Here is a 96644-nt window from a genome sequence, read left to right on the forward strand (position 1 = left end):
ATGACCCACATCAACGTATTTGCCGCTCACAAAGCCAAGTCAGGCTATCTTTGGGCTTAGAAAGTTTTAAAGTCCCATTAATGAACAATTAAATTCAAGTTTCTTCGCTGAGGAAGGACATAAATTTAACACAAGTTCGGGATTTCAAAATGGTGAAGAAGAAGGTGGTTTCAGTTTAGGGGGAGGTCTTGGAGCTGGTGGGTTAACAGTAGGAGCATTGTTAGCATTTACTGGAATTGGTCTTGTTCCACTACTATTAGCTGGAGGAGCTGCTGCTGCAATTGGGTCATTTATCTTTGGCGGTCCAAGTGAAGAGGAGCTTCATTATAAAGCCAAACAGCAGGTTTACGATTTAGGATTTAAGAAGTTTAATGAATCAGCAGAGGAAATATTCAATAAAATTGAAGAAAACATTGCCTCAGTTTTTTATAATAGAGTTGAGCAGGCAGAGCAAGTAATTGAGCAGCTAATTTCAAGTCATGAAAATATTTTAGAGCAACAAAATAAAGTACACAAGGAAACACTGGAACAACGCGAAGCTGAAAAAGCATTTATCTCTCAACAACGTAGAAAACTTGAGCAGCTACAGAATGAGATTGATGCTATTCTAAGTCAATGTGTTGGGTAGAAATGCCTCATTCTATCCTAAATGCGATCGCGTGCTTATTAAAAGTAAGAATGCGATCGCTCTTATTTACTATCCTTTTCTTCTATCTGTTTTTGTAAAAGCTCCTCTAACAAAATATTTCCCTTCCCGCGACGGTAAACATTGATTGGGTTATTTCGATTTTCTGCCTCAACTTGGGCAATTAGCTCGTCAAGTAACATAATTTGAGCGTCAAACATTAAGCAGATTTCACGCATCCTAGCAGCTCTTTGCTTGACTTTTTCCAGATCGGGAAACTTTAATGACTGATTCATGTTAAAGTCCTCTAAGTAAAAATTCGCCGTAAATTGAGCGTAAAACCTGGCAATACATCCTCGCCAGACAAAGTAAAAGGATTTTGTAAAGTTTCTACTTGTTGCCCTTGACGATATATTTCTACTTGACGATCTTGAGGATTAATCAGCCAACCCAAACGCGCTCCATTATCCATATATTCTCGCATCTTGGCTTGTAGTTGTTCAAGGCGATCGGTAGGAGAACGCAACTCTACTACAAAATCTGGACACAGGGGTACATAACCGTCCTGTTGCTGTTGAGTTAAAGCATCCCAGCGTTCTCGCTGTACCCAACTTGCATCGGGTGAGCGTTTAGCGCCATTAGGTAAAATAAACAGAGTTGAAGAATCAAATCCTTCACCTTTATCTAAGTTCTCTTCCACCCAATTGCCAAATTGCCTAGATAGACTTAAATTTTTCTTTCCTGATGTTCCTCCAGTAGGTGGCACTATAACTAAATCTCCTGCTGCTGTTTGTTCAAAATTCCACTCTGGGTTAGCTCGAACGACTTGCTCGAATTCGGCATCATCAAGCTTCAATGCACGTACAGTTAGGCTACCGTTCATTTTTCAATCTCCATTCGCGAGATAATAAGAGAAATAACTGTAGTTATATTTATCTTAAGCATGAACCAGACTGCCCTAAACTTAGTTGCTATTTCCATCTTCGCGATGACGCTTTCAACACTGCTAAGTCCTTTGTTGCATTTTTCACCAGTGATTCCAGCGCTTGCTACATTCAGCGTTTTGGCAGTTGCAACATTAGATAGCTTCAGTTTTCAAGGCAAAGGTGGTAATTTAGTTTTAGACTGGCTGGCGAGTTTTTCACCCCAACACCGCGATCGCATTGTTCGCCACGAAGCGGGACATTTTTTGGTAGCGCATTTATTAAATATCCCGATTACTGGTTATACTCTCAGCGCGTGGGAGGCTTTGAAGCAGAAACAACCAGGTTTAGGTGGTGTCAGTTTTGAAGATCGAGAGTTAGCAGCGCAGTTAGATCGGGGTATGCTGACAGCTCAGATGCTAGACCGTTATTGTACCGTTTGGATGGCAGGTCTAGCCGCAGAAGATTTAGTTTACAGTAACACCGAAGGGGGAGCAGACGATCGCCAGAAGTTAGGAATGGTTTTGACTCCTTTAGGATATACGGCTAATGCTGTAGAGCAAAAGCAACGCTGGGCGGTTTTACAAGCACGGACTTTATTGCAGACAAATTGGTCGGCTTATGAAGCTTTGGTTGGTATGATGCAGCAACGGGCTGGGGTTGATGAGTGTTGTCGGGCGATTGAGGAGAATAGCGGAATTCGGAATTCGGAATTCGGAATTCGGAATTAACTCAATACCCTTGAATCTCTCCAAGAACCACAGTGTTGTAAAAATCGGGCGGGAATGTCAGGGCGCGTACCAAAATGGAGGTGGATGTAAGAGGCGTGTAGGTTGGGGAGTCGCCAGCCTTCGGGAGTTGGGGAAGTGCTGAATCCTTGGGTTTGAAATAGGGGTTGGATTGGTAATTCTGAAGCAGAACGATGAAATTCATGTCCCCAGACTGTATCGTTTGTTTGTAACAAGGGACTATCTTGAAGCGCAACGCAGTGGCGATATCCTAGAGTAAGGCGAGAACTCATTGTAGTAGCGGTGGGAATAGCGCCTACCATTGTCCAAGAATTACCATCAAAATCAATAATTTTATCGCATAAATACATTAATCCCCCACACTCAGCATATGTAGGCATTCCTGTCAATATAGTTGTTTTTACTGAAGCAATCGCTCCTCTATTTGCTGCTAATTCTTGGGCGAAAACTTCAGGAAATCCACCACCAAAATACATCCCACAAACATCTTTTGGTAATTCAGGATCGGTTAAGGGACTCCAAAATACAAGTTCTGCCCCTAATTGTTGCAATAAATCCAAATTGTCTTGGTAATAGAAATTAAAAGCGCGATCGCGCGCAATGGCAAGTCGAATTCGGAATTCGGAATTCGGAATTCGGAATTGGTGATTTGGTAATTGGTAATTGCGAATTGGTAGTTGGTAAAATCCTTCTTCCTTGTCCCCCTTGTCCCCCTTGTCCCCCTTGTCCCCCTTGTCCCCCTTGTCCCCCTTGTCCCTCTTGTCCCCCTTGTCTCCCTTGTCCCCCCTGCTCCCTACTCCCTGCTCCCTGCTCCCTTGTATCAAAGGCATTAATTTGTCCCAATCAAAACAGGTTTGGGCTAAGGTTGCTAATTGCTCGATAACGAAATCTAGTTGGGGAAGTTCAGCGGTGGGGACTAGACCGAGATGGCGATCGGGAATAGTAATATTATCGTGGCGGCGTAAAACACCGAGAATTGGTAAGTCTAGAGGTACAAGGGCATCTTGTAATAATTGTAAGTGGCGATCGCTTCCAACTCGATTCAGTACGAATCCGACTATTTTTACATGGGGATCGAAGGAACGATAACCGTGGGCGATCGCCGCAACCGAACCAGACAGGCGACTGCAATCTATAACCAGTACTACAGGTAGATTGAGTATTCGGGCGATGTGAGCGGTACTGGCAAAATTAATTGGTAGTTGGTAGTTGGTAGTTGGTAGTTGGTAATTTTGACTTTTGACTTTTAACTTTTGACTTTTGATATTACCAATTCCATCAAACAGTCCCATCACTCCCTCTACTAGTGCATACTCAGACTGTTGGGTATGATGGATAAAACATTGCTGGACGTAAGTTTCGGAAGTCAGTACGGGGTCTAGGTTGCGGCAGGAAGATCCGGTGACGTACTGGTGAAACATCGGGTCGATATAATCTGGTCCTACCTTAAAAGACTGGACGGATAATTTTTGCCACCGACATAAAAAAGATAGTAGGGCAAGCGTCACGGTTGTTTTGCCTACCCCACTGCGTTCTCCAGCAATAATTAAAGACATAACTTAGTAGTTGGTAATTGGTAATTGGTAGTTGGTAATTGAACTTTCAAAAGCATTCATTTTGACTTTTGTACGGGCGGGTGCGCGCAAATAGGTTGACAACCTTAAGTGAAAATTTTTGGTCAAAACCCGCCCCTACGTCTTCTCATTACCCATTACCCATTACCCATTACCCATTACCCATTACCCATTCTCAACATCTGTACTGTCACTGCCAGACTTTCTTCAAATAGTACGTCTCGTCCCCAGCGTTGTAGTTGCTGCGAGAGCAACTCTTCAGCACTTTGATCGGCAAGGGATGTCACTTGGTTGACGATTCCAGCTTGAGCGCCGCCGTGTGCCTCCATCCGCATACAGCCAGAGGTTTCGGAACACAAAACGGTAGAACAGTTGGCAGCTGGATTCGTAGAGGTTAAGCGTAAAGCAATCAAATCTCCAGCTACGTCACCGTCGCTAGCAGTTGGAACGCCAGCAATTTCTGCTTCGACTTCGCGATCGCCTTCTGCCATGAAGTAAAAGCGTTTAATGTCGTAGTCTCCCGTTTCTGTAGTCACTTTAGTCGGTCGCCAGTTCAATCGACTTGCCAACCAGCCTAAAAACATCAAGGCTTGGGCAGAATTGCCTTTTTCATAGTCTATAGTGACGCGATCGACTTCCCCTAATGCAGCGCGGCGCTGGGGTGGATCGAAAGCTTCTGCCGTCAACTCTTGCCAAGCAGCTAGCCGACTCCAGTTGACATCGAAAATTGTCATGCCTGCATCGATCAATTCTTGCAGCCGGATGAGATTGGTTTCAACTTGTGTAAAACTGTTGGAGTCGAAGATGACAGAGTTGCAAGAGGCTACCAAACGCTTGAAGATCGGGTGATCGGGTTCTGGAGTAGCTTTCCACCAGAGAAACTTCGGCAAGCCACCAATTAATAAATCTGGAACCATGCCTACCACTCTTTCGAGGGCTTCAACCGTTCCCGTCAGGGTGATGTATTCGCAACAGATCAAAGTTGTAGCGGACTGCTTTTGGATCGGGCAGTATGCCGAAACTTGTGCCTTTACGCCCTCGTCTTCTCCGGTGACTGGACATAAAGCAATAATTCGGCAAGGATTGCGGCTGGCGATCGCATCAGCAACAGCGGGACTGCGGGTATCCATTGCGTAAGCTGTCGTTGCTGCGCTGCTATCTACTACACCACGGCGTTTGCTTTGTTCTTCTCTAAGTTTTATGAGTAACTCTGGGCTAGATTTCCCCGTTTTTTCTAGTCCAAATACTTTTTGGGCTTCGCGAATTGCGGAGGCGGTGCGTGGTCCTGGGATGCCGTCGATTGGACCGCTGTAATATCCCAAAGCTGCCAGCAATTGTTGAGTTTCTTCTGGTTCGTAAACGATCAAAGTAAAGGTTTTGGCGCGAGTGGCGGCGGGCAGTCCCCCATCCTCACCAGCCACGCCATAACTTTGCCAAATCTGATTGAGTTCGGCTTCAATCTCGCTAACTGAGATATCCTTGGGAGCCTGAAGTGAGAAAATTGGAGCAGATTGAGTCACCATAGGACAGGATGAAAGATGAAGGATGAAGGATGAAACTAGCTATTAGCAATAGAGCGATCGCCACCTTTACCATCATTCCCGTAAATTGGTATTTGTAACAGATAGCCTGTATACAGATTGAGTGCCGATCGGTTCATTGCTACTTACAACCTACGCCAGCGACGACCATCTCGATCGATCAGTAATTCCGCCTCGGTTGGTTCCCATGTCCCTGCTTCGTATTGCGGAATTGTCGCGGGATCGGTGGGCGAATCCCAAACTGAGAGGGCTGGAGTCACTAATTGCCATGCAGCTTCTACTTCGTCGGCTCTAGTGAATAGCGTTTGGTCGCCCATCATGCAATCGAGTAAGAGGCGATCGTATGCGTCGGAAGTTGCTTGTAAGCCAAAGGAACCATAGGTAAAGTCCATATCTACAGAACGAGTTCGTAAAGTTCCCCCTGGCATTTTTACTTCAAAACGCAACGAGATTCCCTCGTTTGGTTGAATTCGCAGCGCCAAGATATTAGCGTTCATCTGCTGTGCTGCCGACTGAAATAACAAATTCGGCACTTCGCGGAAATGAATTGAAATCTCCGAGACTTTTTTGGGCAAGCGCTTACCCGTCCGCAGATAAAAAGGCACTCCCTTCCAACGCCAGTTGTCGATCAAAAACTTCATGGCAACAAACGTAGGAGTTGTAGACTGGGGATTCACCCCTGGTTCTTCTCGATAACCAGGGACGCGCTTGCCTTTCATCCACCCCGCACTATATTGTCCTCGTACTGCCGCACGTTCCAAATTCTGAATATCTGCTAGGCGAGTCGCTTGAATCGCCTTCATTTTCTCCGTACGGATTGAATCGGCATCTAGGGAATTAGGTGCTTCCATTGCTGTGAAGGCAAACAGTTGCATCAAGTGGTTTTGCAACATATCCCGCAATGCTCCAGAGCTTTCATAATATCCCGCTCTGTCTTCTACCCCGACTGTCTCGGCAACTGTAATTTGGACGTGATCGACAAACTGACGGTTCCACAATGGTTCAAAGATGGCATTCCCAAAGCGAAATACCAGCAAATTTTGGACTGTTTCTTTGCCCAAATAGTGGTCGATCCGGTAGACTTGTTCTTCTTTACAAACTTGCTGCACGACGCGGTTGAGCGATCGCGCCGTTCCCAAATCCCGACCGAAAGGCTTTTCAATCATCAAACGGGTTTTGAGCGGATCTTTGAGCATTTCTGCTTTGCCCAACTGCTGGATGGCTTCTGCAAAAAATTTGGGCGATACGGATAAGTAAAATACGCGGTTGCCTCTGGTTCCCCGCTTTTCATCTAACTCTGCCAAAAAGTTTTTTAGCTTTTGATAGCTTTCGGGATTGTCAATATCTCCGGGGCAATAAAATATACCCTGAGAAAACTCTTGCCATAGGTCTTCCGAACCAATACCGTCAGAAAACTGCTCGATCCCCTCCCGCATTTGTTCGCGGAAGTAATCGTGACTCCATTCTCTGCGTGCTACGCCTACAATTGTAAATTCGGGTGGTAGGCGGCGTTCCCGTCTGAGTTTGTAGAGTGCTGGAACGAGTTTGCGCTGAGTCAGATCTCCCGACGCACCAAAAATGACTAAGATTTGCGGTTCGGGAACTCTCTGTTGTTGCAGCCCCACTCGTAAGGGATTTTCTAGCAACGTGACCATATGAGGGTTAAGGGGTAAGGGGTAAGGGGAAGAAGAGAGCTGAGGAAGTTGAGGAAGCTGAGGGAGCGTCGAAAGAATTTAATTATGAATTGCGAATTCAATTGACTCCCTATCTCCTCGCTCCTCGCTCCTCCTATACAGGTGACAGCTTAGCAACCTTCTCTTCCAAAGACTGCATCAGCGATTCAAAGGGTTTAATGAATTTGTCGATCCCTTCCACGAGTAATTCGTCCATCACTTGGTCGATATCGATCGCCACATCTGGATCTTTTAAGTTTTCAATTAACTTGTATGCTTCCTCGACATTTGACTCGACGCGATTTGCTACGTCGCAGTGGTCGGCACACGCATCAATCGTATTGGGTGGTAATGTATTGACTGTTTCAGGACCGATCAATTCGTCAACGTACATGACATCGCTGTAGTTAGGGTCTTTGGTACTGGTGCTAGCCCACAGCAATCTCTGAACGTTTGCGCCTTTGGCTGCTAATGCTTGCCAGCGATCGCTTTGAATAATTTTCTTGTATTCTTGATAAGCAATCTTAGCGTTGGCGATCGCGACTTTCCCTTTCACGGCTCTTAATTTTGCTTCTTTCTCAATCCGGTCTACGCCTGCTTTGAGGGCATCATCAATTTTCCCGTCAATATTAGAATCGATCCGCGACAGGAAGAAGCTAGCCACAGAAGAAATCTTACTAATATCCTTTCCTTCTGCCGCGCGTTTTTCTAAACCGCGAATATATGCCCAGGCTGTTTCGATGTAACTTTGAACTGAGAACAACAGCGTTACGTTGACATTAATCCCCTCAGAAATGACCTGTTCTACCGCTGGTAAACCTGCATCAGTCCCAGGAATCTTAATCATTACGTTATCCCGCCCGATCTCTTGATAGTAACGACGGGCTTCATTAATTGTCGCCTGGGTATCGTGGGCGATCGTGGGAGGAACTTCAATGCTGACATATCCATCTAGTCCGCCGGAAGCGTCATATACAGGACGCAAGATATCGCAAGCATCGCGGATATCTTTAAAGACTAGGGATTCATAAATTTTGTAAGTTGGCAATCCCGCCCGAATCCCTGCTTCGATGTCAGCATCGTAGATCGCATTACCCGCGATCGCTTTTTCAAAAATCGCTGGGTTAGAGGTGATCCCGCAAATACCTTGATTCTCAACTAAATTCTTCAGCTCTCCAGACTGAACTAAGTCACGGGTCAAATTATCCATCCAAATGCTTTGACCGTATTCTTTGATCTCTAGTAAATGATTTGTTGCCATAATATTTGTATTTCTCAACTCTTCATTGGTTTGCTAGATGGGGAGCGAGGAGCGAGGAGCGAGAGATAAGAGAGCGGGTGATGGGTGGCTGGAATGTCTCCTTGTCTCCCTTGTCTTCCTTGTCCTTTCCCTAACCCCTAGCCCCTAACTCCTCATCCCTCTCATTGTGGTATGCGTGCCTGCGCCCGAATATTCTTTTCCTCTTGGGCTTGGGCGTGTCGCTGAATAAAGGACTCAACTAATGCCACGTCATCTTTACTACCAATAATCAACGGAGTGCGTTGATGCAGTTTTTCTGGCACGACATCCATGATGTCTTGGGTTCCCGTAATTGCTCTGCCTCCTGCTTGCTCGACCAAAAATGCTAAGGGAGCAGATTCATACAGTAGGCGAATTTTACCTTCTGGTTTTTTCACCGTGCCAGGGTAAAGGAACACGCCACCTTGCACTAAAATCCGATGAATGTCACCTACCATAGCTCCACTGTAGCGTGCGGTATAGCCTTCTGTGCGGTGGACGTAACGAATGTATTCTCGGATCGATTCGTCCCATTGCCAGAAGTTGCCTTCGTTGACGCTGTAGACCGAACCGTGTTGCGGCAGTTGAATATTTTCTTCTGAAAGTATGAATTCTCCGAGGCTGGGATCGAGGGTAAAAGAATGTACGCCCTTGCCGATGGAATACACCAAGATGGTGCTAGGACCGTAGAGGATATATCCTGCCGCAATTTGTTTGCTTCCCAATTGCAGTAAGTCTTTTGCCTCTCCATCTAGATCGTTGCCTTCCTGCTGTCGGATGGCGAAGATCGATCCCAGACTCATATTAATATCTGTATTGGATGAACCATCGATTGGGTCGTAAAGCAAGGTATAACGACCAATCGGACAGTTTTCAGGAATGTAATATGGCTTTTCCATTTCTTCGGAAGCCAAGCGACAGACTAAACCACTCTGCTTGAAAACCGAGATAAAGACATCGTTGGCGTAGACATCCAACTTTTTGACTGATTCCCCCTGTACGTTCACGTCTCCGGTAAATCCCAGTACGCCTTCCATCAATCCCGCACGACTGAGGTGACGCGAGATTAACTTGCCAGCGAGGGCAATGCGACTCATTAAGGCGCTTAGATCTTGGGCATCAGCAGAAAAACTTTGCAACTGTTGTAGGACGTGTCGAGACAGTGTTGTACAATCCCGACCGAGTGCAGATTCGTAATCTATTGAGTGTTGGACAGCTTCAGCCATAACGATCGCTCTCTCTGTAGATGAGGGCATGTTGCAAGATTTACCAATAAGGCAGCACCCTGCACTACTATCTTAGGAACTGAATCTAATAGTGGAATCTGACTTTAGATAAACTATAGAAATCACTGCACCTTGCCATGCGCGATCGCCACAATCGTGTTGCTGAGCGATTACGAAATACTGCGATCGCAGCTCGATCTTCAGAGTCTTATTTTCAAACAATGCCGTCAAGCCATCAGTCTAGTTCTTGCCAAGAGCGATTGACAACATGCGTTGAACTGATGACAAGAATTAGATCGAGCCAATTGCGATCGACAAAGCACCGACCAGCAATTATCAGTGTCAGACACTTAACTGGTCAGTGAAAGGGTTGACCCAAATTCAGATTTAAACTATTAATCTTGTTCCGAGTAGTTTCCTACAGAGCGGGGTGATTGTCACTACTCCTGACCAAATCTTGCCCTCACTCCGGCTCCGTTACGCCGATATCCACCGCCGCCACCGCCATTTTCTTCGCGGGGTTTAGCTTTATTGACTCGCAGCTGTCTTCCCATCCATTCTGCACCATCTAATTCAGCAATCGCTGATTCTTCTTGGGCATCCTCGTCCATGTCAACGAAAGCAAATCCGCGCATTCTGCCAGTTTCCCGATCCATCGGTAGGACAATGCGCTTGATCGCGCCATACTCTGCGAATACAGTTCTCAGGTCTTCTTCCGTAGCGCGGTAAGAAAGGTTTCCAACGTAGATAGTCATAATCGGTCGCGTAAGTCTGAACAGAGAGTCAAGTTCAGTCGGGAAATCGAACCTAAAAATTTGCAGTTTCGGCAAACACCAGATTTCAAATTTATCAGTAATCTAGCTTTCAAGATAGACAACCCCAGTCGGTAGCAGCTTCTCAAATTTAACCAGTTACAGGACTGAACTCACACTTACGCATATCATATCGTATGGTTTGTTTATCAAAGGTCTTCTGTATTACAAATACTGCCTAAAAAATTTCTGATAGTTATCATTTAATCTGTTAACTGTTAACAGTTAACAATCACCACTAGACCTCCTGCATGAATCAAAAAATCATGGATGTCATTCTGTTGGCGAAGCCTTCCCGAAGGGTACGCAACGCAGTGTAGTGAAGAATCTCCCAGATGTTTCGCTTCGCGTGTGGATGACAATTCAAGTATTCACGCAGGAGGTCTACTGTAGAGACGCGAAAGATCGCGCCTCTACGTAACTCTCTACCTCTAGTCGATAGAAATGCTTTGGGGACCGCTAGTTTTGCCGTTGCGATCGCCAGATGTGGAAGAATTGTAGCTGGAAGAATCAGACTGGCGATCGAGCCAACTTTTGACTGGATCGTCAGCTAGGCTGAGGCGCAGTACCCCAGAGACAAATCCTCCTAAAAAAGAAACTGGGTGCTGTACCAATTCCTTAAAAATAGGTGCTAGTTCGTCTACAAACATATTTGAATTTCCTCTATGCGTGGCTGCATCTGTACTGTTTGAAATTCTAGCTCTTTATAGAATTGGGAGTCGGGGAGAAGAGAGCTGAGAGAGCTGAGGGAGAGTCGTGGAGTTGGGGGAGAAAGAAAATTCAAAATTCAAAATTTTCCTACACCCCACACTCTACACCCTTTCTTCACTGTCAACTGTCTTCACGTAGCTTGCTTCTCTGCAGGAGTAGTGTAGCGCAGCGTTTACCGTTAACCATCAACTACCAACTACCAATTACCAATCCCTACTTACCTTCTACTTGAGGAAAGAGGCATTTATCTGAATCGCACCCTGCTGGACCTGCTTCATCTAACTCTTGAGCATCATAGCGGCTGAGGGCAGTATAAAAATCATGCACTTGCCGTCGGGAATGCACTTGTTGCATTAATTCTTCGTACTTAGCCTTGGTTATCGGTTCAAATGGCAAGCGGGGAAAAGTTTGTAAGTCGTCAAATCTAGCTAGTAAGGCAGCACTAATATAGCCTTCATCGTTTTGAATGGCTTCATAAATCCGCGTCCCTAATGCTTCTACCTCGTTTTCTCGTAACTCAATTGTTGCGGACGTATTATGAGTGACATAGTATTTCTGCACTTGCATGTAGAAATCCATCTGGGCTGGAGCGCTAAATTTGCTAATTTCAATTTCATCAGCACCAGGTAAATCTGCCCAAGGCACGGCGACAGGAATTTCTACCAACCACTCCATACAACGAGGATCGAAGGGATCGTTCAACAAATTGCCATTTTCGTCTTTGTCCGATTGGGAAGGAATGACAGCATAACCATAATCAATGCAAGCTAGTGCCACTGGATCGTTTTTGCGGAAGGTAATCCGACGAATAAAACGTTGGGCTTTAGGGGGATGCCAGCCAGGAGACGCGCCAGTCAGTAAAGATTTAGTCCCGCTAGGTTGGACTGTGGTACAACGATTAGGGCGTTTAATGTGATGGCGATCGCAATACTCCCATACAACGCGAAACACGATATCGCGCCAACGGCTGAGATACTCCCGTTCTTTGGTTCTAAAATACTCACCTAAATTCTCAATTCCGAATTCTGCCGGTCTTCCTTGTTCCCACCACCGCAACCAATCTACGCCAAAAGCGCGGACGAAGAAATCGAATAGTCCCGTGAAAGAAACACCCACAATTGGGTCTAATTCCCGACTGAATTGATAGCGGGGTTCGAGAAATTTGTGGTTCAACAAAGAAGCGACAGATAAGGCTCCTGCGGTAAAAGCTTCTTCTTGTTCTTTGTCATTTTTGGGTTCGATTTGATTTAAATGAACTTCCGATAAGTTGCAGTGGAAATCAGCACCGTGGATCTCGCCGCATGGATTCAAACCATATCTTGAAAGCCTATGTTCTAGTTCTGAAGCTATTATTTCAGGATGGCGATCGCGCAACCAATTTTGAGCTTGTTCTTTTGAGTTTGTGTATGTTTTGATAAATTCTTGTTTTAGCTCTTGGCTAGTCAAAATATCTGCATTACTACGGGCGATCGCTTCTGGCGCATATTGAATCGCTCCTTCACCAGAATAATATTGACTACGAACGGCGTTAATACATTCTTCTAAAGTTGGTTTTTGATGAAATACGCGGGTATGATTTGCCATTCTCAACGCATCGCGTTCGGGATCGATCCGCCAATTACCATTTTCATCTTGTTGCCAAAGGTTATTTTTAGCATTAGCAAATAATTCATCATTGCTAGTACCTTGGCGCATCCCTGCACTATTGTGAGTTAGGTAGCCATCACAATAAAAACAGTGAGCTTCTTCTACTTCGATATCGTAGGTTTGCACGCAGTTGTAGCTTCCCAAAGCATTTACTGTAACTGGAATATCGAGACAAATATCTGATTCAGCAACGTAGCGTTCGTAATTAGCATCCACATCGCGAGAACCTTGAAATCCCATGCCTCGCATCTCACTATAGCTATATACCTCACGCATTAGCGAACCAGGTATAGTAAATCCATACATCTTCAGTCCTTGGCGTAATTCACCTTTGACTGAATGCAGTGCAATTAAGGCATTATATTGATTTTTTAAAGCAGGTATTGTGACATTGTATTTTACTTGCCAATTTTCTATTTGCGGACGAGTTAGCTTTACTCTTCCAGCAATTCCCAAACTGGAAAGAACAGCAGCTACTTGTCTAGCAAATGAGCGATAAACTGTTGTCACTAAATGAGGTGGTCTATTATTAATTGCACCATCACTGTCCATTAAACCTGCTAGATAAGCAGCTCTGATGTCAACCGAACCTTGCAAAATAAAATCAGGAATTTCTATCGCTTTATTCGGTTGTTTGATGTATTTATGGAAATATTCAGCTAAGCGAATAGAAGTGACACGCGATCGCAGTGTATTTTCATTTGAGAGCAGTACATGCGTTACCTTGAGTCCAAATAAAGCTAGAGCGCGATCGATCTTATCGTGAATTTTGGCAGCGAGTTTTTCATCTAAGCTGCTACAAGCCCAAGAAATTGCTCCATAAGGTTTTCCATGCTTATTTCTACCTAAACTAACATATCCATCACCATGAGTCAGACCAATTAGCCATGCCACGTCAGGAGTTAGTTCGGGGATACTAATTGGGCTAGCATTTCTACTTTGAATCGGTCGTTTTGTAGTAAAATCTCGTGGCAATTGAGTCACAGTACCAGGAAGAACCTGAGCATTGTGCATGAGGCGATCGCCTTCTACTAAATCTCCAATTCGCTGCCAATTAATCTTACCTTTAGCATCAGCTAAAACGGCAATACGATGATTTAAAGTAGCGCGGGGAAAAGTACCATTTGTCTCAATTTCGTAGACTTCTTGAACGCCTTGGTCAAATTTATCAATCACATGTCGAAAACCAAGTGGAGTTTGTACCAAATCTCCAATTTGGATATCTCGAATTGGTATAAGTCCTTTTGATGTATGTACTAAAGCATCTTCAGGTAAACAGCGGCGAACATTGCCTGCGACAACTACAACAGCAGCTTCATCTATTAATAAACAACACTCAACTGAATTCAGTTTTCTGCCTACAGCTTTATTTAAAATTGCCGCACAGCGTTGATACAATTCTGGCAATTTAATCGGGTTAGCAACGCCGCCAAAGCCTTTTAAAATTTCCCCTGCGGGACGGATGTTACTTAAATTGACGCTAACATGTACGATACCCGAAAAGGCATCGTTAGTTGATAGTTCTAACAAAGTTTGATAGGACTTAACCCAACCTCGACGGCTATCACCCACAAGAATATTGACGATATTCCCTTCGATTTGTACTTCTGTCTCTTCTCTCCGTTCTGAAGCGGGATTTGTGCCAATTTCTCCTTCTACAGTGACGTGGAGGCGGTTGCGAATTACAGGCAATTGGTTAATGTACTGGGGTTCGAGGATTGCACCCGTACCGCAGCCCATCATTGCTAAGTCCATCATCAAGCCAAAAGCCCGCCAGTCTACCACGTTGGTAGAAGTACAGTTATAAGCGCCAGAAAAGTTTTCTGGGCGAGAAATCCATTCCGTACCTCCTACCCACAGCCAGCGTCCGCTTGGGAGAGATTTCATCTCCTTTTGCATTTTTTCGAGAATAGCGGCTTCTGCTGGGGTGAGTTTACCCAATTCCACTAGCCCGCGCAGGGTGCGATCGCATACTTGTTCCCAAGTCTCGCGCCCACCTCCTATCCGCCGACTATACGTTCTGAAGAAGACTGGATTTGCAGCTGGGGCAGTTTCGGGAAACTGGGTGGTTTGGGTTAAGCGCTGTAGCTCTCGCACCATAGTAGAGTCGTGATAAAAAAAGGTTTTGCTGAAGAAAAAGCCCTGGATGTTCAAGGCAATAGATTAAGACTATACGCGATTTACATATAGTGGTAAAGATTGAAAAATTACTCAATCTGCGCTAGCTCTAGGGCAAGAATAAGAAAAGTTAAGTTTTTACATGCACGGGTACTAACCCAAAGGCAATGAACCGCGCTAGCAAGTCACGTAGAATAGACAGCCGTAACAAACTTGGCACTTGGAACTTTTGCCCTGGATTGAGGGCTTTAGCAAGAATTTGCTTTTGGATTAAAGACTGAAACACTTGGATACATCGCGTGGGTAACTCACGACGACGCTGAACTTTGGCTAAGTCCTGTAGCTGCAATCTACCAGTTCTTAGTGGTTCGCTCAGCAGGTTTGCCGCGACTACGGCATCTTGAATCGCATAGTTGATCCCTACTCCACCAACGGGTGACATGACATGAGCAGCGTCACCAATTAATAGTAAGCCAGAACTATACCATTGCGGTAGGCGGTTCGACTCAACCGAGAGAAATGCTACTTGCGACCACTCTTTGAGTAATTCCACGCGATCGCTAAATTCCGGCACTACCTCAACAATAGACTTTCTCAACGCCTCCAATCCCGCCGCCCGCAAATCTTGGTAGCCACCTTTAGGAATGACATAGGCAATCTGCCAGGAATCATCGCGATCGATCGTTACTAAAATATGACCGCTACCGATACGACCATTCAACCCTTCTGGTTCATCCGGTCGGCGCGGAAGACGAAACCACAGCACGTCCATAGGTGGCGAGGTCTCAATTGGCTGAAATCCAGCTAGTTGACGTAGGCGGGAATGACGACCATCTGCACCAACTGTAAGCTGCGCCCTGACTTCATGCCAACCGCCATGTCCGCGATAGCGCACGCCTCGGACTCCTCCATCTGCCACAATTAATTCTTGTACGTTTGCGCCCAATACGAGTTGAAAGTTGGGATACTGTTTTGCCTCCTCGGTGATAAATTCCAAAAATTTTACTTGGGGCATCACCGTGATGTATTGATAGCGTGTTTTCAAGTGACTGAAATCAGCTATTGGGAAAGTTTTCCCATCTGTGCGAATACTCAGCTGGCGTAGTTTGGTGTGGCGCAGCTCAAGCAAGCGATCTGCTAAGCCTAATTCTGCCAAGATCTCCATCACAGACGGGTGAATGGTATCACCCCGAAAGTCGCGATCGAAATCTTTGTGTGCTTCCAGCAGCATCACAGGTATACCTTGACGTGTCAACAGCAGCGCCAATACTGCTCCTGCCGGACCACTGCCCACAATACAGCAGGTTGTCGTTTGTCGGTCTAAAATGTCATGCTGCGGGGATACAGCATCAGTTGGCGATGTGGGAGTTATATCGTTCGTCATCTCAAAAACTCCTTAAAATTTTCAAAATCATTGGACTTATTTTTGATTGATTGGTTAATCAAAAAGACCCGAAAAAATGTCCTAAAGCTGAATTGCGTGAATTATTCCTACCCCGTATCCCTACTCATCTATGGGAACAACTAATGTCCCTTGTAAGAAAACTTTGACCGCAGTTTCTACCATCACTTCTGCACTAAGCTGCTGTGCGTCGGGTTGCATGAAGACCTCCCGCATTAGTAAATATGCCACAAAAGAACCAGCGAAACAGCGTGCTGCTGCGTTTGGATTCATCGGTTTGAGTACGCCAGCAGCCATCTGTTGTTCTAAATAACCAGACAAGAAAGCCACCGAACGACTAGGACCAATTCGATTTACTATTTCTGCAACGTGCGGCTGCCGAATTGCTTCTCCCATGATGAGTTTGAATAGAGCCAGCGATGTAGGATTTTCAGCCATTCTGAGAAAAGCATGACCGAACAGAGTTAACACATCCTCTATTGGTTTGGTCATTAACTCATCGCTATGGCTCAGTAGTTGCAGTAAAGGTAAGCGTTGTTCGATAACTTGCTCAAACAGATCGCTTTTATCCTTGAAATAGTGATAAATCAACCCAGGGGAACCAATACCGGATGCAGCAGCAATATCTTTATTAGTTGCTTTCTCAAAGCCTTTGCTAGCAAAAACTTGTAAAGCACCATCAATAATTTGCTGTCGCTTATCCTCAAAATCGCGATCGTCGCGTGGGGGCATTGTTCCGTCCTAAGTAAGTCAAAAGTTAAAAGTCAAAAGTCAAAATATTGAAACTCTATTTTCAAAATAGCATTGATTGACTAATCAATCAAAAAATTGACATGATTTTACAAAAAAAGTATAAATTCATACAAATAATCGTGGTTTTGAGTCAGTGCGATCGCGGCAGGTAATATATGGTACTTGTAGGCGATCGCTCTTGCTTGCAGTTACTAAGTATCTACCTTTAGTCTTTTTCCTCAATTTTCAGTAAAGAATTACGATGTTAAAAATTATGCCAAATAGACAAAGAGATTGGTCGAGCTATAAGGCAGTTAGAACGATGCCAATATTTTGCCTAGTTTTTTTAGGATCGTGTAGCGATCGCAAACCTGATGTATCGATCTCTAGCCAGTCTTCCCAGCAACAGACATCTACTTCATTGCTAAAAACTACCTATCCTAAATCGTATCCACTGAAACTACAAACAATAGGTGAATTTCATGGAAATGAAGTTCAAGCAAAATCGGGAGAACAATGGCTGGGACTGTTTGCTACACCAAAAGGTTTTGAGTTATTACCAACAAAGATTATGGTGAATACCGTTCGCGATTACGTTATCGACTTAGATGAAACGAAAAAAACTGGAAAAAAAGTTATCACCAACCAAAAAAGTCAACCTATTTTTTTAGTTAAAGGTACAGCTTATCTCAAGCCAGGGATAGTTAAAACTGTGTTTTCAGAGCAGCAGTATTTGACTCCTAACAAAGTTCTCAATCTGAGTTTGAATAGCGCAATAGATAGTGACTATCAGATAGCAATTGAAGATAAACAAAATCTCGAAAATAAAGAATTTTCATTTGAACGTCAGAGTAACACTAAAACTAAGAAATATATTTTTTCGGTTTCTGATAATTCTTCTATTAATCAAAATTTACAAGAATTTAAACATCATTATAGTAATAACGAACTACCCAGCGATCGCAAACCTCCCTCAGTTTTTTGGGCAGGCGATTTAGATAGGGATGGAAAACTCGACTTACTTATCGAGTCGGCAAGTCATGCTAATGTCTCCAGTCTCACATTATTTTTATCTTCACCTGCAAAAGAGAATAAATTATTAGAACCAGTAGCTCAATTCGTGACTCAAGGATGTTAGAGATCGATAGCAATAGATAATTAGAGCGATCGTTCTCCTCGCAGACATTAAAATTTAGAAAGGCTAAGAATCAGCTGTATTCACCAAAGACGAATGACGAATGACGAATCACAGTACTTGTTCTACCTCCACCTTGCGCTATGGCAAAATATTAAATAATTCACTGCATTCCGTCTTCCCGACATGACAGCAACCATTCCTAACCTGCCTAGCCTCTACGACCCCTTCACCACTGAAGCCAAGTGGCAAAAGTTTTGGGAAGACAACCAAGTGTATAAAGCAGACCCCCAGCGCGGCGGGGAACCCTACTGCATCGTCATTCCTCCTCCAAACGTGACTGGTAGCCTCCACATGGGTCACGCCTTCGATAACACGCTGATAGATTCCCTGATCCGCTACCATCGCATGAAGGGATACAATGCCCTATATCTCCCTGGAACCGACCACGCCAGTATTGCAGTTCACACAATTTTGGAAAAGCAACTGCAAGCAGAAGGCAAAACCCGCTACGAACTCGGACGGGAGAAATTTCTCGAACGCGCTTGGCAGTGGAAAGACTCATCTAAGGGTACAATTGTCGGTCAACTGCGCCGCTTGGGAGTTTCCGTAGATTGGTCGCGGGAACGCTTCACGATGGATGAAGGCTTAAACAAAGCAGTTATAGAAGAGTTTGTCCGATTTCACGAAGAAGGACTAATTTATCGCAGCAAATATTTAGTAAACTGGTGTCCCGCCACTCAGTCAGCAGTATCCGATTTAGAAGTAGAAAATAAAGAAGTCAACGGGCATTTATGGCACTTACGCTATCCATTAACTGATGGATCTGGATCTGTAGAAGTAGCAACAACGCGACCGGAGACAATGTTAGGCGATACGGCTGTCGCGGTAAATCCAAATGACGATCGCTACAAACATTTAATTGGTAAAACCCTAACTTTACCAATTATGCAGCGAGAAATTCCGGTAATTGGCGATGAATTTGTCGATCCTGAATTTGGAACGGGTTGCGTTAAAGTGACTCCCGCCCACGACCCGAACGATTTTGAGATGGGTCAGCGTCACGATCTGCCGTTTATTAATATTATGAATAAAGACGGTACGCTGAATGAAAATGCGGGAGATTTTCAAGGACAAGATCGATTTGTTGCCCGTAAAAATGTCGTCAAACGGTTAGAAGCCGATGGATTTCTCGTCAAAGTAGAAGAATACAAACATGCCGTACCGTATAGCGATCGCGGTAAGGTTCCGATTGAACCCCTACTTTCAACTCAGTGGTTTGTCAAAATTCGTCCTTTAGCCGATCGCACTCTATCATTTCTAGACGAGCAAAATTCGCCTCAGTTCGTTCCCCAACGTTGGACGAAGGTTTATCGCGACTGGCTAGTTAAATTAAGAGATTGGTGTATTTCGCGTCAACTGTGGTGGGGACATCAAATTCCCGCCTGGTATGCTGTCAGCGAGACAGGTGGAGAAATTACTGACAATACGCCGTTCGTTGTCGCACGAAGCGAAGCAGAAGCACGGGAAAAAGCTAGTGCACAGTTTGGTGCGGATGTCAAGTTGGAGCAAGACCCAGACGTATTAGATACGTGGTTTTCTTCTGGATTATGGCCCTTTTCTACTTTAGGCTGGCCCGATCGCACTGAGGACTTAGAATTTTACTATCCTACCGCTACCCTAGTCACGGGATTTGACATTATCTTCTTTTGGGTGGCAAGAATGACCATGCTAGGGGGGCATTTTACCGGACAGATGCCGTTCAAGGATGTTTACATCCACGGGTTGGTATTGGATGAAAATGGTAAGAAAATGTCCAAGTCAGCGGGAAATGGGATCGATCCGCTGTTACTAATGGATAAATATGGGACAGATGCCTTACGCTACACCTTGGTGAAAGAAGTTGTCGGCGCGGGACAAGATATTCGGTTGGATTACAATCGTCAAAAAGATGAATCGGCTTCTGTGGAAGCTTCCCGCAACTTTGCCAATAAATTGTGGAACGCCGCCCGATTTGTAATGATGAATTTGGATGGCAAAACCCCGCAACAATTAGGTGTAGAGGCGTTGCACGCAACGTCTCTACAATTGTCCGATCGCTGGATTCTCTCTCGCTACCACCAGGTGGTCAAACAATCTACAGATTACATTGATAATTACGGATTGGGAGAAGCGGCAAAAGGTTTATATGAATTCATCTGGGGCGATTTCTGCGACTGGTATATCGAATTAGTCAAATCGCGGCTATTTCAGAAAGATGCCGAGGGCGCAGCGTCGCGGCTGGTAGCACAACAAACTCTTGCCTACGTTTTAGAAGGTATACTCAAACTCCTGCATCCCTTTATGCCTCATATTACTGAGGAAATTTGGCACACGCTGACGCAATCAGAAGAGGGGCAGAGTATATCCGTACAACCATATCCAGAATCAGATGCGACTCTAATTGACTCAGAATTAGAGCAGCAATTTGAATTGTTAATTGAGGCAATTCGTACCCTGCGCAACCTACGGGCGGAAGCAGGAATTAAGCCAGGGGTAAAGGTAAAAGCGGTAATGCAAAGTGAAAGCGATCGCGAACGCCAAATTTTGACAAGTAGTGAATTGTATATTCAAGACCTTGCCAAAGTCGAGTCACTGACGATAACTTCAGCTTTAGAGACAGCATTAGAACCTGCGATCGCCGATGTTGTCGGTACAGTACAAGTCCTAATTCCTTTGGCGGGAGTTGTTGATGTTGTCGTACTCAAAGCTAAGCTAGAAAAAAGCCTTAGTAAAGCCCAAGCTGAAGCCAAATCTCTCTCGGCGCGACTATCTAACCCTACCTTTGTTGATAAAGCCCCTGCTGATGTCGTCCAAGGCGCTAAGGATGCTTTAGCCGAAGCAGAAAAACAGATTGAAATTCTCCAAGCCCGATTGCGTTTGTTGAAATAGAGACAAGGGGACAAGGGGGACAAGGGGGACAAGGGGCTTCAGGTGCAACTACCAATTACCAACTACCAACCACCGACATCCCACACCCCATACCCCACACCCTTTCTTCACTCACCACTCACCACTCACAATGTTCTACCTCGCTCAAATTATCAAGTACGGAATCTCCGGTAAGTTAGGCTTAAAACTACTTGCCAGTCAGGAAGCAGAACATACTTGGGTATTGGTAAGCGATCGCAGCGCTATTCTCGATGTGGAAACTACGATTGGCGATCGCTGTCCTTTTACCCTGGCTGAGGGTTTGTTGGTATTAGCAGAACTCTCGCCTGATTGCTGCCAAGTTTACAGCCTTCACAATGCTACGGATTGGGTGATGGAATTAGTCCAAACCTATCTCACTAGTGGCATTACTCCATTATTTTTGCAACAAGAAATGGAACGGGCAGAAAAATGGCGACAAACCCTAACTTTACAGACGCAAGAGTTATCTCGACGGGCGTTAGAAGTGGAAGCTAGACGAGAACAAATTCAGGCTTTGGAAACGAATGTGAGGCGAGAACAAGAGGAAGATGAACCTGGGTAAGTCGTAAGTCGTAAGTCATAAGGTGGGCAATGCCCACCTTGTTTTTAAACCTTTGCGGGTGGTAACACTAGCCGATCGCGCGCATCTGGTTTATAACCGTTGCTGTAATTATCTTCTGGTGTAATTAATAATTCCCGCAACAAACGGGCGATCGCCTTTTGCGTTAACTGGCTGGCGAGTTGCTGCCCAATCTTTTGAGTCTCTGGTTTTGTCAACACCTGTGTTAATTGCGGAATTAATTGTGCCGGGTCGAAACCACGAGTTTCTTGTAAAATTCCCCAAATACGCTTAATATGCTCCAAAGTTTGCTGTTGCTCGGAAGAAGCACCTGGAGTTTCATGAATTGCCATTGCCAAACGATTTCCCAAGGGAACGCGATCGAATGTATCTCGCAGCCTGGATGTGACGGCGTGTAAGGTATTTCGACTCACAGCATCTACACTCTTAACGATCTCATCTACCAGGCGATCGCGAATAAAAGCCCCGCGTTCGGATGAGAGAAAATCAATCATTTGATTCAAGACAATATTAAAGTCATAGTCCTGATTGCCACGGGCATTGCGTAACAAGTTTTCTAAGCGATTCCAGCGGAACGTCCCTTCTTTAAACAGCAAATCTTTTAATGATGCGCGCAACTCTGGCGCGGGATCGATCAACAAACGCTTTGCAACGTAAGGATAAGCGGCACTGAGAACTTTAAAATCAGGTTCGATCCGAATGGCAATTCCTTCTAACGTCACCAGAGAGCGAATGATCAAAGCGTAATATGCTGGGACGCGGAAAGGATATTCATACATTAAATTCGACAGTTCGTCAGTAATACTTTTAATATTTAATTCCGATACGCTAGCACCCAAGGCGGCGTTAAATACCTTAGCAAAAGCAGGGACGATGGGTGTTAAATCTGTATCTGGAGTCAAAAACTCCAGTTTCACATAGTCCTGTGCTAAAGAGTCAAAATCACGATTTACCAAGTGGACGATCGCTTCAATCAATCCGTACCTTTGGGCTGGCTTGATCTCGCTCATCATGCCAAAGTCTAAATATGCCAACTTCCCATCGGGCGTAGCAAGTAAATTCCCTGGGTGAGGATCGGCGTGGAAAAATCCGTTTTCCAATAGCTGACGCAGCGAACACTGCACCCCAACTTCAATGATGTGTTGGGCATCTATTCCTTGGGCGCGAATCGCTTCTACCTGCGTCAGCTTCGTTCCGGTAATCCACTCCATCGTCAAGACTCGGCGCTGAGTGTATTCCCAGTAAATTTTAGGAATATAAATATCTGGTAAATACCCGTAGTATTCGGTAAAACGTTCGGCGTTTTCGCCCTCCTGAACGTAGTCCATTTCTTCAAAAATGCGATATCCAAACTCGTCGAGAATATCGACTAAGTTACTGCGGATGCGCTTAAAAGTTTTGTTTGCCCAAGCTGCCAGACGACGAATGATATATAAGTCAATAGTAATGCGATCGCGTAAGTCTGGGCGCTGTACCTTCACCGCCACATCTTCCCCAGTCTTTAGCTTACCCTTATACACTTGCCCTAAAGAAGCAGCAGCAATCGGATTGGCAGACAGTTCGGCATAAATTTCTTCGGGAGTTTGCCCCAATTCCTCTTGAATGAAACGGTAGGCGATCGCATTATCAAAAGGTGGTAGCTGATCTTGCAGTTGTGTTAGTTCCTCTAAATATCCAGGTGGAACTAAATCGGGGCGAGTAGAAAGAGCTTGACCGATTTTGATATAAGCTGGACCAAGTTGCGTCAACAATTCTCTTAACTGAACTGCCCTACGCTGCTGCATTTTTAAGCTGCGTCCCCATTGCTTATCCCACCACAAACCAAAAGCAAAGGAAAAACAGGGCAGCAGAACCGCAAAAATTCTCCCAATAACCTGAAAAGGACGACGACTGTAATATGCAGCGATCGCTTCCGGTTCGTATCTTAATGCAAATTCCGGCTCGATCGAGCTGTGTCCAATTTCTGTAGCGTGTCTTGGCACAACATCTGTGCTAGTCACGGGGCTATCTGTCGTTACTTCTACGTAACTGTTCCCTGTTTGGCTGTCCAACTGCTGAGGATTTGGGGAAACCTGCTTCACATTCATGAATTTGGTGACGCTTGGGCGTGAGTTTGCTAACTATTGTAACAATTTGTTACCTAAAAAGTTGTCGCAATACCCGAAGGCTACCGGACTTAAGATAGAAATTTGCTATCACTCCGATAGCGATCGCACTGCACCAACGTCATCATTATCGCTTTTTAGTTCAGTAAAGTAATCCTACTGATGACGGGCAAGTTTTGGAGATTCTATCGGTGGTTGGCTGTTGAGGATACCCGTTCTTACCCATCTTTATTTTTGATCGCGCAAAGACGCAAAGACGCAAAAGTACTCTTAGCGCCTTAGCGTTTTTGCGTGACATTTGCTCTGACAATCAAAAATAACGAATGACTAATGGCATACAACATTTCTGCTAGCCTGTAAATTGAAGTATATAGCTTGATATAGCAATGTATATACTTATTGGCGGCGCGGGCTTAGTTGGGCTAAATTTGGCACAAAAGCTTGTAGAGTTAGGGCATACGGTTGCAATTATTGATTGCGATCCTAATGCCTGTCGTTATGCCCGCGAACAAGTGGGGGTGATGGCTTTTGAAGGGAGTGCAGTCAATACAGAAGTGTTGTTAGAAGCAGGGATTCGCAAAGCTGACTCTGTGGCTGCTGTCCTCCGTCAGGATGCTTTAAATTTAGCAATGGTCACTCTTGCCAAGCACTACGGAGTCTCTCATATTTTGGCGCGGATGCGTCACCGCGATTTTGCCGAACCGCTACGTCTTGCTGGAGCTAATCATATTATTAGTACTGTAGAGCTGGCAGTCTCTACAATGGTAAATGCGATCGAGTATCCCCAAGTGGAATCGATGATGCATTTCGAGCAGGGACAAATTGAAGTATTGAAACTCGCGCTTCCTAATAATTGCTACGTTGTCGGTCGTAGCGTTGCCGAAATTGCTCAGGATCGAAGATTTCCTACAGGCTCTTTAATTATTGGTTATCAAGCCCACCCTCATGAAGATTTAGTCATACCTAATGGTAGTACAATACTAGAACCGGATTCAACTGTATTAATCGTGACGAAACCAGGTTCGCTACATCAAGTCATCGATTTTATCGAAGGTTGTCGGTAACTAATTTTCATGAGAATATATCCATTATTTTGCTTACTTGTATCTGTTTTTTTTCTGTATTCCTGTACGTCACCAAGTCCGTCGCAACAAGCTAATTCTCCACAGAAAACTTCATCTCAACAAGTAGTAAATGTAGATGAAAACTTTAAAAGAGTAGCAGGTAAAACTGTCTACGTTCCTGTCTACTCTCATATCTATCACGATGATGGGAAAAAGACTTTTAATTTAGCAGCTACCCTTAGTATTCGTAATACCGATTTGGCAAATCCTATTGTCATTACCTTTGTTCGCTACTACGATACAAATGGAAAGTTAGTCAGGCAATATTTAGAGCAACCAATTCAAATTGATGCTCTAGCTTCTACAGATTTTGTCATTGATACAACCGATACGAGTGGAGGATCGGGAGCTAAATTTCTTGTGGAATGGATAGCTCAAACAGAAATTTCTGAACCTATTATTGAAGCAGTTATGATTGGTAGCGGCTACCATCAAGGCATTTCTTTTATTAGTCCAGGTAAAGTCATAAAATCAGATAACAATAAATAGCGAAATACAATCAGCTAACAAAATTAGAAGTAAAGTCTTACTGCTCCCTGATAACTGTCAATCGTCTTCTAGGCTTAGTAGTTGTTCGTCAAGCTTTTGCAAGCGCGATCGCGCAATTTCTTCTGAAAGAATTTGCTTGCGGATTGCATCGTTCAGCGCTCCTTTTTCTGCTAATAATAAGCGACGACGAATAGCATCGAATTTAGTGAGATTACCTACAGTAGCGTCTAACTCATTTGGGCGGCGATTGTAGATTTCTCGCAAGGCTTTTTCTGCCCCTGCTACTCTTACCTGATAAGCCGATCGCATCTCTTCATAAACAGCTTTTGGTAATACTCCTGACCTCAACAAATTATCTAATTCATCTTGTGCTGCTTTAGCCGTCATCAACTGTGCTTGTAATTGTTCAGTCTGTTGACGAGAAGTGGATAAAGGGGACAAATGTAAACGTTTGACTAACCAAGGTAAACTCAAACCTTGCCCAATTAGAGACAGCAAAACCGTACCAAATACCAAAGTAATCAACTGCGATCTCTCTGCCAATGCACTTGGTAAACTGAGGGCAAGCGCCATTGACAGCGATCCTTTGATGTTACCGAAAAATAAAACGTGCTGCCAGTGCCACGGAACCGGACGGTCGAACCAACGCACTAAAGCTAACAGTCCATAAACAGAGATAATACGTGCCACTTGGCAAGCAAAAACTGCTAGCAGTACGGCAGGTAGGGTTTGCCAGAGAGTTATCAAGTCAATTTCTATGCCGATAAGCAGAAAAATGAAGCTGTTAACAGCAAAACTAGCGCATTCCCAAAAACTTAACAAAGTTAATTTATTAGAAGCCGATACATGACTAGCAAGCCCAATCGTGCCGAAAATTAATCCTGCAACAACTACAGCTACTCCACCAGAAACTCCCAAAACCTGACCGATTTGAAAGGTTCCTAGTGCTACTGCTACTGTTAGTAAGATGCTACTGAGTGGATCGTCTAATCGAGCTAGCAAACCCGTGCTACCTGTACTTAAATAGCCCAATCCTAACCCTACTAAAATACTGCCGGCGATCGCCACAAAAAGTTGTTGCAATCCACCCAAAACTGAGAATGAGCCAGTAGTATTGACATTCAAAACTAAGTTAAATAAAACCAGCGTGAGGATATCATTAAATAAAGTTTCCCCCTCAACAATTGTGGATAGTCGAGAGGGTACTGGCACTTCTTTGAAGACGGCAATCACAGAAACAGTATCCGTGTTTGCCAAAATCACTCCAACTAGTAACGCTGGTATCCAAGTCAATCCCAGTCCGAATTTCAGCACTAGTGCTATAATTCCAGCAGCGATAACGACTCCCGGTCCTGCTAGGAGAGCAATCGGTTTAACAGTGCTACGCAGACGGCTAATATCAGTATTGATAGCTGCCTCAAACAGGAGAATTGGCAAAAACAAATTCAAAACTAGAGAGGCATCTAAACCAATACGTTGAGGTAAAAGTTGGGTAATAGCTAAACCAGCTAATACTAAACCTGCAACGTAAGGCATTCGCAACCAACGAGATAGTAAAGCCACGCCAGTCGCAACCAGTAACAGGATAATTAAGACAGTAACTAACTGAGCGACTTCCATTTAAATTAAAGTCAAAAGTTAAAAGTGAGAAGTCAAAAGAGCAAACGTGCAATATTGACTTGTGCCAGATGAGATTTGTCAAAGGTCGTCCAACACTCCTCGACTCGTATTGTAATTTGCAACTTATCGTAACAGAAGTTAGCAGCCCACCTTTAACCACCAACTACCAATTACCACTCGATCTATTAATCCCCTGCCAATCTTGGCTAAAATTCATGAGGTGGCAAGTATGCGATCGCCCTCACGATATAGCACTTCATGTTAATCTCCCTCCAGATTGAAAACTTTGCTTTAATTGACCAGCTGGAGTTGGAATTCGGCACTGGTCTGAATGTCCTCACAGGCGAAACTGGTGCTGGTAAATCGATTATTTTGGATGCGATCGATGCAGCTTTGGGTGGAAAAGTCAATAGTCGCGCTATCCGCACGGGAACCAATCGCGCCTTGATTGAAGCGACATTTCGATTGGATAAAGATTTGGCTGACTGGCTAATTACAGAAGAAATCGAACTACTTGACGATAATTCCTTAATATGCAGTCGCGAGTTAACCGTAGCTCAAAATAGCCTCCGCAGCCGATCGCGAGTCAATGGGGTACTCGTCAACCGCCAGCAAATGGCACAACTACGCGATCGCTTGGTAGAAATTACTGCCCAAGGGCAAGCCGTACAAGTAGGACAAGCAGCCCAAGTACGAGAATGGCTAGATTTATATGGTGGTACAAGTCACTTTCAACAACGGGAAGTTGTCGCAACTGCCTATACCGCATACCAAGAAGTTAAAACTAATTTAGAAAAACGGCGACAGTCCGATCGCCAGCGGTTGCAACAAATTGACTTACTAACTTATCAAGTCAAAGAATTAGAAACAGCTAGTTTGGGCGAACCAGACGAACTAGAACAACTGGAACAGGAACGCCAACGCCTCAGCCATGTTGTAGAACTACAACAGTCGAGTTACAAAGTCTATCAAGTCCTCTATCAAAATGAGAATGACGGACAAGCCAGCGCCGACTTGCTAGCAGACGCGGAAGCTACGCTGACAGATATGGTGCAATATGACATCCAGCTACAACCAATCCTCGATTTAGTGGGCGAAGCACTAGCAGCAGTCACGGAAGCAGGACGGCAGATCGGTGCTTATGGAGAAAGTTTAGAATCCGATCCGCAGCGGCTAGAAATCGTTGAATCCCGCATTCGCGAATTGAAACTGGTGTGCCGCAAATACGGTACTCTCCCAGAAGCGATCGCCTACTACCAAAAAATTCAAACAGAACTCGCCGAACTTAACGATAGCGAACAATCGATTGAAGCCTTGGAACAACAGGAACGAAAATATCTGGATCGACTGTTGCAGGAATGCGATCGACTCACCCAACTGCGCCAGCAAGCCGCCGCCAAACTCGAAGCACAGATTCTTGCAGAACTCAAACCCTTGGCGATGGAAAAAGTTCAATTTCAGGTAGAAATAGCCTCTACAGTCCCTACAGCCACCGGAAACAACCAAATTTCTTTTCTGTTTAGCCCCAATCCTGGCGAACCATTACAACCCTTAATTGCGATCGCCTCTGGGGGTGAAATGAGTCGATTTTTACTCGCCCTGAAAGCCTGTTTTTCCCAAGCCGAAGCATCGGGAACGCTGATATTTGATGAAATTGATGTTGGCGTATCGGGAAGAGTCGCTCAAGCGATCGCCGATAAACTCCACCACCTCAGCCAACGTCACCAAGTGTTGTGCGTCACTCACCAACCCCTAGTTGCAGCAATGGCAGATCGACATTTTCGGGTAGATAAGCAAGTTATTGTAGGGGCGGGTTTATCAGACACGCCTGGGGACAAACAAACAATCCCGGCAAACCCGCCCGTACCGGAGTCGGGAGTCGTAGGGGCGGGTTTATCAGACACCCCTGGGGACAAACAAACAATTCAGACAAACCCGCCCGTACCGGGATCGGGAGAAATTAGGACGGTTGTGAGAGTTGCAGCTCTGGATAATTTTGATACGCGGCGGGAGGAATTAGCAAATCTCGCTGGTGGTAAATCTGCCCAAGATGCGATCGCCTTTGCTGAATCTCTGCTTACTCAAGCCGCAAATCAACGCCAAACACCACAAAATGGTGCAGCCACAAAATCGCGATCGGCTAAATCGACCAAGAAACGATAATTGGTTATAGCGGTTTTCGATTGGGTAAAACACACGATCGATCTGTAGGGGCGCTTTCTCTGTGCGCCCCTAGAAATGTCACGCACGCAATCGAGAATTGCTATATCCGTTAACAGTTATCGGTGACTAATCGACTAATAGAGAGGAAATTATCATTGAGGTTTACCACAGTTTTGCAAGTAGTTATCAAAGCGATTTTCTACTGTTTTGAGCAAACCATTTTCATCTAAATAACGTACTTGAAAATTAATCACTACAACATCGCCCGAATCATATCCAAAAATGCGATCGAGAAAATTTACAGGAGGAACTTCATAACCGCCGCCAGGATTAACGGAACAGCATTCTGGATACAATGCTATATGCTCATCGAAGCTTTTATACTTGATGTGAGCGAGATTATATCCATCAAAGCTTTTATCCTTGACGTGCTTGGGATCTGGGGCATTGTCCAGAGGTAATGTATCTCGGCTATTTTGGAGATCGAATACTGCTCTAATTTTTTCTTCGTTACTTAGGTAGCGCATTTCTGCGAAACAAAAGCCAGAATAGTTTAAACCAAAATAACTAAAAAGAATTAGCAGCACGCCACCGACAAAGAAAAAACTTTTCAAGATATGACTTTCACTATTTTTTGCCAACGATGTCAAAGACTCGTATTTAATACCTGTATATAGTAATTCCAATTCTAATGCATTACATTTGTAGGGGCGCACAGAGAAAGCGCCCCCTACAGATCTGTGTACCTCATGTGACTGAAAACTGCTATAAATCTATTTGAAAATATCACGTCGGTGGATTTTATAACTTGCCCCATACAATTCATTTAAAAAATGTAATATAGTTTATAACTTTTATAATATCTTGCTGGGTTCTCGTTTACAATTATTTAAGTCCGTTCATCGACCAATGATAAAAGAAATTGAAGTCACCCGTACCTATTTAAAAATGACAGCGGCAGACGAATTAAAACCTGCCAAAATAGAAAGCGATCGCCTGCAAATTCATCAGGTCGTTGAATGTCCGGCTTCCTTTTATCGCTATCTTTACACGGAAGTTGGACGTAAATACCATTGGTGCGATCGCCTCAACTGGACAGATATTCAAATTAAAAATCATCTCAAACAACCCAACATTTCTATTTGGGTTCTGTATTCTATGAGTGCGCCAGCCGGATTTTTTGAATTAAAACAACACGAAGATAAATCGGTAGAAATTGCTTATTTTGGTACTCTCGACGAATTTTTAGGGCGGGGATTGGGCAAACACCTACTCACTGTAGCGATCGAACGAGCTTGGGATTTGACCGAAAATTATATATGGCTGCATACCTGCACTTTAGATCACCCAGCCGCCATGCCCAACTACCTCAATCGCGGCTTCAGACCTTTTAAACAAGAAACTTATTACATATAGAGACATGACGTGTAGAGACGTTACATGTAACGTCTCTACACGTCATAACATTTCTGGATAAATTATGCTACCAACCCAGCTCTGAGGGCGCGTACAGCCGCCTGCGTCCGGTCGTTGACGCATAACTTATTGAGAATATTACGGACGTGAGTTTTGACAGTGCCAACTGTAATGTAGAGTTTATCGGCAATGTCATAATTACTATGCCCCGCCACAATCAGCGCTAACACGTCGAGTTCGCGATCGGTGAGGGGAGTCGCTGCCAGCATTTGAGTGTATTCTGGCTCTATGGCATCGATCGCCACCGTTGGCTTAGCACCAACCGGACGGACTTCTTTCAACACGATCCGGGCAATTGACGAATCAATCCAGTTTTCACCGCCGTAGGTCGCTTCTATCGCTTCGACCAATTGATCTATACTGGTATCTTTCATACAGTAAGAGTCTGCTCCAGCCGTAAAAGCAGCTAAAACAGTATCTTCGCGATCGTTTAAAGTCAGGATCAAAACTCTAGTCTTGCAGTCTGGCGTTTGACTTTGAAACTCGCGGAATTTACGAGTTAATTCAATTCCATCCATATCTGGCAAGCCTACATCAACGATCGCCACGTCTGGCTTAGTCGTTTGCAGCAATTGTAACCCATCATGGGCATTAGCAGCATCGCCAACCACTTTTACTTTCTGAGTCTGTTCTAGAGCAGTCCGCATTCCTAAGCGGGTAAGAGTGTGGTCTTCAACCAAGGCGACTTGAATTAGACTCATATTTAACCTCAACCAGTTCGATCTCAACAGTTTAAAAAATTACCTGAAAAAACAGTTTTTGTCGCAGTCAATTCAATATAAATTACAAAGTCCACCGAACATTTACTGAAATCGGGTGAGAGATAATCAGTCAATTACCCGTCCTTCGGTAGATACACTGATATTCGCATCAGTCATAGAATTCTTATATCCCTCTAAGGGATGAAGTTGTCCCTAAAAGGGAGCAATTCAGTGACCAGTGACCAGTGGCTAGCCATTGAAACGGTTTCTGGGCAACAAAAGCATTGCTGCTTGTAGATGGTCTAGTTGTAAATACTCACTGATAACTAATAACTGATAACTGATAACTGATAACCAGAGCAAGTGAATCAAAAAAGTGTAGAAAAAATTCAAACAGCAACAAAATTTATTCTTTGGTTTCGTCACTGTTTACCGCAACCATTTCAACAGGTTGTGCGACCATATTTAGCTCAACCTTATCAATTAGCTTTAGAAATACTTGACTGTTGTAGCGGTGAAGAACCGATGACGGTAGAAACTATTGCTCAAAAAGTTGCCATTAACAAAAATACAGCGCGGCAAGTACTCAGTGCTTTGAGAGAGGGAGGTTTAATTTTTACTATCACTGCAAATAGAGGATGGAAGTGTTTGCAGGTCAATCAGCAATCTTTACAGGCGATCGAGCAAACTTTGGAACGAGAATTAATTTCATAGTGACAAATTCAGAAGTCGATTTATATCTTGCACAAATCGACTTTTTTCAAAGTTTTATTCTACGGTAACGGACTTAGCCAAATTACGGGGTTGATCCACGTCCAAGCCACGCCTTGCAGCAATGTGATAGGCAAGTAGCTGTAATGGAATTACAGAGAGAATGGGAGAAAGGATTTCATCCACAACTGGGACGGGGAGTGTATCGTCAAATATTTCCTTGGCGTGTTCGTCGTGCATGGGAGCAACGCCAATTAAGCGCGAGTCGCGGGCTTTAGCTTCCTGTACGTTAGAAAGAACTTTTTCATAGACGCTACCAGGCATAGCGATCGCCACGACAGGGACTTTGGCATCCAACAAAGCGATCGGTCCGTGTTTCATCTCTCCCGCTGGATAGCCTTCCGCGTGAATGTAACTAATTTCCTTCAATTTCAGCGCCCCTTCCAGCGCGATCGGATAATTAATTCCCCGTCCGATGAAAATAAAATCTTGCGTCTCGGTAAACTCATGGGCGAGTTCTTCAATTTGTCGCTCTTGCTGTTCCAAAATTGACTCGATCTGGGCTGGGAGTTGCCACAGTTGCCCGATGATTTGCTCTAGTTGAGTCGCTGATAGAGTTTGGCGGCGATACGCCAGATCGAGGGCGAGGCAATAAAAAGCAACCAACTGGGCAATAAAAGTTTTTGTCGCGGCTACGCCAATTTCAATTCCAGCCTGAATGTCAATCGTGTAGTCTACTAGTCGAGCTAGCGAACTTTGCATTCGGTTGGTAATTCCCAACAGACGAGGACGAAATTGTGGCGTTTTTTCGGCACGGCGTTGCTTATCCATAGCGATCGCCGACAGCGTATCAGCCGTTTCACCAGATTGCGTCACGCCCACAATCAACGTATTCGGCATCAGAGGCGGCGGCGCGTAACGGAACTCTGAAGCATAGTGTACCTGTGTGGGAATTTGTGCTAACTGCTCCAGTAAATACTTACCCACCAAGCTAGCGTGCCAACTCGTACCGCACGCCACAATTTGAACTTGTTCCAAGTCGGTGTAGAACTCTGCTGGTAAGCTCAAATTAATCGGACTGGTGGTAGATGCAGCAGTCCAATCGTTGCTAATGTAAGTTTCTAAAACCATCCGCACGACACTCGATTGCTCGTAAATTTCTTTGAGCATGAAGTGACGGAAGCCTTGTTTCTCCATTGTGACAGCAGTACCGCTGAGCAAATGGGGATGTTTTTTAAGGCGATCGCCCGCAAAGTTGTAAATTTCAATTCCCAAAGGCGTAAGAGTCGCCATTTCTCCGTTTTCCAACGGTACGATCGCGTGAGTATAGGGTAAAATCGCCGGGATATCTGAAGCACAGAAAAACTCCCCTTGCCCGAAACCAAGCACCAAGGGCGCTTGTTGTCGCGCCACTACAATTTCATCGGGATAATCGGCACACAAAAGCACGATCGCGAATGCTCCCTCCAACCGATTCACGACTCGCCGCACTGCTTCCGTCAAAGGAGAGTAGAATTTTTCAGTTTCGCCACTCTGCCGCATTTGGTTCAGACATTCCGCTACCAAATTGGGAATAACTTCAGTATCAGTCTCAGTTACAAACTCATAGTTCAGCTGTTTTAATTCTTCTCGTAGCTCTCGATAATTTTCGATAATACCGTTTTGCACTACAGCTACCCGTTTTGAAGTATCTAAATGTGGGTGAGCGTTGTGTTCCTCCGGTTTTCCGTGGGTTGCCCAGCGTGTATGTCCGATTCCGACTAAACCAGGAATTTCTTGTCCGTTAAGTTTTGATTGGAGGTTGCGTAACTTACCCTTAGCACGGACGCGGTGAATCTCGCCTTCCCACACCGTAGCAATTCCGGCAGAATCGTAGCCCCGATACTCTAGCTTTTCTAAACCCGCCAGTAAAATTCCGGTTGCTGCTTGAGTACCGATATAGCCTACAATTCCGCACATGTTTCACTCCTTCTATTCTTTGGATTTTATAAGTTAATCTATCGGGGTTAGTTTGAATCGACAAATAATTTCTCTATTCTATAATTGATGACTTATGTCATACAGGTGTTGCTCCTGCAAGAATTAAGCAGTATTACTTAGTTGATAGTTATCAGTTATTAGTGGTAATTGGTAGTTGGTAGTTTTTTCTCCCTTGTCTCCCCCCTCTCCCTTGTCTTCCTTGTCTCCCCCCTCTCCCTTGTCTTCCTTGTCTCCCCCCTCTCCCTTGTCTTCCTTGTCTCCCCCCTCCCCCTTGTCTTCCTCAGCTCCCTCAGCCTCCTCAGCCTCCTCAGCTCTCTTTTCCCTGCTCCCTAATCAAAAAAAGAGGGTGGCTTGTGTTCTCCCCCCTCCCGAAAGCAGCTGGATTGTTACACGCAGCTAAAAAAGGCAATCGTCTAATGGTACTAGCTATCAAAATGTTGTTTTTTTATTTCTAGCTTCTAGAGAATTTAACTCAAACTCTAGTAAGCTAGACCCATGCTGCGAGTGGTTTCCGCACCGAGATATACGCGAATGCTTAAAAAGTCGGTGGGACAAGCTGTTTCACAGCGCTTGCAGCCTACACAGTCTTCCGTGCGGGGAGAGGAAGCGATTTGAGCGGCTTTGCAGCCATCCCAAGGAACCATCTCTAGCACGTCTGTCGGGCAAGCCCGCACGCACTGAGTGCAGCCGATACAGGTATCGTAGATTTTAACGGTATGAGACATGGAAATTAAGACTCCAACGAGCGTTTTATGTTGGCATAGACTCATAATCAAGGCTTAGTTTACCGTAGAGTCCGAATCCACTTCAGTAAAAGGCTACATAACTTTAAATTCTGTAATAGTAGGGAGCAGGGAGTAGGGACAAGGGGACAAGGGGACAAGGGGGACAAGGGAGACAAGGGGGACAAGGGGGACAAGGGGGACAACTACCAACTACCAACTACCAACTACCCATCACCACTGAATAACTGATAACTGATAACTGACTACATCTATCTATAGTTATAAAAGTAATAAATTGTGTGCTGAAATTAGTCAATAAAATATAGAGAAAATATTTGGCGATCGCCTCTCAATTTCATGTAAACTATTGTAAATAATTGCTGAGTTTGATAGAATACGCAGGTAGTGTTGTATGAACGATCGTGGCGATCGCCGTCAATTTTTTGACAGTAAATACAACTCCTACTTTGGACTGAGGACAGAAATTTCGGCTTCAGTTTACTTTTGTGATGTAACGTAAATAGACTCAAGCACGCGAGTGCCTTGGCATAGCTGCGATCGCCTTAAGTGTGGCAAAGTCCATAAGGGAGCAAAACTTGCAATACAAGCCCAATGTTGAACTGAATCGATCTCCTCTAAATCCAGAGCAGAAAGTTAATTACGGTTGCAATCTCAAATGGAAACCTGGAGATGAAAGAGGTAGTTTGATAGCCATAGCCGCTATTCTCATTAGTAAAAATACTTCAAAACCAAGCATTTAGGCTTGTCAAAGGTCGGAGATTTCAGTGTTTTGTGTAGATTGTCAACCGCGATCGCAGATTCGGCAAAATATAAGGTAATAGCAGTAAGATAAGCGATTCCGAGTGACAGTTTAAGCAATGTTTAATTGCGACAAATTTTTGTCTCCTATAAAGGTTTGTTTTTGTCAAGGATTGCAAATAATATTTACTTGCTGCTAATGTATTGTAAGAGGCATTTGGCTCTCAAAGCGCAATAGAAATCTGCCGATGTTAGTTTTTTCCTCCTTTTCTGCCCTCTGGATTCAGAGCGGGGAACACACTAGGAGATAACTAATTTGGCTTTTAGTAATGTATTTTTTGACCTAATAAGAGCAGTGCCAGCTATGAATGTGTAGCTGAGAGTAAAGGGCGTGCAGAAATTGCGTTAGCGTTCACGTAGCTTGCTTCTCCGAAGGAGTAGTGTAGCGTTTAGCGCAAACTTTGCGATCGCCACCCTAATTAACGCGAACTTATTAGGCTTTCTGTCATCGCATCTCCAAACACGGTGGCGAGTCGTTAGAGGCAATAGAAACAAGTGAAGTCAAAAATTGGGTAAGTATTTACTACTATATCCAATGTGCTTTCGCAGATCTTCTTTTGCATCTACTTGGTCTTGCGGCGCTACATGCAAGTCGCTAATTTTTGTTGGACTAATTCACACAGGTAAAATTCATGAGCGAAGTACAAGCAAAGTTCACGGCGACTGAAACAGCTTTTCACGTTGAAGGCTACGAAAAGATTGAATTCAGCCTCCTCTGCATTAATGGTGCTTTTGACATTAGCAACCGTGAAATTGCCGACCAATATCAAAAATACGGACGCTGTTTAACCGTCATCGATGCCACTGTTTATCGATTGTATGGCGAACAAATTGAAGCTTACTTTCAGCATTACAACATCGATCTGACCGTATTCCCCATCACCATCACCGAACCGAATAAGACGATCGCGACCTTCGAGACAATTATCGATGCATTTGCCGAGTTCGGCTTAGTCCGCAAAGAACCAGTTTTGGTTGTTGGTGGTGGATTAGTCACAGATGTAGCTGGTTTTGCCTGTGCTGCTTATCGTCGTAACTCTAACTTCATCCGTGTTCCGACAACCTTAATCGGTCTGATCGATGCTGGGGTAGCAATTAAAGTTGCAGTCAACCATAAGAAACTGAAAAACCGCTTGGGTGCTTACCACGCACCTAAACAGGTCATCCTTGACTTTTCTTTCTTGCGCACCCTACCTACAGCCCAAGTGCGTAACGGTATGGCAGAACTGGTAAAAATTGCCGTAGTTGCTAACGCTGAAGTCTTCAATTTACTAGAGAAGTACGGCGAACAACTGCTGCAAACTCACTTCGGTTATGTGGATGCAACACCAGAACTTCAGGAAATTGCCTACAAAGTCAATTACGAATCGATCAAAACGATGATCGAGTTGGAAACTCCGAACCTGCACGAAATCGACCTCGATCGCGTCATTGCCTACGGTCATACCTGGAGTCCGACTTTAGAACTCGCCCCTAACGTACCAATTTTCCACGGTCATGCTGTGAATATTGACATGGCATTCTCCGCCACTCTTGCAGCAAAACGCGGCTATATTTCCACCCAAGATCGCGATCGCATCCTTGGTTTAATGAGTCGGATCGGCTTAGCCCTCGACCATCCCCTACTAGAAGGCGATCTTCTCTGGCAGGCAACTGAGTCAATTATGCAAACCAGAGACGGCAAACTACGCGCCGCAATGCCCAAGCCTATTGGTACTTGCTTCTTCGTCAACGACCTGACGCGGGAAGAATTGAATGCTGCTTTAGCCGAACACAAGCAACTATGCGCGACATATCCTCGCGGTGGCGACGGTGTTGATGCTTACATGGTACAAGAACCCGAACTCGTAGGGAGCGTATAGACCATGACGATCGCACCTCAGAAAGAAAATACGGCAAGACCAGTTACGCCCTTGGGGATTCTAGTGCAGCAGTTGCAACAAATCCTAGAGTTAGTAGCAAAAGAACAAAACATTTCTTTAGAGGTAGCTGCCAAAATTCAGCAGGTGTGGCAACTCGCCGCAGGCATCGATCCATATATCGAAGCCGTTTCTACCGAAGAATCTGCTGCCCTCGCCGCACTAGCAAAAAAAACCTGTGCTGAACCTTGGGAAAAACGATTTTCTGACCAGGAAACAGTCCGCCAGTTAGAACAGGAAATGCTGTCTGGACATCTGGAAGGACAAACATTAAAAATGTTCGTTCACATGACCAAAGCCAAAAGTATTTTGGAAGTTGGAATGTTCACGGGTTACTCTGCATTAGCGATGGCAGAGGCTTTACCAGAAGACGGACGCTTGGTAGCTTGTGAAGTGGATCGATACGTGGCAGACTTTGCGATCGACTGCTTTCAAGCATCTCCCCACGGACGCAAAATTTCTGTGGAAGTAGCCCCAGCTATGGAAACATTGCAAAAACTGGCAGCCGCGAAAGAGTCGTTTGACTTGGTATTTATCGATGCCGATAAGAAGGAGTACGTAGATTATTTCCACCTCTTGCTAGATGCAGATTTAGTACCCTCTGGAGGATTTATCTGCGTCGATAACACCTTGTTGCAAGGGCAACCATACCTGCCACCCGACCAGCGCACCCCGAACGGAGAAGCGATCGCCCAATTTAACCGCATCGTAGCTGCTGACCCCCGCGTGGAACAGGTTTTGCTACCGCTACGCGATGGTTTGACGATTATTCGGCGCATATAAATCGGTAAAAGCATGGCACTGCCATGCTTTTACCACAATCTATTACCCCTACCATGCAGATATTTGCAGTATTCCAAAATCTGGGAACGCTACTTCTACTCGCGATCGCCTTTCCTTTCAACTGTATCGTTGTTTTGACAGCGTTATTGTGGAATCTCGTCAGCAAGCCGTTTCGTGACCGGGGCATCTTACCTGTATCTCACCCCAAAAACATCATGCTGACGGGGGGGAAGATGACCAAAGCCCTGCAACTTGCCCGTTCGTTTCATATGGTCGGACATCGGGTGGTGTTGGTAGAAACTCATAAATATTGGTTGACCGGACATCGATTTTCTAACGCCGTCGATCGCTTTTATACCGTTCCCGCGCCGGAAAAAGACCCGGAAGCCTATTCACAAGCATTGCTGGCGATCGCCAAACAAGAAAATATCGATGTCTACGTTCCCGTCTGTAGTCCCGTCGCCAGCTACTATGACTCTGTGGCTAAATCAGTTTTATCTGGCTGCTGCGAGGTGTTTCACTTCGATGCAGAGGTAACGCAGATGTTAGACGATAAGTATGAGTTTGCCGAGAAAGCGCGATCGCTCGGTTTATCTGTCCCCAAATCTTTCAAAATTACCAATCCAGAACAAGTCATTAACTTTGACTTTTCCGATGCGGAACGTCCATATATCCTCAAAAGCATTCCCTACGACTCGGTACGTCGCTTAAACTTAACTAAGCTACCATGTGCTACTCCAGCAGAAACAGCAGCTTTTGTCAATAGTCTGCCAATTAGTCCTGAAAAACCCTGGATTATGCAAGAATTTATCCCAGGACAGGAATACTGCACCCACAGTACCGTCCGCAATGGGGAATTAAGAATGCACTGCTGTTGCGAGTCTTCGGCTTTTCAAGTCAATTATGAAAACGTTGACAAGCCAGAAATACTTGCATGGGTGCGTCATTTTGTCAAAGAATTAGGAATTACCGGACAAGCTTCTTTTGACTTTATTCAAGCTGAGGATGGAAACGTTTACGCGATCGAGTGCAACCCCCGCACCCACTCAGCAATTACAATGTTTTATAATCATCCAGGGGTAGCCGATGCATTTTGTAGAGACGTTACATGTAATACCTCTACGTCGAGGGCGGGTTTATTGAATTCTTCGTTCATCAACAATATTTCGGGTGAACCCGCCCCTACAATATATCCGTTGCAACCCTTATCGACCAGCAAGCCTACTTATTGGACTTATCACGAACTCTGGCGGCTCACTGGAATTCGCTCTTTTCCACAATTGCAGACCTGGTGCAAAAACATCTTGCGTGGGAAGGATGCAATTTTCGCGATCGACGATCCGTTGCCGTTTTTGATGGTACACCATTGGCAAATTCCCCTCTTGCTGTTAGACAATCTCCGCAGGCTTAAAGGCTGGATCAGGATAGATTTTAATATTGGCAAGATTGTCGAATTAGGTGGGGATTAAACCAGCGAACAGTGACTAGTGACCAGTAACCAAATGGTGTAACTCTTAGATGTTTATCCACCATTCACTTTTTACTCTCTGCCTTGAGGGAAATTAAATACAGCTCAATGAAACTGATAACTGATATATGATTGCTAATCAAACTGAAACAGGTTGGGAAGTTATTTATCATCGCGCTCATGCGCTACTTGCAGCACAAATTGCCGGACATTGGCGACGTAAGGATTTCCCACCTCGGATTTACGAAACTATAGCTGCAATTTCCCACCACGACGATTTAGAAAAAGAATGGGAAGAAAACAATCTCACCCCAGCTGGCGCGCCGTTAGACTTTACTCTCGATACTAGTACTCATCTACCCAAGCTGAAACAGCACATTTCCAACGCACGCTATCGGGGACGGTGGGTGACAATGCTAACTTCTATGCATACTAGTTTTTTGAATGAAGGAAAACGGGGAGAGTCATCGGAACTCGATGAGTTTCTTGACGAACAGTTAGAGCTACAAAAACAATATAGAAAAGAACTTAAAATTAGTCAGAAAGATGCTGAAGAAGCTTATGCCTTTTTTCAGTGGTGCGATCGCCTTTCATTAATTCTCTGTAATCGTCAATTACCAGTAGACGAACGCGCATTAGAAATTGGGAAAGGACCAGATGGCGATCGCTACGATATTATTCAGTTGCAGGATGGCAAAGTTACCGTTACTCCTTGGTGCTTTGAAGATAAGGAGTTTACTGTCAACGTAGAAGCCTCATACCTTTCCCAACTACAATTTGGTAGTAATGCCGAACTGACAGAGCAATTACAAACCGCACCGATGAAAAGTTTGGAGTGGACATTTGTTAAAGTATGATGGCAGATGGTAGTTGGTAATTGGTAGTTGGTAGTTGATAGTTGGTAGTTAGTTGCTATCAACTATCAACCATTAACCATTAACTATCCCTGTTACCCATTACCTATGACCTATTACCGATGAAGTATAAGTGAGTCAAGCACCAGAACAGTCCCCAACCAACCTACCTAATGTAGCCTTTACCGATTGGTTTGAATATCCAGTCCGAGCGCAGCCACATCACACAGATTATGGTGGTAACGCTTGGCATGGTTCGTACATAGCCTGGATGGAAGAAGCGCGGGTAGAATGCTTGCGATCGATTGGGATTAATTTTGCTGACTTAGTCGCTTTGGGTTGCGACTTACCCGTAGTAGAAATTGCAGTACGCTACCACCGTCCGATCAAAATGGGGATGGATGCTGTAGTTAGAACTCGCATGGCGGATATGGAAGGCGTGCGGATCAATTGGGATTATCAAATTCAATCTCCCGACAGTCAAGAATTGTATGTAACGGCAAGAGTCATATTAGTAGCAGTCGATCGCGAAAAGGGTAAAATTATGCGTCAATTACCCCCAGATGTCGAGAGTGCTTTTGCTCGGCTAGCTGGTACGCCAAATCGCTAAGCTCAATGTTCCCACGCCGTCATTTTCTCAGAAGCGCGATCGCTATTGCTGGTATTGGTGCTATGTCTACACCCGTACTTGGACAAGGGAGACAAGGAAGACAAGGGAGACAAGGAAGCAAAATTACTTACGACTCCCGACTTCCGACTCCCGACTCCCGCATCATCAAACCTGCAAGACTAAAACCCGGCTCCGTTGTCGGAATTATTAGCCCTGCTGGGGCGACATTTGTGCGAGAAAATTTAGATATTGTCCGCGATGCTGTGAGAGGATTGGGGTTAGAACCGAAACTTGCACCTCATGTCTTGGATCGCTATGGTTATCTTGCTGGACAAGACCGCGATCGCGCTGCTGATGTAAATCAGTTTTTTGCCGACCCTAAAGTTGCTGCACTTTTGCCTATTACAGGTGGCTGGGGTTCTAGCAGAATTTTACCATATTTAGATTACGAATTAATTTGGAAAAATCCCAAAATTATTATTGGGTTTAGCGATATTACTGCTCTAATTTTAGGGATTACAGCTCGAACTAATCTAGTCACTTTTCATGGACCAAATGGCTTTTCTTCTTGGAATGCAGAGCAAACAGATTATTTTCGACGCATATTATTTGCAGGTGAATCTTTAGAGTTTAAAAACTTCAAAGATGGCAGCGATACAGATCGTTTAATGCAAGTCAAATATCGAATACAAACGATTAATTCTGGTCGTGCTAAAGGTAGGTTATTGGGAGGAAATCTATCTGTACTATCGGCAATTGTCGGTTCGCCCTACTTGCCGAATCTAAACGGAGCGATTTTATTTTTAGAAGATATTGGCGAAAATATTTATCGACTCGATCGCATGATGACACAGTTAAAATTAGCTGGAATCTTCGATAAACTAGCAGGTTTTATATTTGGGCAATGTCCTAACTGTACTCCAGATGCCGATTATGGTTCTCTAACTCTAGAGGAAGTTGTTTGGAACCACATTCAACCATTAAAAATTCCCGCTTGGTATGGTGCGGCGATCGGTCACATTGACACTATATTGACACTACCAATGGGTTTAGAAGTTGAAATCAATGCTGCAAAAGGAACAATTCAAATGTTAGAGTCTGCGGTAGTTTAGTGAGGTATTAGTGGTGCATGGTGCGTGAATTTTGAACTTTAAATTTTAAATTGCTCCCTTCAGCTCTCTTCCCCGACTCCCACTCTCCGACTCCCGACTCCCGACTTACCCAACAGTTTCCATAATTGCGAGTCCTTAAAGTCAGGAATGGCAAGCATAACACCCAGATCGTACAGTTCGCTTGGTGTCTGAGAGGAGGCGATTCCTACTGTAGATATTCCCGCACCCACAGCGGAACGAATGCCAGAAGGGGAGTCTTCAAATACAAGTGCTTGTTGAGCATTTAAGCCAAAGTAAGCCAGTGCGTAGAGATAGGGTCCAGGATCGGGTTTTGCCATGCCGATTTCTTGCGAGACAAACACCCGCTCGAATCTGTGTTCTAAGTTCAAAACGCTCAACATGTGCTTAGCGTTTTCTGGAGGAGCATTTGTGACTACGGCTTGTTTGATTCCTCTTTCATCAGCCCAAGCAATCACTTCTAACAGTCCCGGTATTGGTGTCAATTCTGCTGCTAGTTCGCGAAACTCTGCTTCTTTGCGATCGCTAAATTTTATCACCTCTTCAGAAGAGAATTCTGGAAATAAATCTCGCACGATAAATGGATTCAGCCTGCCACTCATGCGATTTTTATAGAACTCTTCATCAATCTCTATACCATGCTCTTTCAAGAGTGCTTGCCATATGCGAAAGTGCAGTGGATCGGTATTGACAATCGTACCGTCGAGATCGTAGAGAATCGCTGCTAGCATGGTCATCGTCCGGGAAGGCTGAGGGTTCGAGCCAAGCTTAACATATCTTAATTGGAATGAGTGTGTGTTCCCTTACCGAGAGAGTCGGAACGCTTTTCATCCCAGTCTCTTTAGAGACTGGGATGAAAAGCGATGGATGGTTTTAACCATCCGTCTGCCTTGAGCATATCTTAATATTTAAAGCTCTCACTTTGTTGTATATTAATTAACTAGGAGATGATGCGTTTGTACGGATACCAACAGATTTTATTGCACCCAGAAAATGAACTAGAAGCGATTCTTGAGTTCGTCTGCAAAACCGCTAACTCTTTGATTAATTGTGGCATATATTATGCCCGTCAAATCTACTTTAAAACTAAAAAGTTCCTTGGTAAGTATGATTTAGAAGCAGAATATAAGACCAACAAACATTTCAAGGCACTGCACTCGCAAGCAGCCCAACAAGTGTTAAGGTCTGTATCTGAATCATTCGAATCATTCAAAAAGTTAAAACAAGCTTTCAATCGAGGGAAAATAGTAGACAAGCCCAAACCGCCTAAATATCGTAAGTCGGGAGGTTTTGCGCTCGTCTCTTATCCCAAGCAAGCACTCAAGTTGGTAGACAACCAAATCAGAATCCCGTTGGGAAAGCAAGTTAAGTGCTGGTTTGGGCTGGATTGTTTCTTCGTGCCGATGCCGTCAAACCTGAACTTTGCCGATATCAAAGAACTGCGAATACTGCCAAGAAACCGCTGTTTTTATGTTGAGTTTATCTACAAAACTAATATTATTGAGGTGGATGTAGACTCAAATAACGTGCTAGGTATTGACCCTGGCTTAAGCAATTGGTTGACTTGTGTTTCTAACGTTGGTACTAGTTTTATTGTTGATGGTAGGCACGTTAAATCGCTGAATCGTTGGTACAACAAACAAGTTTCTACACTTAAAGAAAACAAATCTCAAGGCTTTTGGTCTAATCGTCTTGCCGCAATAACTGAAAAACGCAATCGACAAATGAGGGACGCGATAAATAAGGCAGCTAGGTTAGTTATTAATCACTGTATTGAAAATCGCATCGGCACAGTAGTATTTGGCTGGAATCAGGGACAAAGACAAGAAGTTAAACTAGGCAAATCGACTCAATCTTTTGTGCAAATTCCGACCGCAAAACTCAAAAAAAGGGTTAGTCAGTTATGTCAACAATACGGAATTAAATTTGTAGAGACTGAGGAGGCCAATACTTCCGCCGCTTCGTTTTTGGATAATGACACTCTCCCCAAACGTGGTGAAAAACCCACAAACTGGAGAGCGTCAGGAAAGCGAGTTAAGCGCGGATTGTACCGAACGGCTAATAATTGGTATGTCAATTGTGATGCTCAAGCGGCAGCAAATATTATTCGCAAAGTAGCGGTAACACTTGGGTTAGACCTAAGTGGAATCGGTAGGGGGTCTTTGACTGCCCCCCAGAGAATACGTCTCTGGTCAGTTAAACAGAAGCGAAGTGGTGTGGTTTCAACCCACCACGTAGCATCAGTTTAGAATCCCTGTGTCTTCAGACCAGGGAGAAGTCAAATCGTTAATTCTTGCAGACGATTGAGAACGGCGATCGCGTGACCTTTGGCTTTGACTTTTGCCCAAGTATGAGCGATAGTTCCATCAGGTGCGATCGCAAAAGTAGAACGTTCGACACCCATATACTCTTTCCCCATAAACTTTTTCAATCGCCACGCCCCATAAGCATCAGCAACCTGATGTTCGGGGTCGCTCAGAAGTATAATTGACAAATTATGTTTGGCAATAAACTTGCAGTGAGACTGTTGAGAATCAACACTCACGCCGACAACCTTCGCTCCCAGGTTGCTAAACTCCTGCGTATACTCGCTAAAATCCTTTGCTTCCGTCGTACACCCAGGCGTATCATCTTTAGGGTAAAAGTAAAGTACCAGCCATTGTCCGGCAAAATCGGCTAAACTAACTAAATTACTCATCCTGGTTGATAGCAGTAAAATTTGGTGATATTTGCCCTGGCTGAGGGATATCGGTCATAAATTGGATAAATGCGATCGCCGTCCTACATCTTCTAGTAGTTCTACACGAAAAGCAAGTCTTTTAATTAATCTCACGTAAAGGCGCAAAGCAATCTTGGTGACTTTGCGCGACATAATCTCTTAAGCTCCCATCCCAGAATACTGCTTTAACCCCCGTCGCCACAACCAACGATTTAAGCCGAAAAATAGCGCGCACCAACCTACTGTAATTAAAAAACCCCGCCCTACATTTTCTGGTAAACCCACGATTAAGGAAGTAGGAAAATGAATCAGATAGGGAAAAGGAGTCCATAGAACAATATTGCGCACAATTGGCGGAAACGTCTCTAAAGGTGCAATTAGACCCGAGAAAAACAGATAAAATAGAAACCAGAAATTTTCAATTGCATTTGCTCTTTCCGTCCAAAAAGCAAACAAAGCAAAAGTATATTGGATTAGAAACCGCAGAGTAAAAGCCAGCAGAACGGCAATTATAAATAAGATCGAACTACCTAAACTTGGTATCCAAAACGCTTGGGGATATAGGAAGAAAAACAAACCGACCAGGGCGATCGCAAATGGTAAGCGAGCAAATCTTTCAGAGATATGAGAAAATACATGATGCCATACCGGATCTAAAGGTTGAAGCAAGCGGGGAGATAGCCGTCCCTCGACGACTTCTTTCTCAAATTCCCAAATGACCCACACCACAGTAAACTGTCGGATCAGAAATACTGTGAGGAAGTAACGGGCAAAGTCTATAGGCGATAAGCCGAATTGTCCGCTTTGGGCTGCTTGCGTCCATACCCCCATTAAGATCAGCGGTAGGCTACCAGACAAAGCCCATAAAAATAGCTCTGCCCGATATTCCAACATATAAGCGTAATATGAGGTGAGTAAGGTAGCGCTAATCCGCAAGACGCGCGTTAATTTTTTGCCAATCGCCTGAAAATGATTAATTTTAGAGTTTGATTGCCGCAAATTTGTCATTTTGAGTTTTAATTGAGTGCGATCGCGTTCTCTCTCGATCTTATCTGTAACAACTGCGATCGGAGCTATGGCGATCGAAACACTCGACTAGGAATCGATTATAAAATATCTCTTATTTTTTTTCTTCTGCAAGGACAAGTATCTGATGATAGATCTATGAAGATGCGATCGAAATAGCAAATTTTTCCGCCATACAAATCATACAATTCAATTAACCATCTATGCGTTTTCAACTGGGACGAACGATTTTTAAAATCATTGTTTTGTCATGTTTAGCATCTGTAACGACTCAATGTGCAGATCGAGCAACGTCAGTACAGAAGCAATTTCCCGGAGTGTGTGCAAAAGATCTTGGCGTGGGCAATAATAGCTCTGTTTGGATGGTAAGTTGCGCTAAAGCAAACGAATCGGGGGATTTTTACTTATTTACCTGGAACGGTTCTAAGTGGGATATGATTCCAGGTTTTGGTAGCGACATAGCAGTCGCACCAAATGGTATTCCTTGGATAACTAACTCAGGCGGACAAATCTACAAAGGCAACGGTAACAATGGATGGGAACAAGTTGCAGGTTGTGCGAGAGATATTGCAGTAGGAAATGACTCTGTTTGGGTATTAGGTTGCAAGCAATCTGGAGCTAAGGATTTTGAAATTCTTTCATGGCAAGGTTCCCAATGGAATCGAGTTGAAGGCGCTGCTGCACGCATAGCAGTCGAACCGAATGGTACTCCTTGGATTGTCAATTCCAGCGGGCAGATTTACAAACGTAGTGGCGACAGTTGGCAACAAGTTTCCGGTTGTGCAAAGGAGATTGGAGTAGGAGAAAATGGCTCAGCTTGGATACTAGGTTGCAAGTCAGCTGGTGCTGGTGGTTTTGAAATACTTTCACGCCAAGGTTCTAAGTGGACGACACTCCCTGGTGCTGCTACTGGCATAGCAGTCGAACCGAATGGTACTCCTTGGGTAATCAGCATTGAGGGAAAAGTTTTTCGTTTATAATCCCTCACTCTTTACCCGTACTTGTATTTGCACCACCTAGTTAAAACAATCAAAAATTTATCCAGCACTCAAGTATTCCGTGAATACGATGGCACTAACTTTCAGCCATTTCAACATAAATGTACTCCGAGCTATGGCTTTACGGGCGATCGCATGAATAAGTTGAGAATTTTATTGTTTGCCACTGGTATTCTTATCAGCTTCAGTATATCTGCCTCGGATCGCTCTGATAATCCGCATGGATATTTACTCAGTAGTTCGCCACTTGATGCTGCGAATGTTGCTCGCGAGTATTTCGTCGCCTCAAAAGGCTCAGATAATAATCCCGGTACGTTGGAGCGCCCATTTCAAACAGTGCAAAAGTGTGCTAATGTCGCTCAGCCTGGTGACTCCTGCTTATTAAGAGCTGGAATTTATCGCGAAACAATTCGCCCCGCAAATTCAGGGACATCATCGACTACACCGATAACATTTGCAGCGTACAACAAAGAGGACGTAACGATCTCCGGTGCGAATCCGGTTGAGGGATGGCAGGTGTTTCGCGGTTCTATTTTCCGTGCGAATGCGTCTTTACCCACAAATAGATATAACGATACGGGCTTTTTTGCCAATCAAGTGTTTGTCAATGGCGAGATGATGCCAGAAGCGCGGTGGCCCAACACGGGAAGAGATCCGTTGCGTCCGAAACTGGCGGGTGGTGGTGTCAGAAGCCAGGGTGGTAATGCGGCGATCGTAGAAAACGCTGAAATTCCCAATTTAGCAGAGGGTTGGGCTGGTGCTACAGTATGGACGAATGATTGGTATGTCACTCGCACCGGGACGATAACGGGTGGTACGGCGGGAAAGCTGACAGCACAAATGACTGCCCCTTGGGATCGAGGTGGATATTGGTTCTATCTAGTTGGCAAGTTGGGGTTGCTCGATAGTGAAGGCGAATGGTTTTATGATGGTAGCGATCGCGCCCTCTATCTTTGGACTCTTGGTGGTACGAGTCCTAACTCAGTAGAGGTAAAGCAGCGTAACTTTGCTTTCGATCTGGGCGATCGCTCTTATATCGTACTACGTAATTTGAAGCTTTTTGCCAGTACAGTGACCACCAGCAATGCGAGTCAAGGTGTCGTGATTGATGGCATCCGTGCTAAGTACGTATCGCACCACATGACCCTACCACCATTGCCGAAGTCCGAGCAAGCACCTAATTCTGATGATGGTTTAATCGTTGCATCTCACGCACACGACACTGGTATACAGTTACGGGGTAGCAAGCATACGCTGAAAAACTCAGTTGTAGAATGGAGTTCTGGCAATGGCGTATTGTTAGAAGGTACTGGACATAGAGTGACAAATAATATTATTGCTAACAGCAATTATATGGCATCTTACGCCGCCCCAGTCCGCATCAACGGTACTGGTCACCGGATTACTTACAATACAATCGAAGCAGCTGGACGCGATGCCATCAGTTTTGATTGGCATACCGCAGGTTTCGATGGTAACAAAATCGATATTGCTTACAACGATATTTCTCGCTTTGGCATGTTGAGTACCGACTTAGGGGCAATCTATATCTGTTGCTATGTCAATCTTGCAGGCGGAGCTATTCACCACAATTGGATTCGAGATACTCAAGCATTCAGTCCGTTTTGGGGCACGCGAGGCATCTATTTAGATATTGAAAGCTACAACAGTACGATTCATCACAATGTTGTATGGAATATTACAGGGGGCAAAGATAGCTTTTATCTAGTCGCAGGTAGTCCACGCGGATACAATCGGATTTTTAACAATACGTTTCTCGGTTCAATATATACAGATAAAACTGTTGAAGCGCGCAACAATATTTTGCGGAGTTCGACGAGTATAACTGCCAGCCAGCAGTCTCACAATTTATTTCAGTCAACCGATCCAAAGTTCACCAAAGCTACTACAACAGATTCAAAATCTATCCCAGATTTTACCTTACAATCTGGTTCGCCCGCGATCGATGCAGGCATGACAATTACTGGGGTGACAGATGGGTTTGTGGGTAGCGCCCCCGATATCGGGGCATACGAACGGGGCGCTAAAATTTGGAAAGCTGGCTCTAGACTGAAACGGTGATGTCAGAAACTTTAGCGAATTGAGTTGATTTTAATACGAACGTGTAGTAACCGTTGCTGTAACCAGGATTTTCGCTAAATGAGACGATTTCAAAACCCGAGTTTTGCATAAATCGTTCAATTTTTTCCAAAGGTCGATTGACTACGCGAAGAGTATACTTATCTAGTACTCTTTGAAAGAGAGATTTTTTCTTTCCGCTCCCTTCGATCGCTAAGTTCTTATTTTCTGGCGATTCTAAACGAAATTCGCAAATGACTCTTCCTTGAGGTTTTAGAACTCTAAAAAACTCTTTTAAGAGTTGTTCGCATACGTCATCGGTAACGTGTAGCATGACAGCAAAAGAGTAGATAAAGTCTATACTAGAGTCACCAACTTGAGATAAGCGATCGCTCTTATTTTCAGTCAAATATGTAATGTTCGGTTGAGAGTTAATTTCTTTGGCACAAGCGATAACGCCTGCGGAAATATCTACGGCTATAACTCTACGGCAATATTGTGCAGCTGCTTGAGCCAGGTATCCAGGTCCACAGCCATGATCTAGTACGGTCATTTCCTGGTTTATGTATGGTTTCACAGCCCTTTCAACCATAGACTGTCTATCGTTAACCATCCTTTTGTGTTCGGTTTCTAAAAAATTTTGACGAGATATGTTTTGAATGCTTTTTCTATGCTGTCCAAAATAATGAGGACTAATCGCAATTAAATTTAAAGCTAGATTTCTCCGGTATTTTTGTGGAACTAATTGAAATAGTAGGGGTATGTAAAAAGCTCCTAAGTATTTTTGATCTGGGAAACCCATTGTCAAAAAAATTGCCAACTTTCTCATCCAGCTTGTATGGCGATATTTTCTAGTTTGTGAATTGTGGGCTTTGACTCGATCCATAAGATTCGATTTCTGAGAATTATTTTTTGTCACGATCTTTAAACCTTGTAAATTTGTTTGATGTATGTTGTTTGTAAGACCTTGGACAAGCTTTAACGTTAGTAGAAATAAGCGAGTATTAGCGTCAAAACTTTGATAAAATAGTTGTTTTTTTATTCAATTTTTAACGCTATTTTTCTGTTTTCATGCCATCGTAGACCGATTAAAAGAGCAATAGTGAGCATAAAACCTGGTTCCTCCATTTGAGTCAGAAAAAAACCGTAAACTACTACAGTAAGTACGAGAAACCTACTGAAATCATCTAAGCAAAGATTGCGCCATACAATGAAGCCAAGATACAAATAAGTTCCTAGCCCAAACCAACCTAAATCTCCCCAAATTCCTGCCCAACTGAATAAAGGAACATACAAGGTTGTTGTCAAAGCAATCCAATTCCCATTGATAAACTTCCAGATGTCGTCATATAGAGGAGGATTGGAAGCTCCTAGCGGGCTTAATAAGTGCCAATATTCTCGAATTGACCATCCTCCTAATCTGCCAAGCGTATGCCCTGGTCCAAGCCCAAATAACCAATTTAAGGGCGATCGCCAGTGGGCAAGTACCATATGAATTCCTTGCATTTTAACGGCAAGTCCGCCAGTCTCAGAATTCTCATATATATCGGATCTAGAAAACCAATATTTGTAAACCTCAAAAGCTTCTAGATTATATGCAGCCCAGATAAAAGCGGCGATCGCGAGAACGATACAGGTTGCATACATTAAAAACTTTTTAATATTTCGAGTTTGGCTTAAACCTAACAACATCCAAGCTAATGCTGAAGTTAAAATTACCTGTTTTGTATCTGCAATCAATATCTGATGAACTGCACCAATTAAGCTAAGTATTCGTAGCCAGAGGGGAGCTGTTTTAAAAAAAAGCAAGAAATATAAAGCAGCACTTACGGAAACGGCAGTGGAGACATAACCGCCTGCTCCTGTTGCAAAGAAAACTCCTTGAACGCCATCCGTTTCATCCATTCCATTTGCTGCAAATAGTAAGCCAGCACTTAATAAAGGTTTCTGAATTTCAGCTAACAAAAAGTTAATCAAAGCTGAAATTAACGTCCAATTTCTAATTTTTTTAATGCTGGCAGATGATAGGGGAATACAAACTATTGCTAGTAGGAATAGATATGGCTCAGCCAGAATTAAAAAGTTAAAAACTACATTGATAAAACCTGCGTTGTTGACAAGCGCGCTGACAAGCATAGCTCCCAGCAGAACCAGAATAGCAGATGAAAGCAAACTGGCGATCGCAATTTGTTTACGATCTTTACTGCGGTTAGTGACTAGCACCACTGCAAGCGCAAACCCAACTGTCAAAAAATGAAAAAAATTGAGAAATGAAGGAGCGCGAGTTATCGTACAAAAAATTCGAGAATAAAAAGCAGTAGCAAAGGCAAAAAATATCAGAGTTGAACTCTTAATAATATACTTCTTTTTTGCTATAGTTCTAGTGCCGATCGCTAAATCCATTTTTTGAGGTAAGGGTTGCATCTATTCAGTTCCCTCCGCTAAATGTTAGGAGTTAAGTATTCGGACATAATTAAAGAGCAAATTTATTTTGTTTCTACCTTCTGCCTTTTTTTACGATAAATATCTACGTTCACCTATCTTATTGGTTAAACTTTTTAACTTTCGATGTAGATTGATTTTGGTTATCGGTACTGATTTTATCAAAACTAGTTTGCACTCGTTGCAAAATACCAACACGTAATGGACTCTTTCTAGCGATCGCAGCATAAAATTTCAGATAACGAGCGGCTACATCTGATTTAGAAAAACGCAAATCTTTTGCAGTTTGACTGAGAGGTTTTTCTAAAGCATTAATCATTGCTTGAGAAAGATTTTTTACTGGATCTCCTTGCAAGTCAAAGTAAGTACAGTTAAAGGAACCAATCTCTCTAAATATTGGAATGTCAGAGCAAACTATTTTACAAGAAAAATGCATAGCTTCTGCTAGAGGCAAACAAAAACCTTCTTGCGACGAAGGGGCAATAAACATTTCACAATTTTGATACAGCCAACATAATTCATTATCTTCGATAGAATCAAGCAGTAATACCAGTTCTTGAAGGGAGAGTCGATTAATTAACTGCTGAATTTTTTCAGTTTCAGGTCCATTGTTGCCCACAATGACTAGTTTAGTCGTATTTTTTAAATACTTGTTTTTAATTAACAACCAAAAAGCTTGAATTGCTAGGTTGATATTTTTATTGCTTCGATGTTGCGCAATACTCAATAGAAAAGAATCGCGATCGCTAATTGGTAAGTGAATTGACGAATTAGATTTTAAGCCTTCCAAACTCACGTAGTTATAAATAACAGTTACTAGTTTGCGTAGATGAAGATTTGGAAAATATAATTTCAGGCTGTTTGCAGTAGATTTAGATACGCAAACTAGACCGTCGCTATTTGTTATACATTGCTTCAGAAATAAACGGTTAAAAATTGCATTTGGATATCCAAAAACTTCAGGTTTTTCATAGGGATATAGATCGTGAATCGTAGAAATCACAGGAGATGAGAACAGCGTTCTTACAAAGGGGAAAGGAAATGACATATAAACTAAGTCAGGCAAGAGACGGTTAGCCAATTTTGGCAAACCAAATAAAAACCACATATTTCTTGCCAACGCACTATTCTCAATATCTATTTCGATCAAATTAATTTTTTTGGAGTTAAAAAAAGTTTTAAAATAATGCTTTTGCCATGCTCCTACTATCAAAGTTACTTTAGTGACCTCTTTTGTATCAGCTAAGCATTGAGCTAAATTTGCGGCGTGTCTGCAAACACCAGTTGGTTTGGAAGGTCTGTGTAAAGCAGCAATGAGAATATGCATATCGAGATGCTCCCTTAAATATGTATTGCCATGTATCAGACGTGACTCTAAGAGACATAGGATTTTAGGAGCTATTTAGTCATTCTGGCTCCTGGCTTCTGACGCTTGACTTCTGCATAAAGCTTGTTCAAATCTTCGCCGACAGCGTTCCAGCTATAGTTTTGACTGACTCGGTTCCGTGCAGCAAGACCCATACTAATTCTCAGTTCTGGATCTTTAACTAAGTGAATCATACTTGCTGCGAGGTCGCGTACAGCTTGATATGGTTCGAGAGCTGGAACCTTAAAACCAGTTTCATTTGTAACTTGAATTGCTGGACCTCCTAAATCCAAACAGAGAACGGGACGACCTGCTGCCATTGCTTCCATACATACCCATCCTCCAGAATCATGCAAACTGGGATGAACTAATACGTGGCAATCTCTTAAGAGGTCTAAAGCTTTTTCACGCGGTAATTTACCCCAGAATTTTACTTTGCGATCGATACCCAAATCTCGTGCTAGAATTTGCAGGCGATCGCATTCCGGTCCTTCTCCAACAATCCAGTACTCTGTATTGGGTAAATTTGCTTGAGCAAAGGCACGCAGTCCCAGATGAAAGCCTTTCCAGTGTAAAAGCCTACCGATACTGATAAACCTTACTGGTGTCTCGTCAGGTATTTCATATTGAGTCAGAAGCGCCATATCTTCTTCAGGTAATCCGAACCCTGGCAAGATTTGTACCTGCTTTGCGCCTATTTTATACAGCCGCTCGGCTGTATCTTTAGTTGTTGCTCTAACTACAGTACTCTTTTTGGTAGTCAGATGTACGAAGGGATCTATCTCTCCCAACTTGCGAATTAAGCTGCGGGTAATTTCGTAAATTTTGGCTTTCCAACTAAAATCTTCCCAGAAGGTATTTGGCGCAGACTCTCCACCTCCTACTGGTCCCCAGATGAAGGGGGATGGTAGCAAAGATAGAAAGCAAGGATTGCAATACTTCATAAAAGTCACATGGTGCGTCAGGTCAAAGCCAATTTTCTGATGTAGGCGACGAGCCACAAAATATGCTTGAATTTGCCATAAGTAATAATGCAATTGCATTCCGCCAGAGTGTCCCCATCGACGGCTATCGTACCAAAAGGGAAGAGTGAAATAAATAAAGTGAAGATTGGGGATGGGGTTGCGTGCTAGTTCTGCCTCAATCTCATTCTGGCTTTCATCAGGTCGAGTGAGTACCCAAACTTCGTGATATTTGGCAGCCTCGCGAACGATATTCCAACCGATACCAGGCTCTGAACCCATACCTGGTTCGCAGGAGTATGCAGATATTAATATTTTCATGGTCGGGTGCGGGAGTAAGGTTATAAAATTTTTCGTTAACTAACTTTGGGAAGGCTGGAAAATAAAGTTGCAGATATAGGTTTTTCCTAGTGAGGATAACCCGGCATAATTTTCGATGTTTTGGTGTTTTTTGAGAGAAAAGTTATCTAAACTCTTAAGCTCTCCATCTAGCAAGAAGAAACCTTTGTAACCTAAAGCTAGAATTTTCGCAAATATCTCAGAAATATCGCGATCTGGATGATGTTTTTGTTCGATTTCAACTAGAAGATTTGGGCGTTGAGTTATCAATAAATTTTTGGCTCCATCAATTGTAGCTGCTTCATGCCCTTCTACGTCAATTTTGATAAAACCGACGTTTGGATGACCTTGCTCGTCAAGTGTTTTTAATGGAACTTGATATGTTTTACTACCTTGAGGAACAGCTTTTTCTTCTAAGCTTCCAAGTTGGTCGTATAAAAAGTTATCGACAAGTGGGATTGATAGATTTGCTTGTCCCGACCGATTGGAAAGAGCGATCGCGTAGACGCTCACATTGGAACGACCCGATTTATGAATAAATTCTGCTAGTTCTGGATTGGGTTCGTAAGCAAAGACATGGCGCGAAAGCCGAGCTAGAAAATAAGTATAAATTCCTTTGTTTGCCCCAATGTCAATACTATTTTTCTGGCGATCGACAAGCGATTTAAGTATTTTTAACTCAGGCTCACCCTTACGGTAGTGCATCGCAGCCATTAAGTGAATAACAGCCGAAGGGGGTAATGTTCTTCTAACTAAATCTTTTGTAGACATTGCAATCATTTTACTACTTCCTCCCCGTTGTAATTTTTAAGTAATTACTAGAAACAATCCGATTACTGGACGACCTGCTACTTAGTAATTCTTCATAAACCTTAGCTACTTGCTCTGCTGTTTTCTCCCAAGTAAATGACTTAACTCTATGCAAACTTTTGTTTACAAGGTCTTGGTAGTACGTTGGATCTTTTTGCAAACAAATTACTGCGTCTGCAATTTCCATCGGATTGTTTGGGTTAACTAAAATCCCAGCATCACCAACAACTTCAGGCATAGCAGAGACATTAGAAGTAATGACAGGAGTACCGCAAGCCATTGCTTCTAAAATAGTGATCCCAAACCCTTCGTGTAATGAAGGAGCAATTAGAACATTAGCAGCATTATATAACTGTATTAAGGTCGATTTATCCGGTTTTCCAAAATATTTAATCCATTTAGTTAAGTTATGACTTTGGATAAACTCTTTTTGCTCGGTGTTAAAATCCGACCCTACTTTCCAAAATTGTATTGGCAATCCTTTTTCAACTAAAAACGCTACTGCTTGTAAAATCTTAGAAATATTTTTACGAGGATGATTTACACCAACATTTAAAAGACAAAATGTTTCCTTGCCAATTCCCTGTCGAGCGCGAAATGACTCAACTTCTACTTTAGGCAGAGGTCTAAATATGGCTTCAACAGCGTTAGGAATGACACTAATACGCGCTGGCTCAATATTTAATATTTGAGTTGTATCTTTAGCGGTTGCACTAGAAACAGCAATGATGCGATCGGCATATTTCATGCCTTTAACTGCATAGATCCAAGCATTTCTACTAACTAGCGGTAATTGTACCGAACCTTTAAGATTATCGCGGTAGAAAAAGTTAATCAGGTCGTGACAAGTAACGATCGCAGGTTGACCAGTCTGCTTTAACCAATAGACGAGATGAGCATCACAAGGTTCGATAATATGAAAAATATCGGCTGTTTGCTGTTTAACTCTACGAGGATAGCGCCAGAAACGTTCGTAATATTTCTGCACTCTCAGCAACCAGGAAGAATTATTGCGATCGAAAGAACGCGGTGCTAATTCAATAATTTCCCAATCGGGACGGACAGCTTTGAGTCCTGAAATTAAACCGTTGGTATGGACATCAATGCTAAATTCAGCCATTGTTCGTGCGATCGCAACGCGCATTTTTAAACCCCTTATCAGTTATCAGTTATCAGTTATCGACGATCTCTCCCCACTCCCTATTCCTTACTCCCCATTCCCTCAATGTTTGCCATAGTTGAAGCGATCGCGCTGCAATTCGTTCGTGCGAGTAGTGCTGTTGCACTCTGTTCAAACAGTAATTTTTTACTTCTTGTCGCCAATTTGGGTCGCAAATTAGCCGCTCTAAAATTGCTGCTAATCGATCTGCGTCTTCTTCTGGAAATACTAAGTCAGATCGTCCGATCGCGTGAGGAATCTCGCCACTGGTAGAGCCGATAACAGGTACACCCATTGCCATTGCTTCAATTAATACATGACCGAACTGTTCTTTCCAGGTGGGAGTCGTGCGTGAGGGAAGTACGAGTACGTCAAATTGTGCAATTGCGATCGGTGCTGCTTCGTGTCGTACTGCTTTTTCCCAAATTACCAAGTCAGCAATCTGCTGTTTTTCTGCTTCCTGACGCAAATCTGCTTCACTCGTACCAGAACCGCAGAGGATGACGCGACAATTGAAACCCCGTTGTCGCAGTTGACTAACAGCAGTAAATAAGATGTCTATTCCTTTTCCCGCAACAAATCGTCCTAAAAAACCGATATGAAACTCTTGGCGATCGCCTTGGGATAATCGCGGCGCGAATAAATTCGTGTCTACTCCCATCTGAGGTATGATTGCGATCTTTCTTGTATATCCCCAATGACGCAATAAATCGGCTCCTTCATGATTCCCTGCAATAATGGCGCTGGCTGAATTCAGTACAAATTGACGCACCCAACGGCGAAATCTGGGTAGGTTGCGATCCATATTTTCCCACCCAAATACAACTAATTGCTTGCCTGTTATTCGCGTCCAAATTGCTAGCTCAAACGCACACATTGAGAAAACTTCTTCTTCGACTTGTACTATGTCGGGTTGAAAATCGTTCAGCACTTGCCAAACTCGCCAAGGTGCGTAAATATGAGCGCCGCCACGACCAGCAAACAACACGGGTGCGCTGTAAACTTGAATTTTTGAGTACGGTTTTTCTAGTTCAAGTCGGCGATTCCATTCCAATGCCTTCCAGTTATTAGGAGCCAATAAACCGACTTCAATTCCATCAATTTCTGCGATCGCCTGAAGTTTTCCCTGATTTACACCTACTACATAAGCGTGGCTGACAAAAAGAACTCGCAGACAAGAGTTAGTTTTAAATTTTGTTTTTTTGCTATGAATAGAATCTACTGTTTTCATAATATTTATTATGTATAAATAGTTATGCTTTACTACTAAATAACTTCGACCGATTTGCCTGCGCCTGAATTTTTGTAATTATCCAAGCGATCGCTTTGGGGCGAAAATGCGGCGCGTATAACCAAGTAATCGCTGGTTTTGCTAAAGCTAAAGGCATAAATCCCACCCAAATAAACCAGAGACTGTAGATCGATCGTTTTTGCCAATTAAAGTGCGAGTATTTCCAAAGCGAACGAATTCCCTGATAGACGAGTGAGAGAGGTCGATCTAAGGGAATCGGATGATTTTGAGGATCTAACCGTAAGGAAATAATCCGCGACCATAACCGTCCGATGGCTCGTTGTTCTAAATCTTTTGGTAATTTATATCCTAATTCGTTTGCTTTTTGTAATAGCAGGGAATAGTTTTGTAAGTCGTGTCGGACAAATCTATGAAAGCGATCGCCTGTTACTGTAGCTAAAGCCCACTGATTGCTATTATGAATTCGGTACACACCTAAAGGTTCTTCAATCGCTGCTACTTCTCCATAAAAAGGAATTGAAATTGATAAGTAATCATCAGCAGTTAGCTTATATTCATCGGGAATCGGGAAGACTTGTTCTAGTGCTTTGCGACTGAGTGCGTTGCCACTAGTAGGCGTGCTATCATAACCACCAACTTCTAGTAATCTGCGCCATACCTCGCCAGTCGATAATAATGCGCCTTGCGGACAGGAGTATCCTAAAAATTGACTAAAGGTATCAACTACATTTAAGCGGTAATGTACTTTAGCTAAATGTGGTTTCCAAATAGAAACTATGCGTTCGACAGTATAAGGCAAAAGATAATCGTCAGAGTCTAAGAAGATAATAATTTCGCCTTGACTCATAGCAAATCCACTATTAAAAGCGGCTGCTTGTTTGCCATTTTCTTGCAGAATAGGAATGATACGCTCGCCGTAACTAGCAATAATATTGCGAGAATTATCTATAGATCCGTCATCGACAACAATGACTTCAGTATGAGGATAAGTTTGGCTTAAGGCACTATCAATTGCTTCTGCTAAGAAGCGATCGTAGTTATAGTTATTGATGATGATGCTAACTGATGGTTTATTTTTCATAAAAATAACTCTTAAAAGTAAACATATTAGCCCCTGAAATCTCCAGTTCTAATTTAGGTTGTCCACCAGTAATTTTTTCACGGTTCGCCCAGCCACCTTCCAGTTAAGTCGCGTCTGATATTCATTAAAAGCAGAAAGTGCCAAATCTTTGTATTCGTTATAGTTAGTAAATAGATGAATTACATATTTACAGTACTCCGAAATATCGGCTTCTTTGTCAAACGTTGCACCATTTAAACCTGTTCTAATAATTGTCGGAATTCCACCAACTTTAGTGGACAGACAAGGTACGCCTAGTGAATTCGCTTCGCATAAAACAATGGGCGAACAATCTGCCAGTGAGGGCAAAATTAGAAAGTGAGATTCGCCAATAAGTTGATGGATTTTCTCTTGACCTTCGCGACTAGATTTACTAATAAACCCCAAAGATTTAACAAAACTAGGTAGAGAACCTTCTACAATAGGTTGAGAGCCAATAACTGTTAGCTCTGTACTCAAACCTAAGTTATTTAACTCCTGAGCAACCTTAAGGGCAATATCTCCCCCCTTACGGAACCAATCAACTCCAATAAATAGCAATTTACATGGATTTAAGGGTCTGAGTTCAATTAAATCTTTAACTTCGTAAAGAGTTTTACTACTTTCAATATTTGCTCCAAAAGGCACAACTTGTACTTTTGCTGGATCGGCTTGATAATATTCAATAGCGGTTTGAGCTGCCCATTCAGATGAATAAATTGCTAGTTTAGATTTCTGGAGAGCAGTTTTTTCCATTAAATGTCCGTTGCTAATTGACTCTTGACATAGATTGCTATATTGGGGATAAAAATCTATTAAGTTAGCAAAAGTTGCATCTGCCCAGAAAATAATTGGCTGTTGGCATTCAAGATATGCGATCGGATCTACCGTGGCACTAAATATAATATTTGCATCACTTTGAGCTAGTTTTTTAGCAACCTGATTGGCGTAATTCTTAAGAAGTATTGGTTCCGTAGTTTTGATATAAGTTTTGTGAAAAAGCTCGTGATAGTGCCGCTTCAATTTTAGCCTAGCTTTCAACGTCAATTGATTTTTTAGAGAACCAATATACTCTATGTCGCTGGCGACCTGGTGCTTGAGTGACTGAGCTATGTAATAACCTGTTCCCGACCATTCATTACAGCCTTGCGTACCTAAAGAGCGAGCATTATAAGTGGTTGTGTATGCTATCTTCATGTTTTGTATAATCTTTAGACTTTAAAAAGTAATATTTTTGTATTTTTGTTATTTTACAAATACAAAACTCAAGTAAAAATTACTGTCTGCGACCTGAGATCGTTAAGCTACTTTTCCCGCGAACAGTTTTTTCTACAAAGTTGAATACCTGTGACTTTAGAAAGTAGTAACTCGGACGGAATGAAAGGAAAGAACGACGTGTATTAAAAAAGACTTGCTGTTGCCAAGGCGACATCGAACACCAATTTTTATAGGCTGGAATTGCACTATCGATCAAAAAAGTTTGCCATTTTGCCACCATTTGCTCCGATTGTGTTTCTTTAGCCCGTATCCACCCGTTTTCAACCATAGCGCGACGCATTTCCTTGTTATCTCGAAGGCGCTTGAGCGATGAAATCACCTCTGTTAAAGAAGTTGCTTCTAGATAATCGAGATCGCTTTTGCGCTCAGCTCGAAAGGCAGATTCATATCCTAAGATTGCTGGCACGCCAGCGTGCCATGCATTATATAATTTTGATGCAGGCTTGCCTCTAAAATAATTTTTACGACCAAATTCTCTGACAGCCAAGACGACATCAATATCGCTGTAGTCATGCCAGGAATCGTGAAGGAGTTTCTTCTGAAACCGCAAGCCTAAAGCGTCTAGTTGCTCGTGCCAAAACTGACCGCGAAATTCAGAAACTAAATTTGTTTCATTTCCAATAAACGCAACATTTTCAAAAGTATCCCCACGCTGAGGATCGCGAGGAATCAGAGAAGATTGCGTCCAGTGAGGAATAAAGTAACTTTCCCAAAGTGTCAAAAATCTTCTGGGTATTGCTTGGTACGGATTTTGTACGACATGCAGTTGTGCGTAAGGATGTCGATCCACATCTGCTCTTAAGCAAACAATCAGTAATTTTGGACTTGGCTGTAGAGAATCATCCAAAAAATCACGATGAGATAAAACAATTCCTTCATCAGGCATTGTTTGTACTAATTGGCAAGGAAATCCACGATCGTTGAGATAAAGATAGGTTTGCAGCGTCCAAATGCAACCGCCACCTGCCATCGGAGATATCGAACGGTGAAAAGATAGCCACTGCCAGAAAGACTGAGCGTTTTGTGGTAAGTTGCCAGCAGGTAATTTGCTGGGAGGAATATAAAAATAAATTGGTGGTAAGTTTTTAAGCATATAATTTGTAAAGATAAAAATTTGATTAACGTCTTCGTAAAAAATGCCAGTGCGAGTAGTTTCGACGCAACAAGTAATAGCGCGATCGCAATTTTTCTGGGAGTAAAAAATTCAGATGATTATTACGAAAACCGTATTTTTTGACCAAGTTGAGCCACAACTGTAGCCGTTGTTTGAATGGCATTAGCGGCATATGCCAATGCATAACTGTTTTTATATCGGTTTGATTGACGCTTGGTAAGAAGATATCTGGCTCACCTAAAGACATCTCATCCACTAAATCTAAGGTCGCAGTTTTTTTAGGTAGAGCTACAACATAAGAATAAAGCTCGTTTAAAGCATTCTGCCAATGACTACCCCAATGAGTTGCGGCTATTTTATTTCTGGTGGCTTCCCCAAGCGATAGACGAAACTCTTCATCTTCAACTAAGCGGGACAAAACTGCTGTATACTCTTCTAGATCCCGCACTCGAATCAAATTACCAGTCAAACCAGGCATATCAGAGCCAAGAACGCCGCATAGATCGGAAGAGTATGGGTAGCGACTCACCGAGGGTACGCCGTAGCTGCCAGCTTCTAGTATGGATGTAATGGAAACGAAAGGAAATGAGTCAACATAGATGTCGGCAGCTTGATAAAATACAGCGGTATCTTTAGTTTCTCCCAAGACTTGAATTCTTCCCTGGGTTTGCTGGATCGCTGCCGACCAATCTTCGTCGCTATGACCTGGACCGATCGCAACCAAGATCGCTCGATCGTATCGCTTTAGTAATTCAACGTGAGCATCAGCAAAACTAACGCCATCAACCGTTTTATATTTAACTGCTCTGGCAATGGAGAGCAGCATGATACTGTTTTCGTCAATTCCAAGTTGTTGCTTGGCTTGCGATCGCGACAGTTTTCTACAAGCTGGTTCTAAAATCGTCGCAAGCAGCAGGTTACGCTTTGCCTCAATCCCTCGGCGCTGTTGAGATAAATGCATTCCCGACTCGCGGAGATTCGCGATCGCGTCACTGACAGCAGCTCCTACCCAAAACCAATGGTCGCCGTGATTTGTATAGACAATTGCGGGAGATTGTGCTTTATTAGCAAATGCAATTGTTGGTACAACATCGTACTCCCAGGTATGTAGCACGACGATATCTGCTGTTGCGGCACATTCGCGTAGCCTCTTGGCACGCGAGATAATTCCGCCATTACGGTCGTTTAATACGTAAATCCTGCCCTGGCTATTGGCTACAGCATCTTTCAGGGTTTGAGGAATTTCGTTCAGTGCTTGCCTTGTTAAAGCAACTGAGTGCGATCGCTCGGTATCCTGTTGAATCCAGCGCCGCAAGAGTCTAGGTATACCGCCGATATCAGAAAGATGGGTAGATACGTGAAGTACGTGCTTCACCGTTTTGGGCAATGCAGTCTCCTTTTGAGGAGCGAAAGCGATTGGGATTGCCTTGCGTCCAATGGTAAGAAGGAGCTGCTCTAGTTCGGAGCTGACGAAAAAACCACAATGGTTCAACTGAGCGTAGTTAGCTGCAATCTGCCCGTACACCGCTGCTGCTTCGTAGTTGCCTTGCTGCGCTAAGTCTTTTGCTTGCGAGATCAGGCTGCGAAATGTCGCAAAGTTTTGTGGGATGAGCTGGCGACCTTCTGCTTGCCAAAGGCTGAGTGTTTTGTTAGCTAGTGTTTCCATATACTTTCTCTCGATCTGCTCCTGCTAGATTGCACTCAGCACAACACTTAAAGACAAACAGTTTTCAAAACCGCGATCGCCCGCTCTTGTTCCGACTCCGTCATTTGGTGGAAAAGTGGTAATATGATGGCGCGATCGGTAGCTTCTTCGCTTTCGATGAGGCGATCGCTTCCACAAGACCAAGCCTCAATTTGATATGCCGCTTCGCGGTGAGCGCACATAATCCCCCGTCGCGTGGAAATTCCCGCATCCAACATCGCTTGCATGACTTGCACCTGGTCGCACTGCTGGGGTAAGCGGACGCAATAGCTCTGCCAGTTACTTTTTGCCCAATTTGGCTCGGTGGGTAATTTTAATCCAGGCACGTCTGAGAGCTGTTCGTGGTATCGCTGTGCTAGGTAGCGGCGACGTGCGACAATCTCCGGCAAGCGTTTGAGCTGTTCCCGTCCTACTGCCGCTTGAATGTCGGTCATCCGGTAGTTGTAGCCCAACATCGGGTAAGTCTCGAAAATCACTTGTTTCGCGCCGTGGCGGACAGTATCGGGGACGCTCATGCCGTGTTGTCGCCACAGACGAAACTGTTTGTCCCATTCAGGATTGCTGGTGGTTAGCATTCCACCATCACCAGTCGTAATTACCTTGCGGGGATGGAAGGAAAAACAGGCAATATCGCCGTGGGGTTTGCCGATTTTTTCCCACTGTCCTTCCCAGAGAATTTCACTACCAATGGCGCAGGCTGCATCTTCAATAACTGGCAAATTGTAGCGCCGCGCAACCTCCACAATCGCTTTGAGGTCGCAAGGCATTCCCATTTGGTGGACGACCAGAATCGCGCGGGTGCGATCGCTCACGACTGCTTCGATTAAAGTGGGATTAATGTTGTAAGTGTGCGGCTCGATATCGACAAATACGGGGATCGCGCCGCAATAGCGAATGCTATTCGCAGTGGCAATATAAGAATGACTGACGGTAATTACCTCATCCCCAGGCTGCACGCCTACGGCTAACAGAGCTAGATGCAATGCCGTGGTGCAATTAGAAACCGCACAAGCAGACTTTGCCCCTACATAAGTTGCAAATTCCTGCTCGAAAGCGGCGACTTCGGGTCCTTGCGTTACCCAACCGGACATAATCGCTTGCTTAGCGGCATCTGCCTCGGCTTCACCCATCCAAGGTTTGGCAATTGGAATATTCTGCATCTGCTCAGACATTGCTTGTTTCCTTTGCCAGCTTTTGTTCGCGCCACCATTTGACAAGCTGACATAACCCCTCTTCTAGAGAGACTTGCGCCTCAAAACCCAATAAATCTCTAGCTTTGCTGACATCTGCTAGTCGGCGCTGTACGGGGTTGACTTTGCGTTCTGCACCATACTCTGGCTGTAAATCTGACCCCATCACTCTAGCCAAACTGTAGGCAAGATCGTTCAAACTGCTTTCTACACCGCTAGCAATGTTAAAGACTTCGTCCGTCACATCGGCTTTAGCAGCTAAAATATTTGCCCTGGCGATATCTTCGATGTAGACAAAATCCATTGTCTGCTTGCCATCACCAAAAATCAGTGGCGGTTGACCTGCGCTAATGCGTTCCATCCAGCGGATCAGCACTTCGGTGTAAACGCCATAAATATCCATCCGGGGACCATAGACGTTGAAGTAACGCAAGGCTACGTAATCCAATCCGTACATGTCATGGAAGCTACGTAACAGCCCTTCGTTAAATGTCTTGGCTGCACCGTAAATCGTGCGGTTGTTGTAGGGATGGTGCGCTTCTGTGGTGGGGAACTCCTCTGCCATGCCGTAGATTGAAGCTGAGGAGGCGGCGACTACTTTTTTGACTCCAGCATTCACCGCAGCTTCCAAGACGTTGAAAGTCCCATTTGCTAGGACTTCCATCGCCAAGCGCGGTTCTTGGGCGCATTGAGTAATGCGAATCGCTGCCTGGTGGAAGACGATATCCACACCTTGCATCAGATCGGCAAGCAGTTGGCGATCGCGGATGTCACCTTCGACAATGACTAAATGTCCGCGTTCTTGCGCTTGAGCTAAGTTTTGGCGCTGTCCGCGAGTAAAATCATCCAAAACTATAATTTCAGCAACTTCTTCTTTAACTAATAAATCGGCAATATGGGAACCAACTAAACCCGCGCCGCCTGTAATTAATACACGTTTATTTTGCATATGCTTTAATTGCTTTGTAATGGTTCATATCCTTCTCGCCAGCGTAAAAACCGAGCAGGAACGCCAGCAACGACGGCAAATGGTGGTACATCTTTGGTGACAACGGCTCCAGCACCAACAATACTACCTTTACCAATCGTTACCCCAGGAAGAATGACGGCATTCATCCCTATATCAGCTCCTGTTTCTACTTTTACCGATTTAATTTCCAGGTCGGTTTGAATAATCGGAACATCAATGGGGAATGCGGTATGAGTTGAACCAAGCACTTTTGCTCCTGGTCCCCATCCCACATAATCTTCAATTATCAAGTCACGCGCATCAAAGTAACTCTGCGGACCGATCCAAACGTAGTTACCGATCGCGCACTTGCCATCGAAGCGTCCTTGAATGTAACTTTGCGAACCAATGAAAACGCGATCGCCAATCTCAAATGTTTCTAAATGTTTGAAGCCAACACCGCTACCAATCCGAATGCCATGACCGAATTGACGTGCCATTGTACGCCAAATAATTCGTCGCATTAACAAGTCAAAATCACCCTCGCCAATCGTGAAGCGATTGTACAATTCGAGTAATTGGTCATTACTGTGCTGATGGCGCAAATGTTTTGCCATCCCCACTTCAAACTCTGGGTCTGGTTTCAGCTCTTGGGAGCCGTGTGTAGCTGCAACTACCCTACTTTTTGCCAATTCATACATGGAAGATTCTCGCGTACTACAGCACTTACAACTTCTAATTGGTTGAGAGCAAGTTCGGCATACATGGGTAAAGAAAGAACTTCCCTCGCTGCTCGTTCGGCGTGGGGAAAATCCCCAGGTTGATACCCTAATTCGGCGTAAGCTGGTTGTAGGTGTACCGGAATCGGATAGTGAATGCCTGTTTGAATCCCCTGCTTGTGTAGTATCTGTTGCAACCAATCTCGTTGGGGCGATCGCACGGCGTAGACGTGGTAAACGTGATAACTGTATGGCATGACAGCAGGAGTAGACACCTCCGAACTTGCCAGTAACTTATCATACTGAGCGGCGTGTGTTCTTCTTGCCTCTGTCCATTTGTCTAAATGACGTAACTTCACCCGCAAGATCGCTCCCTGGATGCCATCCATGCGGTAGTTATAGCCTTTGAGCAGGTGATGGTATTTCTGTTCTTGTCCCCAATCGCGCAGCATCCGCATTTTGCGCTCGTATTCGGGATTGCTGGTGACGACCATACCACCTTCACCACACGCCCCTAAGTTCTTTCCAGGATAGAAACTGAAACAACCGATGTCGCCAAGACTACCAACTCGCTGCCCTTTGTACTCGGCTCTGTGTGCCTGTGCTGCATCTTCAATCACAACGAGACCGTGACGGCGAGCGATGTCGAGAATCGGTTCCATGTCGGCTGGTTGACCGTACAGATGCACTGGTAGGATCGCTTTGGTGCGCTCGGTGATTGCTGCTTCAATCTGGGTTACGTCCATCGTGTATGACACGGGATCGATATCGACGAAGACAGGTTTAGCACCGGTGTAACAAATGGCGGCTGTGGTAGCAACGAAAGTAAAAGGCACGGTAATTACTTCGTCACCCGCACCAATTCCAGCGGCTAATAATGCTAGGTGGAGAGCGCTAGTGCCTGTATTGACAGCAATACCAGAATCGGCATTACAGTAATGAGCGAATTCTTCTTCGAGAGCAACAACCTCGCTACCTAGCACAAATTGCGTGCTTTCTAAAGCTTTAAAAACAGCAGCATCAATTTCGTCTTTAATGCTCAAATACTGCGCTTTTAAGTCTACGAATGGGATCATACTGCTACCTCCACTCCGCTTAGTTCAACTAATTGACCTTGCTGCTTGATGGACTGGGTAGCAGCCTCTAGAATTCTGACGACCCGCAGTCCTGCTTCCCCATCGGTAATTGGACGTTTGCCTTGCTGGATGCAATCAACAAAGTGTAATGCCTCGGTTTGCAACGCTTCAGTCATATCTAACTTTGGCGACCACATATCTCCGGTGCGATAGCCCACTAACATTTGGTAAACGTTCTCAGGACTGCCATTGACTGTAATTCCTTTGTCGTATACCTTAATCTTTTCACTTGGTTCCAAGTCGTCATAGCAGATCATTTTTTGACTGCCCCCAAGCAGGGTACGACGAACTTTAACTGGCGCTAGCCAATTTACGTGAATGTGGGCGATCGCGCTGTTGTCGAAAAATAATGTTAGGTAGGCAATGTTTTCTGGTTCGCCTGGAATGTGACTCATCCCTGTCGCCGAGACAGCGGTTGGCTTAGCTTGTAACACGTAGTCCATAATCGAGAGGTCGTGGACTGCCAAATCCCAAATCACATTCACATCGTGCTGGAACAGCCCCAAGTTGACCCGGACAGAATCGTAGTAATAAACGTCGCCTATTGCTTTGCTGGCAACGAGTTCTTGCATCTTACGGACTGCGCCCGTGTAAACAAAGGTGTGGTCTACCATCAATACCAAATTCCGCCGTTGAGCCTCCTCAATCAGTCTGATGGCTTGTTGGGAACTGACAGTCATTGGTTTTTCGACGAGTACGTGTTTGCCAGCCTGCAAAGCTGCTAAGGCTAAGTCGTAATGAGTCGAAACTGGGGTCGCGATCGCGATCGCATCGATATTTGGATCTGCAAATAAGTCTTGGCTATCTGTCGTTACTTTCACGGCTGGGTAACGCGATTGCACTTTAGCTAGCCTTTCTATTTTAAAATCGCTCACAGCTACGACCTTTGCTCCTGGGAGATCGGCAAAGGTACGGACTAAATTGGGACCCCAATAGCCATAGCCTATGACACCAATATTAATTGTATGAATTGCCGAATTTTGCTTGCCTGTACAAATATTTCCCTGCTCGGGAGAAGTACTTGAATCGAGATTTTGTGTTAAGCGATCGCGAGTATTTGTCATAGGAGTAGATCGGTAGAAGTAAGGTTACAAAACTTCAATTACTAAAAAAAACGATAGCGATCGATCGGTTAGCTAATAGTTTTTAGACTTTGCTAAAAGCAATCTTATCAACGGCAAATTTTCTAAGAAATTGCATCTGTCCGGTTTGCAGATCGACAGAAAATAAAGAATTACTGCCTTCTAGATTGGGATCGGCAAGTGCAAATAGTTGATTGGAGGGAGAAAAGGCGAGACATGCCAAGTCATTTGATAAAGGACGACCGTTAAACCTCAGTTCCACTAAATTGATAACTCTTCCTCTACCAGTGATCGGAGACTTATTTGTTAGATCGAACTGCACCAGAATTGGGTTGCCACCAGGATCGATACTAGTACCGTAAATGTTGCCATCCGAGGATTGGGCGAGATTGCTGTACCGATTAAATGGAGGTAAATTTGGTAGATCGGAGCGAGAATCGACTTGACCTGATTTTGAGTCAATTAATCCTAGCTCGAAAGGCGGTTGACCTTGGGTAAGGCTAACAATACCTAGAAGTTGGTCTTGTTGAATGGCGAGTAGGCTCTCAATTGTATTGTTCTTTTTGATTTTTTTGGCTTTCAAGCCTTTTGTGGCGGACTTCTTACTATCTGGACTGAAAACGATGAAGCGATTTAGATCGCCCTTGCGAGTCGATGCTAGAGCCGCAACCACAAATGTCCCATCTGATAAGGCAGTAAAACCAGTGATTCGTTCGCTCTGCTTTTTGATGATGAAAGCTTTACTTGCAGTTTCAGTTGCGTCCTGTTGATTTTGAACGGCTTGTTCGGCAATTTCAATAGATAACGATTCTTGACCTGTGGTAAGGTCTAAGGATTGCAAAATCATTCCAGGAGTTTTGTTTGCTGCTTTCTCATCAACTAAGTCTTCTGTGATGCTGCTGCTGGCAGGGGTTAGGCGCACGCCGTAAATGACGAGTTGTGTTTGGGCAACTGTTTTTTTGGCTGCTAAATTGGAGAGTACGGTTGTAGCGGCACTAGCGATCGCTAGCTGACCGAATCGGCGGCGTTTTAATCTCAAGTTCATACGAAGTTATTCTTAAGGCACAATTATGTTGACATCTGGAGACTGAGGCTTAGCCCCCAAGTCTGCTAGTACGTTGACAGCAATTTGCTTAGCGCGTATATCTTCGCGGTTGACCCGAGCGCCATCAGTATCCAACCCAAACATCCAATGAACCGATCCAGTCGCAAATACCTTAGCGCCACTGGCAGCAGTGTAACGGGCTGCGTTGGAAAGATTGATATTAGTTCCAGGTGGGAGATCGGAATCAAAGGAACCGTTGGGGTTAACTGCTGATTCGCTCAAAACGACAAGATTGCTGGGGGCAGCACCATTATTAATCGCTGCATCCCATTCATAACCCACTAACCCACTTAGCGTGTCTCCATTGTTCAAGTTGGTGTTGGCGTAGTAAGGATCGCTACTATTGGTGACAACAAAATCATACCCGCCGTAGTAAGGGTTATTGTAATCGTAAGTCCAATACAACCCCCCATTATCGCCTGTATACATGACACCGATCAAAGCGTTTTCAGGTCGATTGTTTTGTTGGCTGCGGAACTTGTTCGTAGGTGCGACGGGATCTGTCACATCCTTATAGCACGCCATGATGCGGTTGTTTCCGCCAGTGGGGCTATTTTCAAACCGAACTCGCCAATAGCAAGTGTTGGCTGAGAAGAAAGCTAAATTAACTCCTGCGTCCCTGGCTTGTTCGACAGCATTTCTCGCTTCTAGCGACCAATATTCGTCATGACCGACGGATAAAAATATTTTGTGCTGTCGCAATAGCTGTGGGTTTTCATGAACGTCCATGTTCGTGACGTAAGAGACGTTATAGCCCTGAGACTCTAACCATCGCACCATATGACGCTCCCAGCGTAATATCGAGTGCATTTCTTCGGGACGGATACTAGCGGCTGAAAACGGGCGATCGTAAGAAACCTTCAGTGCTTTTTGACCGCCAATACTGTTATATGTGTATAAACTGTAACCGCCAAAAGTGCTATAAGCTAAATATGTGGTAAAGCTACTCTGGAATAAGATGTCAGAAGTACTGCTGTCATCGCGGACAACGAACCATATCTGTGACTGTTTACCAGTTGCTAAGATGGTCAGCTTCGCAAAATACAAACCGCTCGTCCAATCATTACCTATTGCCAGCGTATAGGAAGTTGCCCAGTTACACTCGATCAGGCGGGTCGTACTGTCGAAGGTACAAGCAGGCTGCGTAGTTCCATTCAGCGCACCACTGCTAGCGACTAATCGCGCTCCCGCACCTTCGTAGTAACCTAAGCGATACACGTCAATAGTGAATTGCGCACTGTATCCTAGAGAAACTTTAATTGGCAGCGATCCGCCCTTATTGACGCTGGTTGCACCAGCATAGCCACAGATCTCACCATTTGTATCGTAGTTAGAGTTGGGGATTCTCCAGTCGGGATTACCTGGTTTTTGGTTTTCTAGGTAGATGGGGTTGGGGTTGGTGGGATTGGCTCTGGTGGTAAAAGCAGTAAAAGTCACGCTGCCTATATTATCGGCTGTTGCAATAACTGTATTTGCTGCGCCACCCGTCGTTCCTAAAGTCAATGTTGTACTTGCTTGTCCGTTGGCATTGGTGACGGCGCTGGTAGGTGAAACGGAACCACCCCCACCACTTACGGCAAAATTGACAGTCACCCCTGATTGAGGGCTGCCAGCAGGGTTTCTCACTTGAACGACTAATGGGTTAGCTAGGGTTGTCCCTACTCCGCCACTCTGATTATCACCGCTGACTTTAGAAATCGTGGAAACAGGGGTAGCGGAGAAGACTACATCGCGGTAATAGTTGGTGTTGCGATAAGAACTGCTGGGAAAAGCGCCTGGACTTACGTTGTAAACTCCGTTGCTGCCGTCAGCGACTGAGCTAAGGTCGCCGTTGACAATTGAGCTTGCCAATTCATCGTTATAAGCAGCATAGAAGCTGTTGATGTTGACAGAAACCACATAAGTTGTATTGGCTTGAATGTTCAGCGGTGTGCTGAGAGCTTGCTGCTGCCATCCTGATGCTGTCTCATTTGAGAAGCTCACAGTTGCCAATGGAGTGCCACCACCTGCTGCCCAGATTTTGCCAGTATGATTACCAGTCTCGCTTGCAGCTTTCCAAAATCGAATTGCAGTTATCTGACCAACGCTTGTACTGCGGAATTTCATCCCCAGTTCGTAAGGAACTCCGTCGCTAAGATTTTGAATATTAGGTGTTTGTGTGGTAAATAATGTCTGCTCAGTCTGAGCTTGAGCTATAAGAAATTCATCTAGATTGAATTGTTCGGTCATTTCAAACACTCGCTTTTGAGCCGTTATTCATTAATTCGCCTCCATCGGCAATATTGCCGACTACCCGCGCGGGGACTCCCACTACAGTTGCGCGATCGGGAACATCGCGAGTCACAACTGCTCCAGCGCCAACTATGGCATTTTCTCCAATTGTGACTCCTGGCAGGATAGTGGCATTGCTGCCAATAGAAGCACGACGCTTTACTCTGGTTTCAATGACAGACCAGTCAGCTTCGGTTTGCAGGCTGCTATCTTCGTTGGTGGCACGAGGGTAAAGGTCGTTGGTGAACATAACTCCATGACCGATAAATACTTCGTCTTCTATAACCACACCCTCGCAGATAAAAGTATGCGATGATACTTTACACCTAGCACCAACGACCGCATTTTTTTGAATTTCTACAAAAGTACCAATTTTGGTTTCAGCACCAATTTTGCAACCATAAAGATTGACTAATTGTGGATGAAAAATACTCACGCGATCGCCTAGTTCTACATCATGATTTATTGCCATCTTTTTTTAGTCTTAACTATAATTAAACCTGAAAACTGCCATTCGATTAATTAAATTTTTCTGTCAAAACTTTTTCTGATGGAACTGCGTGCCAAATCGCATCTTCCAAGTAAACACACTCATCCGATTGCCACGGGTACTCTTCCCGCTCGATCCCGTGCATCGTGACTTCAAACGGACAAATATTTCTCACATTTTCTAGTAAATTACTACCTCGTCGCTCTGAAAACCATGTTGTTAGAGTATACAAGCCCATATAGAGTCTAAATTTGGGGATCTCACATCGGAGAATAAACAATCCTGCTTCTCGACGAAAGGGAAGTTGCCGATCGAAATTCCAAAAAATACACACTGGTTGTTGAAACTCATTCATTATCTGGAAGGAAAAGCACAGACTTTCATGCGGTTGAGTAACTTGTAAGGCAAACTCAAAAGAAATTGCTTCTCCCCAGCAGTGAACTCCTTGTTCCTCAGAAGTATGTACTTTCACCCAAGCTAGATAGTTGCCAGTCTTATCTAAAGGAGCTTGGTAATAAGCTGGTTGCTCGTCAGCCATTTTTTGTCCGGCAATATATAACCGTACAGCCGTGTCAGTAGCACCATCAAATTGAACGTTCCCTTTTGAAAGTAAGATGCATCGCTTAGTTAATTGCGCGATCGCCTGCATACTGTGGCTGACAAACAAAACTGTTCGTCCTTCTTTGGTAGCCACGTCGTTCATTTTTCCCAAACACTTCTTTTGAAAGGCTGAGTCACCTACTGCTAAAACTTCATCTACAATCAAAACATCTGGTTCTAAGTAAGCTGCTACTGCAAAGGCAAGACGCACGTACATGCCAGAAGAGTAGCGCTTGACTGGGGTATCTAAAAACTTCTCGACTTCAGCGAAATCAACAATTTCATCGAACTTCTTTTTAATTTCAGCTCGACTCATGCCAAGAATGGAGCCGTTCAGATAGATATTTTCTCTTCCAGTGAGTTCTGGATGAAAGCCAGTACCGACTTCTAATAAACTAGCGACTCGTCCGGCGATCTCTATGCTGCCAGTGGTAGGTTCGGTAATGCGGCTCAAAAGTTTTAAGAGTGTCGATTTACCTGCGCCATTGCGTCCAATAATTCCAACTGCTTCGCCTTGCTTAATCTCAAAGGAAACATCCTTGAGCGCCCAAAATTCTTCAAGATTAGATTGAAAGTTTTGTTTACCATTCTGTTGCAAAAATGTTTTAGAAAACCTTTGAATCTTATTCCCGATGACATCTCTTAAAGTCTTATAGCGATAGAAACCAGCGGGTTTTTCTCTTTGGTGACTGATGATGTATTTCTTTCCCAGTTGCTCAATGCGAATAAGCGGCTCGGACACGCACTCAACTCCTGATAATACAATTCCTAATAATACAACCTATATTGGCTTGGCGATCGCCAAATTCAAATTGCAAATTCCAATTTAAATAATGTCAGCGAAAGTTCGTTCCATTTTACGGAAATACCAAACTCCGCTCGCGACCAGCAAAATAACAATTCCCACTGACAAAATGAATCCTGGGAGATAAATGTTTGATTCACCGCCTAAAATTGCCCAGCGGAAACCATCAATCACTCCTACCATAGGGTTCAAAGAGTAGAGTAAACGCCATTGTTCCGGGACGATCTTGCTACTAAAACCTACAGGTGAGATATACAGACCAAACTGAACGATAAATGGCACGACATAGCGAAAATCCCGATATTCTACGTTCAGCGCCGCTAACCAAAGCCCTCCTCCTACAGCAGCAGCAAAGGCAATTAAAATAAATAAGGGTAATGTCAAGATGCGCCAATCGGGAATAAAATTGTACCAAGCCATCAAAGCTAGTAGAATCATGCCTGAAATCATAAAATCTACAAAGCTGACAATCACTGCACTGGCGGGTACAATTAAGCGAGGAAAGTAAACTTTAGAAATTAAATTGGTATTGACGATTAAACTATTACTGGACTCAGATAAGGAATTAGCAAAAAACTGCCAAGGTAACATGGCTGCAAATACCAAAATTGGGTATGGTGCGCCTTCTGAAGGTAGCTTTGCCAAGTTGCCAAACACGACTGTAAATACAACCATTGTGAGAAATGGTCGAATTAAAGCCCAAGCAATGCCTATAGCTGTTTGCTTGTAACGCACGAGAATGTCTCGCCAAGCCAAGAAGTAGAATAGCTCTCGGTAACGCCACAGATCCAGCCAATACTGGCTCTCAGTACGACCAGCTTGTATAGTTAGTTTTCTCGTCTGCATATGCTTACAGCTACCAGCCTACCTAATAGTTTCATTTGACTCTATATGCATGAACTTGCATTCAACGAATGACTATCCGCCATCTGCGGTCGATCCCAGCTCAAACCTTATGCAGATATCGGCAAGTTGCCATGCCAATCTCCTCACCTTGAGTCAGATGGTTGCAGACTTGCGCTATGTCATTTGCACGTTTGCCACCCTTACAGACTGGTTAACCTTACGGCACTGATGTAGCTAATGCGACAATGGCAGTACGGTTTGATTCTGCAAACGAGGCAATCGAGCTGTGATGGAAATTGCTTGAGAAACTAGCAATACCTGGCTCAGTGCAAAAAAAAACGGAGGCTAACTTGCTTACCAAATTCAGGTAAGGTCGTGTAGAGACGGTTTACGATCGCCAAGCAAGTGACACAAAGCGCCAAAACGGTTCGCGATCGCCAAGCGGCTATTCTAAATTTAAATGCTGTTTCTATAATCTAACCAGTAAAATTGAACCCCCCGAGCATTTGCTTGTACGTGCTGGTAATGCAAGCAAAGATTGCAGCTGCCATCTAAGGGATGTCCGGCTCCGGTAGCGCCGTGAGTGCTTCCAGGACTGGCTGATAGGATGACCAAATTGTATAAATAAATTTCGAGTTGTTACGTACATGTTTCTTAAGTAGCTCTCTCACCCACGATTTTCAACGAACTGCAAGAGCCTTGTCTGACTGGATCGCAAAGAATCGGTCGGCTCAGATCCCCTTACCTAGTTTGGTATCGCATCGATTTAGATTTGATACCAGCAGAAGCTACCGCTACCTCAGCAGATAACAGTTTCCTCCAACTAGATATTGTAATAGCTAAAAAAACTAATCAAATAGAGTAGACGTTTTGGTAGGTTGCATCAAAATCCCGTAGCAAGGATTGCAGAGATTTGTGTATAAGTTCATTCAATCACTGTAGTGATAGATATACAATAAAGAAAAAATAAAGATAATGTAAACTTTCTGTGAAGTACTTTACAGGAGATCCAGAAACCGAAATTTTGTTTAAAACGGATTGATAATCTTATAGACTAGGTGGTAGATTTATACATGCCCTCCCAATCGAGAGTAGCAAGGACTTGTTTTTAGTCGTATACGCACTCAACTCCCTAAAGAGGGAGACAAGTGGCGAGTAGACTGTGTATTCAGTTGAGTATCAGGCTGACTTCAGACTTGAGTAAGTTTCTAAGACCCGTTATTAAAAAATAAACAGAGTCTACATATGAGAAATGTTAGCTCCTCTCAACAGTTGCCTCCTCAGACCTACAGCCAGCAACTTCAGCCTCAACCTCAGCTCTACACGACTCAACCTGACGACGCTAATGAAGGTGGATTGAATGTCAGTTGGTTGCTAGGAGCGATTCGGCGCAGAATACTAACAATTCTGATCGGCACAACCGCAGTTGCCGGTGTATCTGTATTACTAGCTGCGACTGGTACTCCAACCTATGTCGCTAAGTTCGAGCTGTTAACCGAACCCGTGACTGCTGAAGATAAAGTTGTATCCTCTAAAGAGGAAGAGAAAGAAGAAAAGGATTCTCCGGGGTTAGATGAGACAACTTTGAAGGTTTTACAAAGTCCGAAGTTGATGTCCCCCATTACCCAAAAACTACAATTATATTACCCTGGTAGCAGCACGCCTCAATTGAACATTAAGCTGTTGCCCAACACAAATATTTTAGAAGTTAGCTATAAAGATCCTAATTTTGAAAAAGTTCAATTTGTCTTGGACACGGTAGCTGAGGCTTACTTAAAATACAGCCTAGAAGAACGTCAGACAGATGTTAATTTAGGAATTCAGTTTGTCGAATCTCAGCTACCACAATTGCAGCGGCAAGTTGAATTCTTGCAACAGCGCCTTCAAGGTTTTCGGCAACGACATGGTATTGTTAATTCCGATACTCAAGGTCAACATCTCTCTTATCAGCTCGATCGAATTGAACAGAAGCGACTGGAGATCCAGACTCAGTTATCTAGTAGCACAGCTTTTTACAATAATCTGTACGAAAAACTGCGATTGCAACCGGATACAGCGGCAGCAATTACCGAACTGAGCGAATCGTCTCACTATCTGAAGCTGTTCAATTTACTTCAAGATGTAGAAACTAAAATTGCGGCGAAATCGTCTCGTTACAAAGAAGATAGTCCTGAATTTCAATCTCTATTAGCTCAACAACAGCAGTTGTTGCAAGCTGTCAGAAAAGAGGAACGGCGAATCTTGGGAGATCGATTGTCAAATGGAACGACAGACTTGATAGACACAGCCTCTCCCGGTTCGGCTCGTTTAAGAGAAATTCAAAAATTGACTAATGCTGCTAAGCAAATTCAGTCCTTAAAAGCGCAAGACTACACCCTAAATAAGTCCGAGAACTTGTTAAGACAACAAGCTAAACAATTTCCGATAATTATTCGTCAGAAAGATGACTTAGAACGGCAGTTAAGAATTGCTTCCGATAACTTAAACCACTTTTTAACCAAGCGCGAAGCACTACGAATCGATGCTGCGCAAAAGCAAGTACCTTGGCAAATACTCACGCCTCCTAGCGAACCTCAAAATACCGCACCTACCGTTCAGCGTAATTTAGTTCTAGGCACAGCTTTAGGTTTATTAGTCAGTTTTGGAGTTGCTCTGCTTGTAGATAAACTTAACAACGTCTTTTATAACTCTGAAGAAATTAAAGATAAGACTAAATTGCTAATTTTAGGTGAAATTCCTAGCGTCAAATTCGATCGCAATAGTAGACTGGCGCAAAAAACTGAAGTTTCTGATTTCTGGGAGTCTTTCCGCTCTCTTTACACAAACGTTTCTTTTCTCGATTTTAATGGGACTGTTCGTTCTCTAGCGATCGTCTCAGCTGCTCCCGAAGATGGTAAATCAACAGTTGCATTGTACTTAGCTCAGACAGCAGCAGCAATGGGTAAAAGAGTTTTATTGGTTGATGCAAATTTGCGGACTCCCACCATTCATAAAATGTTAAATTTATCCAACGCGCAAGGACTGAGCAATGCGATCGCCGAAGGTTTAAACTTTCAGTATGCGATCCAACAAGTGCGTAATAGCTCTGAGGAAGCTGAGGATAATGGAGCTTTTCACGAGGCTACAGCGCACAGTAGAGAAATATCCAAGGATAACTTGTTTATCTTAACTGCTGGTTCAATTCCCCCGAATCCATCGATCCTGCTTTCATCACCGCAAATGCAAAGCTTGGCAGAGCAACTGCAACAAACTTTCGATTTAGTGATATACGATACATCTCACTTGATTGGTTTTGCTGATGCAAATCTTTTAGCTAGGCATGTGGATGCTAGCATTTTGACTGTAAGTATGGGTAAAACAAACTGTTCCGCTTTAGTCAAGGCATTAGAGCAGTTAAATTTCTCTGCCACACCAGTTTTAGGTGCAGTTGCTAGCGGTATTCAAAGACAGCCTAATAAACTCAGCTTTCTATCAAAGCGTAAATATGGCGCTCGCTTGTTCGCGCTCGATCGCGCCTGAAACTTAAATTATTGTATTTAGATTGGACTCGCCAATCTTTTCTTCGGAAGCACCATACATTACGCTTGTAAAATAATCAGAATAAATGGCAGGCTTGCATCTAATTTGATTTTCTTAAGATACAGTTAAATTAAGCTATGAAAGAGTAAAAATAGAGAGCTTTAGTGATACTTTAATAAGTATAAGTTGTAAAAGACTTTGATTATTTAAAATAAAGCAATTCTGCTAAAGTTTTGGTTGAGTGATAGATCGAACAAATTTTAAATGAATCGGTAAGATACTATCAGTTTGCGAGAGGCATTTAACCTGATTCTGCAAACTATGTCAGAGATTAACAGCCGATTTCGACTATTTTTTGTGCGTGCGGAGATGGCTTTATACATTACGCACAGCCAGGATTGTTAGCTGAGGTTCCACATTGCTGGCAACAGAGAAATAATGAAAAATACACGACAATCCACGCTAAATGATCGAGAATTATTTAGCGAACAACATCAAATTCAAAATCAATCCTTTGAGACTCTAGATTTAGAATTTAGAGTATTAAAAGTTTATAAAAAACTTGACGTGATCGATTCACCTGTTAGTGCTTTACCGTTTGAATCTCAAATTAACTTAATCTTAGAGTGGGCAACGAGTAAAGTTAGTAAATTTGTTTGTGTGGCTAACACTCATATGCTAGTAGAAGCTTACTGGCATCCAGAGTTTGCCAAAGTTTTGAAGAATGCAGACCTTGTGACTCCTGATGGAATGCCTTTAGTCTGGATGTTGAAGTTGTTGGGAGCGCGTACCCAAAATCGTGTTGCGGGAATAGATATTCTTTTATCTTTATGTAAACTCGCTCCTTTGAAGAACGTGAGCATATTTTTCTTAGGTTCTGAAACACCAGTTTTAGAGAAAATGAGAGAGCGCTTGGCGCGGGATTTCCCTAACTTGAAAATTGCTGGTATGGAGCCTTTGCCGTTTCATCCACTGACGCGCGCAGAAGATGAAGCTTTGGTTGAAAAAATTCATCACAGTGGTGCTGGGATTGTTTTGGTCGCTTTAGGTTGCCCGAAACAGGAATATTGGATGCAGCAACATCAAGGTAAAATCCGAGCAGTAACGATCGGATTGGGGGGAGCATTTCCTGTTTATGCAGGAGATCGAAAAAGAGCGCCCCATTGGTTGCGTTTTGGTGGTGGCGAGTGGTTGTATCGGTGGCTGCAAGAACCACTGAGACTATCGAGTCGATATGGTCAAACTATCCCAGTATTTACTTTGCTAGCTTTCAAGCAAATACTATTGTGTTACTTAGTAAAATCTCAAGGTTCATGAAATTTGATGATGTAGCGATCGCTAGTCACTGGCAATTTGCCAATAACTAACGACAGCTAACTAAACGACAATCATAATTCTCCTGCGAGAGCGGGAATACATCGTTCGCACAAGAGCGGATGTGCTTGAGATGCGCCGACGTGTATAGAATAATTCCAACAGCGATCGCATTTTTTCCCGTCAGCCTTAGCGACCCCAATTCCCAAAGCTTCAGATTGGAAATTATATTTCAATTCTGTTAGGGTTGCGGGAGTATCGAGCAATTCTACCCCAGAAGTGATGAATAAATAGCGTAACTCATCAACACCGTTGGAATGAGTAGATGGCTGTGCGTCCGTACTGGGGTTTAAAAATTGCAGGCGTTGTCGCAAATTAGCATCGGCGACATATAATAGTACCTTTGCTTCGAGAGAAGAACCGATCGCCTTTTCAGTACGTGCTTGTTCTAATACCTTATTCACTTCCGTGCGGAGTTGGCGCAACTGAACCCAAGATTCTGCCAGCTCTGAATTTTGCCATTTGTCCTCTAACTTCACCCAGCCGGATTCAAATACAGATTCATGCGACTTGGGGTAGGGGAGATATTGCCAGATATCCTCTGCCATGTGACACAATACAGGGGCGATCGCTTTGGCTAAGTTTTCTAGGGCAATCTGCAAAACTGTTTGACAACTGCGACGGCGAAACGAATTAGCGGCACTGATATACAGCCGATCCTTGGCAATATCTAAATAGAAACTCGATAAATCTACGACACAGAAATTCTGCACGGTTTGGAAAAAACGGAAGAATTGGTATTTATCAAAAGCTTGTGTTACCTCAGTAAATACTTCCGTCATCCGGTGCAGCATATAACGATCCAATTCTGGTAACTGCTCGTATGGTACTGCATCCTGGCTGGGATCGAAATCGTGCAGATTTCCTAGTAAGAAACGAGCCGTGTTGCGAATTTTATTTCTCGCATCCGCTAGCTGCTTCAAGATATTTTTACTGATCGGCACGTCAGCGGAATAATCTACCGAAGACACCCACAACCGCAATACATCTGCACCGTAGGGCGGTTCTTCTTTTTGATTTTTACCACCGTCAATAACTACCGTGGGATCGACTCCATTTCCTAAAGACTTGCTCATCTTACGTCCCTGCTCGTCCACGGTATACCCGTGAGTCAAAACAGTTTTGTAAGGTGCGTGACCGTTGGTCGCAACGCTCGTGAGCAAACTAGACTGGAACCAACCGCGATGCTGATCCGATCCTTCCAGATACAGATCGGCTGGATAGGATAATTCCGGTCGCTGTTGAAGGACAGCCGCCCAAGAGGAACCAGAATCAAACCAAACATCCATCGTATCAATACCTTTACGGTATTTTCGCCCGTTATCGCGATACTTTTCTGGGAGCAACTCTTCTACCGACATTTCCCACCAAGCATCCGAGCCTTTTTCGGCAAAGATATTTTGGACGCGCGCGATCGTCTCTTCATTCAGTAGCGGTTCCCCAGTTTCTTCATCGTAAAATACGGGAATTGGTACGCCCCAACTACGCTGGCGGGAGATACACCAGTCAGAACGCTCAGCTACCATTGCGGTGATGCGGTTTTCTCCTTGAGCGGGAATCCACCGGACATGGGCGATCTCTTGCAGGGCTGCATCTCGAAATCCTTCTACCGACGCAAACCATTGCTCAGTTGCCCGCAAAATCACGGGTTTTTTCGTCCGCCAATCGTAGGGATACTTGTGGACGTATGGTTCTTCCTTCAGCAGCGAACCAGCTTGTTCTAAAGCTTGAACGACTGCGGCGTTACCTTCCCCTAATACGTTAAGCTTGGCAAATTGTCCGGCTTCTGCTGTAAAGTTACCATCGGCATCGACGGGAGAGAGGATCGGCAAATTATAGCGCATCCCCACTTGATAATCTTCTTGTCCGTGTCCTGGTGCGGTGTGGACGAGTCCCGTACCGGATTCCGTCGTCACGTAGTCGCCGCCAATGACAATCGGGCTTTCGCGATCGCACAATGGATGGCGATACTTGCAGTGTTCTAGTTCGTAGCCTTTGAATGTAGCTTTGACAGTGAGTTGAGCGCCAAGTGTTACAGATAATCTCTCCACTAAATCCGCCGCAACAATGAGGTATTGTGGATTTTGGTCACGCAAAGACGCGAAGGCGCTAAGGGTGCTTTGCGTCTCTGCGTCTTTGCGTGACATTTCCACCACGGCATAAGTTAAGTCGGGGTTGACTGCAACTGCTAAGTTGGCTGGAATTGTCCAAGGGGTTGTCGTCCAGATGGCTACCCAAAGATGGGGGAGGAAGGATTTGAGTTTGGGGAAGACTGATGGCTCGATGTGAGTCATCGGAAAAGCTGCATAGAGACTGCGGGAGGTGTGTCCTTCGGGATACTCTAGTTCTGCTTCGGCTAGGGCGGTTTTCGAGCTGGGACTCCAGTAAACGGGTTTGAAGCCGCGATAAACGTAGCCTTTTAAGACCATCTGCCCAAATACGCCGATTTGGGCAGCTTCATATTTTGGTTTGAGAGTCAAATAGGAGTTTTCCCAATCACCGATTACCCCCCAGCGTTTGAGGCTGGCGCATTGTTCTTGCATTGCTTTGAGGGCGAAGTCCCGTGCTTTGTGGCGCAGTTCTAAAGGTGTGAGCGAAGCGCGTTCCTGCGGCTTCATGCTTTGGATGACTTTGAGTTCGATAGGCAATCCGTGACAGTCCCAACCGTGAATGCAGCGAACTTTACGCCCTTGTTGGAGTTGATAGCGATTGATGATGTCTTTGAGGATTTTATTCAGGGCATGACCGATATGTAACGAACCATTGGCGTAGGGGGGTCCATCGTGTAAAGTGAAAATCTCGCCAGAATTTTGCTGTGACAGGCGATCGTAAATTTGATTTTCTGCCCAAAACTTTTGGATCTCTGGCTCGCGCTTGGTGGCGTTTGCCCGCATGTCAAATTTGGTTTTGGGCAGGTTTACGGTATCTTTGTAGCTTCCTAGTTCTGTCACAGCTTTGTCTAAAATAGGGACAAGGTTATTCAACTATTTTAGAAGTATTTCTGCGGCAGGATAAGTTCCGTTACAGTTTAATGCAGGCGATCGCATTTTATTTGTAGATGCAGCCATCAATATAACTTCATTTTTTTCGTTGAATGCCCATTGAGTCGCTTCGACAATTTGAGTTGGGACAATTTGAGTTGGGGCAGAATTTACGACGCGATCGGGTATTGTGTTGGAGCGGCTCTCTGCTTCAGGTTCCAGCATCGCCCAATCAGTTAGGACTGTCTCAGCATTGAGTCGTTCTCTCGGGTTAGGTGGTAAGCCGCCGCGTCCATTGACGACGAATTGATTCTCGCTGCCAGTAGCACAACCAGCCACAATTTGGTTAGAAGCATCGACTAATTCTACTGGTAATACAACTAATCCTTGACTGGGATCGACATCTATATCGTCTATTGTCACTACGCCATCAATACCGCGATCGCTCGTTGCAGCGATCCGACTGTCGGGAGAGATAAACAGCCCTCGGACATTAATTTCGATATTACCACCACGACCTGCAAAAGCATTAGCAGCAATCTCGCTGTTTTCCAGTGCCACTAAGAACGTCGTGTCTATATTGATATTGCCTCCATCTCCTCCAGCTTGTGCCGTACCTGCGGTAGCAGAAATAGAACTGTTGCGGCGTAGTAAGAGCAAGTCTGCAATTTGCAAGGTAATATTTCCACCATTACCCGATCGCGTGGTTGCCGTGAGGGAGCCGTCTTCTACCCTCATGGAGTCAGCGGTGACTGCGATATTACCTGCATTACCTGACTGACTGCTGACTGAGATTTGCCCTCCATCTCCGATCCTCAACTCTTTGGTCGTGACTTGTAAAGAACCTCCTCGTCCTGTAGACTGCTCGGTGGTATTGGCAAATATGCCACTCGCCGGACTAATGGGACCAACTGAACCAGAAAAATCTTCTAGCTGGCTGACTTGGTTAAAGAAGTTGAAGTAATCGGGATTCCTAGAGGCGATCGCAATCCGGTTTTTGGCATTAATAATGATATCGCCAGCATCACCGCTATTGGAAGCCGTTGTCAGTATTTGACCACCGCGATTGAGATCGAGTACATCAGCATTGACAATAATATTACCACCCCTAAACGTACTGAGGCTTTGGGCGTTGATCGCACCTCCATCAAACACTCGTAAGGTTCCAGTGGTAATGCTAATCTGACCTCCCGTACCATTTGCCCCTGCTCCAGTGCTGGTTAGCAAGGTAGAATATTCACGACCTTTCAAGCGAATATCATTTGCTGTATCGGGAAAAATGACAGGATATCTACCGGAAACTTCTACAAAATCGGTAGTATCAATCTCAATGTCACCAGCTTTGCCAAAGCTAAATGTCCTAGTTGATAGTTGCGCTCCCCCAGTTATAGATAAAGACTTGCCTTTAATGTAAAAGTTGCCACCATTACCTTGATGTGGTTTTTCTCCACCTACACCAGATTGGCTGGCAATCCAGCTCAGATTTGCAATCGATATTGGACCACCTGCTTTAATCGTAATATCTCCTCCATTGCCGCGTCCTTCAAACACGTTACTAGCGATAAAACTATTATCAGTAATGGAAATGGAGTCATTGGCTTGTAGTAAAATCGTCCCACCCGATGCCTTAAAGCTAGCTGCTACAATCTCGCTATCAGATATATCAATCGAGCCATTGGCTTTTACCGTAATATTTCCGGCACTATCGCCAAATGAGAGGGTAGAAAAAGCGCTGTTGAGTCCTGTATCAGTAGCAGATAAAGTGACAGAACCAGCAGTTTCTACAAAGATATCACCTGAAGCTGCCCGATCTACAGCATTATCTCTAAACTGTATAGCACTGACTCTGCCAAGATTATCGATTGTCAGCGATCCAGCTTTGATATAGACATTACCAGCTCTACCACCAATGCCATTATCAAAGACATTAACAATGCTGCTAGATTGACTAATTATTGTTGCACCTGTTGTATCGATCGCAATGTCTCCGCCCCGCACGCCAGCAACTCCCTGTCTGGTGGCGATCCCGTTAGCCAGGGAACTTTCTCCTAAAAGTTGTAACTCGCGTGCAGTCACAGCAATACTACCTCCACCATTAGCTGCCACATCGACTTTAGCGGCATTATTGAGCAAAACATCTGCTCTGGCTGTATCCTTGGGAAAACTCAAACGCAATTCGCTGTTGTTGAAATTCAGCCCTACCGTCCCCTCTGCTGTCAAACCACCTAACTCGACGCGACTATCGGGAGCGCGAACGATTCCACCATCTAAACTCACGTCACCACCTACTAAAGCTAGGGTTTTACTGGGTTTTACTGTTAATCCAGTCGCTTGACCTTGAGTCGCGATCGCCCTAGCTTGATTTACAATCCTGCCTGCATTTGTCCCAAACTGCAAGCCAATCGGAACGCTGATAGTTAGCAAAGGCGTGGTTTGCTCCGCACTAGCACTGAAACTCGTGTCATCTGCAAATTTTAGACTTTTTGCCGTACTAGCGATAAAAGAACCACCTATATCTAACCTGGCATTTGTACCGAAGATGATGCCATTGGGGTTGAGCAGAAATAGACTAGCAGCACCATTAGCTCTGAGCAACCCATCAATATTGGAAATGGAGCCACCTGTAACGCGACTGAAAATGTTTTGAATATTATTGGCGTTATTAAAGTAAGCAGAGCGTCCAGTTAAAACCGAAAAGGAGTCGAAACTGTGGAACAAATTATCGCCTCGTGTCGCTCCACCAGAAATAACATCAACCGTAGGATCGACAGGTTGAGATGTAACAATAGAACCCTCTGTTCCCAATGTATTATCTGGTACAACTTGAGCTGAAGCAAAATTTTCCAGGCTAGCGATCGCACCACAAATCGCTATAGCAGATGTCCAGCCTACCATGCAATAATTTTTATGTTTCCCAGCTATGACAACCATTACCCTTCCCCAGCAAATGCGATCGAGTCAAATTCTACACATGCATAAATACGATACATGAGTGCATGACTATATATGGTTACAAAGTATTGCTGGGAAACAGGTACTTACGACTTACGACTTCTCCTCGGTCTCAGGTGGCGAAGCTGGTTGATGCTTTTCTTCTGCATCTTCAATTGCAACTTCTACTAATTCGGAACTGGGGGGATCGGGACGGTGTAATTCAGTGACTTCGCTCTGTGAGGATAACTCGGTTTCAGTTTCGGTAGTCGTCGATTCTTCTGGTTGCGTGGTTTCAACTGGGGTAGCTGCTGCAATGTCTGGGTTTGGTTGAGATTCAGGAGCGACAATAGCGTTTTCGGCTGGAGGAGACACTTCTACTTCTGTAGCGATTTCGACTGGGGGAGACACTTTCACTTCTGTAGCAATTTTTTCTTCAAAGGTAGACGCTGACTCGGTTGTTTCTGGGGCTGTAGAAGTACGACGATCGACAATTTCTACAGTGGGAGTAGATTCTACTGGCGGTGTCGGAACCTTTTTGACATCACTTTTTGGTTGTAGCTGCTCTTTGGCTGCGGTCGCTTTACTCGTTGCTTTCTTGCCAAACTGTGACAGCTTTTGTAGGGGTGAAATTTTGGTGACTTGCTCTTGAACGTTGCTTTTTACCTGTGCTGCGCTCGGTACAGCTGTTTGTTGTTGTTGAGGAGTGAGTTGGCGGCGTAACTGTAGAGTTTGGAACGCATACCAACCCAGTAACACGACTCCAGCGACTTGACCTAATAGGAGTCCTCCTGTAATCTGCTTGGCACATACCCATAAGACTAAAGCATAGAACAACCCTACGCCGCTCCAATAGATATCGTTTTTGCGACCAATTTCTGGAAAGAAAAAGGCGGCTAGGTAGATGCCAAGACTACCAATAGCAACAGCTAACGCAAGGATGTATGCAAGCATTTCTCATCTACTCCTAACTTAGAGTGTTTTCTGGGGATATCTGCTGGGGGCGTTTTTTTACACTAGCTACCTTTACCATTTTGCGGGAGATTGTTGACTTAGATACAAAACAAAAATTAATTCTCTGTATCTACTTACCAGGTTGACATTTTTACCCTAGTGTTGTTCTCTGCTATATGGGCGATACTGTGGCGATCGCGCACTCGCTCCTTCTCAAGAGTTAAATTGAGATTGGACAGTACGAAAAAAGGCGATCGATGACAAATCTTGAAGTTATTCAAGAGCTATACAGAGCTTTTCGCGAGAAAGATTACGATGCTTTTCAGCAAATTTGTACTGCTGACCTTACATGGATACAGAATGAGGGATTTCCGCAAGGTAAGACGTATCAAGGTGCAGAAGCAGTCATCGCAGGAGTTTTTAAATCCAATAACGAGCGTTGGGAGATGTTTTCATTTCAGATCGATCGCTATCTTGATGCAGAAAATTCTGTAGTTGTCATTGGAGCATATGTAGGTCGCCATCGGGAGACGCAAAAATCGCTGCGTGCAGTTGCTGCGCACGTATACGATCTAGTTGATAGCAAGGTGTGCCGCTTCCAAATGTTTGCGGATACGAAAGCAATCTGGGATTCGATGGTTCGATAAATGAAGATCGACTTACATCAGGTGAAAATTAAATCGTATAGGGTAGCGTTAGCAAAGCTTTCCAAAGGAATTGCGGTTCTGGTTGGAATTGCTATTGTTTTAATTAGCATCGAAGTATTTGCAGGCATACCCACACAGATGAATGTCACTAATTCCAGCCCAGCAGGGAGAAAAACAACTCCTCCAGAACAGATCCGCACAATCGTTCGTCAAGCGAGAGATAGCTGGGTCAATGGAGATGCAGATGCTTTCGCTGCTTTATTCACTCCTGACGGAGAACTGATCGTCCCAGGACAAAAATGGGTAGGTAAAGATGCCATCCGCAAAGCAGCAGCAGATTTTGCTACTTATGCCTCAAACGTCAAAATTGAAATTCGCCAAATTATCATTGAAGGCGATCGCGCTGCCGTAGAGTGGTATTGGGAAGATACAGAAAAAGCTTCAGGTCGTCGCAACCGTGCAGACGATGCCATTATTGCCGATTTTGTCGCAGGTAAAATCAAGCGCTGGCGCGAATATATCGACAGTAAAACGCCAGAGACAGTGACCAGTGACCAGTCACCAGTGACCAGTCACCAGTGAGCTGAGGAAGTTGAGGAAGCAACCACCAACTACCAACTACCAACTACCTATTACCCATTACCCCTGATTCAAATAATATTCCGATCGCGGGAACAAGTCTGTATTAACAGGTTGAGGTTGACCGTCTTTGGCGTGGGAGTAGAAATTGACCTGGGCAGTTTTGACATCTTGACGAATTGCTTCGACATTGACGCTTGCTTTTGCTAAAAAATTCAATACAGATGCGTCCTCTAGTTTATTTAATAGCCGTTGTCGATTGAAGTCAACGGGGCGATCGCTGCCAATTAAAACGTGTAAATCGCCGCTCATGCTTAACTGAATTACGTTAGGGAATACGCTGCGGAACGTCTGCGCTGTGCCTAAACCTACGTTCCATTCCACAAACATACCACCTGGGGCGAGGTGCGATCGCACGGCTTGAAAAAACTCTTGCGAGTAGAGCATACCAGCTCGCGATCGCCAGGGATAGATCGCATCGGCTTCAATGATGTCAAATTTTTGTTGGGATAGTTCCAGCTCTTGCCGTCCGTCACCGACAATAAATTTATAACGCGGGTCTTCAAATAAGTATTTGAGCGGCTGACCGTTAGGAGTTTGAGCATATTGACGCAAAACTGTCAACTCAGCTCCAACTAACTCTACGACTTTAATTTGCCGGGTTGCAGGGTTTACTCCTGCTGTATGAGCTGTCCCCCCCGAACCCAGTCCGATAATTATGACTTGGGCGGGATGGGGATGAATCAGTGCGGGTAAACTGCCCAGGAGGGCGTGAACTTGCATGTAAGGGAAACTGGCTTGCGCTTGTCCGCTGGCGAGTAAAGTCCCTTGTCCGTTTACCTCTGTGACGGCGGCTACACCTGTTGAATCTTCAGCAGCTAGGAAATATTGTGTGGCTGGAATGCCATGTAGAGCTGCCCAGAGATGAGTATTATTGGGAAATACAGCAATGATGACAGCTAGGGCGATCGCCAGCATACTCGTAAGCTTATCTCTCCTCAGATTGAAACATAGCAGGGCAAATCCCAGTCCCAACCACGCAATGAATCGCAAGGAACCCGCCGTACCGAACTTATCCAACAGCACCAATCCCGTCAGCAGGCTACCTGTAGTATTGCCTAAGATATTTGCGACTTGAATGAAACCGACTCGCTGTCCAATTTGGCTATCTTTTGTTTGTACGGCTTTCTGTACTAAGGGAAAATAAAAACCCAGTAAGAAATTTGGCAATACGAGCATAACCGAAGGTATGACTACATATCTCAAGATGACAATAGAAGTAATATTATTTAAGTCAATGTAGCCGATATCTGTACGTAAATCTGTCGGATGAGATTGGTAGTAAATGCTAATCAGCCAAATAGAAATTAGCGCATAAGCAGCTATACCAGCTTGAATCGCAAAAAAGGCTTTTTGAGGTTGACGAATGAATCGAATTGTTGCCGATCCTGCAATACTACCTAAAGCATTTCCAACGAGAATAAACGCGAGAAGATGAGCGTATGTATAGGCGATCGATTGCAATACTGTATCTAAAACCCGAAACCAAATAATCTCTAAAGAAATTGCTGCAAAACCGGAAAGAAAGACCAAAAAACACCACTGCCATAGAGAACGCGATCGCAGCGCTCCATTTGCCGTATTTGATGCAACTAATACAGGGTAGCTAGGCTGAAACTGACGAGAAATAGACCAGGCAATAATTCCCACTACAGTACTTAGAATTGCACCGAAATAAACTGTTTTTTCATATCCAAAAGTACCGATAATATACCAACCAGAAACGAGCGTTCCCAGCCCCGATCCGAGCGTATTTAAACCGTATAGCAGACCAATTCGAGCTGCTGCACCCTTTGCATGACGGCTAGTTGCTTTCGTTACTAGAGGCAGCGACACGCCCATCAAGGTAGTAGGAATTAATAAACTAACAAACACGATCGCCAACATCATTGCTGGAGATTGTGCCAAAGATTTTCCTTGCAGAAACAGCAAGTCGTAAAATAAAAAGCGGCTACAAACAGCAAAAATAGCAATTCCAAAATTGCAACAACTATAGATTTGTACTGCCTGACGGTTACTGAGGCGATCGCTAATCCAGCCACCCAGCCAGCCACCTACACCCAGTCCTAACAAATAGGAGGCAACCACAATCGTTACCGATCGCACATCAGATCCAGAAAACAATCCCAGCATTCGCTGCCACACTACCTGATAAAGCAGCGCTGTAAACCCTGAGAGAAAATAAACAATAAATAGGGCAGGAATTGCCCTTTTGTCATTGGTCATTTAAGACCGTCTCACATTAAAACAACACCATTCTTTGCGTCGCCAAAGAGTTGCTACAGTCCAGCCATAATGTTCTAAAGTATCGGCTACCGATTGGGCTTGGTCGATTAAAATGCCGCTGAGAATGCCCCAAGTTGAGGGTTTAGAAACAGAAGTAATTTGGGGAATTAATTGAATGATGACATCTGCTAGGATATTGCACGCAATGCCGTCGAAAGATGCTTGGGTCATTTGAGGCAGCGTGTTGACGCTACCCTGTCCTACAATTATGCGATCGGCAGAAATTTGATTGAGTTGTCGATTGCTGTGGGTGGCGTTGACTGCCATGATATCTGTATCTACAGCATAAACTCGGCTAGCACCAAGTAAAATTGCTGCAATTGAGAGAATACCAGAGCCACAGCCAATATCTGCAATAACTAAGTCTTCTCGACTGGAATTGGGAAGATCGTCCAAGCGCATTTCTAAGGCTTCTAAACATAACTGCGTTGTGGCATGGTTACCCGTACCAAAAGCAGTTCCAGGATCTAGCCTTAGCAAAAGTCGCTCTGATTTTTCTGGCACTGGTAGCCAAGCAGGATAAATTAAAATGCGATCGCCCACTTCCTGCGGTTGCCAGTACTGTTTCCAACTGCTTGCCCAGTCTTCTTCATCGATTAAATGCCACTGCATTTTGGGCAGCTCTAATCCTACCAGCAAGGCATCCTGTCGCAACCACAGCGAAAGGGCAGCTAAGTCAAGTAACTTTACTTGTTCTTGTGGCAAATATGCTTTCACCAAACAAACATTACCATCATTCTTCTGCCGTTCGCTTGCCATCCCACGACAGCCAAAATCCTCTAGTCGCCAGAAGATCGTCTCTTCTAGGTCTAGATCGCACACAATTTGAATTTCCCACCAGTGATTTGCCATAGTTAGCGGTTAGCAATTAGCGATTAGCAACTAGTTGCTAATCGCTAATTGCTATAAAGTTACTGTATACGCATCGCGAATGCCTGCAACTTTGGTGATTTCAGTCAAAATCCCATCGGGCAGGGGGTCGTCTAAACTCAGTACCATTACCGCATCGCCGCGCACGATTTTGCGTCCGACTTGCATACTGGCGATGTTGACGTTAAAGCTACCCAGCAGGGAACCGAGTTTACCAATAATTCCTGGCATATCTCGGTGGAGCGTGAATAGCATGTGCGAACTGGGAGGAATGTTGATCGGGAATTCGTCAATGTTGGTAATGCGAATTTCGCCATCACCTAATAGCGCCCCCGTCACTGAATGCTCGCCCATCGAACCCTTGGCTGATAAGTGCAAGGAACCTGCATAATCCCGAATGGCAGCATCTCGCGTTTCAATAATCCGAATACCCCGTTCTTTGGCTTCGACGCTGGCATTAACGTAATTGACTCTTTCTCGCAGTGCTTGAGAAAGCAATCCTTTCAGGGCAGCAACAACCAATGGTTGGCTCTTATTAGTAGCAAGTTCCCCTTGCAGTTTGACATTGAGTAGATCGACTCGTCCCCCAGCCAGCTGACCGACTAAATTACCCAGAGTCTCGGCAAGTTGCATGTACGGTCTGAGTTCTTCCAAAATATCGGGGCTGAGTCCAGGGATATTGACGGCAGAACGGGCTGGTAAGCCTAGCAAGACATCGCGGATTTGCTCTGCTACGTCGATCGCTACGTTGACTTGTGCTTCTGTGGTCGAAGCGCCGAGGTGAGGGGTGAGGATAATTTCTTTTCCTAATGCTCTTAGCGGCGATTCCTTCAGGGGTTCTTCCTCGAAGACATCCAAAGCCGCCCCTGCGATTTTACCCGCCTTAAGTGCTTCTGCTAGCGCCGCTTCATCGATAATGCCACCCCTAGCACAGTTGATAATCCTAGCATTGGGTTTCATTTTAGCCAGTGCCTCGGCGTTAATTAAATGTGTTGTTTCTGGGGTTTTGGGGATGTGCAGCGTAATGTAATCGGCTTCTTGTAGTAGGATGTCTACCTCGACTAAGCGGCAACCTAACTGTTCGGCTCGTTCGGTAGAAATAAATGGGTCGTAGGCGAGTAACTTCATTCCCATCGCTTTAGCCGCCGTAGCAACGTGGGAACCAATCTTTCCTAAACCCACCACGCCAAGGGTTTTTTTGTAGACTTCTGCCCCCACAAAGGTTTTGCGATCCCACTCACCGCGTTTGACAGAAGCGTTTGCATCGGGAATGTAACGCGACAATGCCAGCATCATCGCGATCGCGTGTTCGGCAGCGGCGATCGTATTTCCTTCGGGAGAATTGACGACGACAATTCCTTGACGGGTGGCAGCAGGTACGTCTACATTATCTACGCCCACACCAGCACGACCGATAATTTTCAGTTGATGCCCAGCTTCGATAATTTCTTTAGTAATGCGACTACCAGAGCGAATCATCAACGCATCATACTCTGGGATCGCCTGTACAAACTGCTCTGGTGTTAGACCGATTTTTACGTCAACAGTAGCAACTTGGGAAAGAATATCAATTCCTGCCTGGTCGATTGGGTCAGATACGAGAACTTTAGCCATGATTAACGATAGGAATCCAGTGGGAAAAAGGCACTATTAATGATAAGTGAACTGTCTGCTCGTGTGAGTAATTTGTTTATCTACTCGCTTTGAGCGACAGCAGCGATACACAAGACCAGGGGTGATTCCAGTAGCGCGTTACTCTCAGCTCAAGGGTTGCCTTTAGTTAGGTTAAGTTGTGCTTTCGGTAATTCGCTGCCGCAGTACGATATTTTAACAGTTAACAGGGAGCAGGGAGTAGGGAGTAGGGAGCAGGGAAGAAATTTATTCTAAATTCTCCTTGTCCTCCTTGTCCCCCTTGTCTCCGTTGTCTCCCTTGTCTCCCTTGTCTCCCTTGTCCCCCTTGTCCCCCTTGTCCCCAACTTCCATGAATTACCTTATCGCCGTGTTACCCGATCGCATTCAAGCAGAAGCAGCTTCTGTAGCTTTAGAAAAAGAAGGTATACCTACCGATCGCATTACTATTCTTGGTAGAGGATACAAAAGTGCAGATGAGTTTGGCTTGATCGATCCCAACGAGCAAGCTGCTAAACAAGCAAAACTGATGGCTTTCTGGCTCGTACCGTTTGGTTTTGCCTCTGGAGCTGCTTTCAGCGTGCTGTCTGGTCTAGATACCTTTGCTTGGGCGGGTGAAATCGGCAATCATGTCATTGGTGGTTTACTAGGTGCTGTGGCTGGTGGTATGGGGAGCCTATTTGCTGGTGGTGGTGCTGGTTTGGTGTTTGGTAGTGGCGATGCTTTGCCGTATCGCAACCGTCTCAATGCAGGTAAGTATTTAATTGTTGTTAAAGGCACGGATGGCACACTTCGACAAGCAACGAGCGTACTACGTCGATTTGAACCCGAAAATATCCAAGGCTATGCTGAAACGACTGGCTGATATTCAGTTGTCAGTGTAGAGACGTTACATGTAACGTCTCTACTGTGGTTTTTTAATCCTTGGTCTCTATCTGTGCTTCACAAAGAGTTTTGTAGAAGTTTTTGCCAAATTCGTCGAGATTGAATTCTGTCATAATTCGTTTTTTATGATTTAACAAATACTCTGTATTGTCGCTATTTTTAACTCGGAGTAAAGTCTCAATAGCAGCTTCACTGTCACCAAATTTAAATAACCATTCTTGAGGTAAAATTTCTAACATTCCATCTATGCTAGAAGCAACTATTGGCAAACCATAGTACATTGCTTCTAACATGACTAATGGTAATCCTTCTAGTCGAGAGGGAATGACGAGCATGTCTATGGCAGAGTAGATATATGATAAGTCATTTCCCCAAGGAATAATTTTAACTCTTTCGCTTAAACCAGAAGTTTGAATGAGTTTTTGTAACTTCTCTTCATCTGAGCCATCACCTACGACTAGTAATTTGATATTTTCTAGCTTACTGGCATATTTCGCCATTGACGTAATGAGAAAGTCATGACCTTTGTGTTTGAGTTCGATTCTAGCAACCAGAGCCACTACATAATCGCTGTTATCTATGCCGTATTTTTGCCGAGATATGTTTCGCTCCTGTCGATGCCATATTCTTAAGTCGGGACCGTAATATACTACAGAAATTTTTGATTTAACTCCCTGCTGAACTAAGTTATATTTAGCCTGAGCGCTAGTCGTAATAAATGCATCTGGCAATTTGTAAAAATGCAAATTAATGAAATCTCTTAATTTAGAGAGTTTGCCTTGCATTAACGATAAAGATTGTGTTAGCGGGATAAAGCTAATTGCTTTAAGGTTAGCTTTTTTCGCTGCTAGCAAACCGAGGGAACTAAGTTCGATCGTGCCTTGAACGACAATGACTACATCGGGTTTGATAATAGAAATAGTTTGAGCAATTTTAGCAACTACGGGAAACGATAATAATGCTCCTAAGTTTCTAAATCTTGCTGCTTTGAACTCTATTGGATAAAGTTCGAGGTACTTAAATTCTCGCACTAGTAAAGTTAAGCGATCGTAAAGTCTTTGATTTCCTTGATAAAACATAAATCCAACCTTGAGGTTGGTATTTTCTAGTAAGTATTTAACTGCATCCACAGCAGAAATACTATGACCGCCAAAGCCAGAGCCATCATCGTAAAATAGTATTCTTTTCATCTGTTTGATTTAGTAGAATTGTAAGAAAATCAAGACAAACTCAACTCACTTCTGAGTGCTATAGCAATCCTATTTGATTCATGAACGTGGAGCAGGCTAGAAGCCTACTTTACAAATCATTTAGAACTGCTATAGCACCCAGAAGATCGATAATCAGTCCATGTCCAATGATGCTCGCCGCTTCAAGGTCTGCATCTTTAGACGCGATGAGCTGCACCCAGATGGCGATCGCTAGAGAACACCAACGCCATAATTACTTAATCTTAGAAAGACTTGAGAAATATTTTATTCTGCAAACAGTCCAATTATCATATTCTTTATCTTGCGATAAAAGTATCTCTAGATACAGAATAGAATTGAGTTTTTTGCTGTTGACATCTATTCTTTACGGAAGAAATATTTGTGTAAAATATAACATAGAACTGTCTGGGCGAAAAGAGTGGAGCTGTGCTATTCGTGAAGGTAAGGAGCAAATGCAATGTTGGTAACAGATGACTAGTGTTAGGATATCTGCATAGGAAAACGGGTTGGAGATCGAAACACGATCGAGTTTGAGCCTCTCGCAACGTCTATGCTGCTAACACATGTACCAAAAATACAAGAAATGACAGCAGTTGGATTTTATGCGGATAACAATAAGTGTCAAACAATATAGAACATATATAGCCAACTAAAAGTTAGAAAATTAAGATGTTGCCGAGAGAAGACTTATTAAAAGGTGTAGAAAATCGAGAAACTATCGTTCGTGTTATCGATCTAGCAGAGCAAGCAATCAAAACTTGGGAAGTAGTACTCACTGATTTTTTATCGCCCCCAGAGTTAGCTGAGAGTCAGCAAATTTTTAGTCGTTTGACTGACGTACAATTAGTAGCTTGGGGCGGTTATCCTCAAGCAGAACGGCAACGATTAGCGATCGCTCGTGCGGAAGTCCCTCTCGATTCATCCCAAGTGACAGTAGCAGCAATAGATATTGCCGGGAACTTTCTATTTGATACCGCTACCCATCGCGATTTTTTAGGGGCGATGCTAGGCACGGGAATTGTACGGGACAAAACTGGCGATATTATTGTGTTGGGAGAACGGGGAGCGCAAGCAATTGTTGTACCAGAATTAGTAGAATTCTTAGCAATGAATTTAAAGCAAGTGCGTTCCGTTCCCGTCAAAATTCAGCAGATCGAGCTGAGCGAATTAAGAATTAAAGAACCGAAAAAAAAGGAATTAACAACAGTAGAAGCCTCTTTACGATTAGATGCGATCGCCTCTGCTGGGTTTGGGATGTCCCGCAGCAAAATGGTAGATTTGATCGAAGGTGGAGACGTGCGCGTTAACTGGAAAGAAATGAGCCAATCCAGCACTCAAGTCAAAACTGGAGATTTAATCGCTATTCGCGGCAAAGGACGATTAGAAGTGGGAGAAGTCGCCGTCACGAAAAAAGAGCGCTATCGCATCCAATTAACGCGGTATATGTAATCGGTAATTGATAATGGGTAGTTGGTAGTTGGCAATAGATTATTGATAATTCGAGTAGTCGGGTATTCGGAATTAAGTGTTCCCTGTTCCCTGACAACAAAAACTCAACTAAGCTTAAACACTTTTCCAACTAAACTGACTAAAGCTTGGCGCGGTAAAAATCGATAAGCATTAGCACTAATTTTATTTGTCAGTCCCGGAACGATCGAAGAACGGTTTTTTTCTAAAGCTTGAAGTGATTCTTTGACAACTTGCTGAGGTGAAATATAATTTTTAGCGATCGTCTCTGAAAAAGTCGTGGGAAAATCAGCCTCTTGGAAAAATTTCGTTTCAGTGGGACCAGGACAAACAGCTAAAATCCGTACCCCATACTTGCGATTTTCTGCCCACAATGCCTCGCTAAAACTGAGGACAAAAGCTTTACTGGCTGCATAAACAGAAAAGTAAGGTATCGGTTGGAATGCAGCAGTAGAAGCAAGATTGATAATACCTCCAGATCGACGCTGGCGCATTCCTGGTAAAAATTTGTGAGTCAAGTCTACCAACGCTAAAACATTCAACTGTACCATTCTGACTTGGCGATCGCCATCTCGTTCGGCAAAATCGCCATAATCTCCAAAGCCAGCGTTATTGATTAATAGATCGATCTCTAATCCCTTTTCCGTTACCGTATTGTAGATAGCTGTAGCTGTTTCTGGTACAGTTAGGTCGTGGACGAGGACGTAGACTTGAATTTGATATTGTGCTTGTAACTGAGCTGCCAGCTGTTGCAATTTGTCAGCGGAACGAGCTACTAAAACTAAATCCATTTGTCGAGAAGCTAACTCATGGGCAAAAATAGCACCAATTCCCGCAGAAGCACCAGTAATCAAAGCTGTTGGCATATTAAAAGTGAGTCGTAAGTTGTAGGGGCGGGTTTAATGTTGAGAATACCGAGTCTAGGACTGGAAATTCTGCGGTGAAACCCGCCCGTACGAGTGAATTGTGAGAGCGATCTATCAGTCAAGTACTTAAGTAATTCTAACGCTTGACTACCAGTTACCAACTACCAGTGACTAATTCCCAAACATCGCAATATATCTATCTTTGGAAGTATATACTACAGCTTATTTTTGATAAATGCTAAAAAATTGTGTCTTAAGAACAGTTTAATTGCGACCTAAAGTTATATTTTCTTAAAATTAAGGATTTTTTGCTAACACTCACAATTAAGAAACGCTAATGAATCACCATAAGCTTTTAAATTGGCTGAGAAAATATCCTTGGCTTTGTTTAGCGTTACTAGCCATACCTAGCACGGCTTACGCTGCTGACGGTAAGCCGACAGGAATCTTAGGGGCAATTGATGCTAGAGCATTTTCTAGTCTACTGA

The 96644-nt window shown here is 44.0% G+C and carries 75 protein-coding genes and 2 pseudogenes; 27 read left to right on the top strand and 50 right to left on the bottom strand.

Translation table 11 applies throughout. The annotated features are described in order from the left end of the window. Positions 1 to 217: 217 nt before the first annotated feature. Complete coding sequence (locus DSM107010_RS14920; protein ID WP_106171409.1) at positions 218 to 628, top strand: hypothetical protein; 411 nt, start codon at positions 218 to 220, stop codon at positions 626 to 628. 62 nt (positions 629 to 690) lie between these two features. Here DSM107010_RS14920 and DSM107010_RS14925 read toward each other — a convergent pair whose 3' ends face one another. Further along, positions 691 to 921, bottom strand: coding sequence for a hypothetical protein (locus DSM107010_RS14925; protein ID WP_106171407.1), 231 nt, complete (start codon positions 919 to 921; stop codon positions 691 to 693). 11 nt (positions 922 to 932) lie between these two features. Beyond that, positions 933 to 1508 carry a Uma2 family endonuclease gene (locus DSM107010_RS14930; RefSeq protein ID WP_015152848.1) on the bottom strand — a complete coding sequence of 192 codons (576 nt, stop codon included), beginning with the start codon at positions 1506 to 1508 and terminating at the stop codon, positions 933 to 935. Between the two features lie 60 nt (positions 1509 to 1568). On the opposite strand from DSM107010_RS14930, the gene DSM107010_RS14935 reads away from it, so the two are divergent. Further along, positions 1569 to 2279, top strand: coding sequence for an ATP-dependent Zn protease (locus DSM107010_RS14935; RefSeq protein WP_106171404.1), 711 nt, complete (start codon positions 1569 to 1571; stop codon positions 2277 to 2279). On the opposite strand, the gene DSM107010_RS14940 is transcribed toward DSM107010_RS14935, so the two are convergent. From DSM107010_RS14940 to fbp, 5 genes are all read right to left on the bottom strand, one after another. Further along, the gene (locus DSM107010_RS14940) at positions 2276 to 3853 is read right to left on the bottom strand and encodes a cobyrinic acid a,c-diamide synthase CobB (RefSeq protein ID WP_127023276.1); all 1578 of its coding nucleotides are present in this window, start codon (positions 3851 to 3853) and stop codon (positions 2276 to 2278) included. The two genes, DSM107010_RS14935 and DSM107010_RS14940, sit on opposite strands and share 4 nt — an antisense overlap. Positions 3854 to 4029: 176 nt before the next feature. Then, on the bottom strand, positions 4030 to 5394 hold the full coding sequence (gene opcA / locus DSM107010_RS14945) for a glucose-6-phosphate dehydrogenase assembly protein OpcA (RefSeq protein WP_106170504.1): 1365 nt from the start codon (positions 5392 to 5394) through the stop codon (positions 4030 to 4032). Between the two features lie 143 nt (positions 5395 to 5537). Then, positions 5538 to 7067 (bottom strand): glucose-6-phosphate dehydrogenase, encoded by a 1530-nt coding sequence (zwf, locus tag DSM107010_RS14950; protein WP_015152852.1) that lies wholly within the window; start codon positions 7065 to 7067, stop codon positions 5538 to 5540. Positions 7068 to 7200: 133 nt separating this feature from the next. Further along, positions 7201 to 8346 carry a transaldolase gene (gene tal, locus DSM107010_RS14955; RefSeq protein ID WP_015152853.1) on the bottom strand — a complete coding sequence of 382 codons (1146 nt, stop codon included), beginning with the start codon at positions 8344 to 8346 and terminating at the stop codon, positions 7201 to 7203. A gap of 161 nt (positions 8347 to 8507) precedes the next feature. After that, positions 8508 to 9590 carry a class 1 fructose-bisphosphatase gene (gene fbp, locus DSM107010_RS14960; RefSeq protein ID WP_015152854.1) on the bottom strand — a complete coding sequence of 361 codons (1083 nt, stop codon included), beginning with the start codon at positions 9588 to 9590 and terminating at the stop codon, positions 8508 to 8510. A gap of 132 nt (positions 9591 to 9722) precedes the next feature. On the opposite strand from fbp, the gene DSM107010_RS42240 reads away from it, so the two are divergent. Continuing rightward, the gene (locus DSM107010_RS42240) at positions 9723 to 9854 is read left to right on the top strand and encodes a hypothetical protein (RefSeq protein ID WP_258183913.1); all 132 of its coding nucleotides are present in this window, start codon (positions 9723 to 9725) and stop codon (positions 9852 to 9854) included. Between the two features lie 176 nt (positions 9855 to 10030). On the opposite strand, the gene DSM107010_RS14965 is transcribed toward DSM107010_RS42240, so the two are convergent. From DSM107010_RS14965 to DSM107010_RS14985, 5 genes are all read right to left on the bottom strand, one after another. After that, entirely contained in the window at positions 10031 to 10345 is a 315-nt protein-coding gene (locus DSM107010_RS14965) for an RNA recognition motif domain-containing protein (protein WP_015152855.1), read from the bottom strand. Between the two features lie 488 nt (positions 10346 to 10833). After that, positions 10834 to 11052 (bottom strand): ssl0294 family protein, encoded by a 219-nt coding sequence (locus DSM107010_RS14970; protein WP_015152856.1) that lies wholly within the window; start codon positions 11050 to 11052, stop codon positions 10834 to 10836. A gap of 274 nt (positions 11053 to 11326) precedes the next feature. After that, complete coding sequence (gene nrdJ, locus DSM107010_RS14975; RefSeq protein WP_106168253.1) at positions 11327 to 14860, bottom strand: ribonucleoside-triphosphate reductase, adenosylcobalamin-dependent; 3534 nt, start codon at positions 14858 to 14860, stop codon at positions 11327 to 11329. Between the two features lie 148 nt (positions 14861 to 15008). Beyond that, on the bottom strand, positions 15009 to 16262 hold the full coding sequence (locus DSM107010_RS14980) for an FAD-dependent oxidoreductase (protein WP_015152858.1): 1254 nt from the start codon (positions 16260 to 16262) through the stop codon (positions 15009 to 15011). Between the two features lie 120 nt (positions 16263 to 16382). Then, a complete protein-coding gene (locus DSM107010_RS14985) occupies positions 16383 to 17012 on the bottom strand; it encodes a TetR/AcrR family transcriptional regulator (RefSeq protein WP_106168254.1) in 630 nt (209 codons plus the stop codon). A gap of 274 nt (positions 17013 to 17286) precedes the next feature. Between DSM107010_RS14985 and DSM107010_RS14990 the strand changes: the two genes are divergently transcribed. The 3 genes from DSM107010_RS14990 to DSM107010_RS15000 all read left to right on the top strand — a co-directional run bounded on the left by DSM107010_RS14990 (position 17287) and on the right by DSM107010_RS15000 (position 21661). Next, positions 17287 to 18150, top strand: coding sequence for an FG-GAP repeat domain-containing protein (locus tag DSM107010_RS14990; RefSeq protein WP_127023279.1), 864 nt, complete (start codon positions 17287 to 17289; stop codon positions 18148 to 18150). 183 nt (positions 18151 to 18333) lie between these two features. Then, positions 18334 to 21078, top strand: a complete 2745-nt coding sequence (locus DSM107010_RS14995) for a valine--tRNA ligase (RefSeq protein ID WP_106170957.1) — start codon at positions 18334 to 18336, stop codon at positions 21076 to 21078. A 130-nt stretch (positions 21079 to 21208) separates the two neighbouring features. Next, positions 21209 to 21661, top strand: a complete 453-nt coding sequence (locus DSM107010_RS15000) for a hypothetical protein (RefSeq protein WP_106167719.1) — start codon at positions 21209 to 21211, stop codon at positions 21659 to 21661. A 44-nt stretch (positions 21662 to 21705) separates the two neighbouring features. Here the strand turns inward: DSM107010_RS15000 and DSM107010_RS15005 are convergent, their stop codons facing one another. Further along, the gene (locus DSM107010_RS15005) at positions 21706 to 23766 is read right to left on the bottom strand and encodes an ABC1 kinase family protein (protein ID WP_106167720.1); all 2061 of its coding nucleotides are present in this window, start codon (positions 23764 to 23766) and stop codon (positions 21706 to 21708) included. A 404-nt stretch (positions 23767 to 24170) separates the two neighbouring features. On the opposite strand from DSM107010_RS15005, the gene DSM107010_RS15010 reads away from it, so the two are divergent. Both DSM107010_RS15010 and DSM107010_RS15015 read left to right on the top strand, forming a co-directional pair. Further along, positions 24171 to 24848, top strand: a complete 678-nt coding sequence (locus DSM107010_RS15010) for a potassium channel family protein (RefSeq protein WP_015152865.1) — start codon at positions 24171 to 24173, stop codon at positions 24846 to 24848. A gap of 9 nt (positions 24849 to 24857) precedes the next feature. Continuing rightward, positions 24858 to 25397: a DUF3124 domain-containing protein gene (locus DSM107010_RS15015; RefSeq protein ID WP_106167721.1), complete on the top strand. Its 540-nt coding sequence runs from the start codon at positions 24858 to 24860 to the stop codon at positions 25395 to 25397. A 57-nt stretch (positions 25398 to 25454) separates the two neighbouring features. On the opposite strand, the gene DSM107010_RS15020 is transcribed toward DSM107010_RS15015, so the two are convergent. Further along, positions 25455 to 27017 carry a cation:proton antiporter gene (locus DSM107010_RS15020; RefSeq protein ID WP_106167722.1) on the bottom strand — a complete coding sequence of 521 codons (1563 nt, stop codon included), beginning with the start codon at positions 27015 to 27017 and terminating at the stop codon, positions 25455 to 25457. A gap of 258 nt (positions 27018 to 27275) precedes the next feature. Between DSM107010_RS15020 and recN the strand changes: the two genes are divergently transcribed. Beyond that, positions 27276 to 29180: a DNA repair protein RecN gene (gene recN / locus DSM107010_RS15025; protein WP_015152868.1), complete on the top strand. Its 1905-nt coding sequence runs from the start codon at positions 27276 to 27278 to the stop codon at positions 29178 to 29180. 152 nt (positions 29181 to 29332) lie between these two features. Here the strand turns inward: recN and DSM107010_RS15030 are convergent, their stop codons facing one another. Next, entirely contained in the window at positions 29333 to 29896 is a 564-nt protein-coding gene (locus DSM107010_RS15030) for a hypothetical protein (RefSeq protein ID WP_106167723.1), read from the bottom strand. A 193-nt stretch (positions 29897 to 30089) separates the two neighbouring features. Here DSM107010_RS15030 and DSM107010_RS15035 point away from each other — a divergent pair, with 193 nt between their 5' ends. Next, complete coding sequence (locus DSM107010_RS15035; protein WP_127023282.1) at positions 30090 to 30596, top strand: GNAT family N-acetyltransferase; 507 nt, start codon at positions 30090 to 30092, stop codon at positions 30594 to 30596. Positions 30597 to 30658: 62 nt separating this feature from the next. On the opposite strand, the gene DSM107010_RS15040 is transcribed toward DSM107010_RS15035, so the two are convergent. After that, complete coding sequence (locus DSM107010_RS15040) at positions 30659 to 31357, bottom strand: response regulator (protein WP_015152871.1); 699 nt, start codon at positions 31355 to 31357, stop codon at positions 30659 to 30661. A 363-nt stretch (positions 31358 to 31720) separates the two neighbouring features. On the opposite strand from DSM107010_RS15040, the gene DSM107010_RS15045 reads away from it, so the two are divergent. Continuing rightward, on the top strand, positions 31721 to 32071 hold the full coding sequence (locus DSM107010_RS15045; protein ID WP_015152872.1) for a winged helix-turn-helix domain-containing protein: 351 nt from the start codon (positions 31721 to 31723) through the stop codon (positions 32069 to 32071). Between the two features lie 54 nt (positions 32072 to 32125). Here the strand turns inward: DSM107010_RS15045 and glmS are convergent, their stop codons facing one another. Together glmS and psaC are read right to left on the bottom strand one after the other, a co-directional pair. Then, positions 32126 to 34027 (bottom strand): glutamine--fructose-6-phosphate transaminase (isomerizing), encoded by a 1902-nt coding sequence (gene glmS, locus DSM107010_RS15050; protein ID WP_015152873.1) that lies wholly within the window; start codon positions 34025 to 34027, stop codon positions 32126 to 32128. Positions 34028 to 34527: 500 nt separating this feature from the next. Further along, complete coding sequence (psaC, locus tag DSM107010_RS15060; RefSeq protein WP_012411495.1) at positions 34528 to 34773, bottom strand: photosystem I iron-sulfur center protein PsaC; 246 nt, start codon at positions 34771 to 34773, stop codon at positions 34528 to 34530. A gap of 1451 nt (positions 34774 to 36224) precedes the next feature. On the opposite strand from psaC, the gene DSM107010_RS15065 reads away from it, so the two are divergent. The 6 genes from DSM107010_RS15065 to DSM107010_RS15090 all read left to right on the top strand — a co-directional run bounded on the left by DSM107010_RS15065 (position 36225) and on the right by DSM107010_RS15090 (position 42338). Continuing rightward, positions 36225 to 37454: a sedoheptulose 7-phosphate cyclase gene (locus tag DSM107010_RS15065; protein ID WP_127023285.1), complete on the top strand. Its 1230-nt coding sequence runs from the start codon at positions 36225 to 36227 to the stop codon at positions 37452 to 37454. Positions 37455 to 37457: 3 nt separating this feature from the next. Beyond that, entirely contained in the window at positions 37458 to 38294 is an 837-nt protein-coding gene (locus DSM107010_RS15070; RefSeq protein ID WP_106168518.1) for an O-methyltransferase, read from the top strand. A 23-nt stretch (positions 38295 to 38317) separates the two neighbouring features. Then, positions 38318 to 39763 (top strand): ATP-grasp domain-containing protein, encoded by a 1446-nt coding sequence (locus DSM107010_RS15075; RefSeq protein WP_106168519.1) that lies wholly within the window; start codon positions 38318 to 38320, stop codon positions 39761 to 39763. A 127-nt stretch (positions 39764 to 39890) separates the two neighbouring features. After that, on the top strand, positions 39891 to 40619 hold the full coding sequence (locus tag DSM107010_RS15080; protein WP_015152877.1) for a DUF3891 family protein: 729 nt from the start codon (positions 39891 to 39893) through the stop codon (positions 40617 to 40619). A 130-nt stretch (positions 40620 to 40749) separates the two neighbouring features. After that, entirely contained in the window at positions 40750 to 41226 is a 477-nt protein-coding gene (locus DSM107010_RS15085; protein WP_015152878.1) for an acyl-CoA thioesterase, read from the top strand. A gap of 5 nt (positions 41227 to 41231) precedes the next feature. Continuing rightward, the gene (locus DSM107010_RS15090) at positions 41232 to 42338 is read left to right on the top strand and encodes a S66 peptidase family protein (RefSeq protein WP_106168520.1); all 1107 of its coding nucleotides are present in this window, start codon (positions 41232 to 41234) and stop codon (positions 42336 to 42338) included. A gap of 59 nt (positions 42339 to 42397) precedes the next feature. On the opposite strand, the gene DSM107010_RS15095 is transcribed toward DSM107010_RS15090, so the two are convergent. Continuing rightward, a complete protein-coding gene (locus DSM107010_RS15095; protein WP_106168521.1) occupies positions 42398 to 43087 on the bottom strand; it encodes an HAD family hydrolase in 690 nt (229 codons plus the stop codon). 225 nt (positions 43088 to 43312) lie between these two features. On the opposite strand from DSM107010_RS15095, the gene DSM107010_RS15100 reads away from it, so the two are divergent. Further along, entirely contained in the window at positions 43313 to 44605 is a 1293-nt protein-coding gene (locus tag DSM107010_RS15100) for an RNA-guided endonuclease InsQ/TnpB family protein (RefSeq protein WP_373425482.1), read from the top strand. A 29-nt stretch (positions 44606 to 44634) separates the two neighbouring features. On the opposite strand, the pseudogene bcp reads toward DSM107010_RS15100, so the two are convergent. Together bcp and DSM107010_RS15110 are read right to left on the bottom strand one after the other, a co-directional pair. Then, positions 44635 to 45112 (bottom strand): annotated as a pseudogene (gene bcp / locus DSM107010_RS15105) (thioredoxin-dependent thiol peroxidase). A 122-nt stretch (positions 45113 to 45234) separates the two neighbouring features. Next, positions 45235 to 45969 carry an ABC transporter permease gene (locus tag DSM107010_RS15110; protein WP_373425452.1) on the bottom strand — a complete coding sequence of 245 codons (735 nt, stop codon included), beginning with the start codon at positions 45967 to 45969 and terminating at the stop codon, positions 45235 to 45237. 335 nt (positions 45970 to 46304) lie between these two features. Here DSM107010_RS15110 and DSM107010_RS15115 point away from each other — a divergent pair, with 335 nt between their 5' ends. Beyond that, positions 46305 to 47081, top strand: coding sequence for a tectonin domain-containing protein (locus tag DSM107010_RS15115; RefSeq protein WP_106166142.1), 777 nt, complete (start codon positions 46305 to 46307; stop codon positions 47079 to 47081). Between the two features lie 27 nt (positions 47082 to 47108). After that, positions 47109 to 49181, top strand: a complete 2073-nt coding sequence (locus DSM107010_RS15120; RefSeq protein WP_127023288.1) for a right-handed parallel beta-helix repeat-containing protein — start codon at positions 47109 to 47111, stop codon at positions 49179 to 49181. Here the strand turns inward: DSM107010_RS15120 and DSM107010_RS38455 are convergent. The 21 genes and pseudogenes from DSM107010_RS38455 to DSM107010_RS15225 form a co-directional block, all read right to left on the bottom strand. Next, positions 49165 to 50064 carry a class I SAM-dependent methyltransferase gene (locus DSM107010_RS38455; RefSeq protein WP_106166144.1) on the bottom strand — a complete coding sequence of 300 codons (900 nt, stop codon included), beginning with the start codon at positions 50062 to 50064 and terminating at the stop codon, positions 49165 to 49167. The two genes, DSM107010_RS15120 and DSM107010_RS38455, sit on opposite strands and share 17 nt — an antisense overlap. Before the next feature lie 152 nt (positions 50065 to 50216). Then, complete coding sequence (locus tag DSM107010_RS15130) at positions 50217 to 51602, bottom strand: hypothetical protein (protein ID WP_106166145.1); 1386 nt, start codon at positions 51600 to 51602, stop codon at positions 50217 to 50219. A 118-nt stretch (positions 51603 to 51720) separates the two neighbouring features. Next, a complete protein-coding gene (locus DSM107010_RS15135) occupies positions 51721 to 52947 on the bottom strand; it encodes a glycosyltransferase family 4 protein (protein WP_127023294.1) in 1227 nt (408 codons plus the stop codon). A 71-nt stretch (positions 52948 to 53018) separates the two neighbouring features. Next, a complete protein-coding gene (locus tag DSM107010_RS15140) occupies positions 53019 to 54269 on the bottom strand; it encodes a glycosyltransferase family 4 protein (protein ID WP_106166147.1) in 1251 nt (416 codons plus the stop codon). Positions 54270 to 54308: 39 nt separating this feature from the next. Continuing rightward, the gene (locus DSM107010_RS15145; protein WP_106166148.1) at positions 54309 to 55067 is read right to left on the bottom strand and encodes an FkbM family methyltransferase; all 759 of its coding nucleotides are present in this window, start codon (positions 55065 to 55067) and stop codon (positions 54309 to 54311) included. Positions 55068 to 55071: 4 nt separating this feature from the next. Then, positions 55072 to 56241 (bottom strand): glycosyltransferase family 4 protein, encoded by a 1170-nt coding sequence (locus DSM107010_RS15150; protein ID WP_106166149.1) that lies wholly within the window; start codon positions 56239 to 56241, stop codon positions 55072 to 55074. 28 nt (positions 56242 to 56269) lie between these two features. Next, positions 56270 to 57487 carry a glycosyltransferase gene (locus DSM107010_RS15155; RefSeq protein ID WP_106166150.1) on the bottom strand — a complete coding sequence of 406 codons (1218 nt, stop codon included), beginning with the start codon at positions 57485 to 57487 and terminating at the stop codon, positions 56270 to 56272. Between the two features lie 22 nt (positions 57488 to 57509). Then, the gene (locus DSM107010_RS15160) at positions 57510 to 58589 is read right to left on the bottom strand and encodes a glycosyltransferase family 2 protein (RefSeq protein ID WP_106166151.1); all 1080 of its coding nucleotides are present in this window, start codon (positions 58587 to 58589) and stop codon (positions 57510 to 57512) included. 48 nt (positions 58590 to 58637) lie between these two features. Next, positions 58638 to 59804 (bottom strand): glycosyltransferase family 4 protein, encoded by a 1167-nt coding sequence (locus tag DSM107010_RS15165; RefSeq protein ID WP_106166152.1) that lies wholly within the window; start codon positions 59802 to 59804, stop codon positions 58638 to 58640. Between the two features lie 79 nt (positions 59805 to 59883). Continuing rightward, positions 59884 to 60978: a hypothetical protein gene (locus tag DSM107010_RS15170; protein WP_015152894.1), complete on the bottom strand. Its 1095-nt coding sequence runs from the start codon at positions 60976 to 60978 to the stop codon at positions 59884 to 59886. A gap of 25 nt (positions 60979 to 61003) precedes the next feature. After that, complete coding sequence (locus DSM107010_RS15175; protein WP_106166153.1) at positions 61004 to 62665, bottom strand: glycosyltransferase family 4 protein; 1662 nt, start codon at positions 62663 to 62665, stop codon at positions 61004 to 61006. Positions 62666 to 62712: 47 nt separating this feature from the next. Continuing rightward, positions 62713 to 63876 carry a DegT/DnrJ/EryC1/StrS family aminotransferase gene (locus DSM107010_RS15180; protein WP_106166154.1) on the bottom strand — a complete coding sequence of 388 codons (1164 nt, stop codon included), beginning with the start codon at positions 63874 to 63876 and terminating at the stop codon, positions 62713 to 62715. Then, on the bottom strand, positions 63869 to 64843 hold the full coding sequence (locus DSM107010_RS15185) for an SDR family NAD(P)-dependent oxidoreductase (protein WP_106166155.1): 975 nt from the start codon (positions 64841 to 64843) through the stop codon (positions 63869 to 63871). The genes DSM107010_RS15180 and DSM107010_RS15185 overlap by 8 nt, the downstream gene beginning before the upstream one ends. A 5-nt stretch (positions 64844 to 64848) precedes the next feature. Then, positions 64849 to 65544 carry an acyltransferase gene (locus tag DSM107010_RS42245; protein WP_015152898.1) on the bottom strand — a complete coding sequence of 232 codons (696 nt, stop codon included), beginning with the start codon at positions 65542 to 65544 and terminating at the stop codon, positions 64849 to 64851. Beyond that, complete coding sequence (locus tag DSM107010_RS15195) at positions 65517 to 66638, bottom strand: DegT/DnrJ/EryC1/StrS family aminotransferase (protein WP_106166156.1); 1122 nt, start codon at positions 66636 to 66638, stop codon at positions 65517 to 65519. The genes DSM107010_RS42245 and DSM107010_RS15195 overlap by 28 nt, the downstream gene beginning before the upstream one ends. Continuing rightward, positions 66635 to 67762 carry a Gfo/Idh/MocA family protein gene (locus DSM107010_RS15200; protein ID WP_199755561.1) on the bottom strand — a complete coding sequence of 376 codons (1128 nt, stop codon included), beginning with the start codon at positions 67760 to 67762 and terminating at the stop codon, positions 66635 to 66637. Before DSM107010_RS15200 ends, DSM107010_RS15195 begins: the two co-directional genes overlap by 4 nt. Positions 67763 to 67844: 82 nt before the next feature. Next, positions 67845 to 68825: a hypothetical protein gene (locus tag DSM107010_RS15205; RefSeq protein ID WP_106166157.1), complete on the bottom strand. Its 981-nt coding sequence runs from the start codon at positions 68823 to 68825 to the stop codon at positions 67845 to 67847. Positions 68826 to 68837: 12 nt separating this feature from the next. Next, positions 68838 to 71060, bottom strand: a pseudogene (locus tag DSM107010_RS15210) (N,N-dimethylformamidase beta subunit family domain-containing protein); the annotation flags it as partial. Between the two features lie 55 nt (positions 71061 to 71115). Beyond that, positions 71116 to 71628: an acyltransferase gene (locus DSM107010_RS42250; protein ID WP_015152903.1), complete on the bottom strand. Its 513-nt coding sequence runs from the start codon at positions 71626 to 71628 to the stop codon at positions 71116 to 71118. Positions 71629 to 71674: 46 nt separating this feature from the next. Beyond that, on the bottom strand, positions 71675 to 72988 hold the full coding sequence (locus DSM107010_RS15220; protein WP_106166159.1) for an ABC transporter ATP-binding protein: 1314 nt from the start codon (positions 72986 to 72988) through the stop codon (positions 71675 to 71677). 84 nt (positions 72989 to 73072) lie between these two features. After that, entirely contained in the window at positions 73073 to 73897 is an 825-nt protein-coding gene (locus DSM107010_RS15225) for an ABC transporter permease (protein WP_127023297.1), read from the bottom strand. A gap of 49 nt (positions 73898 to 73946) precedes the next feature. On the opposite strand from DSM107010_RS15225, the gene DSM107010_RS15230 reads away from it, so the two are divergent. The 3 genes from DSM107010_RS15230 (at position 73947) to DSM107010_RS15240 (ending at position 78733) form a co-directional block, all read left to right on the top strand. Further along, positions 73947 to 74126, top strand: a complete 180-nt coding sequence (locus DSM107010_RS15230) for a hypothetical protein (RefSeq protein WP_127023300.1) — start codon at positions 73947 to 73949, stop codon at positions 74124 to 74126. 1016 nt (positions 74127 to 75142) lie between these two features. Next, complete coding sequence (locus tag DSM107010_RS15235; RefSeq protein ID WP_127023302.1) at positions 75143 to 77416, top strand: GumC family protein; 2274 nt, start codon at positions 75143 to 75145, stop codon at positions 77414 to 77416. Between the two features lie 438 nt (positions 77417 to 77854). Beyond that, positions 77855 to 78733: a WecB/TagA/CpsF family glycosyltransferase gene (locus tag DSM107010_RS15240; protein WP_015152907.1), complete on the top strand. Its 879-nt coding sequence runs from the start codon at positions 77855 to 77857 to the stop codon at positions 78731 to 78733. 71 nt (positions 78734 to 78804) lie between these two features. On the opposite strand, the gene ileS is transcribed toward DSM107010_RS15240, so the two are convergent. The 3 genes from ileS to DSM107010_RS15255 form a co-directional block, all read right to left on the bottom strand. Next, positions 78805 to 81741 carry an isoleucine--tRNA ligase gene (gene ileS / locus DSM107010_RS15245; protein WP_127023305.1) on the bottom strand — a complete coding sequence of 979 codons (2937 nt, stop codon included), beginning with the start codon at positions 81739 to 81741 and terminating at the stop codon, positions 78805 to 78807. A 33-nt stretch (positions 81742 to 81774) separates the two neighbouring features. Beyond that, positions 81775 to 84702 carry a two-partner secretion domain-containing protein gene (locus tag DSM107010_RS15250; RefSeq protein ID WP_015152909.1) on the bottom strand — a complete coding sequence of 976 codons (2928 nt, stop codon included), beginning with the start codon at positions 84700 to 84702 and terminating at the stop codon, positions 81775 to 81777. A 114-nt stretch (positions 84703 to 84816) separates the two neighbouring features. Further along, on the bottom strand, positions 84817 to 85656 hold the full coding sequence (locus tag DSM107010_RS15255) for a Ycf66 family protein (RefSeq protein ID WP_106167478.1): 840 nt from the start codon (positions 85654 to 85656) through the stop codon (positions 84817 to 84819). Between the two features lie 257 nt (positions 85657 to 85913). On the opposite strand from DSM107010_RS15255, the gene DSM107010_RS15260 reads away from it, so the two are divergent. After that, positions 85914 to 86303, top strand: coding sequence for a nuclear transport factor 2 family protein (locus tag DSM107010_RS15260; protein ID WP_106167479.1), 390 nt, complete (start codon positions 85914 to 85916; stop codon positions 86301 to 86303). Then, complete coding sequence (locus DSM107010_RS15265) at positions 86304 to 86885, top strand: nuclear transport factor 2 family protein (RefSeq protein ID WP_106167480.1); 582 nt, start codon at positions 86304 to 86306, stop codon at positions 86883 to 86885. 57 nt (positions 86886 to 86942) lie between these two features. On the opposite strand, the gene DSM107010_RS15270 is transcribed toward DSM107010_RS15265, so the two are convergent. The 3 genes from DSM107010_RS15270 to serA are packed head-to-tail and all read right to left on the bottom strand — an operon-like array spanning position 86943 to position 91712. Beyond that, entirely contained in the window at positions 86943 to 89168 is a 2226-nt protein-coding gene (locus DSM107010_RS15270; protein ID WP_106167481.1) for a fused MFS/spermidine synthase, read from the bottom strand. Continuing rightward, a complete protein-coding gene (gene prmA, locus DSM107010_RS15275; protein ID WP_106167482.1) occupies positions 89169 to 90080 on the bottom strand; it encodes a 50S ribosomal protein L11 methyltransferase in 912 nt (303 codons plus the stop codon). Between the two features lie 51 nt (positions 90081 to 90131). Further along, the gene (serA, locus tag DSM107010_RS15280) at positions 90132 to 91712 is read right to left on the bottom strand and encodes a phosphoglycerate dehydrogenase (protein ID WP_015152915.1); all 1581 of its coding nucleotides are present in this window, start codon (positions 91710 to 91712) and stop codon (positions 90132 to 90134) included. Between the two features lie 367 nt (positions 91713 to 92079). Here serA and DSM107010_RS15285 point away from each other — a divergent pair, with 367 nt between their 5' ends. Then, positions 92080 to 92592, top strand: a complete 513-nt coding sequence (locus DSM107010_RS15285; protein WP_015152916.1) for a hypothetical protein — start codon at positions 92080 to 92082, stop codon at positions 92590 to 92592. A 52-nt stretch (positions 92593 to 92644) separates the two neighbouring features. On the opposite strand, the gene DSM107010_RS15290 is transcribed toward DSM107010_RS15285, so the two are convergent. After that, the gene (locus tag DSM107010_RS15290; protein ID WP_106167483.1) at positions 92645 to 93802 is read right to left on the bottom strand and encodes a glycosyltransferase; all 1158 of its coding nucleotides are present in this window, start codon (positions 93800 to 93802) and stop codon (positions 92645 to 92647) included. A 690-nt stretch (positions 93803 to 94492) separates the two neighbouring features. On the opposite strand from DSM107010_RS15290, the gene DSM107010_RS15295 reads away from it, so the two are divergent. After that, positions 94493 to 95272: a photosystem II electron transport protein, Sll1252 family gene (locus DSM107010_RS15295; RefSeq protein WP_127023308.1), complete on the top strand. Its 780-nt coding sequence runs from the start codon at positions 94493 to 94495 to the stop codon at positions 95270 to 95272. Positions 95273 to 95376: 104 nt separating this feature from the next. Here the strand turns inward: DSM107010_RS15295 and DSM107010_RS15300 are convergent, their stop codons facing one another. Next, complete coding sequence (locus DSM107010_RS15300; RefSeq protein WP_106218945.1) at positions 95377 to 96156, bottom strand: SDR family NAD(P)-dependent oxidoreductase; 780 nt, start codon at positions 96154 to 96156, stop codon at positions 95377 to 95379. Positions 96157 to 96644: the final 488 nt, after the last annotated feature.

The organism is Chroococcidiopsis cubana SAG 39.79, assembly GCF_003991895.1.
GTDB lineage: Bacteria > Cyanobacteriota > Cyanobacteriia > Cyanobacteriales > Chroococcidiopsidaceae > Chroococcidiopsis > Chroococcidiopsis thermalis.

Excerpts from the sequence above, each read along its gene's own strand:
- DSM107010_RS14925 (WP_106171407.1), bottom strand. The coding sequence starts at position 921 with ATGAATCAGTCATTAAAGTTTCCCGATCTGGAAAAAGTCAAGCAAAGA.
- DSM107010_RS14930 (WP_015152848.1), bottom strand. The coding sequence starts at position 1,508 with ATGAACGGTAGCCTAACTGTACGTGCATTGAAGCTTGATGATGCCGAA.
- DSM107010_RS14935 (WP_106171404.1), top strand. The coding sequence starts at position 1,569 with ATGAACCAGACTGCCCTAAACTTAGTTGCTATTTCCATCTTCGCGATG.
- DSM107010_RS14940 (WP_127023276.1), bottom strand. The coding sequence starts at position 3,853 with ATGTCTTTAATTATTGCTGGAGAACGCAGTGGGGTAGGCAAAACAACC.
- opcA (WP_106170504.1), bottom strand. The coding sequence starts at position 5,394 with ATGGTGACTCAATCTGCTCCAATTTTCTCACTTCAGGCTCCCAAGGAT.
- zwf (WP_015152852.1), bottom strand. The coding sequence starts at position 7,067 with ATGGTCACGTTGCTAGAAAATCCCTTACGAGTGGGGCTGCAACAACAG.
- tal (WP_015152853.1), bottom strand. The coding sequence starts at position 8,346 with ATGGCAACAAATCATTTACTAGAGATCAAAGAATACGGTCAAAGCATT.
- fbp (WP_015152854.1), bottom strand. The coding sequence starts at position 9,590 with ATGGCTGAAGCTGTCCAACACTCAATAGATTACGAATCTGCACTCGGT.
- DSM107010_RS14965 (WP_015152855.1), bottom strand. The coding sequence starts at position 10,345 with ATGACTATCTACGTTGGAAACCTTTCTTACCGCGCTACGGAAGAAGAC.
- DSM107010_RS14970 (WP_015152856.1), bottom strand. The coding sequence starts at position 11,052 with ATGTTTGTAGACGAACTAGCACCTATTTTTAAGGAATTGGTACAGCAC.
- nrdJ (WP_106168253.1), bottom strand. The coding sequence starts at position 14,860 with ATGGTGCGAGAGCTACAGCGCTTAACCCAAACCACCCAGTTTCCCGAA.
- DSM107010_RS14980 (WP_015152858.1), bottom strand. The coding sequence starts at position 16,262 with ATGACGAACGATATAACTCCCACATCGCCAACTGATGCTGTATCCCCG.
- DSM107010_RS14985 (WP_106168254.1), bottom strand. The coding sequence starts at position 17,012 with ATGCCCCCACGCGACGATCGCGATTTTGAGGATAAGCGACAGCAAATT.
- DSM107010_RS14990 (WP_127023279.1), top strand. The coding sequence starts at position 17,287 with ATGCCAAATAGACAAAGAGATTGGTCGAGCTATAAGGCAGTTAGAACG.
- DSM107010_RS14995 (WP_106170957.1), top strand. The coding sequence starts at position 18,334 with ATGACAGCAACCATTCCTAACCTGCCTAGCCTCTACGACCCCTTCACC.
- DSM107010_RS15000 (WP_106167719.1), top strand. The coding sequence starts at position 21,209 with ATGTTCTACCTCGCTCAAATTATCAAGTACGGAATCTCCGGTAAGTTA.
- DSM107010_RS15005 (WP_106167720.1), bottom strand. The coding sequence starts at position 23,766 with ATGAATGTGAAGCAGGTTTCCCCAAATCCTCAGCAGTTGGACAGCCAA.
- DSM107010_RS15010 (WP_015152865.1), top strand. The coding sequence starts at position 24,171 with ATGTATATACTTATTGGCGGCGCGGGCTTAGTTGGGCTAAATTTGGCA.
- DSM107010_RS15015 (WP_106167721.1), top strand. The coding sequence starts at position 24,858 with ATGAGAATATATCCATTATTTTGCTTACTTGTATCTGTTTTTTTTCTG.
- DSM107010_RS15020 (WP_106167722.1), bottom strand. The coding sequence starts at position 27,017 with ATGGAAGTCGCTCAGTTAGTTACTGTCTTAATTATCCTGTTACTGGTT.
- recN (WP_015152868.1), top strand. The coding sequence starts at position 27,276 with ATGTTAATCTCCCTCCAGATTGAAAACTTTGCTTTAATTGACCAGCTG.
- DSM107010_RS15035 (WP_127023282.1), top strand. The coding sequence starts at position 30,090 with ATGATAAAAGAAATTGAAGTCACCCGTACCTATTTAAAAATGACAGCG.
- DSM107010_RS15040 (WP_015152871.1), bottom strand. The coding sequence starts at position 31,357 with ATGAGTCTAATTCAAGTCGCCTTGGTTGAAGACCACACTCTTACCCGC.
- glmS (WP_015152873.1), bottom strand. The coding sequence starts at position 34,027 with ATGTGCGGAATTGTAGGCTATATCGGTACTCAAGCAGCAACCGGAATT.
- psaC (WP_012411495.1), bottom strand. The coding sequence starts at position 34,773 with ATGTCTCATACCGTTAAAATCTACGATACCTGTATCGGCTGCACTCAG.
- DSM107010_RS15065 (WP_127023285.1), top strand. The coding sequence starts at position 36,225 with ATGAGCGAAGTACAAGCAAAGTTCACGGCGACTGAAACAGCTTTTCAC.
- DSM107010_RS15070 (WP_106168518.1), top strand. The coding sequence starts at position 37,458 with ATGACGATCGCACCTCAGAAAGAAAATACGGCAAGACCAGTTACGCCC.
- DSM107010_RS15075 (WP_106168519.1), top strand. The coding sequence starts at position 38,318 with ATGCTTTTACCACAATCTATTACCCCTACCATGCAGATATTTGCAGTA.
- DSM107010_RS15080 (WP_015152877.1), top strand. The coding sequence starts at position 39,891 with ATGATTGCTAATCAAACTGAAACAGGTTGGGAAGTTATTTATCATCGC.
- DSM107010_RS15090 (WP_106168520.1), top strand. The coding sequence starts at position 41,232 with ATGTTCCCACGCCGTCATTTTCTCAGAAGCGCGATCGCTATTGCTGGT.
- DSM107010_RS15095 (WP_106168521.1), bottom strand. The coding sequence starts at position 43,087 with ATGCTAGCAGCGATTCTCTACGATCTCGACGGTACGATTGTCAATACC.
- DSM107010_RS15110 (WP_373425452.1), bottom strand. The coding sequence starts at position 45,969 with ATGTTGGAATATCGGGCAGAGCTATTTTTATGGGCTTTGTCTGGTAGC.
- DSM107010_RS15115 (WP_106166142.1), top strand. The coding sequence starts at position 46,305 with ATGCGTTTTCAACTGGGACGAACGATTTTTAAAATCATTGTTTTGTCA.
- DSM107010_RS38455 (WP_106166144.1), bottom strand. The coding sequence starts at position 50,064 with ATGGATCGAGTCAAAGCCCACAATTCACAAACTAGAAAATATCGCCAT.
- DSM107010_RS15130 (WP_106166145.1), bottom strand. The coding sequence starts at position 51,602 with ATGCAACCCTTACCTCAAAAAATGGATTTAGCGATCGGCACTAGAACT.
- DSM107010_RS15135 (WP_127023294.1), bottom strand. The coding sequence starts at position 52,947 with ATGCATATTCTCATTGCTGCTTTACACAGACCTTCCAAACCAACTGGT.
- DSM107010_RS15140 (WP_106166147.1), bottom strand. The coding sequence starts at position 54,269 with ATGAAAATATTAATATCTGCATACTCCTGCGAACCAGGTATGGGTTCA.
- DSM107010_RS15145 (WP_106166148.1), bottom strand. The coding sequence starts at position 55,067 with ATGATTGCAATGTCTACAAAAGATTTAGTTAGAAGAACATTACCCCCT.
- DSM107010_RS15150 (WP_106166149.1), bottom strand. The coding sequence starts at position 56,241 with ATGCGCGTTGCGATCGCACGAACAATGGCTGAATTTAGCATTGATGTC.
- DSM107010_RS15155 (WP_106166150.1), bottom strand. The coding sequence starts at position 57,487 with ATGAAAACAGTAGATTCTATTCATAGCAAAAAAACAAAATTTAAAACT.
- DSM107010_RS15160 (WP_106166151.1), bottom strand. The coding sequence starts at position 58,589 with ATGAAAAATAAACCATCAGTTAGCATCATCATCAATAACTATAACTAC.
- DSM107010_RS15165 (WP_106166152.1), bottom strand. The coding sequence starts at position 59,804 with ATGAAGATAGCATACACAACCACTTATAATGCTCGCTCTTTAGGTACG.
- DSM107010_RS15170 (WP_015152894.1), bottom strand. The coding sequence starts at position 60,978 with ATGCTTAAAAACTTACCACCAATTTATTTTTATATTCCTCCCAGCAAA.
- DSM107010_RS15175 (WP_106166153.1), bottom strand. The coding sequence starts at position 62,665 with ATGGAAACACTAGCTAACAAAACACTCAGCCTTTGGCAAGCAGAAGGT.
- DSM107010_RS15180 (WP_106166154.1), bottom strand. The coding sequence starts at position 63,876 with ATGTCTGAGCAGATGCAGAATATTCCAATTGCCAAACCTTGGATGGGT.
- DSM107010_RS15185 (WP_106166155.1), bottom strand. The coding sequence starts at position 64,843 with ATGCAAAATAAACGTGTATTAATTACAGGCGGCGCGGGTTTAGTTGGT.
- DSM107010_RS42245 (WP_015152898.1), bottom strand. The coding sequence starts at position 65,544 with ATGTATGAATTGGCAAAAAGTAGGGTAGTTGCAGCTACACACGGCTCC.
- DSM107010_RS15195 (WP_106166156.1), bottom strand. The coding sequence starts at position 66,638 with ATGATCCCATTCGTAGACTTAAAAGCGCAGTATTTGAGCATTAAAGAC.
- DSM107010_RS15200 (WP_199755561.1), bottom strand. The coding sequence starts at position 67,762 with ATGACAAATACTCGCGATCGCTTAACACAAAATCTCGATTCAAGTACT.
- DSM107010_RS15205 (WP_106166157.1), bottom strand. The coding sequence starts at position 68,825 with ATGAACTTGAGATTAAAACGCCGCCGATTCGGTCAGCTAGCGATCGCT.
- DSM107010_RS42250 (WP_015152903.1), bottom strand. The coding sequence starts at position 71,628 with ATGGCAATAAATCATGATGTAGAACTAGGCGATCGCGTGAGTATTTTT.
- DSM107010_RS15225 (WP_127023297.1), bottom strand. The coding sequence starts at position 73,897 with ATGCAGACGAGAAAACTAACTATACAAGCTGGTCGTACTGAGAGCCAG.
- DSM107010_RS15230 (WP_127023300.1), top strand. The coding sequence starts at position 73,947 with ATGAACTTGCATTCAACGAATGACTATCCGCCATCTGCGGTCGATCCC.
- DSM107010_RS15235 (WP_127023302.1), top strand. The coding sequence starts at position 75,143 with ATGAGAAATGTTAGCTCCTCTCAACAGTTGCCTCCTCAGACCTACAGC.
- DSM107010_RS15240 (WP_015152907.1), top strand. The coding sequence starts at position 77,855 with ATGAAAAATACACGACAATCCACGCTAAATGATCGAGAATTATTTAGC.
- DSM107010_RS15250 (WP_015152909.1), bottom strand. The coding sequence starts at position 84,702 with ATGGTTGTCATAGCTGGGAAACATAAAAATTATTGCATGGTAGGCTGG.
- DSM107010_RS15255 (WP_106167478.1), bottom strand. The coding sequence starts at position 85,656 with ATGCTTGCATACATCCTTGCGTTAGCTGTTGCTATTGGTAGTCTTGGC.
- DSM107010_RS15260 (WP_106167479.1), top strand. The coding sequence starts at position 85,914 with ATGACAAATCTTGAAGTTATTCAAGAGCTATACAGAGCTTTTCGCGAG.
- DSM107010_RS15265 (WP_106167480.1), top strand. The coding sequence starts at position 86,304 with ATGAAGATCGACTTACATCAGGTGAAAATTAAATCGTATAGGGTAGCG.
- DSM107010_RS15270 (WP_106167481.1), bottom strand. The coding sequence starts at position 89,168 with ATGACCAATGACAAAAGGGCAATTCCTGCCCTATTTATTGTTTATTTT.
- prmA (WP_106167482.1), bottom strand. The coding sequence starts at position 90,080 with ATGGCAAATCACTGGTGGGAAATTCAAATTGTGTGCGATCTAGACCTA.
- serA (WP_015152915.1), bottom strand. The coding sequence starts at position 91,712 with ATGGCTAAAGTTCTCGTATCTGACCCAATCGACCAGGCAGGAATTGAT.
- DSM107010_RS15285 (WP_015152916.1), top strand. The coding sequence starts at position 92,080 with ATGAATTACCTTATCGCCGTGTTACCCGATCGCATTCAAGCAGAAGCA.
- DSM107010_RS15290 (WP_106167483.1), bottom strand. The coding sequence starts at position 93,802 with ATGAAAAGAATACTATTTTACGATGATGGCTCTGGCTTTGGCGGTCAT.
- DSM107010_RS15295 (WP_127023308.1), top strand. The coding sequence starts at position 94,493 with ATGTTGCCGAGAGAAGACTTATTAAAAGGTGTAGAAAATCGAGAAACT.
- DSM107010_RS15300 (WP_106218945.1), bottom strand. The coding sequence starts at position 96,156 with ATGCCAACAGCTTTGATTACTGGTGCTTCTGCGGGAATTGGTGCTATT.